General features: G+C 64.2%; 112 protein-coding genes and 1 pseudogene (1 of these 113 cut by a window edge). 56 read left to right on the top strand and 57 right to left on the bottom strand.

Going from position 1 to position 112,459, the window contains the following annotated elements:
- Positions 1–1,542: the 5' portion of an NADP-dependent malic enzyme gene (locus ABID58_RS28450; RefSeq protein WP_148752984.1), read on the bottom strand. It extends 768 nt beyond the left edge of the window; the window shows 1,542 of its 2,310 coding nt (coding positions 1–1,542); the start codon lies at positions 1,540–1,542; its stop codon lies off the left edge, out of view.
- Between the two features lie 246 nt (positions 1,543–1,788).
- On the opposite strand from ABID58_RS28450, the gene ABID58_RS28445 reads away from it, so the two are divergent.
- Entirely contained in the window at positions 1,789–3,759 is a 1,971-nt protein-coding gene (locus ABID58_RS28445; RefSeq protein ID WP_354036128.1) for an aq_1923 C-terminal domain, read from the top strand.
- 193 nt (positions 3,760–3,952) lie between these two features.
- Here ABID58_RS28445 and aspS read toward each other — a convergent pair whose 3' ends face one another.
- A complete protein-coding gene (gene aspS / locus ABID58_RS28440) occupies positions 3,953–5,824 on the bottom strand; it encodes an aspartate--tRNA ligase (protein ID WP_354036127.1) in 1,872 nt (623 codons plus the stop codon).
- A gap of 198 nt (positions 5,825–6,022) precedes the next feature.
- Here aspS and ABID58_RS28435 point away from each other — a divergent pair, with 198 nt between their 5' ends.
- Together ABID58_RS28435 and rnd are read left to right on the top strand one after the other, a co-directional pair.
- Entirely contained in the window at positions 6,023–7,501 is a 1,479-nt protein-coding gene (locus ABID58_RS28435) for a protein adenylyltransferase SelO (RefSeq protein WP_354036125.1), read from the top strand.
- Positions 7,502–7,921: 420 nt separating this feature from the next.
- Positions 7,922–9,091, top strand: coding sequence for a ribonuclease D (gene rnd / locus ABID58_RS28430; protein ID WP_148752980.1), 1,170 nt, complete (start codon positions 7,922–7,924; stop codon positions 9,089–9,091).
- Positions 9,092–9,225: 134 nt separating this feature from the next.
- Here the strand turns inward: rnd and ABID58_RS28425 are convergent, their stop codons facing one another.
- From ABID58_RS28425 to ABID58_RS28405, 5 genes are all read right to left on the bottom strand, one after another.
- Positions 9,226–10,608 (bottom strand): aspartate aminotransferase family protein, encoded by a 1,383-nt coding sequence (locus ABID58_RS28425; protein WP_354036124.1) that lies wholly within the window; start codon positions 10,606–10,608, stop codon positions 9,226–9,228.
- A gap of 171 nt (positions 10,609–10,779) precedes the next feature.
- The gene (locus ABID58_RS28420) at positions 10,780–10,947 is read right to left on the bottom strand and encodes a hypothetical protein (protein WP_187435040.1); all 168 of its coding nucleotides are present in this window, start codon (positions 10,945–10,947) and stop codon (positions 10,780–10,782) included.
- Positions 10,948–10,980: 33 nt separating this feature from the next.
- Positions 10,981–11,544, bottom strand: coding sequence for an isochorismatase family protein (locus ABID58_RS28415; protein WP_354036181.1), 564 nt, complete (start codon positions 11,542–11,544; stop codon positions 10,981–10,983).
- Positions 11,545–11,569: 25 nt separating this feature from the next.
- Positions 11,570–12,190, bottom strand: coding sequence for a GNAT family N-acetyltransferase (locus ABID58_RS28410; RefSeq protein ID WP_148752978.1), 621 nt, complete (start codon positions 12,188–12,190; stop codon positions 11,570–11,572).
- Complete coding sequence (locus tag ABID58_RS28405) at positions 12,177–12,794, bottom strand: hypothetical protein (RefSeq protein ID WP_187435039.1); 618 nt, start codon at positions 12,792–12,794, stop codon at positions 12,177–12,179. Before ABID58_RS28405 ends, ABID58_RS28410 begins: the two co-directional genes overlap by 14 nt.
- Positions 12,795–12,865: 71 nt before the next feature.
- Between ABID58_RS28405 and ABID58_RS28400 the strand changes: the two genes are divergently transcribed.
- A complete protein-coding gene (locus ABID58_RS28400; RefSeq protein WP_148752977.1) occupies positions 12,866–13,906 on the top strand; it encodes a LysR family transcriptional regulator in 1,041 nt (346 codons plus the stop codon).
- 7 nt (positions 13,907–13,913) lie between these two features.
- Here ABID58_RS28400 and ABID58_RS28395 read toward each other — a convergent pair whose 3' ends face one another.
- Positions 13,914–15,107, bottom strand: coding sequence for an autotransporter outer membrane beta-barrel domain-containing protein (locus ABID58_RS28395; protein WP_354036123.1), 1,194 nt, complete (start codon positions 15,105–15,107; stop codon positions 13,914–13,916).
- 379 nt (positions 15,108–15,486) lie between these two features.
- Here ABID58_RS28395 and ABID58_RS28390 point away from each other — a divergent pair, with 379 nt between their 5' ends.
- The 4 genes and pseudogenes from ABID58_RS28390 to ABID58_RS28375 form a co-directional block, all read left to right on the top strand.
- Positions 15,487–15,693: a cold-shock protein gene (locus ABID58_RS28390; protein WP_148752975.1), complete on the top strand. Its 207-nt coding sequence runs from the start codon at positions 15,487–15,489 to the stop codon at positions 15,691–15,693.
- Between the two features lie 28 nt (positions 15,694–15,721).
- Positions 15,722–16,135, top strand: a complete 414-nt coding sequence (locus tag ABID58_RS28385; protein ID WP_354036122.1) for a hypothetical protein — start codon at positions 15,722–15,724, stop codon at positions 16,133–16,135.
- A complete protein-coding gene (locus ABID58_RS28380; RefSeq protein WP_354036121.1) occupies positions 16,132–16,548 on the top strand; it encodes a type II toxin-antitoxin system VapC family toxin in 417 nt (138 codons plus the stop codon). The genes ABID58_RS28385 and ABID58_RS28380 overlap by 4 nt, the downstream gene beginning before the upstream one ends.
- A 3-nt stretch (positions 16,549–16,551) precedes the next feature.
- Positions 16,552–16,857: pseudogene (locus ABID58_RS28375) on the top strand (DUF6678 family protein); the annotation flags it as partial.
- Positions 16,858–16,914: 57 nt separating this feature from the next.
- On the opposite strand, the gene purN reads toward ABID58_RS28375, so the two are convergent.
- Together purN and purM are read right to left on the bottom strand one after the other, a co-directional pair.
- On the bottom strand, positions 16,915–17,568 hold the full coding sequence (gene purN, locus ABID58_RS28370) for a phosphoribosylglycinamide formyltransferase (protein ID WP_187435038.1): 654 nt from the start codon (positions 17,566–17,568) through the stop codon (positions 16,915–16,917).
- Positions 17,568–18,641 carry a phosphoribosylformylglycinamidine cyclo-ligase gene (purM, locus tag ABID58_RS28365; protein ID WP_354036119.1) on the bottom strand — a complete coding sequence of 358 codons (1,074 nt, stop codon included), beginning with the start codon at positions 18,639–18,641 and terminating at the stop codon, positions 17,568–17,570. Before purM ends, purN begins: the two co-directional genes overlap by 1 nt.
- A 154-nt stretch (positions 18,642–18,795) precedes the next feature.
- Here purM and ABID58_RS28360 point away from each other — a divergent pair, with 154 nt between their 5' ends.
- The 4 genes from ABID58_RS28360 to ppx all read left to right on the top strand — a co-directional run bounded on the left by ABID58_RS28360 (position 18,796) and on the right by ppx (position 23,992).
- The gene (locus ABID58_RS28360) at positions 18,796–19,338 is read left to right on the top strand and encodes a CDP-alcohol phosphatidyltransferase family protein (RefSeq protein WP_148752970.1); all 543 of its coding nucleotides are present in this window, start codon (positions 18,796–18,798) and stop codon (positions 19,336–19,338) included.
- Between the two features lie 112 nt (positions 19,339–19,450).
- Entirely contained in the window at positions 19,451–20,128 is a 678-nt protein-coding gene (locus ABID58_RS28355; protein ID WP_148752969.1) for a P-loop NTPase family protein, read from the top strand.
- Positions 20,129–20,281: 153 nt separating this feature from the next.
- Positions 20,282–22,474 (top strand): RNA degradosome polyphosphate kinase, encoded by a 2,193-nt coding sequence (locus ABID58_RS28350; protein WP_354036180.1) that lies wholly within the window; start codon positions 20,282–20,284, stop codon positions 22,472–22,474.
- A 15-nt stretch (positions 22,475–22,489) separates the two neighbouring features.
- The gene (ppx, locus tag ABID58_RS28345; protein WP_354036117.1) at positions 22,490–23,992 is read left to right on the top strand and encodes an exopolyphosphatase; all 1,503 of its coding nucleotides are present in this window, start codon (positions 22,490–22,492) and stop codon (positions 23,990–23,992) included.
- Between the two features lie 3 nt (positions 23,993–23,995).
- Here the strand turns inward: ppx and ABID58_RS28340 are convergent, their stop codons facing one another.
- Positions 23,996–24,844, bottom strand: a complete 849-nt coding sequence (locus ABID58_RS28340) for a TerC family protein (protein WP_354036115.1) — start codon at positions 24,842–24,844, stop codon at positions 23,996–23,998.
- 44 nt (positions 24,845–24,888) lie between these two features.
- The gene (gene ndk, locus ABID58_RS28335) at positions 24,889–25,311 is read right to left on the bottom strand and encodes a nucleoside-diphosphate kinase (protein ID WP_018456271.1); all 423 of its coding nucleotides are present in this window, start codon (positions 25,309–25,311) and stop codon (positions 24,889–24,891) included.
- Between the two features lie 301 nt (positions 25,312–25,612).
- Here ndk and ABID58_RS28330 point away from each other — a divergent pair, with 301 nt between their 5' ends.
- The 3 genes from ABID58_RS28330 to ABID58_RS28320 all read left to right on the top strand — a co-directional run bounded on the left by ABID58_RS28330 (position 25,613) and on the right by ABID58_RS28320 (position 28,207).
- Complete coding sequence (locus ABID58_RS28330; protein ID WP_148752965.1) at positions 25,613–25,873, top strand: sulfur globule protein precursor; 261 nt, start codon at positions 25,613–25,615, stop codon at positions 25,871–25,873.
- Positions 25,874–26,109: 236 nt separating this feature from the next.
- On the top strand, positions 26,110–26,283 hold the full coding sequence (locus ABID58_RS28325) for a hypothetical protein (RefSeq protein WP_354036113.1): 174 nt from the start codon (positions 26,110–26,112) through the stop codon (positions 26,281–26,283).
- A 61-nt stretch (positions 26,284–26,344) separates the two neighbouring features.
- Positions 26,345–28,207, top strand: coding sequence for an ABC-F family ATP-binding cassette domain-containing protein (locus ABID58_RS28320; protein WP_354036112.1), 1,863 nt, complete (start codon positions 26,345–26,347; stop codon positions 28,205–28,207).
- On the opposite strand, the gene ABID58_RS28315 is transcribed toward ABID58_RS28320, so the two are convergent.
- Genes ABID58_RS28315 through ABID58_RS28305 form a run of 3 tightly spaced genes read right to left on the bottom strand, consistent with a single transcriptional unit; the run spans position 28,204 to position 34,649 of the window.
- Positions 28,204–29,658 (bottom strand): HlyD family type I secretion periplasmic adaptor subunit, encoded by a 1,455-nt coding sequence (locus ABID58_RS28315; protein ID WP_354036110.1) that lies wholly within the window; start codon positions 29,656–29,658, stop codon positions 28,204–28,206. The genes ABID58_RS28320 and ABID58_RS28315 overlap by 4 nt on opposite strands.
- Positions 29,645–31,777 carry a type I secretion system permease/ATPase gene (locus tag ABID58_RS28310; RefSeq protein ID WP_354036108.1) on the bottom strand — a complete coding sequence of 711 codons (2,133 nt, stop codon included), beginning with the start codon at positions 31,775–31,777 and terminating at the stop codon, positions 29,645–29,647. Before ABID58_RS28310 ends, ABID58_RS28315 begins: the two co-directional genes overlap by 14 nt.
- Positions 31,778–31,799: 22 nt before the next feature.
- Positions 31,800–34,649, bottom strand: coding sequence for a beta strand repeat-containing protein (locus ABID58_RS28305; protein WP_354036106.1), 2,850 nt, complete (start codon positions 34,647–34,649; stop codon positions 31,800–31,802).
- Positions 34,650–35,006: 357 nt separating this feature from the next.
- Between ABID58_RS28305 and ABID58_RS28300 the strand changes: the two genes are divergently transcribed.
- On the top strand, positions 35,007–35,795 hold the full coding sequence (locus tag ABID58_RS28300; protein ID WP_354036104.1) for a class I SAM-dependent methyltransferase: 789 nt from the start codon (positions 35,007–35,009) through the stop codon (positions 35,793–35,795).
- 73 nt (positions 35,796–35,868) lie between these two features.
- Here the strand turns inward: ABID58_RS28300 and ABID58_RS28295 are convergent, their stop codons facing one another.
- From ABID58_RS28295 to ABID58_RS28285, 3 genes are all read right to left on the bottom strand, one after another.
- Positions 35,869–36,366 carry a hypothetical protein gene (locus tag ABID58_RS28295; protein WP_354036178.1) on the bottom strand — a complete coding sequence of 166 codons (498 nt, stop codon included), beginning with the start codon at positions 36,364–36,366 and terminating at the stop codon, positions 35,869–35,871.
- Between the two features lie 166 nt (positions 36,367–36,532).
- The gene (locus ABID58_RS28290; RefSeq protein WP_354036102.1) at positions 36,533–36,985 is read right to left on the bottom strand and encodes a DNA polymerase III subunit chi; all 453 of its coding nucleotides are present in this window, start codon (positions 36,983–36,985) and stop codon (positions 36,533–36,535) included.
- The gene (locus ABID58_RS28285; RefSeq protein ID WP_354036101.1) at positions 36,982–38,481 is read right to left on the bottom strand and encodes a leucyl aminopeptidase; all 1,500 of its coding nucleotides are present in this window, start codon (positions 38,479–38,481) and stop codon (positions 36,982–36,984) included. The genes ABID58_RS28290 and ABID58_RS28285 overlap by 4 nt, the downstream gene beginning before the upstream one ends.
- 343 nt (positions 38,482–38,824) lie before the next feature.
- Here ABID58_RS28285 and lptF point away from each other — a divergent pair, with 343 nt between their 5' ends.
- The 12 genes from lptF (at position 38,825) to ABID58_RS28225 (ending at position 50,783) form a co-directional block, all read left to right on the top strand.
- Entirely contained in the window at positions 38,825–39,994 is a 1,170-nt protein-coding gene (gene lptF / locus ABID58_RS28280) for an LPS export ABC transporter permease LptF (RefSeq protein WP_148752956.1), read from the top strand.
- A complete protein-coding gene (gene lptG / locus ABID58_RS28275; protein ID WP_148752955.1) occupies positions 39,991–41,088 on the top strand; it encodes an LPS export ABC transporter permease LptG in 1,098 nt (365 codons plus the stop codon). The genes lptF and lptG overlap by 4 nt, the downstream gene beginning before the upstream one ends.
- The gene (locus ABID58_RS28270; protein ID WP_354036100.1) at positions 41,088–43,574 is read left to right on the top strand and encodes an LPS-assembly protein LptD; all 2,487 of its coding nucleotides are present in this window, start codon (positions 41,088–41,090) and stop codon (positions 43,572–43,574) included. Before lptG ends, ABID58_RS28270 begins: the two co-directional genes overlap by 1 nt.
- 84 nt (positions 43,575–43,658) lie before the next feature.
- Positions 43,659–44,603, top strand: coding sequence for a peptidylprolyl isomerase family protein (locus tag ABID58_RS28265; RefSeq protein ID WP_148752953.1), 945 nt, complete (start codon positions 43,659–43,661; stop codon positions 44,601–44,603).
- Positions 44,603–45,613: a 4-hydroxythreonine-4-phosphate dehydrogenase PdxA gene (pdxA, locus tag ABID58_RS28260; protein ID WP_354036098.1), complete on the top strand. Its 1,011-nt coding sequence runs from the start codon at positions 44,603–44,605 to the stop codon at positions 45,611–45,613. Before ABID58_RS28265 ends, pdxA begins: the two co-directional genes overlap by 1 nt.
- Complete coding sequence (gene rsmA / locus ABID58_RS28255; RefSeq protein WP_148752951.1) at positions 45,613–46,467, top strand: 16S rRNA (adenine(1518)-N(6)/adenine(1519)-N(6))-dimethyltransferase RsmA; 855 nt, start codon at positions 45,613–45,615, stop codon at positions 46,465–46,467. The genes pdxA and rsmA overlap by 1 nt, the downstream gene beginning before the upstream one ends.
- Positions 46,468–46,492: 25 nt before the next feature.
- Positions 46,493–47,551: an alcohol dehydrogenase gene (locus ABID58_RS28250; RefSeq protein WP_148752950.1), complete on the top strand. Its 1,059-nt coding sequence runs from the start codon at positions 46,493–46,495 to the stop codon at positions 47,549–47,551.
- A 469-nt stretch (positions 47,552–48,020) separates the two neighbouring features.
- Positions 48,021–48,536 (top strand): phosphonate metabolism protein PhnM, encoded by a 516-nt coding sequence (locus ABID58_RS28245; RefSeq protein WP_354036096.1) that lies wholly within the window; start codon positions 48,021–48,023, stop codon positions 48,534–48,536.
- Positions 48,537–48,632: 96 nt separating this feature from the next.
- Positions 48,633–48,824, top strand: a complete 192-nt coding sequence (locus tag ABID58_RS28240; protein WP_148752949.1) for a hypothetical protein — start codon at positions 48,633–48,635, stop codon at positions 48,822–48,824.
- A 37-nt stretch (positions 48,825–48,861) separates the two neighbouring features.
- Complete coding sequence (locus ABID58_RS28235) at positions 48,862–49,041, top strand: hypothetical protein (RefSeq protein ID WP_148752948.1); 180 nt, start codon at positions 48,862–48,864, stop codon at positions 49,039–49,041.
- A gap of 55 nt (positions 49,042–49,096) precedes the next feature.
- Positions 49,097–49,351 (top strand): hypothetical protein, encoded by a 255-nt coding sequence (locus ABID58_RS28230; RefSeq protein ID WP_354036094.1) that lies wholly within the window; start codon positions 49,097–49,099, stop codon positions 49,349–49,351.
- 217 nt (positions 49,352–49,568) lie between these two features.
- Positions 49,569–50,783 carry a hypothetical protein gene (locus ABID58_RS28225; protein ID WP_354036093.1) on the top strand — a complete coding sequence of 405 codons (1,215 nt, stop codon included), beginning with the start codon at positions 49,569–49,571 and terminating at the stop codon, positions 50,781–50,783.
- Here ABID58_RS28225 and gmk read toward each other — a convergent pair.
- The 9 genes from gmk to ABID58_RS28180 all read right to left on the bottom strand — a co-directional run bounded on the left by gmk (position 50,716) and on the right by ABID58_RS28180 (position 59,324).
- Positions 50,716–51,369, bottom strand: a complete 654-nt coding sequence (gmk, locus tag ABID58_RS28220) for a guanylate kinase (protein ID WP_354036091.1) — start codon at positions 51,367–51,369, stop codon at positions 50,716–50,718. The two genes, ABID58_RS28225 and gmk, sit on opposite strands and share 68 nt — an antisense overlap.
- Positions 51,370–51,372: 3 nt before the next feature.
- The gene (locus tag ABID58_RS28215; RefSeq protein ID WP_354036090.1) at positions 51,373–52,260 is read right to left on the bottom strand and encodes a YicC/YloC family endoribonuclease; all 888 of its coding nucleotides are present in this window, start codon (positions 52,258–52,260) and stop codon (positions 51,373–51,375) included.
- 134 nt (positions 52,261–52,394) lie between these two features.
- Complete coding sequence (gene mltG / locus ABID58_RS28210) at positions 52,395–53,666, bottom strand: endolytic transglycosylase MltG (RefSeq protein ID WP_354036087.1); 1,272 nt, start codon at positions 53,664–53,666, stop codon at positions 52,395–52,397.
- A gap of 125 nt (positions 53,667–53,791) precedes the next feature.
- On the bottom strand, positions 53,792–55,057 hold the full coding sequence (fabF, locus tag ABID58_RS28205; protein WP_148752943.1) for a beta-ketoacyl-ACP synthase II: 1,266 nt from the start codon (positions 55,055–55,057) through the stop codon (positions 53,792–53,794).
- 107 nt (positions 55,058–55,164) lie between these two features.
- Positions 55,165–55,404, bottom strand: a complete 240-nt coding sequence (locus ABID58_RS28200; protein ID WP_008130699.1) for an acyl carrier protein — start codon at positions 55,402–55,404, stop codon at positions 55,165–55,167.
- Positions 55,405–55,709: 305 nt separating this feature from the next.
- On the bottom strand, positions 55,710–56,447 hold the full coding sequence (gene fabG / locus ABID58_RS28195; RefSeq protein ID WP_148752942.1) for a 3-oxoacyl-[acyl-carrier-protein] reductase: 738 nt from the start codon (positions 56,445–56,447) through the stop codon (positions 55,710–55,712).
- An 11-nt stretch (positions 56,448–56,458) separates the two neighbouring features.
- Positions 56,459–57,418: an ACP S-malonyltransferase gene (fabD, locus tag ABID58_RS28190; RefSeq protein ID WP_354036086.1), complete on the bottom strand. Its 960-nt coding sequence runs from the start codon at positions 57,416–57,418 to the stop codon at positions 56,459–56,461.
- Positions 57,419–57,591: 173 nt separating this feature from the next.
- Complete coding sequence (locus ABID58_RS28185) at positions 57,592–58,617, bottom strand: fatty acid desaturase family protein (RefSeq protein WP_354036084.1); 1,026 nt, start codon at positions 58,615–58,617, stop codon at positions 57,592–57,594.
- The gene (locus tag ABID58_RS28180; protein WP_148752939.1) at positions 58,614–59,324 is read right to left on the bottom strand and encodes a TetR/AcrR family transcriptional regulator C-terminal domain-containing protein; all 711 of its coding nucleotides are present in this window, start codon (positions 59,322–59,324) and stop codon (positions 58,614–58,616) included. Before ABID58_RS28180 ends, ABID58_RS28185 begins: the two co-directional genes overlap by 4 nt.
- A gap of 343 nt (positions 59,325–59,667) precedes the next feature.
- Here ABID58_RS28180 and rpsF point away from each other — a divergent pair, with 343 nt between their 5' ends.
- The 4 genes from rpsF (at position 59,668) to rplI (ending at position 62,179) form a co-directional block, all read left to right on the top strand.
- Positions 59,668–60,168: a 30S ribosomal protein S6 gene (gene rpsF, locus ABID58_RS28175; RefSeq protein ID WP_354036082.1), complete on the top strand. Its 501-nt coding sequence runs from the start codon at positions 59,668–59,670 to the stop codon at positions 60,166–60,168.
- A gap of 5 nt (positions 60,169–60,173) precedes the next feature.
- Positions 60,174–60,413 (top strand): 30S ribosomal protein S18, encoded by a 240-nt coding sequence (gene rpsR / locus ABID58_RS28170; RefSeq protein WP_007592020.1) that lies wholly within the window; start codon positions 60,174–60,176, stop codon positions 60,411–60,413.
- Between the two features lie 128 nt (positions 60,414–60,541).
- Positions 60,542–61,525 (top strand): DUF2232 domain-containing protein, encoded by a 984-nt coding sequence (locus tag ABID58_RS28165; RefSeq protein WP_354036080.1) that lies wholly within the window; start codon positions 60,542–60,544, stop codon positions 61,523–61,525.
- Between the two features lie 48 nt (positions 61,526–61,573).
- Positions 61,574–62,179, top strand: a complete 606-nt coding sequence (gene rplI / locus ABID58_RS28160; protein WP_148752936.1) for a 50S ribosomal protein L9 — start codon at positions 61,574–61,576, stop codon at positions 62,177–62,179.
- Between the two features lie 37 nt (positions 62,180–62,216).
- Here the strand turns inward: rplI and ABID58_RS28155 are convergent, their stop codons facing one another.
- The 3 genes from ABID58_RS28155 to ABID58_RS28145 form a co-directional block, all read right to left on the bottom strand.
- Positions 62,217–62,684 (bottom strand): PaaI family thioesterase, encoded by a 468-nt coding sequence (locus tag ABID58_RS28155; RefSeq protein WP_354036078.1) that lies wholly within the window; start codon positions 62,682–62,684, stop codon positions 62,217–62,219.
- Positions 62,681–63,292, bottom strand: a complete 612-nt coding sequence (locus tag ABID58_RS28150) for a TetR/AcrR family transcriptional regulator (protein WP_354036076.1) — start codon at positions 63,290–63,292, stop codon at positions 62,681–62,683. The genes ABID58_RS28155 and ABID58_RS28150 overlap by 4 nt, the downstream gene beginning before the upstream one ends.
- Positions 63,293–63,393: 101 nt before the next feature.
- Positions 63,394–64,437, bottom strand: coding sequence for a hypothetical protein (locus ABID58_RS28145; protein ID WP_354036074.1), 1,044 nt, complete (start codon positions 64,435–64,437; stop codon positions 63,394–63,396).
- Between the two features lie 277 nt (positions 64,438–64,714).
- Between ABID58_RS28145 and ABID58_RS28140 the strand changes: the two genes are divergently transcribed.
- The 3 genes from ABID58_RS28140 to alr all read left to right on the top strand — a co-directional run bounded on the left by ABID58_RS28140 (position 64,715) and on the right by alr (position 69,556).
- Entirely contained in the window at positions 64,715–65,965 is a 1,251-nt protein-coding gene (locus tag ABID58_RS28140) for a cyclopropane fatty acid synthase (protein WP_354036072.1), read from the top strand.
- A gap of 758 nt (positions 65,966–66,723) precedes the next feature.
- The gene (locus ABID58_RS28135; RefSeq protein ID WP_354036071.1) at positions 66,724–68,232 is read left to right on the top strand and encodes a replicative DNA helicase; all 1,509 of its coding nucleotides are present in this window, start codon (positions 66,724–66,726) and stop codon (positions 68,230–68,232) included.
- Between the two features lie 46 nt (positions 68,233–68,278).
- The gene (alr, locus tag ABID58_RS28130; protein WP_354036069.1) at positions 68,279–69,556 is read left to right on the top strand and encodes an alanine racemase; all 1,278 of its coding nucleotides are present in this window, start codon (positions 68,279–68,281) and stop codon (positions 69,554–69,556) included.
- A 159-nt stretch (positions 69,557–69,715) separates the two neighbouring features.
- Here the strand turns inward: alr and ABID58_RS28125 are convergent, their stop codons facing one another.
- A complete protein-coding gene (locus tag ABID58_RS28125) occupies positions 69,716–69,934 on the bottom strand; it encodes a cysteine rich repeat-containing protein (protein ID WP_354036068.1) in 219 nt (72 codons plus the stop codon).
- 41 nt (positions 69,935–69,975) lie between these two features.
- Here ABID58_RS28125 and ABID58_RS28120 point away from each other — a divergent pair, with 41 nt between their 5' ends.
- Positions 69,976–70,746 (top strand): exodeoxyribonuclease III, encoded by a 771-nt coding sequence (locus tag ABID58_RS28120; protein ID WP_354036067.1) that lies wholly within the window; start codon positions 69,976–69,978, stop codon positions 70,744–70,746.
- Positions 70,747–70,860: 114 nt separating this feature from the next.
- Here the strand turns inward: ABID58_RS28120 and ABID58_RS28115 are convergent, their stop codons facing one another.
- The 3 genes from ABID58_RS28115 to ABID58_RS28105 all read right to left on the bottom strand — a co-directional run bounded on the left by ABID58_RS28115 (position 70,861) and on the right by ABID58_RS28105 (position 72,538).
- Complete coding sequence (locus ABID58_RS28115; protein WP_354036177.1) at positions 70,861–71,676, bottom strand: DUF4886 domain-containing protein; 816 nt, start codon at positions 71,674–71,676, stop codon at positions 70,861–70,863.
- 96 nt (positions 71,677–71,772) lie between these two features.
- The gene (locus tag ABID58_RS28110) at positions 71,773–72,141 is read right to left on the bottom strand and encodes a GFA family protein (protein ID WP_354036066.1); all 369 of its coding nucleotides are present in this window, start codon (positions 72,139–72,141) and stop codon (positions 71,773–71,775) included.
- Between the two features lie 88 nt (positions 72,142–72,229).
- Positions 72,230–72,538: a hypothetical protein gene (locus tag ABID58_RS28105; RefSeq protein WP_148752926.1), complete on the bottom strand. Its 309-nt coding sequence runs from the start codon at positions 72,536–72,538 to the stop codon at positions 72,230–72,232.
- A gap of 179 nt (positions 72,539–72,717) precedes the next feature.
- Here ABID58_RS28105 and ABID58_RS28100 point away from each other — a divergent pair, with 179 nt between their 5' ends.
- From ABID58_RS28100 to ABID58_RS28060, 9 genes are all read left to right on the top strand, one after another.
- Positions 72,718–73,458 (top strand): FadR/GntR family transcriptional regulator, encoded by a 741-nt coding sequence (locus tag ABID58_RS28100; RefSeq protein WP_354036065.1) that lies wholly within the window; start codon positions 72,718–72,720, stop codon positions 73,456–73,458.
- Positions 73,455–74,393, top strand: coding sequence for an NAD(P)-dependent oxidoreductase (locus ABID58_RS28095; RefSeq protein ID WP_502916435.1), 939 nt, complete (start codon positions 73,455–73,457; stop codon positions 74,391–74,393). Before ABID58_RS28100 ends, ABID58_RS28095 begins: the two co-directional genes overlap by 4 nt.
- Positions 74,394–74,403: 10 nt before the next feature.
- On the top strand, positions 74,404–75,087 hold the full coding sequence (locus ABID58_RS28090; protein ID WP_354036064.1) for an amino acid ABC transporter permease: 684 nt from the start codon (positions 74,404–74,406) through the stop codon (positions 75,085–75,087).
- Positions 75,088–75,094: 7 nt separating this feature from the next.
- Entirely contained in the window at positions 75,095–75,763 is a 669-nt protein-coding gene (locus tag ABID58_RS28085; protein WP_354036063.1) for an amino acid ABC transporter permease, read from the top strand.
- Position 75,764: 1 nt separating this feature from the next.
- The gene (locus ABID58_RS28080; RefSeq protein ID WP_354036062.1) at positions 75,765–76,520 is read left to right on the top strand and encodes an amino acid ABC transporter ATP-binding protein; all 756 of its coding nucleotides are present in this window, start codon (positions 75,765–75,767) and stop codon (positions 76,518–76,520) included.
- A gap of 20 nt (positions 76,521–76,540) precedes the next feature.
- A complete protein-coding gene (locus tag ABID58_RS28075; protein WP_354036061.1) occupies positions 76,541–77,335 on the top strand; it encodes a transporter substrate-binding domain-containing protein in 795 nt (264 codons plus the stop codon).
- Between the two features lie 67 nt (positions 77,336–77,402).
- The gene (gene rpiB, locus ABID58_RS28070; protein ID WP_148752919.1) at positions 77,403–77,849 is read left to right on the top strand and encodes a ribose 5-phosphate isomerase B; all 447 of its coding nucleotides are present in this window, start codon (positions 77,403–77,405) and stop codon (positions 77,847–77,849) included.
- A gap of 100 nt (positions 77,850–77,949) precedes the next feature.
- Entirely contained in the window at positions 77,950–78,675 is a 726-nt protein-coding gene (locus tag ABID58_RS28065) for a sulfite exporter TauE/SafE family protein (protein WP_354036059.1), read from the top strand.
- Between the two features lie 61 nt (positions 78,676–78,736).
- A complete protein-coding gene (locus tag ABID58_RS28060) occupies positions 78,737–79,204 on the top strand; it encodes a metallophosphoesterase family protein (RefSeq protein ID WP_354036174.1) in 468 nt (155 codons plus the stop codon).
- A 35-nt stretch (positions 79,205–79,239) separates the two neighbouring features.
- Here the strand turns inward: ABID58_RS28060 and ABID58_RS28055 are convergent, their stop codons facing one another.
- Positions 79,240–80,031: an alpha/beta fold hydrolase gene (locus tag ABID58_RS28055; RefSeq protein WP_354036057.1), complete on the bottom strand. Its 792-nt coding sequence runs from the start codon at positions 80,029–80,031 to the stop codon at positions 79,240–79,242.
- 131 nt (positions 80,032–80,162) lie between these two features.
- Here ABID58_RS28055 and ABID58_RS28050 point away from each other — a divergent pair, with 131 nt between their 5' ends.
- The 7 genes from ABID58_RS28050 (at position 80,163) to ABID58_RS28020 (ending at position 88,773) form a co-directional block, all read left to right on the top strand.
- The gene (locus ABID58_RS28050; protein ID WP_354036055.1) at positions 80,163–81,074 is read left to right on the top strand and encodes a LysR family transcriptional regulator; all 912 of its coding nucleotides are present in this window, start codon (positions 80,163–80,165) and stop codon (positions 81,072–81,074) included.
- A 345-nt stretch (positions 81,075–81,419) separates the two neighbouring features.
- The gene (gene radA / locus ABID58_RS28045; protein ID WP_354036054.1) at positions 81,420–82,868 is read left to right on the top strand and encodes a DNA repair protein RadA; all 1,449 of its coding nucleotides are present in this window, start codon (positions 81,420–81,422) and stop codon (positions 82,866–82,868) included.
- A gap of 168 nt (positions 82,869–83,036) precedes the next feature.
- Entirely contained in the window at positions 83,037–83,666 is a 630-nt protein-coding gene (locus tag ABID58_RS28040) for a CvpA family protein (RefSeq protein ID WP_148752913.1), read from the top strand.
- A gap of 27 nt (positions 83,667–83,693) precedes the next feature.
- Positions 83,694–85,205 (top strand): amidophosphoribosyltransferase, encoded by a 1,512-nt coding sequence (gene purF / locus ABID58_RS28035; RefSeq protein WP_354036052.1) that lies wholly within the window; start codon positions 83,694–83,696, stop codon positions 85,203–85,205.
- Between the two features lie 160 nt (positions 85,206–85,365).
- Positions 85,366–86,109, top strand: coding sequence for an SDR family NAD(P)-dependent oxidoreductase (locus tag ABID58_RS28030; protein ID WP_354036050.1), 744 nt, complete (start codon positions 85,366–85,368; stop codon positions 86,107–86,109).
- A 78-nt stretch (positions 86,110–86,187) separates the two neighbouring features.
- The gene (locus ABID58_RS28025) at positions 86,188–87,366 is read left to right on the top strand and encodes an NHL repeat-containing protein (RefSeq protein WP_354036048.1); all 1,179 of its coding nucleotides are present in this window, start codon (positions 86,188–86,190) and stop codon (positions 87,364–87,366) included.
- Between the two features lie 168 nt (positions 87,367–87,534).
- A complete protein-coding gene (locus tag ABID58_RS28020) occupies positions 87,535–88,773 on the top strand; it encodes an ABC transporter substrate-binding protein (RefSeq protein WP_354036046.1) in 1,239 nt (412 codons plus the stop codon).
- Positions 88,774–88,962: 189 nt separating this feature from the next.
- Here the strand turns inward: ABID58_RS28020 and der are convergent, their stop codons facing one another.
- The 7 genes from der to ABID58_RS27985 form a co-directional block, all read right to left on the bottom strand.
- Entirely contained in the window at positions 88,963–90,345 is a 1,383-nt protein-coding gene (gene der, locus ABID58_RS28015) for a ribosome biogenesis GTPase Der (protein ID WP_354036044.1), read from the bottom strand.
- A gap of 50 nt (positions 90,346–90,395) precedes the next feature.
- Positions 90,396–90,959 (bottom strand): hypothetical protein, encoded by a 564-nt coding sequence (locus ABID58_RS28010; RefSeq protein ID WP_354036042.1) that lies wholly within the window; start codon positions 90,957–90,959, stop codon positions 90,396–90,398.
- Positions 90,960–90,989: 30 nt separating this feature from the next.
- Entirely contained in the window at positions 90,990–91,643 is a 654-nt protein-coding gene (locus ABID58_RS28005) for a tetratricopeptide repeat protein (RefSeq protein WP_148754256.1), read from the bottom strand.
- A gap of 173 nt (positions 91,644–91,816) precedes the next feature.
- Positions 91,817–93,412 carry a class I adenylate-forming enzyme family protein gene (locus ABID58_RS28000; protein ID WP_354036041.1) on the bottom strand — a complete coding sequence of 532 codons (1,596 nt, stop codon included), beginning with the start codon at positions 93,410–93,412 and terminating at the stop codon, positions 91,817–91,819.
- Between the two features lie 72 nt (positions 93,413–93,484).
- Entirely contained in the window at positions 93,485–94,069 is a 585-nt protein-coding gene (locus ABID58_RS27995; protein WP_354036039.1) for an NnrU family protein, read from the bottom strand.
- A 71-nt stretch (positions 94,070–94,140) separates the two neighbouring features.
- Positions 94,141–94,719 carry a UCP034077 family protein gene (locus ABID58_RS27990; protein ID WP_354036038.1) on the bottom strand — a complete coding sequence of 193 codons (579 nt, stop codon included), beginning with the start codon at positions 94,717–94,719 and terminating at the stop codon, positions 94,141–94,143.
- A gap of 116 nt (positions 94,720–94,835) precedes the next feature.
- Entirely contained in the window at positions 94,836–96,455 is a 1,620-nt protein-coding gene (locus ABID58_RS27985; RefSeq protein ID WP_354036037.1) for a peptide chain release factor 3, read from the bottom strand.
- 175 nt (positions 96,456–96,630) lie between these two features.
- On the opposite strand from ABID58_RS27985, the gene sugE reads away from it, so the two are divergent.
- Positions 96,631–96,945 carry a quaternary ammonium compound efflux SMR transporter SugE gene (sugE, locus tag ABID58_RS27980; RefSeq protein WP_148754251.1) on the top strand — a complete coding sequence of 105 codons (315 nt, stop codon included), beginning with the start codon at positions 96,631–96,633 and terminating at the stop codon, positions 96,943–96,945.
- Here sugE and ABID58_RS27975 read toward each other — a convergent pair.
- From ABID58_RS27975 to ABID58_RS27945, 7 genes are all read right to left on the bottom strand, one after another.
- Positions 96,938–97,942 (bottom strand): inorganic phosphate transporter, encoded by a 1,005-nt coding sequence (locus ABID58_RS27975; protein ID WP_148754250.1) that lies wholly within the window; start codon positions 97,940–97,942, stop codon positions 96,938–96,940. The genes sugE and ABID58_RS27975 overlap by 8 nt on opposite strands.
- A 14-nt stretch (positions 97,943–97,956) precedes the next feature.
- Complete coding sequence (locus ABID58_RS27970) at positions 97,957–98,601, bottom strand: DUF47 domain-containing protein (protein ID WP_148754249.1); 645 nt, start codon at positions 98,599–98,601, stop codon at positions 97,957–97,959.
- Between the two features lie 156 nt (positions 98,602–98,757).
- Positions 98,758–99,726 carry a branched-chain amino acid ABC transporter permease gene (locus ABID58_RS27965; RefSeq protein WP_148754248.1) on the bottom strand — a complete coding sequence of 323 codons (969 nt, stop codon included), beginning with the start codon at positions 99,724–99,726 and terminating at the stop codon, positions 98,758–98,760.
- A 1-nt stretch (position 99,727) separates the two neighbouring features.
- The gene (locus ABID58_RS27960; RefSeq protein ID WP_148754247.1) at positions 99,728–100,591 is read right to left on the bottom strand and encodes a branched-chain amino acid ABC transporter permease; all 864 of its coding nucleotides are present in this window, start codon (positions 100,589–100,591) and stop codon (positions 99,728–99,730) included.
- A 71-nt stretch (positions 100,592–100,662) separates the two neighbouring features.
- Complete coding sequence (locus ABID58_RS27955; RefSeq protein ID WP_354036036.1) at positions 100,663–101,883, bottom strand: ABC transporter substrate-binding protein; 1,221 nt, start codon at positions 101,881–101,883, stop codon at positions 100,663–100,665.
- A 49-nt stretch (positions 101,884–101,932) separates the two neighbouring features.
- Entirely contained in the window at positions 101,933–102,679 is a 747-nt protein-coding gene (locus ABID58_RS27950) for an ABC transporter ATP-binding protein (protein ID WP_354036035.1), read from the bottom strand.
- Positions 102,672–103,427: an ABC transporter ATP-binding protein gene (locus ABID58_RS27945; protein WP_354036033.1), complete on the bottom strand. Its 756-nt coding sequence runs from the start codon at positions 103,425–103,427 to the stop codon at positions 102,672–102,674. Before ABID58_RS27945 ends, ABID58_RS27950 begins: the two co-directional genes overlap by 8 nt.
- A 339-nt stretch (positions 103,428–103,766) precedes the next feature.
- Here ABID58_RS27945 and ABID58_RS27940 point away from each other — a divergent pair, with 339 nt between their 5' ends.
- A complete protein-coding gene (locus tag ABID58_RS27940) occupies positions 103,767–104,417 on the top strand; it encodes a PAS domain-containing protein (protein ID WP_354036032.1) in 651 nt (216 codons plus the stop codon).
- Between the two features lie 3 nt (positions 104,418–104,420).
- Here ABID58_RS27940 and ABID58_RS27935 read toward each other — a convergent pair whose 3' ends face one another.
- Positions 104,421–104,780, bottom strand: coding sequence for an ArsC family reductase (locus ABID58_RS27935; protein ID WP_148754242.1), 360 nt, complete (start codon positions 104,778–104,780; stop codon positions 104,421–104,423).
- A 119-nt stretch (positions 104,781–104,899) separates the two neighbouring features.
- Here ABID58_RS27935 and ABID58_RS27930 point away from each other — a divergent pair, with 119 nt between their 5' ends.
- Complete coding sequence (locus tag ABID58_RS27930; RefSeq protein ID WP_148754241.1) at positions 104,900–105,271, top strand: tRNA-binding protein; 372 nt, start codon at positions 104,900–104,902, stop codon at positions 105,269–105,271.
- 102 nt (positions 105,272–105,373) lie between these two features.
- Here ABID58_RS27930 and ABID58_RS27925 read toward each other — a convergent pair whose 3' ends face one another.
- The 4 genes from ABID58_RS27925 to ABID58_RS27910 form a co-directional block, all read right to left on the bottom strand.
- The gene (locus tag ABID58_RS27925; protein ID WP_354036031.1) at positions 105,374–106,078 is read right to left on the bottom strand and encodes a glutathione S-transferase family protein; all 705 of its coding nucleotides are present in this window, start codon (positions 106,076–106,078) and stop codon (positions 105,374–105,376) included.
- 102 nt (positions 106,079–106,180) lie between these two features.
- Positions 106,181–106,324, bottom strand: coding sequence for a hypothetical protein (locus ABID58_RS27920; RefSeq protein WP_187435202.1), 144 nt, complete (start codon positions 106,322–106,324; stop codon positions 106,181–106,183).
- A 108-nt stretch (positions 106,325–106,432) separates the two neighbouring features.
- On the bottom strand, positions 106,433–107,098 hold the full coding sequence (locus tag ABID58_RS27915; RefSeq protein ID WP_354036029.1) for a DUF429 domain-containing protein: 666 nt from the start codon (positions 107,096–107,098) through the stop codon (positions 106,433–106,435).
- A 149-nt stretch (positions 107,099–107,247) separates the two neighbouring features.
- On the bottom strand, positions 107,248–108,438 hold the full coding sequence (locus ABID58_RS27910) for a serine hydrolase domain-containing protein (RefSeq protein ID WP_354036027.1): 1,191 nt from the start codon (positions 108,436–108,438) through the stop codon (positions 107,248–107,250).
- 245 nt (positions 108,439–108,683) lie between these two features.
- Between ABID58_RS27910 and ABID58_RS27905 the strand changes: the two genes are divergently transcribed.
- Positions 108,684–109,232 carry a hypothetical protein gene (locus ABID58_RS27905; protein ID WP_354036025.1) on the top strand — a complete coding sequence of 183 codons (549 nt, stop codon included), beginning with the start codon at positions 108,684–108,686 and terminating at the stop codon, positions 109,230–109,232.
- 31 nt (positions 109,233–109,263) lie between these two features.
- On the opposite strand, the gene ABID58_RS27900 is transcribed toward ABID58_RS27905, so the two are convergent.
- The 3 genes from ABID58_RS27900 to ABID58_RS27890 form a co-directional block, all read right to left on the bottom strand.
- The gene (locus ABID58_RS27900) at positions 109,264–109,956 is read right to left on the bottom strand and encodes a GNAT family N-acetyltransferase (protein WP_354036023.1); all 693 of its coding nucleotides are present in this window, start codon (positions 109,954–109,956) and stop codon (positions 109,264–109,266) included.
- A gap of 4 nt (positions 109,957–109,960) precedes the next feature.
- Positions 109,961–110,308, bottom strand: a complete 348-nt coding sequence (locus tag ABID58_RS27895) for a Lin0512 family protein (RefSeq protein WP_148754235.1) — start codon at positions 110,306–110,308, stop codon at positions 109,961–109,963.
- Between the two features lie 209 nt (positions 110,309–110,517).
- On the bottom strand, positions 110,518–112,182 hold the full coding sequence (locus ABID58_RS27890) for an acetolactate synthase large subunit (RefSeq protein ID WP_354036022.1): 1,665 nt from the start codon (positions 112,180–112,182) through the stop codon (positions 110,518–110,520).
- Between the last annotated feature and the right edge of the window lie 277 nt (positions 112,183–112,459).

Here is a 112,459-nt window from a genome sequence, read left to right as displayed (position 1 = left end):
TACGTAGGAGCGATAGCGCGGATCGTCCTCGGGATTGACGAGGTCGAAATCCTTGCCGGCGCGGATCTGCAGGCCGAAGCGGTCGAGGCGGGCTTCCACCACGGAGGGACGGCCGACCAGGATCGGCCGCGCCACATTCTCCTCCAGCACCACCTGAGTGGCGCGCAGCACGCGCTCGTCCTCGCCTTCGGCGTAGATCACACGCACCGGCTGGGTCTTGGCCTTGGCGAACATCGGCTTCATGACGAGGCCGGAGCGGAAGGCGAAGCGCTCGAGCAGCGCGGTGTATTCGTCGAAATTGGTGATCTGCCGCGTCGCGACGCCGGACTCCATCGCAGCCTTGGCCACAGCGGGCGCGATGCGGAGAATCAGCCTGGGATCAAACGGGCTCGGGATCAGAGAGCCCGGACCGAAGCCCTGCGTCTCGCCGGTGTCAAAGCCTTGCGCGACCGCATCCGACGGCGCCTCGCGCGCGAGCTGCGCGATGGCTTCGACGGCGGCGTGCTTCATCTCCTCGTTGATGGCGCTGGCACCGACATCGAGCGCGCCGCGGAAGATGAAGGGGAAGCAGAGGACGTTGTTGACCTGGTTCGGATAGTCGGAGCGGCCGGTGCAGATCATCGCGTCGGGGCGCACCTTGCGCGCCTCCTCCGGCATGATCTCCGGCGTCGGGTTGGCGAGCGCCATGATCAGCGGCTTGTCGCCCATCGCCTTGGCCATCTCGGGCTTGAGCACGCCCGGCGCCGAAAGTCCGATGAAGATGTCGGCGCCGCCGATGACGTCGGCAAGCGTGCGCTTGTCGGTCTTCTGCGCATAGACCGCCTTCCAGCGGTCCATCGTGGTGTTGCGGCCCTCATGCACGAGGCCGTCGATGTCGCAGACCCAGATATTCTTGCGCTGCGCCCCCATCGAGACCAGCAGGTTGAGCGTCGCGATCGCGGCAGCCCCTGCCCCCGACGCCACGATCTTGACGTCCGAGAGCTTCTTGCCGTTGAGGCGCAGGGCGTTGGTGACGGCGGCGGCGACGATGATAGCGGTACCGTGCTGGTCGTCATGGAAGACCGGGATCTTCATGCGCTCCTTCAGCTGCGCCTCGATCTCGAAACATTCAGGCCCGCGGATGTCCTCCAGATTGATGCCGCCGAAGGTCGGCTCGAGCGCCGCCACGGTCTCGACCACGCGCTCGATGGTGTCGGCGGCGATCTCGATGTCGAACACGTCGATGCCGGCGAATTTCTTGAACAGGACCGCCTTGCCTTCCATCACCGGCTTCGAGGCCAGCGGGCCGATATTGCCGAGGCCGAGCACCGCGGTGCCGTTGGAGACCACGGCGACCAGATTGGCGCGAGCCGTCAGCGTTGCGGCCTCCGACGGGTTCTTGGCGATCTCGGTGCATGCAGCCGCCACCCCAGGCGAGTAAGCGAGCGCGAGGTCGCGCTGGTTCGCAAGCGGCTTTGTTGCCTGGATCTCGAGCTTTCCGGGACGCGGCAGACGGTGATAGGCCAGCGCCGCCTGGTGGAGATCATCAGAATAGGACGACATGCGGTCTCTTGCCTCGCGTTACCGGCCACAAAATGCCTCATCCGGAGCAGCCCTCCAAGCGGACGGTATTTCCGGGTCGTGGAAACGGGATGAAGCACGGCGGGCGCCCCGGTGGCAACATCCGATTGCGATCCCATCAACAGGGCGCAGGCTCAAATATCTGATGACGCTAGCTTTCCCTGGACCTCGTAACGTTTCCCGAATATGGCAGGTTGTGCAGCGCGCAACGAGCAACTGGAGCTGGGAATGAAGCGGATCCTGATCGGCCTGATCGCTGTCGCCGTGCTTGCCGCCGGCGGATGGTTCGGCTTCAGCCTCTACGTCCAGCACCGCGTCACCACCGAGGTTGAAACGGCTTTCGAGCAGATCCGCAAGCAAGGCGGCAAGGCCAGCCACCGCAAGGTCGAATTCGACCTGATGAGCCGGACGCTCACCATCGAGGACATCGCGGTCACGCCCGGCAATCAACCGCAAGCGCAGGTCAAGATCGCCGGCATCAAGGGCACCGGCGTCCGCCAGATCGACGACACCAGGATTTCGGCTGACAGCATCGACATCACCGGCTTCGAAGTCGCACTGGACCAGATCGGCCCAGCCAAGGTGAAGGCGTCCTACAAAGTCCCGCAGCTGACGATGCGCGACTATGCCGGCCCCCTTCACATCGGCACTGCGCCGGCGAACGGCTCCCTGGTCGACCTCTACCGCTACGTGCTCGGTCAATACGCAAGCGTCGCGGCGTCCTCGCTCACGGCGCCTACGCTGACGATGAGCTTCGATTCCGGCAGCGGTCCCGGCGGCAGCGGCGAGATCACCTATTCCGGATTGACGATCCAGAACCTGAAGCAAGGCAAGATCGATGCGATGAAGGCGGACCGCGCCGCCATCTCGATCGACGTGAAGCAGCCGGGCAGGCCGGATAAGCTGACCGGCGAGGTGTCGAACATCATCGTCAACGATTTCGATGCGACCGCGATCATCGCCGCGCTCGATCCGCAGACCAGCAATGACGAGACCTATCACCGCGTCTACCGGCAAATCTTGGCCGGCCCCTATGCGCTCAAAACGGCTCAGGGGATGCGTATCGATATCGACGGCTTCGTGATGGAGGACCTCGACGTGCAACCGTCGAAATTCCGGCTAGCCGAGCGATTTGACGCGCTGTCGCAGGATCAATCGGCCGTTCCGACGCCGGCACAGTCGCGCGAAACGCTGGAGAAGATCGCCGGAATCTATGAGGGTGTTCGCATCGGCAAGGCCGAAGTCAGCAAGATTTCGGTCGGCACGCCGCAGGGGATCGGCAAGGTCAACGCGATCAGATACCACGACGGCGAGTTCGCGATCGAGGGCGTCGACACGCCGGGCCCGCAGGGCCAGTTCAAGATGGAGCGCTTCGCGCTGAAGTCGTTCAGCGCGGCAAAACTGATGCGCTTGGGGGCGGGCCTCAGCAATCCCGGACAAACGCCCTCACCGGAGCAGATCCTGGGCCTTTTCGGCGTGCTCTCAGGCGCAGAAATCAAGGGCGTGACCGCGCCGTTCAAGACCACCAAGAAGCTGGTCACGATCGACACGCTGAGCCTGGATTGGGGTCAGCTGGTCGGCTCGATCCCGAGCAAGGCGCATGCGGTGGCCAAATTTGTCACGCCGACCGATCCGTCCGATCCGAAGCAGCTAACGTTGATTGCCGCCGGCCTCGACAAGCTCGCGATCGACCTCGATCTCGGCGCAGCCTGGACCGAGTCCTCCAACAGCTTTGCTCTGGCGCCGGCAACGCTCGACATCGGAGGCATCGCAAAAGCGCAACTGCGTATCGCGCTCGGCAGTGTGCCACGTGAGGTGTTTTCGGCCGATCCCGCTCAGCTTATGGGTCAGGCCGCCCGGATCGAGGCTGACACGCTCGAGTTCTCACTGCGCGACAATGGTGGCGTCGATCTCGTCGTGACGCAGTTCGCGCGCACGCAGAACGTCAGCCGCGACGCGGCACGCAGCGCCATCGTGGAGATGATCCGGGCGCAGGGCGAGAAGGTCGCGGCCTCCAATCTCGATGCGAGGGCAGCGGTCGATGCGATCGCAAGCTTCGTCTCGACCTCGGACCAGACGCTCACCATCAAGCTGACGCCGCTCGGCAAGATGCCGGTGCTTCAGCTCATGGATGCGCTGAACAGCGGCCCGATCGTCGCGCTGGCGCAGTTCAGGATCGAGGCATCGACGGGGCTGTAGGGGAACGAGACGCAGCTCTCTCCTTCGTCATTGCGAGGAGCTCTTGCGACGAAGCAATCCAGAGTCCCTCCGCGGGAAGATTCTGGATTGCTTCGCTGCGCTCGCAATGACGATGTGGAGGCAACGCGGCCTCTCCCCGCTTCCGCCTTCGCTGAAGCTTCGGCGGGTCAAGCGCGGAGAGAGGCACGAGCCCTCACTTCTGCGGCAGGTTCACCTTCACATGCAGCTCGCGGAGCTGCTTGGTGGTGGCGTCCGAGGGCGCGCCCATCAGCAGGTCCATGGCCTGCTGATTCATCGGGAACAGCGAGATCTCGCGCAGGTTGTTGGTGCCACAAAGCAACATGACGATGCGGTCAACGCCCGCGGCCATGCCGCCGTGCGGCGGCGCGCCGTACTGGAAGGCGCGGTACATGCCGCCGAAGCGGTCGACCACTTCCTGCTCGCCGTAACCTGCGATCTCGAACGCCTTCACCATCGCTTCCGGCACGTGGTTGCGGATGCCGCCCGAGGCGATCTCGTAGCCGTTGCAGGTGATGTCGTACTGGAACGCCTTGATGGTCAGCGGGTCCTGGCCCTTCAATGCGTCGAGGCCGCCCTGCGGCATCGAGAACGGATTGTGCGAGAAGTCGACCTTCTTGTCGTCCTCGTTGTACTCGTACATCGGGAAGTCGACGATCCAGGCGAGCTCGAACCGCTCCTTGTCGGTGAGGTTCAATTCCTCGCCGACCTTGTTGCGGGCCAACCCTGAAAACTTCCAGAACTTGTCGGGATCGCCGGCGACGAAGAAGACGGCGTCTCCCGCTTCAAGCCCAAGGTTGTGCCGCAGCACGGTGGTACGCCCGACACCCAGATTATTCGCGACAGGCCCTTTTCCGACAACTAGATCCTGAAGCTCCATCCACTTGGCAATATCGTGCTCGCCATGCTCATGAAGAGCCTTCATGATCGATTCACGAACGCTGCCTTCCTCGGGTCCCTTCTCCTGCGCGAAGAAGATATAACCAAGTCCAGCTTGGCCCTCCCCTTGTGCCCACGAATTCATGCGATCGCAGAATGCTCGGCTGCCACCACCCTTGGCCGGGATCGCCCAGACCTGGTTCTTGGGGTCCTCCAACATGCGCGCGAACACCTTGAAGCCGGAGCCGCGGAAATGCTCGGAGACGTCCTGCATCTCGATGGGGTTGCGCAGGTCCGGCTTGTCGCTGCCGTATTTGCGCAGCGCTTCCGCGAACGGAATCCGCCGCCAGTCCTTGCTCACCGGCTTGCCCTTGGCGAATTCCTCGAACACGCCGGTGATGACGGGCTCCATTGCCGCGAACACGTCTTCCTGCGTGACAAAGCTCATCTCGACGTCGAGCTGGTAGAACTCGCCGGGCAGACGGTCGGCGCGCGGGTCCTCGTCGCGGAAGCAGGGCGCGATCTGGAAGTAGCGGTCGAAGCCCGACATCATCAAGAGCTGCTTGTACTGCTGCGGCGCCTGCGGCAGCGCGTAGAACTTGCCGGGATGGATGCGCGACGGCACCAGGAAGTCGCGCGCGCCTTCCGGCGAGGACGCGGTCAGGATTGGCGTGTTGAACTCGAAGAAGCCTTGCCCCTCCATGCGCCGGCGCATCGACTTGATGATCTCGACGCGCGTCATGATGTTCTGGTGCAGTTTTTCGCGGCGCAGGTCGAGGAAGCGGTATTTCAGGCGAATGTCCTCGGGATATTCCTGGTCGCCGAACACCGGCAGCGGCAGGTCGCCGGCAGGGCCCAGCACCTCGATCTCGGTGACATAGATCTCGATCTTGCCGGTCGGCAGGTCGTCATTGTCGGTGCCCTCGGGGCGGCGGCGGACCTTGCCGTCCATCTTGACCACGAATTCCGAACGCAGCTTTTCGGCCAGCGCGAACGCCGGCGAGTCCGGATCGACCACGCACTGGGTCAGGCCGTAATGGTCGCGCAGGTCGATGAACAGCACGCCGCCATGGTCGCGAACGCGATGTACCCAGCCCGAGAGGCGAACCGTCTCGCCGATGTTGCTCTCGCGGAGCGCGCCGCATGTATGTGACCGGTAGCGATGCATGGTCGTCCCAAAATAAATGTCGGAGGAAGCGAATCGGACGACCTTGTCACAGCCGGTCCGACGTTGCGGCAGGGTTTACCCGACGAGGCTGGACGCGGCAACCAAGGGAACGGGCTGTTTTGGGGCTGGAGACGGCCATTTTTGGCCAATCGGGGCCCAAGCCTTTGCCATCCGCCGTTCCAGCCCTATCTTGAGGCCATGACGGTCCATTTCCCCTTCCAGAACTCGTATTCGGAGCTGCCGGACAGCTTCTTTGCCCGCGTCGCGCCGACCCCTGTGGCCGCGCCGCGGCTGATCAAGCTGAACCGGCCGCTGGCGGTCCAGCTCGGGCTCGATCCTGATCTGCTGGAGACGGCGGAGGGCGCCGAAATTCTGGCCGGCAAGACGGTTCCCGCCGGCGCCGATCCGATTGCCATGGCCTACGCCGGCCATCAGTTCGGGCAGTTCGTGCCCCAGCTCGGCGACGGCCGCGCGATCCTGCTCGGCGAGGTCATCGACACAAACGGCGTGCGCCGCGACATCCAGCTCAAGGGCTCGGGCCCGACCCCCTTCTCCCGCCGCGGCGACGGCCGCGCCGCGCTCGGGCCGGTGCTGCGCGAATATATCGTGAGTGAAGCGATGTTCGCTCTCGGCATTCCCACCACGCGGTCGCTGGCTGCCGTCGTCACCGGCGAGCCCGTGATCCGCGAGACCGCACTGCCCGGCGCGGTGCTGACGCGCGTTGCCTCCAGCCATATCCGGGTCGGCACCTTCCAGTTCTTCGCCGTCCGCCGCGATACCGATGCGATCCGCCGGCTCGCCGACCACGTCATCTCGCGGCATTATCCGGACCTGCTTCACGCCGAGCGGCCTTATCACGCTTTGCTTGCCGGCGTCGTCGCGCGTCAGGCGGAGCTCGTCGCACGCTGGCTGCTGGTCGGCTTCATCCACGGCGTGATGAACACGGACAACTCCTCCATCTCCGGCGAGACCATCGATTACGGCCCCTGCGCCTTCATGGATGCCTACAATCCCGCGCAAGTGTTCTCGTCGATCGACGAGACCGGCCGCTATGCCTACGCCAACCAGCCGCGCATCGCGCTGTGGAATCTGACGCGGCTCGCCGAATGCCTGCTGCCGCTGTTCGGCGAAGAGCAGGAGAAGGCGGTCGAGCAGGCACAGGAGATTCTGGGCGCATTTCCCGAGACGTTCAGCAAGGCCTATCAGGCCGGCTTGCGCAGAAAGGTGGGCCTGTTCAGCGAGGCCGACGGCGACGAGGCGCTGATCCAGGACCTGCTCGACGCCATGACGAAGAACGAGGCCGACTTCACCCTGACTTTCCGCAAGCTCGGCGATGCCGCAGGTGACGAGGCTGCCGTTGCCGATGTCCGCGCGCAGTTCATGGATCCCTCAGCCTTCGACGACTGGGCCAGGCGCTGGCGCGAGCGCACGGCGCTGGAGCCGCAGTCTGCGGCAGAGCGGCAAGCGGCGATGCACGCCGTCAATCCCGTCTTCATCCCGCGCAACCACCGCGTCGAGGCCGTGATCCAGGCCGCGGTCAACAACGACGACTACGCGCCGTTCGAGGAATTGGTGAAGGTGCTGGCGAAGCCGTACGAGGAGCAACCCGAGTACGCCGCCTACGCCGATCCACCGCTGCCGGATCAGCGCGTGCTGCAGACGTTTTGCGGGACGTGAGCCGCGAACTCATCTGCCGCCGTCGATGCCCTGACCGCGACCCTGCCGAAGCTCACGACGTGATGGCGGGCCCGAAGGCCGCGTTAACCTCCCGTCCACCATCGCAGCCGGACCGCCGGCGGTAACCATTAGAATTAACAGACCCTCAATGCACAGCCGACAAATCTAACGGTGTTTCTGGAGATTTCCGCCGTGGATTTGCTGGTTTTCGAGTTCCTGGGTCTGGCGCTGGTTGGCATGTGCCTGGTCGTGGTGGCGTTGCCCTGCGCCCGCAAATCCTCGCACCGGATCCGTTACGAATAGGATTTTTGGCGGAAAAGAGCGATTCCAGTCCCAATGCAAGGCTCGAATTCGCTTAGAGCCCCTTGACATCACAGCGCTTTCGGCAGAACGGCTGATACCAAGTGTCATGGGCCGTTCATGGATTTGATTACCACCACCGCTGACCTCGCGGCTGCCTGCAGCCGGCTGGCCAAGCATCCCGTCATAACAGTCGATACCGAGTTCCTGCGCGAAACCACCTATTACCCGCTGTTGTGCGTGGTGCAGATGGCGAGCCCCGAGGAAGCGATCGTCATCGACACCCTGGCCGAGGGCATCGACCTCAAGCCGTTCTTCGAGCTGATGGCCAACGAGGGCGTGCTGAAGGTGTTTCACGCCGCGCGTCAGGACATCGAGATCATCTGGCATCAGGCCAACATCATTCCGCATCCTGTGTTCGACACCCAGGTCGCGGCCATGGTGCTCGGCTATGGCGACAGCATCGCCTATGACGCGCTGGTCGAGAAGGTCGCCGGCCACCGCCCGGACAAGACCCATCGCTTCACCGACTGGTCGCGCCGGCCGCTGACCAAGGAGCAGATGCATTACGCGGTCTCCGACGTCACGCATTTGCGCGACGTCTTCGCCGCGCTCGACGCCGATTTGAAGAAGCGCCGCCGCAGCGAATGGGTTTCCATCGAGATGGAAGTCCTGACCTCGCCCAAAACCTACGACTTCCATCCCGAGCGCGCCTGGGAACGGCTGAAGACGCGGGTGCGCAAGCCAAAGGACCTCGCGGTGCTGATGGAGGTCGCCGCCTGGCGCGAGCAGGAGGCGCAGAGCCGCGACGTGCCGCGCGGGCGCGTGCTGCGCGACGAAGCCATCAGCGACATCGCCACCCATGCGCCGAACACGCTGGAGAAGCTCGCCCATCTGCGCTCGGTGCCGAAGGGCTTTGAGAAGTCCAAATGGGGCGCGGACATCGTCGCCGCGGTCGAGCGCGGGCTGGCGCGGGACCATTCCACGCTGCCGAAGCTGGAGAAGCCGCGCAACAACAACAATGGTGCTGCGACCGTCGAGCTGCTGAAGGTGCTGCTGCGCATGACCGCCGAGCGCCATGCTGTCGCGAGCAAGGTGATCGCAACCGTCGACGATCTCGAGGAGATCGCAGCCGACGACGAGGCCGACGTGCCGGCGCTGCGCGGCTGGCGCCGCGAGCTGTTCGGCGACGCCGCACTGAAGCTCAAGCGCGGCGAGCTGGCGCTGGCGATCGAGAAGGGCCGCGTGATCGGGGTCCAGCGGGTCGAGGCGGTCAAACCGTCAGCCTGAGGGGTGACGGCGACAGCGTTGGGTACGCAATTCTCAACGTCGTCATTGCGAGCGAAGCGAAGCAATCCAGACCGTCTCCGCGGACACAGTCTGGATTACTTCGTCGCTTCGCTCCTCGCAATGACGAAGAGAGCCTACGCCTGCGGCAGCTTCGCCACTTCCGGCATCATGTCGTTCAACACGCCTGATATCGCCGCGATCAGCTCGTCGATCTGAGCCTTGGTGACGATCAGCGGCGGGCAGATGGCGATGGCGTCCAGCATGTTGCGCGAGATCACGCCACGCTCCTGCAGCATGCGGCTCGCCATGCCGCCGACGGCGCCGGGCGTCGCGGCCGCGGTCTTGCGGCCCTTGTCGAGCACGAGCTCGAGCGCTGCGATCATGCCGACGCCGCGGACCTCGCCGACCAGCGGATGGCTGGTCAGCTCGCGCAGCTTGCCTTGCATGTAACCGCCGAGCTCGGCGGCATGCGCGACCAGGCCGCGCTCCTCGATGATCTTGAGGTTTTCCAGCGCAATCGCCGAGCCGACCGGATGGCCACCGGCGGTGAAGCCGTGGCCGAGCACGCCGATCTTGTTGCTCTCGTCCGCGATCGGCTCGAACATGCGCTCGTTCATGATGATCGCCGACAGCGGGAAGTAGCTCGAGGTGATCTGCTTGGAAACGACGATCGCATCGGGCTTGATGCCATAGGTCTCGCAGCCGAACATCTTGCCGGTGCGTCCAAAGCCGCAGATCACCTCGTCGGCGATCAGCAAGATGTCGTACTTGTTCAGGACCGCCTGGATCTTGTCCCAATAGGTCGCCGGCGGCACGATGACGCCGCCCGCCCCCATCACCGGCTCGCCGATGAAGGCCGCGATCGTATCAGGCCCTTCCTTCTGGATCAGCGCGTCGAGCTCCTCGGCCCGGCGCGTCGCAAAGGCTTCCTCGCTCTCGCCGGGCGCGCCGTCCTTGTAGAAATGCGGCGAGCCCGTGTGCAGGATGTTCGGCAGCGGCAGATCGAACGAACGGTGGTTGTTGGGCAGGCCCGTGAGGCTCGCCGAGGCAATGGTGACGCCGTGATAGGCGCGCATGCGGCTGATGATCTTCTTACGCTGGGGCTGACCGAGCGAATTCGAACGATAGGCGATCAGCTTGAGGACGGTGTCGTTCGCCTCCGAGCCGGAATTGGTGAAGAACACCTTGCTCATCGGCACCGGCGCGAGCGCGACCAGCTTCTCGGCGAGGTCGATCGAGGGCCCGTGCGATTTGGCGGAGAAGGTGTGATAGAACGGCAGCGCCTGCATCTGCTTGTGCGCGGCCTCGACCAGCCGCTTTTCGTTGAAGCCGAGCCCGACGCTCCACAAGCCCGCCATCGCCTCGAAATAGCGTTTGCCCGACGCATCGAACACGTAGGGGCCCTCGCCGCGCTCGATCACCAGGGGACCTGCCTGCTGATGGGCGCGCGCGTTGGTGTAGGCGTGGAGCTGGTAGGCCACATCGCGGGCTTCTTGCGAATTGGGCAGCATGGACATTTGCAGGGATCCCTCAAGTCATCACGTCGCCGGCACGGCCAACGCCATCGATCGGTTATCAGGCTAGGTTATCAGGCTACTTGGCTATTGCGGCGAGGGAAAACTTGCAACGCCAATTCGTCGGCAGCAAGCGCTCAGCAGCGATGCACAAAGCCGCACACCAGACGGCGCTCAGGCCGCGCCGTCGTCATCTCCCTCGCCGTCTGCTACAGCTTCCCGCACCTCGACCAGCGCCATCGACAGCAGATAGACGGTCGTGGACAGGCCTACCCGGCGCGCCGTCTCGACGGCACGCGACAGCTCGTTCGCCAGCTCCTTGAGCTCGTCCTCCCGAGACAATGTCCCACCCCATCCATCCGCCGATCGCGTCTCTCAGACTGCGACGGCGCCGCTGATTCTGATCAGTTCGGCGCTGGACTGGAGTGTAGCAAAGTTGGCGATGACATTCACCACCGACTGCTTGTAGGCGGCCGCCTCGCCCGTTCCCGGCTGCCGGCAGGCCGTGGCATCGACGACCACCTGATAGCGGTGGCTGCGGTGAAATCCCTCGACCACGGTGGCCAGGATGGTCTCGTCGAGCGAAAAGCCCGTTACCACGCAACGCACATTGCGGACGCTGGACATGTAGTCCACGAAACGCGACGAGCTGTAGGCCGAGGGCAACGGGTGCTCGAACGTCATCTCGCCCGGACGCGGCCTCGCTTCCGCGATCCAATCGGTCAGCCTGGATGACGGATTGAACCACGCAGCCTGCGCGATACGCTTCAAATGCATCACCGGCCAGTGGTTGCTGCGCCACAGCGTCAGCAGTTCCAGGCAGCGCGAGATGGCGGCGTCGCCATCGAGAATGACGTGGCGACGCCCGGGGGTCAGATATTCGACCTGAAGGTCCGCACAGACCAGGACCAGCGGATCGTCGTGGAGAGAGACCGGCATCATCTTGCGCCGAGCTGCACCAGTTTCAGCGATCGGCGGGCGCGAGGTCCCGCAGCGGCGAGGTCACCGCCCGTCCCGCCGAGGCATCCAGCACGCCCGGCCGGTCCCAGTCGCCCTCGGGGCGGATGATCACGTAGGGATCGCTGTCCAGCGTGATCGCGTCCGGCCCCGGCTCGATCTCCAGCAGCATTTCCGTGTAGGAGAAATCCGAGAAGGTGATCTTGCGATTGTGGCCGAGCGGCTTGGCGCCGAAATGAGCCCAGAAATCGACCAGCCGGTCCTGGGCCTGACCATAGATCTTGCGGAACCCCTTGCGCTTCACATAGTCGACGCTGGCCTGCACCAGCTTGAACGAGATGCGCGAGCGCCGATATTGGTGACGCACCGCAAGCCGCTCGACCTTGGCGAAGTCGCCGAAGAAGCGCACCCGCAAGCAGCCCGCCGGCTCGTTGCCGATGTAGCCGATGAAATGTGCGGCAACCATGTCGTTGCCGTCGAACTCCTCGTCAAACGGACAATCCTGCTCGGCAAGATAGACCGCGGAGCGAATGGCCGTGACCAGCATGAGGTCGCTCGGATCGCGCGCAAGGCGAACGGTGATGGCGCGGGAGTCAGGCTTGGCGAGAGGAATCCTAGTGCCGTGCATCTGAAAAGCTCCTTGGTTGGGTGATCGCGCCCGGCATGAGCATGGGCTGCCGGTGCCAGGGGCGCTCGTAACACCAGAGGTCGGGCTGGAAACTCGAAATGGGCGCGAAGCCCGTCGCCTTCATGATTTCGCGTCCGGCCACGGTTGACGGCTGCGCATAGCAGTCCGCGCCGCGAAACCTTATCTGCCGCAAATGAGCCGCGGCCTTGCCGAGACCGGCGATGCCGCGGCCGGTCGCCGCGATCGCCCAGATGTAGATCGCCGAAACATCCTCATTCGCGGAAGCGAGGTAGTGCGTCTCGGGCGCCGTCAGACTGATATCGTCGAGCAGCAATGCATCATGCCCGCGGTCGTTGAGAAACAGGAAGGCCATGCCGCCGAGCAGATTGCCGTTCCGGGTGAACGTCAGGATGCTCTGGGGATCGAAGGCGAAATACTTCGCAAGCTCCATCGCCCCTATCTGCACACCCGGCACCAGGCGGTGCGCCATTTCCGAAAGCGCGGCGATTTCCCCGAATTGCGCGCACCGGACATCCACGTCAGGGCTCAGCGGCAAAGCGTCGAAATCATGCCTTGCGGCAAACGAGCCCCTTTCCATACCCATGTCGTGCCTCTATCGTTCCGGGGTTTTGTACGCCGCTACGAGGAGAAGCCTAGCGGCTGGAGATCAGGAGTATGCAGCAAGTATTGCACCGGGGTGCTGCAATGAAGCACCACCATGAAGAAGCGCTAAATGCGTCCTGGGACGATTTGAAGCTCTTTTTAGCTTGCGCCAAATTTAAAAGCTTCCGAAATGCGGGCGAAGAGCTCGGGCTCACCTCCACCACGTTGATGCGCCGGATCGACCGGCTCGAAGAGAGCATCGGCTGCAAGCTTTTCCTGCGCGACCAGAGCGGGCTCACGCTCAGCGACGAAGGCACCGCGATGATTGCCGACGTCGCGCATATGGAGCGTCACGCCTTCAACGTCTTCCGCCGCGCCTCGCGATCCCAAAACGACACGTCGGGCACGGTGCGCGTCGCAGTGACGGAGGGCCCAGGCAATTTCTGGATCCTGCCGCGGCTGATCGATTTCCAGAAGACTTATCGCAAGATCACCGTCGACCTGCGTTGTGCGATGGAGCAGGCCGACGTCGCGCGGCTGGAGTCGGACATTGCGATCCAGCTCGAGCCGCCGACCAATCCCGATCTCATCGTCGCCAAGCTTGGCCGGCTGCACATCTATCCCTTCGTCTCCAGGGACTATGCGGATCTCTACGGCGTGCCGGCGACGCTCGCCGAGTTGCCGAGCCACCGCATCATCAAGCAGAGCGCGCCGCAGGTCGACGACGGCGCCTACGCCCGCGTGCTCGGTTTGAAATCGCTGGAAGGCATCGTCGGGATCAAGACCAATTCTTCCGTCGGCGTGCTCTACGCGGTCGAGCGCGGCGCCGGCATCGGCTTCCTGCCGACGGTATCGATCGCGCTCGGTGTGCCACTTGTCGCCGTCGACCTCGGCGTCAGCCACCACGCCGACCTTTGGCTCACCTATCACAAGGAGTTCCGCGCCTCCGAGCGGCACAAGATCGTGGTCGACTGGCTGAAGAAGATCTTCGACCCCAAGACCCATCCCTGCTTCCGCGACGAGTTCATCCATCCAAACGCGCTGGTGCCGATGATGACGGCGGCACGCGAAGGCTTTGGATTGTCCGGATACGTTGCAGCGACGCCGAAGTAAGCTCGCCTCACCACCGATATTCGAAGCCGATCGTGCCCTGGTGCGATGTCAGCTCGTTGCGGAACTTGCCGTCGTAATTGACGTAGAGCCGCGCGGTGTTGGTCAGGCTGAGTGACGCCGAGGCGCCGGCGTCCATGCCGTAGCGGCTCTCGCCGATGCCGGGGACGATGATGCTCTGGGTGCCCAGGCTGACCTGGACCGATCCCAGATCCTGATAGAAATTGTCGACGAACTTGCCATAGGCTGACAAGTCCAGGATCTTCCGGTCGAAAATGAAGTATCGCCCGATCTCGGCGCCGATCATGACGCGCGCGCGCGCGAGCGCGCTCGAGCCGACGTTGAGCGGATCGGGCCCGCCGGCCTCCTGGAACGCCGCGCCGGTGGCCCGCACATATTCGAGCGCGCCCTTGGGCACGACGCGCATCTGGTCCTTGGTCCAGTAGTAGCTGATCTCGGTCAGTGCGCCGTCGACCGCGGCGCGATAGCCGGCCGTCGCAACACCAAAGCCGGTGTCCCGGCTGGAATGGACCTTGCCGAAACCGTGCACCACCGCAAAGGCCCAGGTCCACGGTCCCTTGTCGACGGAGCCGTTGAAGCCGATCTGGGTCAGGTCGAGCGACGCCGACTGCAGCGCGAGCGGCACGTCGATATCGGTATGGCTCTGGTCGACGGAGAAGCCGAGATTGACGCCCGGCGCGACCCGCGCACCGAAACCGGCGACGCCGCCGAACGTCTTGCGCTTGTCGCCGACGAAATCGCCTTGCGGATCGGTCCGGACCGAAATGCCGTAGCCCTCGTACCAGGTGCGGTAACGCGGATCCTCCGTGCTCGCCGAGGCTCCGCCACCGCCGGGGTTGGTGCGGAACGCGCGATTGACGCCGCCAGAGGCCTGATTTCCCAGGCGCTCCAGGAAGTTCGAGCCGAGATTGAGCGTGGAGTTGCCGGCGGACTGGTCGTAGTTGGTCGACGTCGGGACCGGGATCGGCGTCGGAGACGGAGTAGGCGTCGGCGTCGGAGTGGGCGTCGGAGTGGGCGTCGGGCTCTGCGCGAACGCCGGCGTCGCCGCCGATATCGTCACGACGATTGCCAAGGCCATCGCAGTGGCCATCGCAGTGGCCATCGCAATCGCGGCCGCGACCCGGCGGACGCGGTCCAGCCCGATCGTCTGCCGTGTTCCGGAGGGCTGCGAGGGGCAGCTCATGATGACAAATCCCAAAGCAAAATGACGGCCCGCAAAAATACAACACGAACAGCGAGCGGGTGCGGCGATTTGTGCTGAACTGCCACTAAGGGTCAACCGTTTGGCACACTATCGCAGGGGCGATTGCCCCTGATTGTGGTTCCGCGGCCACAGGTCGCAAATTGCAACGGCGCAGGCCCGGTCCGGCCTTGAAATTTGCGCGCGGCTTGCTAGCGCGTGGTTTTCGTGTTGGAATACCGCACACAATCGGAATTGGCGCTCGGCTGTGCGTTTCGCGACATTGAGACTCAAGACTCGAACAGACTTCCGGAAGCCCGTTTGTGGCGTGGCACGCGAAATGCGGCCGCGTCTTTTTTGTATCTAGCGGAGGAGACTAACGATGCCACAAAAGGGCACCGTCAAATGGTTCAACCCGACCAAGGGCTACGGGTTCATCAAGCCGAACGGCAGCGACAAGGACGTGTTCGTCCACATCTCTGCCGTCGAGCGTGCCGGACTCTCGACCCTCAATGAAAACCAGGCGGTTGAATACGACCTCGTGGAAAACCGCGGCAAGGCATCCGCGGAAAACCTCAAGGTCTCCTGATTTCTCTCAAAGCTAAGCGCGAGAGATCATGACGTTGCCCCCGGCTCTGCCGGGGGATTTTGTTTTTGGCCCTGTTTCTTCCAACTGGTCTTTATGTAGATTTCCGGTTATATTACCGGAGATTTATTTCGGAGCGGCCGTGTCGACGAAATCCCAGCGAAAGGCAACCCGAACCCATCGGCGCCGCGCCGCAGCGCGTGGTTTGGTACGGGTTGAAGTCCAAGCCGCGAAGAAGGACGCAAGCCTCATCCGTGCCTTGGCGGAAACCCTACGCGACAAACCGGAAAGAGCTGCGGCACTTCGATCGATGCTCGCCAGCGCCCTCCTCAATCCTGAGGTCAGGACGGCCTTCGATGTTTTTGGCTCGGAACTTCCCGATGACGCGTTCGAGGGTGTGTTCGATCAGCCACGGCGTGACGGCTGGCGAGAGGTCGACTTGTGAAGTTTCTGGTCGATACCAACGTCATTTCCGAAATTCGTAAGCGCGAGCGGGCCGACCCAAACGTCATTCGTTGGGTTAATCAGATCCCAGCCGAAGAAATCGGAACCAGCGTCTTGGTTCTGGCTGAAATTAGCCGAGGCATCGAACTAAAAAGGCGAAGCGATCCGCTCCAGGCAAAATCTCTCGATCAGTGGTTTTCGCAGATGAGGATAAGACTTGCGGATCGGGTTCTGCCCATTGATGAGAGCATCGCCGACACCTGGGCACTCCTTGGAGTTCCCAATCCGCTGCCACTCATCGACAGTCTCCTCGCCGCCACTGCCAAGGTCCACGGCCTAACACTGGTGACGCGCAACATTGCCGATATTGAATCGACCGGTGTGGCGCTGCTCGACCCGTTTGCAGCGCCGTGAGCGATAGAGCGATGGTACAACGATCGGAGTATTTCTCTCGCTAATGACACCAAATGGCGAGACGTGCGAACTGCAATACTCGACCTCGACCGAGCCGATCAACCCGCTTTTCGTTGCAAAGACTTTGAAAGCGGCGTCCACGGCTCCCCGGATGGAGAATGGTATTATCATTGGCTGCAAGACGGCTGGGCGTGGATGGAGTGGGTAGAACTGTCCGTGGAAACGCCGCAGCAGCGCGACCTCGTCCGAGCAATCTTGAAACGTACTCGGTTCGCAGGAGAGGAGACCGCGGCAGGTGTCCGCATTCTCGGATATGTCGGCAACGGCGAGCCGGCAAACTATATCGAACAGCCGCGCGGTTCTGCCCTAGCTCACCACGGGCGCAACCAAAAAATTCTCCGACGCCGAACTGCCCACCGTCTTGCAAACATCGCCTTCGATCCGGACCTTGCCGGTCGCAAGCAGGCTCAGCGCTGCGGGATAAATGCGGTGCTCGACTTCGAGGATGCGCTCCGACAGCGTTTCGCCAGTATCATGGTCGCCGACGGGCACCGCGCCCTGCATCACGATCGGACCGGCGTCGGTCTCGGGGATCACGAAGTGCACCGTCGCGCCGGACAGCTTTACGCCGGCGCGCAAGGCCTGGCCGTGCGGATCGAGGCCGGGAAAGGACGGCAGCAGCGAGGGATGGATGTTGAGCATCCGCCCGTACCAGGCCCTGGCGAATTCGGCGGTGAACAGGCGCATGAAGCCGCCGAGGCAAATCAGCTCGATGCCGTGCAGGTCGAGCGCTGCCTGCAGCACCGCCTCGAAGCCGGCGCGATCCTTGCCGAACGGCTTGCTCTCGATCACCTGCGTTTTCACGCCGGCCGCCTTGGCCCGTTCGAGCCCGAGCGCGTCGGCCTTGTTCGAGACGACGAGCGAGATTTCGGCAGGAAAATCCGCCGCGCTTGCTGCCTTGATCAGCGCGGACATGTTGGAGCCGCGGCCGGAAATCAGGATGGCGACGCGGCGCTTCATCACAGCGCCAGGTCGAGATGGCCGTTATAGACGACGCGGTGCTCGCCCTCGGCCGGGATCACGGTGCCGAGTTGCGCCACGGTCTCGCCGGCATGGGTGAAAACCCGCACGACCTCGTCGACCTTCTCAGGCTCGACGATCGCAATCATGCCGATGCCGCAGTTGAAGGTCCTGAGCATTTCGAGCTCGGCGATGCCGGCTTGCGCCGCCAGCCATTTGAACACGGGCAGCACGGGCAGGCGCGCCAGATCGATGCCGACACCGAGATGGCTCGGCAGCACGCGCGGAATGTTGTCGGTGAAGCCGCCGCCGGTGATGTGGGCGAGGCCCTTCACCGCAGCCGTTTCGCGGATCGCGCGCAGGCAGGATTTGACGTAGAGCCGCGTCGGCGTCAGCAGCGCACCGCCAAGCGTCATCACCGGCGCGAACGGCGCCTGCGCCTCGAAGCCGAGGCCGGATTGTTCCACGATCTTGCGCACCAGCGAGAAGCCGTTGGAGTGCACGCCCGACGAGGCCAGGCCGATCACGGCGTCGCCCGCGGCAATGTCCTTGCGCGGCAGCAGCGTGCCCCGCTCGGCTGCGCCGACGGCAAAGCCGCCGAGATCATAGTCGCCGTCCTTGTAGAGGCCGGGCATTTCAGCGGTCTCGCCGCCGATCAGCGCGCAGCCGGACTCACGGCAGCCTTCGGCGACGCCGGCGACAATCGAGGCGGTCGCCTCCGGGTCGAGCTTGCCGCAGGCAAAATAGTCGAGGAAGAACAGCGGCTCGGCGCCCTGCACCACGAGGTCGTTGACGCTCATGGCGACGAGGTCGATGCCGATCCCGCCATGCAGGCCGGTCTCGATCGCGACCTTGACCTTGGTGCCGACGCCGTCGGTGGCCGCGACCAGGACAGGGTCCTTGAAGCCGGCCGCCTTGAGGTCGAACAGGCCGCCGAATCCGCCGATCTCGGCGTCGGCGCCTGGCCGTGCAGTGGCGCGCACCATCGGCTTGATCAGGTCGACCAGGCGGTTGCCCGCGTCGATATCGACGCCTGAATCGGCGTAAGTGAGGCCGTTTTTGCGGTCGGTCATGCCCGATTTCCAGTGGGTTTGCGGCTGGTTACGTCGAATTCCGGGGACACGCAATGGCAAGCGTGGCGCCCCGCCCTATACTATGTAGATATCAACCGGTTCGGCCTCCAAGGGGCCGGATTTCGAGGTCAGGTCGGGTGCCGGGAAGCGCCGCGTGAGTATTCCGAACATCATTACCCTGGGCCGCATCATGCTGGTCCCGATCATCGTCTGGGCCATCGTGTCGAGCCAAATGGAGGTGGCGTTCACCGTCTTCCTGGTCGCCGGCATCAGCGACGCCGTCGACGGCTTTCTGGCCAAGCGCTTCAACATGGCGAGCGAGCTAGGCGCCCTGCTCGACCCCCTGGCCGACAAGGCGCTGCTGGTGTCGATCTACCTCGCGCTCGGCATCTGGGGCGACATTCCGCGCTGGATCGTGATCCTGGTGGTGTCGCGCGACATCATGATCGTGGCGGCAGTGATCGTGTCCTGGCTGTTCGACAAGCCGGTCGAGATGAAGCCGTCGATGGTCTCCAAGCTCAACACCGCGGCCCAGGTGGCCTATGCGGCGCTGGTGCTGGCCTCGCTCGCCTTCGGCTTCAAGTCGGGGCCCTATGATATAATCCTGATGGGCCTCGTTACGGTGTTCACGCTGTCCTCCGTGTCGCTCTATCTCGTCGAGTGGCTACGGCACATGAGCACTATTGATGGCAAGTAGCACGGTCGGGGCCAAATGAGCCGGGAGGCGGCCCCGCAAAAGGCCAACTCCCGATCGAATAAGTCTATCCTCTTCAAACACAGCCGGCGCGCCGGCACGGAGCAAAGCAAGCGTGGCAGGCCGCGTTCATCCCCGACAATTGGCGTTTTCGCTTCCGCATGCGGAGAGCCTCAGCCGGGACAATTTCCTCGAGGGCCCTGCCAATGCCGCAGGCCTCGCGCTGATCGACGGCTGGCCGGAATGGCCGAACCGGGTCATGTGGCTCGCCGGCCCCGAAGGCTCAGGCAAGAGCCATCTCGGCGCGATCTGGGCCGAGGAGGCCGGCGCCCGTTCGAGCGCGGCCAATGCGCTGACCGCAGCCAGCGTCCCCGGCGCGCTCGCGACCGGCGCGCTGGTGGTCGAGGATCTCAAGGCCACGGATTTTGACGAGCGCGCCCTCTTCCATCTGATGAACCTCGCCCGCGAAGACGGCGCCTATGTGCTGTTCACCGGACGTGAGGCGCCGGCGGCGATCGAGGTGGAGCTCCGAGACCTCCGCTCCCGGCTGCGGACGATTCCGGTGATTTCGCTGGCGCCGCCAGACGACCAGCTGTTCCGCGGCCTGATCGTCAAGTTCTGCGCCGACCGCCAGCTCTCCGTGGACGAAAGCGTGGTCAGCTACCTCGCGACCCGGCTGGAGCGGTCGTCGGCCGCCGCCCGGCGCGCCGTGGAGCTGCTCGACGGCGAGGCGCTCCGGCTCGGCCGCCCCGTCACCCGGGCGCTCGCTGCTGAACTGCTGCGCGACGCCTGACCGCCAAGTCCCCCTTTGGTCCCCTTTGCGCCCGCTTGACGCGGCGAGGCAGCCGAACATCAATGTCATCGAAACGTCATCGCACTAACACATGCTCCGGCCGGCTTTGCGCATAAATCGCAAACTGGGGCGAACTGAATGGACCGACTTCTCATGGATTCCGTGCAAGCTATTGAAACAAAAGAGAAAGCTACGGAATCCGAGAGCCTTCCGGCGATCGCCTCAAGCCCCGAGCGATTCATCAATCGCGAACTCTCCTGGCTGCATTTCAACCGCCGTGTCCTGGAGGAATCGGTCAATCCCAGCCATCCGGTGCTGGAGCGGGTACGATTCCTGTCGATCTCCGCAAATAACCTCGACGAATTCTTCATGGTCCGCGTCGCCGGCATCAAGGCGCAGGTGCGCGAGGGTATCGCCGAACGTGCCCCCGATGGCCTGACCCCGTCCGAGCAACTCGCGCTCATCAACCGCACCGTTTCGCGGCTTGCTTCCGACCAGCAGGCGATCTGGGCCGATTTGCGCGGTACCCTCGCCGGGGTCGGCATCGTGCTGGTCGACGGCAAGGAGGTCACCAAGGCGGAGCGGACCTGGCTCGAGGATTATTTCCTCAACAACGTGTTCCCACTACTGACGCCATTGGCGATCGATCCGGCCCACCCCTTCCCGTTCATCCCGAGCCTCGGCTTCACCATCGCGCTCCAGCTCACGCGCGCCATCGACGGCAAGCAGATGAACGCGCTGATCCGCATGCCCGGCAAGATCGACCGCTTCATCCGCCTGCCGGCCGACGGCAAGGTGGTGCGCCTGATCTCGCTGGAGCAGGTGACCGGCCTTTTCATCAATCGCCTGTTCCCCGGTTACAATCTGCACGGCCAGGGCGCCTTCCGCATCATCCGCGACTCCGAGCTCGAAATCGAGGAAGAGGCCGAAGACCTCGTCCGCCTGTTCGAGACCGCGCTGAAGCGCCGCCGCCGCGGGTCGGTGATCCGGCTCGAGATCGACGCCAAGATGCCGGAGCAGCTGCGCAGCTTCGTGCAGCACGCGCTGTCGGCCGCCGACGACGAAGTGTTCCTGGTCGACGGCGTGCTCGCCATGAACGAGCTCTCGCAGCTCACCCGGCTCGACCGGCCCGATCTCGAATTCACCCCTTACGTGCCGCGCCATCCCGAACGCGTGCGCGAGCATGGCGGCGACATCTTTGCCGCCATTCGCCAGAAGGACCTGGTCGTCCATCATCCCTACGAATCCTTCGACGTGGTGGTGCAGTTCCTGCAGCAGGCCGCACGTGACCCCGACGTCGTCGCGATCAAGCAGACGCTTTACCGCACCTCCAACAACTCGCCGATCGTGCGCACGCTGGCGGAAGCGGCCGAAGCCGGCAAGTCCGTCACCGCGCTGATCGAGCTGAAGGCGCGCTTCGATGAAGAAGCCAACATCCGCTGGGCGCGCGACCTCGAAAGGGCCGGCGTGCAGGTCGTCTACGGCTTCCTCGAGTTGAAGACGCACGCGAAGCTTTCGATGGTGGTACGCCGCGAAGGCGGCAGCCTCACCACTTACGTCCATACCGGCACCGGCAACTATCACCCGGTCACCGCGCGTATTTATACGGACCTCTCTTACTTCACCTCGGAACCGACCATTGGCCGCGACGCCGCGCGCGTGTTCAACTTCATCACGGGCTACGCCGCACCAAGCGATCTGGAAAAGATGGCGGTGTCGCCGCTGACCCTGCGCAAGCGCATCATCGAGCACATCCAGGGCGAGACCGAGCACGCGCGTCACGGCAAGCCCGGCGCGGTCTGGATGAAGATGAATGCGCTGGTCGACCCCGATATCATCGACGCGCTCTACGAGGCCTCACAGGCGGGCGTGCAGGTCGAGCTCGTGGTCCGCGGTATCTGCTGCCTGCGACCCGGCATTCCCGGCCTGTCGGAGAACATCCGCGTCAAGTCGATCATCGGACGCTTTCTGGAGCACGGCCGAATCTACTGCTTCGGCATGGGCCAGGGCCTGCCGAGCGCGAAAGCGGCTGTGTATATCTCGTCAGCCGATATGATGCCGCGCAACCTCGACCGGCGCGTCGAGGTGCTGTGTCCGCTGCAAAATCCCACGGTGCATCAGCAGGTTCTCGAACAGATCATGGTCGCGAACCTGAAGGACAATGAGCAGAGCTGGCAATTGTTGCCGGACGGGTCTTCAACGCGTATGAAGACCGCGAAGGGCGAGGAGCCTTTCAACGTGCACAACTACTTCATGACAAATCCGAGTCTGTCTGGCCGTGGAAAGTCGCTCAAGGAATCCTCGCCGCGCCGTCTCACGCGCAGAAACGAACGCCATCAGTCCTGACCGGAGATTTCTGCCTTGAAACGGCCGCGCAAGCGTGGCGCTAGCGTCGCGGTCATCGACATCGGCTCCAACTCGGTTCGTCTCGTCGTCTACAAGGGACTGACACGGAGCCTGATTCCGATCTTCAACGAGAAGACGCTGTGCGGCCTCGGGCGAGAGGTGCAGAGCACGGGCCTGCTCGCGCCGGATGCCGTCGACAAGGCGCTGACCTCGTTGAAGCGTTTTCGGGCGTTGTGCCGCGTGATGCAGGTCGGCCGCGTGTTTGCGATTGCAACCGCGGCCTGCCGCGATGCTTCCAACGGCCCCGACTTTATCGCCAAAGCCGAGCGCATCTGCGCCGTGAAGATCGAGATCCTGTCGGGACCGCGCGAAGCGAAGCTGTCGGCGCTCGGCGTGCTCTCGGGCATTCACCGCCCCGACGGCATCGTCGGCGATCTCGGCGGCGGCTCGCTCGAGCTGATCGACGTGCGCGGGAACAGCGTGCGCAGCGGCGTGACGCTGCCGCTCGGCGGCCTCGCGCTGCAGGACCTCGCGCACAAATCGCTCAAGCGCGCCGACCGCATCGTCCGCGAGGCAATCGACGATGTGGCGCAGCTCAAGGCGGGCAGCGGCCGCAGCTTCTATGCGGTCGGCGGCACCTGGCGCGCGCTTGCGCGCATCCACATCATCCAGAGCGGCTACCCGCTCCAGGTGATGCACGGCTATTCGATTTCGGCCGCCGAAGCGCTCGACTTTTCGCGTCGTCTGCGTCGTCTTGCAGCCGCCAACATGCTCGCCGACATCGAGGTCGTCGCGGATGCGCGGCGCCCTCTCCTCACCTATGCCGCGCTGGTGCTCGAGCACATCATCCGGGTCGCAAAACCGAAGACCATCGTGTTTTCGACCTTCGGGGTGCGCGAAGGTCTGCTGCACGAGAAGCTCTCGGAGAGCGAGCGCAACAAGGACGGGCTGATCTGCGCGGCGGAAGAGCTGAACCAGCTGCTGTCACGCTCGGCCAAGCATGCGCGCGAGCTGATCGCCTGGACCGACCGCCTCGCGCGCGTTGTCAAGCTGCGCGAGACCGGGGAGGACCGCCGGCTTCGCCACGCCGCCTGCCTGCTCTCCGACATCGGCTGGCGCGTGCATCCCGACCATCGCGGCGAGCAAACGCTGAGCCTCGTCGTCAACGGCAATTTCGGCGCAATCACGCACATCGAGCGCGCCTTTGTCGGCCTGTCGGTGTTCTATCGCTATGCGGGCTTGAGCGAAGAGAACCAGCCGCCGCTGACGATGCAGGAACTGCTGACACCGGCGCAGCTCGAGCGCGCCCGCCTCCTTGGGGCGGCGTTCCGTGTCGCGCATCTGATCTCGGCGGCGCGCCCGGGCGTGCTACCCGCCACGCATTTCCGCAGCCAGGGGCGCAACCTGATGCTGGTGTTCGAGCACAGGCTCGGCGATCTCGTCGCCGACCGCGTCGGCAGCCGCTTCAAGCAGCTCGCCCGCCTGATCGGACGATCGGGGTCGATCGTACGGCGGTAGGGCTTATTCAGCTGACGCTTTTGCGTGCTCGAGCGCGGCGAGACTCAGGCTGCGCCGGCGCCAGATCGAGCCGACCAGCAGCACGACGATGACGCCGAGCGCTGCGCAGAGATATTCCGCGCCACCGCCGCCATGGGCGAATTGCGGCGGGATGTGCAGGCTGCCGAGCATCTTGTCCAGCGAGGCGCCGAACGGACCTTCGGATAGCGTGTGCAGCTTCGGCGCGATGCCGGGATCGGTTGCGATCACCTCGCCCGCGATCCAGCCGAGCAGCGCCGCGCCGGCCCAGACCAGGATCGGCAGCTTCGACAGCAGCGCCATGATCAGCGCCGCACCGGCGACGATCAGGGGCACGCTGATGGCAAGGCCGAGCACCAGCAGCGGCACGCTGCCATTGGCCGCCGCGGCGACCGCAATGACGTTGTCGAGGCTCATCACGATGTCGGCGATGACGACGATCTGCACCGCCTGCCACAGATGCGAGGCCGACTCGACGCCGTCCTCGTCCTCGTTTTCGGGCACGAGCAGCTTTGCCGCGATCACGATCAGCGCGAGGCCGCCGACCAGCTTGAGGTACGGCAGCGCCATCAGGCTCGCGACGATGCCGGTGAAGATGATCCGCAGCAGCACCGCAGCGCCCGCCCCGAGCACCATGCCCCACAGCCGATGCCGCGGCGTCAGGCCGCGGCAGGCAAGCGCAATCACCAGCGCATTGTCGCCGGACAAAAGGATGTTGATCCAGATGATCTTGCCGACCGCAATCCAGAAGGTCGGCTCGGCCATCTCATTGCGGAACTGGGTGAAGAATGCCCCGATCGTGGCGGGATCGAAGATCTGCCAGAGCCAGTTCACAATACGTCCTTTCGCCCCGTCGACTTAACTTATCGGCTGAAAGCTCAGCCGACGATCTCGTTGCCCGAGAAGAACTGCGCGATCTCGATCGCGGCGGTCTCCGGGGCGTCCGAGCCGTGGGCGGAGTTCTCGCCGATCGACTTTGCGTAGAGCTTACGGATGGTGCCGTCGGCCGCCTTGGACGGATCGGTCGCGCCCATTACGTCACGGTACTTGGCGACCGCGCCCTCGCCTTCCAGCACCTGGACCACAACCGGGCCCGAGGTCATGAACTCCACGAGCTCGCCGAAGAACGGACGGGCCTTGTGGACGGCGTAGAACGTCTCGGCCTGTTCCTTGGTCATACGGATGCGCTTCTGCGCGACGATGCGCAGGCCCGCCTTCTCGATCACGGCGTTCACGGCGCCGGTCAGGTTACGCGCAGTCGCGTCGGGCTTGATGATCGAGAAAGTGCGTTCAATGGCCATGATCTTGTCCTTGAAGAGAAAAAGGGTGGTTCGGAGTTGCGGGGCTTATATCGGCGCCTTCGCGATCCGGCAAGCGACCGCCGGAACGGCTTTGCGGTCGCTTCGCCCGGCCGGATTCCAACATGGATTACGACGATTTCACGGAGATGAACCCAATCTGAAGGCTCTATCAGGTTTTGGTTCAGTCTCGCTGGCGTAACGTCAACTCCATCGAAACCAAAGCCTCCCCCCGAGGCGAACCGTTTCGGCGGCCTTTCCATCGACGCGATTGCCCCGCGCCGGCAGTTTTGAGGAGATCACCATGTTGAGGAAACTTTCGCTCGCTGCAGTCGCCGCGGTCGCGCTGGGTGCCGCGCTGGCTCCCACCTCCGCCTCCGCTCACTGGCATGGCGGCGGCTGGGGCTGGCACGGCGGTGGCGGCTGGCATCACGGCGGCTGGGGCTGGGGCGGACCGCGCTTCTATGCTGCTCCCGTCTCCTACGGTTATGGCGGCTGCTATGTGCGCCGGCTGGTGCCGACCCCCTGGGGACCCCGCTGGCGGCTGATCAACCGCTGCTACTGAGCCCGCAAGCACCTTCTGAAGCACCTTTCTAAATACCTTCCTGAGGTACTGTTCCCCCTGCAGTACCTTCCAAGCAAGGCCCCGGCGTTCCCCCCGCCGGGGCCTTGCATTTGGGCAGATACGACGAATTCATACAATTTTTACTAGAATGCCAGGCCAGCCTGACGCTCGCGAAACCATTTGGGCGCCAATGACTTGGTACCGTGTCGTTTACTTTGCAAATACGGAACCCTGCGATGGCTAGCCCTTCTGCCAATGACAGCGAACAGATCGACCGGCGCACCAGCCGCGCGATTTGCGATGCCGTGGGCGAACGGCTGCAGCAGAGCATTCGCCCCGAACCCCGGCTCCCGACGCATCTCGAACAGCTGATGGACGAGTTGAGGAAGCGCGAGCGCGACCAGCACTGACGAAATATTGGCTTGCGAAAAATCGGGTTGCGTTTGATCCCGGCTGCGGTGACAAGGCCGCATGCTCTCCATCACCGACCTCTCCATCCGCCTCGCCGGACGCCTTCTGATCGATAACAGCTCCGTGCAGATCACGCCCGGCTCGCGGGTCGGCATGGTCGGGCGCAACGGCACCGGCAAATCGACGCTGTTCAAGGTGATCCGCGGCGAGCTTGCGGCCGAGCACGGCTCGGTGACGCTGCCGCCCCGCTGGCGCGTGGGCAGCCTGGCGCAAGAAGCACCGAACGGCCCCGAAAGCCTGATCTCGGTCGTGCTCAAGGCCGACCTCGAGCGCGACGCGCTGCTTCACGAAGCCGAGAGCGCGACCGATCCGCACCGGATCGCCGAGATCCAGACCCGGCTCGTCGATATCGACGCGCATTCGGCGCCCGCACGTGCGGCCGCCATCCTCTCCGGCCTTGGCTTCTCCGCCGCCGACCAGTTGCGGCCCTGCGCCGAATTCTCCGGCGGCTGGCGCATGCGCGTCGCGCTGGCGGCGACGCTGTTTGCAGCACCCGACCTGTTGCTGCTCGACGAGCCCACAAACTATCTCGACCTCGAAGGCACGCTGTGGCTGGAGGATCATCTCGCGCATTATCCGCGCACCGTGATCGTGATCAGCCACGACCGCGACTTGCTGGATAGCTCGGTCGACCAGATCCTGCATCTGGAGCGCGGCAAGCTCACGCTCTACAAGGGCACCTATTCCTCCTTCGAGGAGCAGCGCGCCGCGCGCGAGCTGCTCGACGCCAAGGCGGTCAAGCGCCAGGAGGCCGAGCGCGCCCGCCTGCAGGCCTTCGTCGACCGCTTCAAGGCCAAGGCGTCCAAGGCGCGCCAGGCCCAATCGCGCGTAAAAATGCTGGAGCGGCTGAAGCCGATCACGGCGCTGGTGACGGAGGACGTCCGCGAAATCACCTTCCCGGCACCGGAGAAAATCCTTTCGCCGCCGATCATCGCCGTCGACAACGCCTCGGTCGGCTACGATCCGGCGACACCGGTGCTGAGCCGCGTGACGCTACGCATCGACAACGACGATCGCATCGCGCTACTGGGCGCCAACGGCAACGGCAAGTCGACACTCGTCAAGCTGCTCGCCGCGCGTCTCGCCCCCTTCTCGGGCAAGGTGACGCGCGCGGACAAGCTGTCGATCGCCTATTTCGCCCAGCATCAGCTCGACGAGCTGAACGAGGACGCCTCCACCTATGACCACGTCCGCAAGCTGATGGGCGATGCGCCCGAAGCCAAGGTGCGGGCCCGCGCCGGCGCGATCGGCTTCTCCGGCAAGGCGGCCGACACCAAGGCCGGCAAACTCTCGGGCGGCGAGAAGGCCCGGCTCCTGCTGGGCCTTGCCACCTTCTTCGGCCCCAACATGATCATCCTGGACGAGCCGACCAACCATCTCGACATCGACAGCCGCGCTGCCCTTGCCGAAGCGATCAACGAGTTTCCCGGCGCGATCATCATGGTCTCGCACGACCGCTACCTGATCGAGGCCTGCGCCGACCAGCTCTGGATCGTCGCCGACCGCACCGTGACCAATTACGATGGCGACCTCGACGAGTACCGCCGCCTGGTGCTGTCCTCGCGCAACGGCGAGCCCGCCCCGCGCGAGCGCAGCATGGCGAGCGAAAAGCCGCAGCGCCCCAAATCGGACAATCGCGGCTCGCTGAAGAAACGCATCGCGGAGGCCGAGAGCGAGATTGCGCGCGTCAGCGACATCATCGCCAAGATCGACGCCGCGCTCGCCCTGCCCGACATCTTCACCCGGGATCCCAGGCAGGCCGCGCAACTGTCGAAGGCTCGCGCCAACGCCGCCGACGCGCTGGCGCGCGCGGAAGAACAGTGGCTCGAGGCGAGCGCGCAGTTTGATCAGGCGGCGAACTAACGCTCCCGCATGATGTCGTGCCGGTAGCGCTGCAGCGGCGACAGCAGATAGCTCAGAATCGTGCGCGAGCCGGTTCGGATCTCCACCGTCACGGCCATTCCCGGCGACAGGTTCACGAGCCGATCTTCCACTTGCATTTGCGCGCGATCGAGCGAGATACGCGCGCTGTAGCTGAGCTCCTGCCCGTCGGGCTCGCTGCTATCGTGCCGCGTCCCGGCCGCGCGGTCGCCGCTACGCTCCGGCGGTCGGTCGCGAATGATGGCGTCCTGCGAGACGCTCAGCACCCGGCCTTCCAAAAGGCCGTAACGGGTGAAGTTGAAGGTGTCGACCTTGATGGCAGCGCCCTGCCCGGCCTCGACAAAGCCGATGTCGCGGTTGGAGATCATCGCCTCGATCTCGAGCCGCGTGTCTGACGGCACGATCACGAGCAGCGACTGCGCCGGCGTGACCACGCCGCCGATGGTGTGGACCGCGAGCTGCTGCACGACGCCGTCGACCGGTGACGTCAATTGCTGGAGCTGCGTCCTCTGCTGCGCCTTGATCAGGTCCCGCGCAATCCCGTTGGCCTTCTGCCCGCTCTTGGCAAGCTCATCGGACAGGCTTTTGCGATACTCGGCCACGGCCTGGATGCGGGTCTCGCGGATCGCGGCGGCGGCCTGCTCGGCCTCCTTCAGGCGGCTGCGTTGGACACCGAGCTCCTCCTGCTGCTCGATCTGGAGCTGAAGCGTCTCGTAATATGTCAGCTTCGAACCGATCTCCTTCTCCATCAGCGTCTTGCGGATATCGACGCGCTGCTCGGTCACGGGGAGCAATGCACCCAGCTTGTGGATCGTCGCCGCGATGGTCTGATGCTCGGCGTCCCTCTGCGCCTCCTGGCGTTCAAGGGCCGCGAGCTTGGCGCGGTGCTCGCTCACCTGGTTGGCGAGAAGCTGCTGCTGCGTCGCGACCAGCGATGGATCGGCATTCGCGGGAGGAACGAGATCGGCGGAGCCATCCTCGCCCGCGGCCAGCGCCGCGCGGAGGCGCGCGCTATTGAGACGTTCGGCCACGAGATCGTCGTGCAGGTGATCGCGCTCCGCGGCGTTCACGGTTGGATCGAGCTCGATCAGCACGTCGCCGGATTTGACCGCCTGCCCGTCCTGCACTTGGATGGCGCGCACCACGCCGGTCTCGAACGGCTGCACCACCTTGCTGCGCCCGCTCGACACCACCTTGCCGGTCGCGGACGCCACGATGTCGATCGTACCCCACGCGGACCATGCGAGCGCCGCACAGACAAGGGCCATCAGCGCCATCGCGATGGCGCGGCCGATCGGCGATGGCGGGGTTTCGGTGATCTCCAGCGCTGCCGGGAGAAAGGCGATTTCCTCGGCACGCCGGCTCTTCGCCTTCCGGAAGGGAACGACGGTCTGCTCCGGCTTCCGGGCCGGCGCGGTGCTAGCCGACCTCATAGATCCCTCCCTGAAGCCGGTGCAAGGTGGCATAGCGGCCGCCGTTCCTGATCAAGGCGTCATGCGTGCCGTCCTCGACCAGACGGCCGCGCTCCAGCGTGAAGATGCGGTCGGCGCCGCGGACGGTGGAGAGACGATGCGCGATGATCAGGACAGTGCGGCCCTTCGCGATGTCCTTCATGTTGTCATGGATGATCCGCTCGCTTTCATAGTCGAGCGCGCTGGTGGCTTCGTCGAAGATCAGGATGCGCGGATTGGTCACGAGTGCGCGGGCGATCGCGATGCGCTGGCGCTGCCCGCCCGAGAGCGTCGAGCCGCGCTCGCCGACGACGGTGTCGTAGCCCTCCGGGAGCTCCAGAATGAAATCATGGGCGCCCGCAAGCTTCGCCGCTTCCATGATTCGGTCCATCGGCAGGGTCGGATCGGCGAGCGCGATGTTGTCGCGCACCGAGCGGTTGAACAGCATGTTCTCCTGGAGAACCACCCCGATCTGCCGCCGCAGCCAGGCCGGGTCGGTCATGACAAGATCCATGCCGTCGATCAGCACGCGGCCGCCCTGCGGTACATAGAGCCGTTGCACCAGCTTTGCGAAGGTGCTCTTGCCCGAGCCCGACGATCCGACAATGCCGACGGTCTGGCCGGCCGGAATATCGAACGAGACGTCGTGCAGGATTTCCGGCCCGTCGAGCCGGTAGCGGAACGCGACGTGCTCGAAGCGGATATTGCCCTGCAGTGCCGGCAGCCCGGCGCGGGCCGCCGAGTAAGCCGGCTCCGCGGCGCTGTTGAGGATGTCGCCGAGCCGGGCGATCGAGAGCCGTGCCTGATGAAAATCCTGCCAGACCTGCGCCAGCCTCAGCACCGGCGCCGAGACGCGCCCTGCAAAGATGTTGAACGCCACGAGCTCGCCGACGGTCAGGCCGTCCCCGATCACAAGCCGCGCGCCGACATAGAGGATCGCAGCGGTGACGACCTTGCTGACGAACTGCACCAGTTGGCTCGCGGTGTTGCCGAGGCTGGTGACGCCAAAACTCGCCGAGACGTAGCCGGCGAGCTGCTCCTCCCAGCGGCGCTGCATCTGCGGCTCGACCGCCATCGCCTTCAGCGTCTCGATGCCGCTGACACTCTCGACCAGAAAAGCCTGGTTCTCGGCGCCGCGGCGGAATTTCTCCTCCAGCCTGCGGCGAAACAGTGGCGTCGCGACCGCCGAGATCGCGATGTAGAACGGAAACGATCCGAGCACGATGCAGGTCATCATCGGCGAATAGGCGAACATCACCGCCAAAAACACCGAGGTGAAGACCAGGTCGATGACAAGCGTCAGCGACGAGCTGGTGATGAAATTGCGGATGTTCTCGAGCTCGCGGACCCGCGCCACGGAATCGCCGACTCGCCTGGCCTGAAACCAGGCCATCGGCAGCGCCAGCAGATGATGGAACAGGCGGGCCCCCAGCTCGACGTCGATGCGGTTGGTCGTATGCGAGAACAGATAATTGCGCAAAATTCCGAGCACGGTGTCGAACAGCGAGACGACGACGAGGCCGATCACGAGCACGTCGAGCGTGGACAGCGAGCGGTGCACCAGCACCTTGTCGATCACGACCTGAAAGAACAGCGGCGAGACCAGCGCAAACAGCTGGAGAAAGAACGAGGCGGCCAGCACCTCGCCGAACAGCCGCCGGTATTTTCCGATCGCGCCGATGAACCAGGTGATGTCGAAGGCACGTCCGGGGTCGGACAGTCCGGCGCGCCGGGCCATCAGGATCAATCCACCGTCCCAGATCGCGCACAGCTCGTCGCGCTCCATGAACACCGGCCGCCGCGCCACCGGCGACTGCACCAGCACCTTGTCGGCGGAGGCTTTTGCGATGACCATGAAACTGCCGTCACGCAGCATCGCGATTGCCGGCAGCGGACTGTCCGACAGACGGCTCCATTGCGTTCGATAGGTTCGTGCTTTCAGTCCGAGCGACCTGGCGCAGCGGATGATGTCCGCTGCGCCGAAGCTTGCCGTGCCTAGCCGGTGCCTGAGCTGATCGCGGTCGGCCGCCACGCCTTGCAGATGAAGCAAGGTCAAGAGCGCGTCGAGCCCCGTATCGGTCGAGGCCGCGTGCGTCGTCATGGGCGTTCTCCAGGCCGGAGCGTCAGGCGTGCTGCGGAGGAGCGAGCGTCTGGGTCTGCGCCGCGTGCGGATCGGCCAGCGGCATCTCGCCATGGCCGTCGCCAGCCGGAACGAAGCTCGCCGCCATGGCCTGGTTGAGCAGCATCGTTGCCGCCATCGCCGCCCCGTCCTGGATCAGGACGTTGTTGCCGGTGCCGCCATCGAGGATGTCTTGGCCGGCGCCGCCGATCAGCACGTCGTCACCCGCGCCGCCCGTCAGCGTGTCGTTGCCGGAGCCGCCGATCAGGACGTCGTCGCCATTGCCGCCATTGGCGACGAGCTGGATGCCGCCGTGCAGGCCCGAAGCCGTGATGACGTCATCGCCATCGAGGCCGTTGATGACGATCCTGTCGCCTGCGCCGGCATCGGAGATGTTGATGTCCTGGCCAAGCCCGGACACCGTGACGATGCCATCGTGCTCGGTCACCGTGATGACGTCGCTGCCGCCGGTTCCGTTGATGGTCACGGTATCAGCGGCGCCGTCATTGGCGCCGAGGTCGAGATTGACCTGGTTCACCCCGGTGCCGGAGAGATCATTGACCGTGATGTTGTCGGCGCCGCCGAGAGCGTTGAAGTTGATGTGCTCGACGCCATTGAGGTCCATCGCGATGGCGGCGACGTCGCGGGTGAACAGCACCCGGCCGCCGTTGGCCGAGATGTTGATGTTCTCGTTGATGTTGGCACCGTTGAACAGCAGCGTATCGGTGCCCTTGCCGCCTTCGACGGTGTCGCTGCCGTCGCCGGGGTTCCAGACGAAGGTGTCGTCACCGCCACCGAGACTGGCGACGTCGTTGCCGCGGCCGCCGATCACGGTGTCATTGCCGGCGCTGCCGGTGATGGTGTCGTTGCCGTCACCGCCGTTGATGTTGAGACTGACGAGCTGGCCGGCCTTGATCGCGGATGCATCGATGACGTCGTTGCCGACGCCGCCGTTGAGGGCGAGCGCGTCGCCGGCGTCTGCGTGCGCGATCGTGACCTGCGCGGCCAAGCCGTTGACCACGACCGATCCGCTGGACGTGACGACCTTGATGTTATCGTCACCCGCGGTGCCGTTCACCGTCACGCGGTCCGCCGCGCCGTCACCGCTCTGGCTGCCGGGACCGGCGCTGAGGTCGATCGCGACCTGCGTGACGCCGGTGCCGGTGAGGTCGCCGACATTGATGTTGTCGGCGCCGCCGGCCGCGGCGATCTGCACGCGCTCGACGCCGTTGAGGTCCATGGTAATGGCGCCGACGTCGCGGGTGAGAAGCGCACGGCCTCCATTCGCCGAAATCGACATATTCTCGGCCACATTGGAGCCGTTGAACACCAGCGTGTCCGTTCCCGTGCCGCCTTCGACGGTGTCGCTGCCGTCGCCGGGATTCCAGACGAAGGTGTCGTCGCCCGCACCGAGAAGGGCCACGTCGCTGCTGCGGCCGCCGGTGACCTTGTCGTTGCCGTCACCGCCGATCAGTGTGTCGGCGCCCTGGCTGCCGGTGATGGTGTCGTTGCCCGCGCCGCCGTCAATGGTCAGCCCGATCACCGCAGCGAGCGCGGAAGCATCGATGACGTCGTTGCCGCCGAGTGACTGGATGACCAGCCGATCGTTGGCAGCTTCTGCATTCGCGATTGTCACGACTTGCGGCAGGCCGGTCACCGTGACCGTGGTGCCCTCGGCTGTGACCTGGATGTTCTGATTGCCGTTGGTCCCGTTGACGGTCACCGTATCGGCCGCGCCATCGCCCTGCGTGCCGCCAGGAACGGCTCCGAGATCGACGAGGATCTGCTTGACGCCGGTGCCGGTGAGATCGCCGACATTGATATTGTCGGCGCCGTCTCGCGCATCGAACTCGATCTGCTCGATGCTGTTGAGGTCCATCGTGATGTTGGCGACATCGCGGGTGAAGCGCACCCGGCTGCCATTGGCCGAGATGTTGATGGTCTCGTTGATATTGGCGCCGTTGAACAAGAGCTTGTCGTTGCCCGATCCGCCTTCCACGGCGTCGCTGCCGTCGCCGGGATTCCAGATGAAGGTGTCGTCACCCGATCCAAGCTGGGCGACGTCGTTGCCGCGACCGCCATTGACGATGTCGTTGCCGGAACCGCCGATCAGGAGATCGTTGCCGTCACCGCCGGTGATCGTGTCGTTGCCGGCGCCGCCGTCGAGCGTCAGCGAAATCAGGCTGCCGAGTCCGTTACCTGCGGTGATGACATCGTCGCCGCCGCCGGCGTGCAGCACGAGATTCTCCGTCGTGCCTATGTCGAGCGAAAATGGTGCCGGGCCCGTCTCGTCAAACCGCACGCGCGTGCCATTCGCCGTGATCGTAAATGTTTCGGAAGTATTGCTTCCGTTGATCTGCACCGTGTCGTTGCCGTCGCCGCCCTCAACGACGTTGGTGCCGCCGCCGGGATTCCAGATCATGAGGTCGTTGCCGGCCTCGCCGAAGAGCTGGTTGTCGCCGCTGCCGCCGTCCAGCGTGTCGTTGCCTGCGCCACCGAACAGCAGATCGTTGCCGCCGCCGCCCTTGATCACATCGTCGCCAGCCTGCCCGAACAGCAAATCGGCTTCCGAGCCGCCGGTGATTTTGTCATTGCCGTCACCGCCGAAGATGTTGACCGCGGGCATCGGACCGTGGCCTTCGTCGACGGTGATCGTGTCGTCGCCGCCTTGCCCGAAGATGTCGATCTCGTTGGTGTTGGCAATTGTGGGATCGCCACCGATCGTCTTCACGTGCCCGTTATTGATGAGAATGCGGCCGGACTGGTCGCGGCCGATCACGAGGCCGTTATTGGCGCTGTCGCCGAAAATCGTGAGCTGCCCCGTAACCGGGGAAAAAACAGAGGTAATAGACATTCTAATATCCTTCGATCGATCTAGCCCCTCCCCTCGATGCCTAGCAGCCGCCAACACAACAATCTTGAAGCGTTGCTTGAGACACGCGTGATTAATCTGGAGATTTCTTCCAGATTTGCGGCAGGCCGGTTTCGGAGATCAGCGGATGTGACAGCTCGCACATTGCGCGGCGCGGCGGCGGCGCAGCTTTGGGCGAGCATGCCGGGGCCGAACGAAATTGCCCGTGTGGTCTCGACGCCTTTGGTATTAAGCTCGGCGGTGGAATTGGCGTCAGCACATGATGTACGGTCCCGAGAGCGACCCGGTATTTTCGGCCCAACGGATATCCAAACAAGGAATATTTGAAGGAGATCTCACTTGTCATTACCAGAACCGATCAAGTTCACCGACGGCGCGGCTTACGAGCGCTTCATGTCGCCCTGGAGCCGATCGGCCGGGACGCTGTTCCTCGACTGGCTGGCGCCACACTCGGGACTGGCCTGGGTGGATGTCGGTGCCGGCAATGGCGCATTCACCGAGCTGCTGCTTGCGAAGTCCGCGCCCTCATCCGTTTGCGCGATCGATCCGTCGGACGCGCAGATTGCGACTGCACGCCAGAAGATATCGGCAAAGCAGGTCGAGCTTTCGATTGGCGATGCGATGGCGCTTCCCTACGACGCCGACCGCTTCGACGTCGCGGTGATGGCGCTGGTGCTGTTCTTCGTCCCCGACCCTCGCAAGGGCGCCTCGGAGATGGTCCGCGTCACCAGGCCCGGCGGCATGGTCGCGTCCTACACCTGGGACATCATGCGGGGCGGGACGCCCACCGAGCCCCTGTGGGAAGAGTTGGACGCCATGGGCAAACCGGCGGCGCGCCCGCCGAGTGCGGAGATCTCGCGCTTCGAAGCGCTGAAGGCGCTTTGGGCGGAGCTCGGTCTTCGCGACATCGAAACCCGCGAGCTGGTCGTCGAGCGGACATTCGCTGACTTCGACGACTACTGGCTCTCCATGGTTGTGAGCAGCCCGGCCGGCGTGCTGGGAAAGCTTTCGGACACCGAGAGCGCGGAGCTGAAGCGCCGATTACAAGCGCGACTGCCGGCGAGTGCGACCGGCGAAATCACCGTTCATGCGAGCGCGACTGCGATCAAGGGACGAAAGGCCGCTTGATGGTCGGGCGAGCATCCGCGGCTGATCGCGTTGACAGCCGCAACCGGCTTCAGGGCGGAAGGCCGACGACGTGTTACGTCGCCGCCTTCTTCTTCGCCTTCGGCTTCACCGGTTTCGGAGTGACTGGCGGCTCGGGCGAGCCCTCGATCGCGGACAGGCGTCCGGCCGTAAATGTGTAGATGCCCGCGCGGGGGCCCGTGGTCCAGGTGACCACCGCGACGCGACGGCCGGCGGCATCGCTGGAGAGATTGACGGTCGATGGCGCGCCGATGCCGCGCACCACGTCGCATTCGGTGTGACCGAGCGCGACCGTGCCGCCCATCGGCGCGGGCGCCGTGGTCGAGGCATTGGCGTCGGCAGGTCCAGGCGGCGTCATGCCGGGGCAAGCGCCGTCGGCGCTGACGAGATCCTCGGCGCCAACTGGCTTGTCCGGGGTCAGCGGCGGCGATTCGATCGAGATGTTCTTGATGAACAGGCGGCTCGGCTTGTTGAACCATTCGGCGTCTTTTGCAGACGCCAGCAGATCGGTCCCGCCCGAGCAGCCCGCGATCAGCGGCGCGACAGCGGCCAACACAAGTATGAGCGACTTTGGAAGCTTTTGATGTCGCACGATGAACTAAATTCCCCACGTCAAGGAGCAGCCCTAAGCGATTGTCCCAACATCACTTTGCGGCACGAAGGTGGCCGAAACCAGTTTGCCCGAGAAAGTCCAAATTATCATTAATTGCGAACGGCCGCTAATTCCGCCGCTGCCATCGGCCCCGTTCGTCCGCCTGCCAATAGGTGACCTCAAATCCGCGCGTCTTGCAATCCGTCCAGGTGCTGCGGGCCACCGCGAGCGCATCCGGATCGTCGCCGTTGAACAGCAGCACCATGCGCTCATAGGCCTCCGCGTCCTGCGGCAAGGCGGCGCTGTCGACCAGAAAGCGGACATTGGCGCCGTTGGGATTACCCTCCTCGATCGCCAGCACGATCAGTTGCTCGGCCACATCGTTCACGCGCCATGTCGCATGCGGCAGGAAGGAATCGTCGCGATAGGTCCATAAATGCGCGTCGAGCGCATCGGCGCGCTCCGGCGAGGTCGACTGCACCACGACGCGCCAGCCGCGCTCGAGCGATTTCTCGAGAAGCGGCGGCAAGACGTTCTCAACCGTCATGTTTTGCAGATGGTAGAACAGCACTTCCGTCATTTGCGCTCGTAATGATCTGCCACCAGGCGATCGAGCAGCCTGACGCCGTAGCCCGAACCCCAGCTCTGGTTGATGTCGGTCTTGGGCGTGCCCATCGCGGTGCCGGCGATGTCGAGATGCGCCCACGGCGTGCCGTCGACGAAGCGCTGCAGGAACTGCGCCGCGGTGATCGAGCCGCCGTGACGGCCGCCGGTGTTCTTCATGTCGGCAAACTGGGAATCGATCAGCTTGTCGTATTCGGGGCCGAGCGGCAGGCGCCAGACCTTCTCGCCGCTCTCGATGCCGGCCGCGAGCAGGCGCTCGGCGAGCTCGTCATTGTTGGAGAACATGCCGGCATGATCGGTGCCGAGGGCGACCACGATCGCGCCGGTCAGCGTCGCCAGATCCACCATGAATTTCGGCTTGGTCTTCTTGGCCACGTACCAGAGCACGTCGGCCAGCACGAGGCGGCCTTCCGCGTCGGTGTTGATGATCTCGATGGTCTGGCCCGACATCGAGGTAACGATGTCGCCCGGCCGTTGCGCATTGCCATCGGGCATGTTCTCGACGAGGCCGATGGCGCCGACCGCATTGACCTTGGCTTTGCGCGCCGCGAGCGCGTGCATCAGGCCGACGACGCAGGCCGCCCCGCCCATGTCGCCCTTCATGTCCTCCATGCTGCCGGCCGGCTTGATCGAGATGCCGCCGGTGTCGAAGCAGACGCCCTTGCCGACGAAGGCAACCGGCGCCTCGCCCTTCCTGGCCCCGTCCCAGCGCATGATCACCGTGCGGCTCGGCCGCGCCGAGCCCTGGCCGACGCCGAGCAGCGCGCCCATGCCGAGCTTCGCCATCGCCTTGACGTCGAGCACCTCGATCTTGACGCCCAGCTTGCGCAGCTCGCTGGCGCGGCGCGCGAACTCCTCGGGGTAGAGCACGTTCGGCGGCTCGTTGACGAGATCGCGCGCGATGATGACGCCGTCGACGACCGCGCCGGCCGAGGCAAAGGCCTTCTTCGCCGCGGCCGCATCGCCGACCGCCAGCGAGACGTCGGCGCGCAAGGTCCCCTCCTCGCCGTCCTTCTTTTTGGTCTTGTAGCGATCGAACTTGTAGGCGCGCAGCCGCAGGCCCGAGGCGATCGCGACCGCCTGCTCGCTGCTCATGGCGCCGGTCGCCAGTTCCGCCACGATGGTCATGGCAGCGGGACCCGCCTTGAGCTTGGTGGCGGCGATGCCGCCGAATTTGAGGAAGTCGTTGCCCTTCAGGCCCGATGCCTTGCCGGTCCCGATCACGATCAGGCGCTCGGCCTTCAGACCCTCAGGCGCGAGGATGTCCAGGGCGGCGCCGGTTTTACCCTTGAATGAGGCGACGGCCGCCGCCCGCTTCACGAGCTCGGCTGCCCCGCCGAGCGCCTTGGCCGTCGCCGGGCCGACCTTCAGAGCGTCGTCACAGAACACGATCAGGATGCCACGGGCGGCGGTAGCCAGCGGGACGAAGCCGACCTTGATGGCATCGGGCATGGGTAACTCCTCGAAAACATGGGATATTTTGCCAATCAAGGGGACCGGCCGAGAGCCGGATCTGAACGGCGATTCACTCGTCTGTCCCCACTATGGGCCAGAGCCACGGTGGATGCCAAGCGCCGGCCGTGGCAGGGACGCCACAACGAGCGAAATATTAACCATATGTTGAGGGTGCCATGGGTCAGCCATTTTGTTGACGGATCAAAGGGATGGTAGTGAGAAAGTGAGCCTCCAGAAGAGCAGCCTGGCCGACCTTGGGGATCCCCTGTCAGGGGATTGGTTGGACAGAAGGGCTTCCGGTGCGCGCGTTGGGGCTTTGGTGGGATTCGTGCGGTAGCGCATGGGGTCAATCGACAGGTATATTTTCCGCACGACGCTGGCGTCGTTTGCGCTCGTCCTGGTCAGCCTCACCGGCGTGATCTGGATTACGCAGGCGTTGCGCGGCATCGACCTGATGACGAGCCAGGGTCAGACCATCCTGACCTTCCTCGGCATCACCGGGCTCGTCATTCCGGCGCTGGTCCTGATTATCTCGCCGATCGCGCTGATGATCGCGATCTCGCACACGCTGAACAAGCTCGCGACCGATTCCGAAATCATCGTGATGAATGCCGCCGGCTTCTCGCCGTTCCGGCTGTTCTATCCGTTCTTCTACGCCACCTGCGTGGTGGCGCTGCTGGTCACCTTCATCTCGGCCTATCTCGCCCCCGATGGCATGCGGCGGATCAAGCAATGGGATGCCGAGATCACCGCCGACGTGCTCACCAACATCCTGCAGCCCGGCCGCTTTGCCCAGCTCGACAAGAATCTCACGATCCGGATCCGCGAGCGGCAGCCCGGCGGCATTCTCGCCGGCATTTTCATCGACGACCGCCGCGATCCCAATGAGCGCGTCTCAATCGTCGCCGAGCACGGCGAGGTCGTGAAGAACGAGAACGGTTCATTCCTGGTCCTCAAGGACGGCAATCTCCAGCGCTTCGAGGCCGGCAAGCGCGATCCGGCGCTGGTGGCCTTCGGCCGCTACGGCTTCGACATGTCGAAGTTCTCCAACCAGGGCCACGACGTCACCCTCGGCATTCGCGAACGCTATCTCTGGGAGCTGTTCTCGCCGTCCGAGGACGACCCCGTCTACAAGGCGGTCCCCGGCCAATTCTGGTCCGAGCTGCATGACCGCCTGATGGCGCCGCTCTATCCGTTCGCGTTTGCGGCACTGACCTTCGCCTTCCTCGGCGCGCCGCGCACCACGCGCCAGAGCCGCAACTTCTCGATCGGCGGCTCGGTGCTCGCGGTGTTCGGGTTGCGCATGGCCGGATTTGCCTGCTCGGTGATGGCGGTGAAGTCGCCGTTCGCCGCCGCCGTGCAATATGCGATGCTGGTGACAGCGATCGGTGCCGGCATGTGGATGATCGTCGGCGGTGTCGTGGTCGAGCCGCCTGCCGGCCTGATGGAAGCCATCAACAGATCAAACGCGCGTATCGCGCGGCTGTTCGGGCGGCCGGCCGCCGCATGAGCATGCTCACCAACACGCTCGGGCGCTATTTCGCCGGCCGATTCGTGGTCGCCGCGCTCGGCGTGTTCGCGAGCATTTTCCTGCTGCTGGTGCTGGTCGACTACATCGAGATGGTGCGCAAGACCTCAGGGCTGGCCTCAGCCTCCGCGGTCATGGTCGCGGAAACCTCGCTGTTTCGGGTGCCGCAGCTGCTGGAGAAGCTGACGCCGTTCTGCATGCTGATCGGCGCCATGATGTGCTATCTCGCGCTCTCGCGCCGGCTCGAGCTCGTGGTGGCGCGCGCCGCCGGCGTCTCGGCCTGGCAGTTCATCTCGCCCGCGCTCGGCAGCGCGCTCCTGATCGGCGTGATCGCTACCGTCGCCTACAATCCGATGTCGGCTAACCTGCGCGAGCTCTCCAAGCGGATGGAAGCCGAGCTGTTCGGCTCGGCGCCGGGCGGCGGCATTCAGGATGCATCCGGCTTCTGGCTCAACCAGGTGACCAGCGACGGCCAAACCATCATCAACGCCGCGCGCAGCGAGCAGCAGGGCGTCCGGCTGACGGGGCTCACGCTGTTCCGGTTTGACACAGAGCAGCATTTCAAGGAGCGGGTCGAGGCGCGCGAGGCGACGCTCGAGTCCGGCCACTGGCTGTTCAAGGGCGTGCGCCGCTTCTCGCTCGATGCCCCGCCGGTCGATCAGGCCAGCCTCGAGATTCCGACGACGTTGACCGAAGCGCAGGTCCGCAACAGCTTTTCCACACCCGAGACTGTGTCCTTTTGGCAACTACCGAGCTACATCCGCTCATCGGAGAGCTCGGGGTTCGCGACAGCCGGATATCGACTCCAGTATCACAAGCTGCTGGCACAGCCGTTTTTGCTCGCCGCCATGGTGATGCTCGCGGCTTCCGTGTCGCTGCGCTTCTTCCGGATGGGCGGCGTACAGAAGATGGTTTTGAGTGGCGTGGGCGCAGGCTTTCTGCTCTACGTTCTGTCGAAAGTGACTGAAGACTTGAGCAAGGCTGAGTTGATGCATCCGATCGCTGCGGCGTGGTTGCCCGCGGTGGTGGGCGGCCTCACCGGCTTTTTGGCCTTGCTGTATCAGGAGGACGGATAGTGACGACCGTCCGCCGAGGACACGTGTCTGGTTTGGCGTTGCGCAATCCCGTGCGCGCGAACGGATTCGGCTTGTCTGTCCGCAGGCTCCTGCTCGCCCTGATCGCGACCGTATCGCTTGCCGGCATGATCGATCTTGCCGCGGTGACGCCGGCTGCCGCCCAGAGCTACACCTACAATCCGCGGCCGCCACGTCCGACGCCGCCCAAGGCAGCCAATGACGGGCAGATGCTCGTGCAGGCGACCGAGGTCGATTACGACTACAACAATTCGCGCGTCTCCGCGGTCGGCAACGTCCAGCTGTTCTACAACGGCACCAGCGTCGAGGCCGACCGGGTCATCTACGACCAGAAAACCAAGCGGCTCCATGCCGAAGGCAACATCCGCATGACGGATGCCGACGGCAAGATCACCTACGCCGAGATCCTGGATCTTTCCGACGATTACCGCGACGGCTTCGTCGATTCGCTGCGCGTGGACACTGCCGACCAGACCCGCATGGCCGCGACCCGCGCCGACCGCTCCTCCGGCAACTACACGGTGTTCGAGAACGGCGTCTACACGGCCTGCGCGCCGTGCAAGGACGATCCGAAGAAGCCGCCGCTCTGGCAGGTCAAGGGCGCTCGCATCATCCACGACCAGCAGGAGAAGATGCTGTATTTCGAGACGGCGCAGCTCGAATTCTTCGGCGTGCCGCTCGCCTACATGCCCTATTTCTCGACGCCCGATCCGACCGTGAAGCGCAAGACCGGCTTCCTGATGCCGGGCTTCACCTCCTACACGGCGTTCGGCTACGGCGTCGAAGTCCCGTTCTACTGGGCGATCGCGCCCGACATGGACGCGACCTTCAGCCCGCGCATCACCTCCAAGCAGGGTGTGCTGTTCCAGGCCGAGTTCCGCCAGCGCCTGATGGACGGCGCCTACCAGGTTCGCGTCTACGGCATCGACCAGCTCAACCCCGGCAATTTCGCCGGCCAGCCGGGCGACCGCCAGTTCCGCGGCGGCATCGAGACCAAGGGCCAGTTCGCGCTGAACGACAAATGGGTCTGGGGCTGGGACGGCGTCCTGCTCTCCGATTACTATTTCATGTCGGACTACCGCCTGTCGGCCTATCGCGATCCGCTCGGCTCGTTCCTGAACCTGCCGACGGATGCGCTGTCGCAGCTCTATCTGACCGGCGTCGGCAATCGCAGCTTCTTCGACGCGCGCACGATGTACTGGACGAGCTTCTCGGGCAACCAGCAGCAGGTCCCGGTCGTCTATCCCGTGATCGACTACTCGAACGTGCTCAACTATCCGATCTTCGGCGGCGAGGTCTCCTACAAGACCAACTTCGTCAATCTGACGCGTAACGACGCGGCGTTCGATCCGATCACGACGGCGGCCAACACCAGCGGCCTGTGCACGACGACGTCAGCCGATCCGCTCGCGCGCACGCCGTCGCAGTGCCTGCTGCGCGGCTTCCCCGGCACCTACACCCGCCTGACGGCGGAGGCGCAGTGGCGCAAATCCTTCACCGATCCCTTCGGCGAGATCTGGACGCCGTTCGCGATCCTGCGCGCCGACGCGATCAATTCCGACGTCTCCAACCAGCCGGGCGTGTCGAACTACCTGCCCGTCGGCGACACCCAGGCGTTCCGCCTGATGCCGACCGTCGGCCTCGAATATCGCTATCCCTTCATCAACGTTCAGCCCTGGGGCTCGACCACCATCGAGCCGATCGCGCAGATCATCATCCGCCCGAACGAGACCTATGCCGGCAAGCTTCCGAACGAGGATGCGCAGAGCATGGTGTTCGACACCTCGAACCTGTTCAGCGTCGACAAGTTCTCCGGCTACGACCGCGTCGAGGGCGGCGGCCGCGCCAATGTCGGCGTGCAGGCGACCACGCAGTTCGACAAGGGCGGCGCCGTCAAGGTGCTGTTCGGCCAGTCCTACCAGCTGTTCGGCATGAACTCCTACGCGGTGCAGGACTCCATCAATACCGGCATCAATTCCGGCCTCGACAAGCCGCGTTCGGATTACGTGGCGAGCGCCGCCTACTCGCCGAACAGCACCTATACGTTCAGCGTTCGCTCCCGCATGGACGAGCAGACCTGGAACGTCCAGCGCTTCGAGGCGGAAGGCCGCGCCAACTTCAATCGCTGGGCGGTCAGCGTGATGTACGGCAACTATGCGGCGCAGCCGGAGCTCGGCTATTTGACCCGCCGCGAGGGCATTCTGACGACCGGCTCGATCAAGGTCGCGACCAATTGGGTGGTGACGGGCTCGGCGCGCTGGGACCTCGAGGCCAACAAGATCAACCAATACGTGCTCGGCGCCGGCTATGTCGACGATTGCTTCGTGCTGGCGGCGAACTATGTAACTTCGTATAGCTACTCCGCGGGCACAACACCGCCCGTGCTGAGCCACGCGTTCATGTTCCAGATCGGCCTGCGCACGCTGGCGACCTCGACCGGGTCCAGCGGTACCGCCGGTTACCAGTGAACCCCATCTAAAGTGCCGGCCGCCTGTTCCCTATCGCGGAATCATTGCGGCTGACATGCGAGCGACAACCATGACGACCCGATCATGACCATCCGATTGCCTGTCTTCCGCCTCCCCCTCCTCGTGCTGGGCGCCGTGCTGGCCTCCATACTGGTTCTCGCCGGCGCACCTGCGCGTGCGCAGAACATCGTGGTCATGGTCAACGGCGATCCCATCACCGATTTCGACATCGAGCAGCGCTCCAAGCTCGACCAGCTGACGACGCAGAAGGCCCCGAGCCGGCAGGACGTCATCAACGTGCTGATCGACGACAAGATCAAGCTCAAGGAAGGCAAGAAGTACGGCGTCGATCCCACCGCTTCCGACATCAACCAGTCCTACGAGGGCATGGCGCAGCGCATGCGCATCTCGCCCGATCAGCTCACCAAATCGCTCGAGGTCAAGGGCGTGCGCCCCGAAGCTCTCAAGAATCGCATGAAGTCCGAGATGGTCTGGACCAGCCTCGTGCGCGGCCGCTTCAAGGAGAAGTTGCTAGTCAGCGAGAAGGACGTCGCCGACAAGGTGCGGGAAGGCGGCGACGAGAAGCTTCAGATCGAGGGCACCGAATACAAGATGCAGCCGATCGTGCTGATCGTGCCGCGCGGCTCGTCCGCCGCCTTCCAGGAGACGCGGATGAAGGAAGCCGAGCAATATCGCTCGCGTGTCGGAAGCTGCGAGGAAGCCAATTCGCTGTTCCGTTCGACGCCGAACGCCACCATCCGCGACAGCGTCACCAAGACCACCGCCGACCTGCCGGAGGCGCTGCGCAAGGTTCTCGACGACACCGCGATCGGCCACCTCACGGCACCCGAAGTGACCAAGGCCGGCATCGAGATGGTCGTGCTTTGCTCGCGCAAGCCAACCACGATCGATACGCCGAAGAAGCGCGAGATCCGCGAGAAGATGTATACGGAGAAGTACGAGAAGACCCAGAGGGTCTATCTCGACGAGCTCCGTAAAGCGGCGATGATCGAATATCGCAACCACTGATGGCTGCTCCCGCAAAGCCCCTTGCACTGACGCTCGGAGAGCCCGCCGGCATCGGCCCCGACATCACCATCGCAGCCTGGCTCAGGCGCCGCGAGCTAGGCCTGCCCGCCTTCTATCTGCTCGGCGACGAGGCGCTGATCGCGCAGCGCGCCAAAGCACTCGGCGCCGAGATCAGGATCGCCGCAGTGAGCCCGGGCGACGCCGAGAGCGCCTTCGCCGACGCCCTGCCCGTGGTTGCGACCGGCGGGCGTGCGACCGCTGCGCCCGGTAAGCCCGACGCCTCGAGCGCACCGGCAGCCCTTGCCTCGATTCGCCAGGCCGTCAGCGACGTCCGTACCGGCCGCGCCAGCGCCGTCGTCACCAACCCGATCGCCAAGAGCGTGCTCTACCGCGCGGGCTTCCGTCATCCCGGCCACACCGAATTCCTCGCCGAGCTCGCAGCCACCGATGCCAGCGTGCCGCAGCCGGTGATGATGCTGTGGTCGCCGCGGCTCGCCGTGGTGCCGGTGACGATCCACGTTTCCTTGCGGGAGGCCCTCACTCAGCTCACGAGCGAGCTCATCATCTCGACCGTGCGCATCGTCGCGACCGAGCTCACATTACGCTTCGGCATTGCGCGGCCGCGGGTCGCGGTCTCCGGCCTCAACCCGCATGCCGGCGAGGACGGCTCGCTCGGACATGAGGAGCAGACCGTGATCGCGCCGGCGCTGAAAGCGCTGCGCCATGACGGCATCGACGCCAGGGGACCGCTGCCCGCCGACACCATGTTCCACGAAGCCGCGCGAAACACTTATGACTGCGCGGTCTGCATGTATCACGACCAGGCGCTGATCCCGATCAAGACGGTGGCGTTCGACGACGCCGTCAACGTCACGCTCGGCCTGCCCTTCATCCGCACCTCGCCCGATCACGGCACCGCCTTCGACATCGCCGGCACCGGCAAGGCCAATCCGGCGAGCCTGATCGCGGCGCTCAAGCTTGCGAGCCGCATGGCGGCTGCAAACAGCTGATGAGCGCGATCGACGACCTCCCGCCGCTTCGCGAGGTCATTCGCCAGCACGCTCTGTCGGCCCGCAAATCGCTGGGCCAGAACTTTCTGCTCGATCTCAATCTCACCGCGCGCATCGCGCGCGCGGCAACGCCGCTGGAAGAGAGCACCATCGTGGAGATCGGCCCGGGCCCGGGCGGACTGACGCGCGCACTGCTCGCGCTCGGCGCCAAACGCGTCATCGCGATCGAGCATGACGAGCGCGCGATCCCGGCGCTGGATGACATTTCCGCGCGCTATCCCGGCCGGCTCGAGATCGTGCATGGCGATGCCATGACCTTCGATCCGCGTCCGCTGCTTGGCGGAGAGCGCGCGAAGATCGTCGCCAATCTGCCCTACAACATCGCGACCCAGCTCCTGATCAACTGGCTCACCACCGAGCCCTGGCCGCCCTGGTTCGACATGATGGTGCTGATGTTTCAGCGCGAGGTCGGCGAGCGCATCGTCGCGCGCGAGGACGAGGAGGCCTATGGCCGGCTCGGCGTGCTCGCCAACTGGCGCTGCGAGACCAAAATCCTGTTCGACATCTCACCATCCGCCTTCGTGCCGCCGCCGAAGGTCACCTCCTCGGTCGTGCGCCTGGTGCCGCGCGCGGAGCCTCTGCCGTGCGATCGCAAGATGCTCGAGCAGGTCGCCGCCGCGGCCTTCGGCCAGCGCCGGAAAATGCTGCGCCAGAGCCTGAAATCGCTTCAAGCGGATCCCGCGCGGCTTGCGCAGGCGGCCGGCGTCGATGCGACGCGGCGTGCCGAGACCATTCCCATCTCCGGCTTTGTTGCCATGGCGCGTGAATTGGCGGATATACGAGCCGAAACGTGAGAATGGAAATTCCGGAGGAAAGAAAATGGCGGTGATGCGCCGGCAGTCGCTGGTCACGTTCGATGCACCCTTGTGCGAGACCATCGTCGATACGCCCAAGCCGCAAGGACGTGAGGTGCTGGTGCGCATCGAGCGCTGCGGCCTCTGCCATTCCGACCTGCACATCCAGGACGGCTATGCCGATCTCGGCGGCGGCAAGAAGCTCGACACCACGCGCGGCATGACGCTGCCCTTCACGCTCGGCCACGAGATCGCCGGCGTCGTCGACGAAGTCGGCCCCGACGTGGCGGCGGGTCTCGTCGGTTCGAAGAAGGCGGTGTTTCCCTGGATCGGCTGCGGCCAGTGCCGCGACTGCAAGAATGGCGACGAGAACCTCTGCGCCAGGCAGCGCTTCCTCGGCGTCTCCATCGACGGCGGCTTCGCCACCCACGTGCTGGTGCCCGACGCAAAGTATCTGCTCGATTACGATCCGCTGCCCGTCAACCAGGCCGCGACCTTGATGTGCTCCGGCGTCACCGCCTATGGCGCGCTCAAGCGCCTGGTCGACCGTCCGCGCCAGCGCAACCTCTTGCTGATTGGTCTGGGCGGCGTCGGCATGATGGGCCTGTCATTCGCGCAAGCCATGTTCAAGCAGCCGATCACGGTCGCCGATCTCTCGCCGGCCGCCCGCGAGACCGCGCTGAAGAACGGCGCGGCCAACGCCTACGATCCGTCCGAGCCCGACGCGATCAAGCGCATCCTGAAGGAGACCGATGGCGGTTTTGACGAGGTCGTCGATTTCGCCGGCAACGAGAAGTCGATGGCATTCGCGGTCGCGGTTGCCGCGCGCGGCGGCAAGGTCGTGGTCTCCGGCCTGATGGGCGGCCAGTTCACGCTGCCGATGGTGCAATGGGTCTACAAGCGCCTCACGGTCGAGGGTTTTATGGTCGGCACGCTTGCTGAGGCGCATGAACTGATGGCGCTCGCCCGCGCCGGCAAGATCAAGCCGACACCGATGCGCGAAGAGCCGATGGGCGATGTCCAGAAATGGATCGATGAGCTGCGCGCGGGCCACGTGGTCGGCCGCATCGTGCTGAAGAACTGAGTTTCGAACGGCGGCGGGATACGCGTCTCGCCCCCGCTTTCGTCTTGCTCGATTTCTCGGCTCGACGTTCGTCGCTGAAGGAGACACGCACGCCTTCGCACGAAGCCCGGCGCGTGGAACGGCTGCGGCTACACCGCGTTGGCAGCGCATGTCCATTCGCTGCACCATCGAAAGCGCGCCCTCGGTACGCCGAGGGTGCAGGCCGGCGGTCCATCGGGCACTCAATTTCGAAATTCCGTAGTTCTCCGGACGAGAACAAAGTTCGGGGCGTGGCCCTCGTGCAACGCAGCACGCTCTTCCGGATTCGGCGCCAATTTTTCGATTTCCCGGAAGCCGTTGGTCGGCCCTTCCGCCCGACGCGGCCCGTCGCTGGCAGCACGCCAACGCCTGCCGCCATCCCAGTTCCGCGGATGGATCCGGGCGCCCCGCCCCCAACTTGCCGAATTCCGATAGCCTATTCCCCCGAAACTTGCGTAGAACCAAAGCACAACTTGCATTGGAATGCGAACAGCCGTTCAATGGCAGCATAAGCCAACAGCACATTGCATCACCTGTGGTTTTGAGTGGAATGCAGACCTTTCTTGTCATTCTGGGCATCTGGCTCCTGATCAACGTACTCTTCGTCGTGATCATGATCCCCCCGCGCAAGCCGCGAAAATCTGACCAGCCGCGATCGTCGAGCACGCTTGCGCCTGTCCCGATCGGCCAAAATGCCTACGCGTTCGATGAGGACGAAAAGGTCTCGCTACGCCACACAATCATCGCCATTGCGATGGGTGCGCTGTTCTCCCTGACGCCGCCTCTTCTGCAAGCCGTCGACGACATCAAGCGGATGATCGGCAAATACCGCAAGCCGTTGCAGCACGCCGAGATGGAAGGCGACGGGCGATCCCTCGATACGGCCCTGAAACAGCTCCGCTCCCGCGAGACTCAGACACCGGCCGATGGATCGTCATCCGGCGAGCAGGACGGCTTGAAACATTAGAGCCGCGTCCTTCCATCACTTCGCTCTAAAAATTGGAACGCCGCGAACCGCCCGCGCGTTGGCTTCTCGTCAAGGCAACGACGGAATCTGAATCGCATGACGAAGCCGCTGACAAAGACGGTGCGGCCAGTTCCAGACGAAAACCAGAGTCACAAGGGCGCCGGCAGCGCGCCGACCGTTCCCGTCGACACCACCAAGGGCCACCGCGACGACGAGAAGCAGAACATCCGTGAGCAGGCAGCCCACGGCAACTTGACCCAGAATACCAGCAACCGGCGCATGGGATAGGCGCAGAAATCAGGGGGATCAAACAGGAGACACGAACTTGGTCAGTCCAGACAACAAATGGTACGATCCGATCTCAGAGCGCTGGATCGCGCCGCGCGAACTCCACGCCGCAGCACCATCTCCCCACGCCAGCGAGAACCACGTCCTCGAGCTTCAGAGGAACGTCGAAATCCAGCGCATCTGGCGCGCGTTGGTCGATTGCTGCGCAAGGAAGTGATGCTCTTGGACGAGCGTGGCGGAACGCACCACCTGCCGCGCCATTATCACCCCGCATGACCGATCCCGCATCATCAGCAAGGCCCGTCGCAACCGCGATCCGCTATCTCTCGATCATCGCCGGCTGCGCCTGCCTGCTGCTCGCCGCGATCTGCTTCGCCATCGCCTGCCAGGTCTTCATCCAGACCGGGGTGTTCGCGCAATCCTACGCAATGGTGGGATTGATCAGTACGGTGCTGGGGCTTCTCGTTCTAACGCTGGCCCGTGTCTGGAATGGGTTTCGCAAGGGCTCAATCCATCCTACGAGCTGAAGCTGGGGAGACGATCTTTGCTGCGCAGTGACGCTCGGGGTACCTGGACCGCGAGCAAGCAATAGCGCCGGCAAAAAGCCTGAATTCGCGGTGGAACCAACGCCGTGCGGGCCCGATTCAGGCCACATCCTCTCCGGATTTGCGGCTCATTGCCACCTAAGTCTTTGTTGAGAAAGGGAAGGTAACGAGTTGCATGATGCGTAACCGGGAGACCAGAATGGGCAACCGCACGGCAAAGTTTGTATCCGCGCTGATCGGCAGCATCATTGCCGGCGCGCCGTTGGCCGCTGTCTCACAGAACGCGCCAAGCGCCCCCAGTGCGGCGAGCACGGCGAATGCCGCGAGCGACTGTCTCGCCTCACCGAAGGGTGCCACGCCGCAGGGCCAGCACTGGTTCTATCGGCTCGAGCGCGCGACCAAGCGGCAATGCTGGTATCTGCGTGCCGAAGGCGCCAAGGCGACGCAGAGCGCGCAGGCGACGCAGGGCGCGCAGGAGGCGACGGCCGATACGCCGAATGCAGCTCCAGCCGCGCCGCAATCGGTGCAGAATGCGCATGCTGAATACATCGCGCCGCAAACCCGTGCCGCAGCAAGCGCGCCGGCGCCGGCCGCAGCCTCAACACAGCAGTCTCCCGGCACCGCTGATGCCAATGCAGCGCAGCCCGCCGTCGCCACGCGTTGGCCCGACGCCGCAGCCGCTTCGCCTGCACCGCAGCAGCCATCACCTGCGACGGCTGCCGCACCTGCAGCGGCGCCCGCACGGCCGAGCGCGACACCCGCCGCATCCCCTGCCCCGGTGACGCTCGCCGCGGCCGAAGCGCCCGCCGACAAGCCGACGGGCTCGCTCCAGATGCTCCTGCTCGTCATCGGGGGCGCGCTGGCGCTCGCCGGCCTCCTCGCCAGCATCATCTACCGCTTCGCCGGCGGACGCGTCCGCGTCCAGGCCGGCGACCATCGCCGCGTGAACTGGGACCAGCGGGATCACGGCGACAGCCGCGCGCCCTGGCTCAATGACGCGCCTGCCCCGGCGCCGCGCGCGCAACGGCCGCGACCGGTGGACTTCGACGCTGGGCGTCCCCAACAGGCGCAACTCGCCGCATTCACCAACGAGATCGGCAGGATCGCAGCACGGGGCCGCCCCGCCCCGCTCGCAGCAGCAGAACCTGACGAGACCGAGATCGAGATATTCGACGGGGAGCTCGAGATCGAGGCCCCGGCACCGCAGTTGGCTGCCGCCGCCCCCCATGACGCAGCGCCGGCTGGTCACGATGAAGCGACACCCGACGACGAGGATGCCGTCAACATCGACATCATCACGGCGATGCTGGAACGGCTGGCGCAGGAAGGGCCGCGGCTGCCGCAGCCTAGCCTTGAAGCTGACCTTGCAGACCTCGCACGAATCCAACGAGACCGGTCCGCCGCTCGCGCTTGAGTCGCTCGGCCTTCAGGATCGACTGCACCTCGGCGAAGGCGTCATCGACATTGTGGTTGATGACGATGTAGTCGTACTCGGCCCAGTGGCTCATCTCGTGGCTGGCACGGCTCATCCGATTGCGGATCACCTCGTCGGAATCCTGCGCACGCGAGTGTAGCCGCTTCTCGAGATCGCCGGCCGACGGCGGCAGGATGAAGACGCGAACCACGTCGACGCTTGCTTTCTGGTGCAGTTGCTGCGTGCCCTGCCAGTCGATGTCGAAAAGCACGTCCTGTCCGGCCGACAGTGCAGCCTCGACCGGCGCACGCGGCGTCCCGTAAAGATTGTCAAACACGGTGGCCCATTCGAGCAGTTCGCCCTGTTCCACCATCGTCTCGAACCTGGGCTTGCTGACGAAGAAATAATCGCGCCCCTCGACCTCTCCCGGCCGCTTCTGACGTGTGGTCGCCGACACTGACATCTTCAGGCCGGGCTCCCGCTCGAGCAACATCCGCGACAGCGTCGTCTTGCCCGCGCCCGATGGCGAGGACAGCACGAACATCAATCCGCGCCGCTCGACACCGTCAGTACCGCCCGTCGTCATCGATCACTCCAGATTCTGGACCTGCTCGCGAAATTGCTCGACCACGTTCTTCATGGCGAGCCCGGTATTGGTCAGCTCGATGTCGTTCGACTTCGAGCAGCAGGTGTTGACCTCGCGGTGAAACTCCTGCGCCAGGAAATCGAGCTTGCGCCCGACCGGGCCGCCCTTGCCGATCAGCTCGCGCGCCTGCGCGATGTGGGAGGCGATGCGGTCGAGCTCCTCGCGGATGTCGGCCCTGGTTGCGATCAGGATCGCTTCCTGCATCAGGCGCTCGGAATCGAAACGGTCGGAGGTGTCCAGCAGCGTTGCGATCTGCTCGGCGAGCCTGGCCCTGATCGCCTCCGGCTTGCGGCCCGGGGCGGCCTCGGCCTTCTTCGCCAGCACCTCGACCTCGTCCACGCGCTGGGTGAGGATCTGCCCGAGCGAGGTGCCCTCGCGCTTGCGCATCTCGACGAGTTCGGCGAGCGCCTTGTCGAAGGCGTCCGCTGCAGCTGCGCGCGCGGCCTTGTCCTCCTCCTCGTCCCCCTCGGGCTCGGCGACCTCGATCACGCCCTTGATGGCCAGGAGGCCGTCGACGCTCGGTGCGACCGCGTCGACCTTGCCGGCGATGACGGAGGCGGCCTTCAGAACGGCATTGAGCACGTCCTCATTGACGCGGACGGAGGTGGCGGCATTGGCGCGCTTGACGGTGAGATTGGCGTAGACGGTGCCGCGCGACAGCAGCTCGGCGGCGCGCTTCTTGGCATAAGCCTCGAGCTCGTCGAACCCCTGCGGCAGCCGCACCCGCAGGTCAAAGCCCTTGGCGTTGACCGACTTCAATTCCCATTCGAACGTATACGGCCCGCTCGCGCCGTGGCTTCGGGCAAAGCCGGTCATGGACGACAGCGCCATCAGGTCAAATTCTCCGGAAACATGGGATTCGCGAGGCCAACAGGCCAGGCGAATCTTAAGACTATTTTGCAGGAAAGTGGAATCCGCAAAGTCCCGTAGGCAGGTCTGCGCAAGGGCTGACGCCGGACCAAGGCCTAGCGCTGGATCACCGGCGGCGACGGCTGCACCGCGCCCTGCCGCGCGGGCGCCGGACCAGCGGGCCGCGCCGGCGGCTTCTTCTGCTGGGTCGGCTTGGGCGTGGTCGCGGTCGGCGCCGTATCGGCGGCCGCAGGCGCCGCGGCGGCCGGCGCCTGTACGTCGTCGGCCGGCTCGACCGTGTCGTTCTGGATCTGCTTCTCCATCGCGCGCAGCTTGGCGACGTTCTTCTGGTGCGCGTCGTAGGTCTCGGTGAAGGCATGCCCGCCCGACCCGTCGGCGACGAAAAAGAGGTCGCGGGTACGGGCCGGATTGGCCGCAGCCTCAAGCGAGGCGCGGCCGGGGTTGGCGATCGGGCCCGGAGGCAGGCCCTCGATCACATAAGTGTTGTAGGGCGAAGGCTGCGTGATCTCGCTGCGCTTGATCGGGCGTCCCAGCGTGCCCTTGCCGCCGACAAGGCCGTAGATGATGGTCGGATCGGACTGCAGCTTGATCTTCTGCTTGAGGCGATTGACGAACACGGCAGCGACCCGGCTGCGCTCGTCCGGCTTGCCGGTCTCCTTCTCGACGATCGAGGCGAGCGTCTCCAGCTGCTCCGGAGTCTTGACCGGAAGATCCTGGCTGCGGCGCTCCCAGATCTCCGCGAGCACGCGCTTGTGCGCCTGCTGCATGCGCTGGATCACCTGCTCGCGCGGGGTCCCGCGCGGGAACTTGTAGGTCTCGGGCAGCAGCGTGCCTTCACGCGGCAATTCGCGCACGCTGCCGGTGAAGATGTCATTGTCGGACAGCCGCGCCACGATCTGCTCGGAGGTCAGGCCTTCCGGAATCGTGACGGAATGCTGCACCACCTTGCCCTCGACGATGGTGGCGATGACATCACGCAGGGATGCGTTCTTCTGGAACGAATATTCCCCCGGCTTCAGGTCCGAGCTCGCCTTCAGCGCAGCCACCGCGGCGATGAACACCCACGGATTGACATCGGTCACGCTTTCCCTGTTCAGGGTCTCGGCGATGTCACGCTTTCCGGCGCGCTGCGGAATGTTGACGATCTTGTCGTCCTTCAGCGGCCCCGGCGCCTCGAGCACCTGCCGGCCGTAATAATAGACGCCGCCGGCGCCGAGCATGGCAATCAGCAGCAGAGTGATGATGGCGTTGCCGACCACGACAAAGGGATTACGCGCCCGCTCCGAACGCTTCGGCGGCGGCGGGACCTGCTCGGGCTCGAGCGCTGCCCGGGGACTCCGGGGCGAAATGGGCGGCCTTTCACTCATCGAAGCAACCTGAATCCTGCCGGTTCAATCGCAGCCTGACAATCGCTTGCCGAGCCAAATGCACGCGCCCACAGACATGACTATCGCCGAATACGGCAAAACGGTGGATTCGTCGCAAACACAAACTATTGGGCCAGACGCCGGATGATCACCGACGCATTGGTACCGCCGAAACCAAAAGAATTCGACAACGCGACGTTCACCTCACGCTGCTTCGCCTTATGCGGCACGAGATCGATCGCGGTCTCCACCGACGGGTTGTCCAGGTTGATGGTCGGCGGGACCACATTATCGCGAATCGCGAGGATGGCGAAGATCGCCTCGATCGCGCCGGCCGCACCGAGCAGATGGCCGGTCGACGATTTGGTCGAGGACATCGCGACTTTGGACGCGGCGTTGCCGAGCAGCCGCTCCACCGCGGCGAGCTCGATCTCGTCGCCGAGCGGCGTCGAGGTGCCGTGCGCGTTGATGTAGTCGAGATCGGACGCGGTGAGGCCGGCGCGCTTCAGCGCGGCCGACATGCTGCGGAAGCCGCCATTGCCATCGGGGGACGGCGACGTAATGTGATAGGCGTCACCCGATAGACCGTAGCCGATCACTTCGGCGTAGATCCTGGCGCCGCGGCGCCGGGCATGCTCGAGCTCCTCCAGGACGAGGACGCCGGCGCCCTCCCCCATGACGAAACCGTCGCGGTCCTTGTCGTAGGGACGCGAGGCCTTCTCCGGCGTCTCGTTGAAGCCGGTCGACAGCGCGCGCGCGGCGTTGAAGCCGGCAATGCCGATACGGCTGATCGGCGACTCCGCGCCACCGGCAACCATCACGTCGGCATCGCCAAGCGCAATCAGGCGCGCGGCGTCGCCGACCGCATGGGCGCCGGTCGAGCAGGCCGTGACCACCGAATGGTTCGGCCCCTTCAGCCCGTGCTTGATCGAGACATAGCCGGACGCGAGATTGATCAGGCGGCCCGGAATGAAGAACGGCGACACGCGGCGCGGGCCGCGCTCTTTCAGCAGGATCGCGGTATCGGCAATGCCGTTGAGGCCACCGATGCCCGAGCCGATCATGGTACCGGTCGCGCATTTGTCCTCTTCGGTCTCGGGATGCCAGTTGGCATCGTCGAGCGCCTGGCCGGCCGCGGCCATGCCGAAGATGATGAAGTCGTCGACCTTGCGCTGGTCCTTCGGCTCCATCCAGATATCGGGATTGAAGCTATCGTTCGACCCGTCGCCGCGCACGACGGTGCAGGCGTATTTGGTCTGCAGATCGGAGACATCGAAGCTCTCGATCCTGCGCGCACCGCTTTCGCCGTTGAGGATGCGTTTCCAGGTCGGCTCGACGCCGCAGCCGAGTGGCGACACCATGCCGAGACCAGTGACGACAACCCGCCTCATATCCGAAAACTCCGCATCGAAAGATTCACGGCCAATAACAAGAAACCGGCTGACCGCTGCGAAGCGGCCCGTCCGGTTTCAATGTTGTCCCCGCGAAAATGAAGAGCTTAGCTCTTCGCGTTCTTCTCGAGAAACTTCGTGGCGTCGCCGACGGTGAGAATCGTCTCCGCGGCGTCGTCCGGAATCTCGCAACCGAATTCTTCTTCGAACGCCATCACCAGTTCGACGGTGTCCAGACTGTCGGCGCCGAGGTCGTCGATGAAGCTCGCTGCGTCGACAACCTTCTCGGGTTCAACACCAAGGTGTTCGACCACGATCTTCTTAACCCGTTCGCCAATGTCACTCATTGCATAACCTCGCGTTGTTCCCTGTAGACCCGACCCCCCGGGACGATACGAGCCGTCGTGGTCGTTGACTGCCTTCGCTTACGAACTTTGAATTGGCCCCACCTTAATCGATGGAGGCCCGGCGAACGACGGCCAAGGCTCCGCATCGCCAATATACAGGGTTTCAAAAACCTGCAATGGCGTTCTTTGCCCATCCGTTGAAGGCCCGGTTATCATACTTCAACTGCCTTGACTACACGCCTCAATTCGCTCCGGAAACGGCCGTTTGCCGCATCCTGCCCATGTGGGCAGTGCGAAACGAATTGTCAGATCATCGCCATGCCGCCATTGACGTGGATAGTCTGGCCGGTGACATAGGCTGCTTCATTCGAACTCAGGTAGACCGCGGCCGCCGCAATGTCCTCGGGCGTCCCCAGGCGGTTAGCCGGAACCTTGGTCAGAATCGTCTCGCGCTGCTTGTCGTTGAGCGCATCCGTCATCGGCGTCTTGATGAAGCCGGGCGCGATGCAGTTCGCGGTCACGCCGCGCTTGGCGTATTCGGCGCCGAGCGTCTTGATCATGCCGATCAGGCCGGCCTTCGATGCGGTGTAATTGCCCTGCCCGGGATTACCGGTGACGCCGACGACCGAGGTGATGGCGATGATGCGGCCGAAGCGCTTGCGCATCATCAATTTGGTGGCGGCACGCGCCAAGCGGAAGGTCGCGGTCAGATTGACGTTGATGACCTCGTCCCAATCCTCGTCGCGAAGCTGCACGAACAGATTGTCACGCGTGATGCCGGCATTGGCAACGAGAATGTCGACCTGCCCCATCGCGGCTTCCGCGGCCGGCACCAGCGCCTCGACCTCGTCGGCCTTGGAGAGATTGCAGGGCAGCACATGGGTGCGCTCGCCAAGCTTGCCGGCCACCTCATCCAGCACTTCCTTGCGCGTTCCAGAGATCGCGACGGTGGCGCCCTGTGCGTGCAGCGCCTGTGCGATCGCGCCGCCGATGCCGCCGGTCGCGCCGGTGACGAGCGCCTTTTTGCCAGTCAGATCGAACATCGAATACTCCTCTAGCCCTGCTTCGCAGCGGCCATTGCATCCTTGGCGACGGCAATATCGTTCGGACCGCCCACGGCAACACCGACGGCGCCGTCAGCGATACGTTTGACGAGTCCCGTCAGGACCTTGCCTGCGCCGATCTCGAAGAAGCGGGTGACGCCCTGCCCCACCATGTAGGCAACCGACTCGCGCCAGCGCACCGTGCCGGTGACTTGCTCGACCAGGCGGCGGCGGATCTCGTCGGGATCGGTGATGGCGCTTGCCAGCACGTTCGACACCAGCGGCGCAGCCGGCGCCTTGATCGTGACCTTGGACAGCGCCTCGGCCATGGCGTCGGCGGCAGGCTGCATCAGCTTGCAATGGAACGGCGCGGACACCGGCAGCAGCATGGCGCGCTTGGCGCCCTTGGTCTTGGCGATCTCGACGGCGCGATCGACCGCGGCCTTGTCGCCGGAGACAACCACCTGGCCGCCACCATTGTCATTCGCAGCCTGGCAGATCTGGCCCTGAGCCGCCTCCTTGGCGACCGCCATGGCCGCGTCGTAATCAAGGCCGAGCAACGCGGCCATCGCGCCGGCGCCGACCGGCACGGCTTTTTGCATTGCGAGACCGCGGATGCGAAGCAGCCGCGCGGTGTCCGAGATCGTCAGACTGCCGGCAGCAGCCAGCGCCGAGTATTCGCCGAGCGAGTGGCCGGCGACGAACGCCGCATCCCGCCCCACGGAAAACCCGGCTTCAGCCTCCAGCACGCGCAGGGTGGCCACAGACACCGCCATCAGGGCGGGCTGGGCGTTCTCGGTGAGCTGGAGGGTTTCGGCCGGGCCATCCCAGATGGTGGCCGTCAGCTTCTCTCCAAGCGCGGCATCGACCTCATCGAACACGGCGCGCGCCGCCGGAAAGGCGTCGGCCAAGGCCTTGCCCATGCCAACCGCCTGGGAACCCTGCCCCGGAAATGTGAATGCTGCCGTCATCGGCGCTCCCTGGATCGCTCGAGCCGCGTGCTTCGAGAACCCGGCAGCCGATGACGCCCGGCCCGAGCCTTGGTTCCCGACCGTGCTCCGAAAGGGGCCGTAGACACTGTCCGGGGCTGGAATGTCAAGCCAAGATAGGAACTTCGGCCTGCATTCGACTGGGGATGCGGCCCCTAGAATCCACCATTGGTCTGGTTGGAATCGACCGCTGCCCCTGCTTGCGCGCGGCGTGCATTGTTGACCAACTGCCCCGGCCGGTCGTCGCAGTTCGGCTTGGCCGTGGCGAGCCGCAGCACTGCGGCGTAGTTCGGCTGCACCTCCATCCGCTCGGCATGCCGGCTCTCGCTCAACAGGCGATGCACCTTCGGCAGATTGTAGCAGGGCACATAGAACAGCAGATGATGCTCGAGGTGGTAGTTCACGTAGTATGGCGCAATGAACAGGCGCTCGAGAAAATTCGCATGCGTGGTGCGGGTGTTGCGCAGGGGATCGCTGCTGTCGGGCACCACGGCGTGCTCGGCGATGTTACGGATACGGGTGATGACCATCATCCAGGTCACCAGCGGCACCAGCCATAGCAGCGGGTAGGCCCACCACACGCCGGCCGCCGCGCACGCTGCGAACATCGCAGCGTTGACCAGGCATTGCGGGCCGAGCTTGTCCCGGAAATGCGCGGTGCGCTGCCGCCATTGCCAGTCCTTCGGACCGAGCGCGTTGAGCAATTGCGCCTTGCGCTGCTGGTAGCCGGTCTGCCCGGTGATGTCGCGAATGAACTTGCGGCGATAGCTCAGCCCGGTGATTGGAAACGGCGCCGACAGCACCAGATCAGGATCGTCCTCCTGCTGGGTGCGTGCATGATGCTGCAAGTGATAGCGCCGATAGCTGCGCGTCTCGGCAAAGAGCGGATAGGCGCAGAGCCACTGGCTCAGGGCCAGATTGGTCTTCTCGTCAGCGGACAGGCAACCATGCGCACCGTCATGCATGAGGATCGCGAGCCCGAGCTGGCGCGAGCCGATGATGGCGACGGCGAGAACATAAGTGATCGGATTGGGCCACCACGCGACCAAGGCGATCGCGGCAATGATGAGCGCCCAGGCGTGTGCGATCATCGCAACGCCCTTCCAGGTCACGCGCCGGCGCACCTCGGCCAGTTGATCGTCGGTCAGGAAATCGCGGGCACGCATGCGAAGCGCGGTCATGACCTGCCCTCCTCGTTCGAATGGCTTGATGTGTCGCGCTCGTCGACGAGACGCGGGCGCGCTGTCTCGCCGGTGGATTTCGCCTGCTCGCCGAGGACGCGCAGCATCTCCTCGCAGAGTGCCTCCGGCGAGCGGCCCATGGCGTAGCCCTCGAGAATGATTCCGATGGCGACGGCCCAGAAACGCCGCGAGCTTTCGTCGGGCGCGCGCAGCGAGCGCCAGCCATGGCGGGCGACCTGGCCCGCATAAGCACGTGCGCCTTCGCTGTGCAGGCGTTCGATGGTGCGCTCGACCAGCGGCGCCAGATCCTGTCGCCGCCGCGTCAGCGTCAACGCCTCCGCGAAGAAGGCGATCGAATCGCTCGCCGTCACGGTCTCGGCCAGCGCGTGGGTGTATTCCCGCGGTGTGCGCGCCTTCAGCGCCGCCTGCTCGGTCGCGCGCGCCAGATACAGGAGATCGCGGCAGGCGCATTCGACGAACAGCGCCTCCTTGGTGCGGAAGTAATAGGTGATCTGGCTCGGGAACGCGTCCGCTGCGGCGGCGATATCGGTGATTGCGGTGCCCGACAGCCCCCGCTCCCGAAACAGCGGGCTGGCGGCGTCCAGCAGCAGGGAACGCGTCTTGCGCCCGGCCGAACGCGTCGCCCGCGTGGCATGTTTGGGATCGCCAGCCGCCTCAAACGGCTCCTGGGCCGACTTTTCCACCATCGGATCCTCTTGCTCAGATATTTGTATGACATACAAACAAAGAAATCAAGCCGGATGCGGCGTGGGAGGACCAGTCCCACTACCCTCACCGGGACGATCCGGGCCGAAAACACGGCCGCAAACCTTGCCAAGCCGGCCAAAATCCGTATAACGCCCGCATCCGCAGACCCCGGCCGGGAGCTGAACGGACGGTCTCAGCAAATCATTCGTGATTTTGGTGTGGCAGGGCCAGTCGGCCCGTCGTCCCGTGTTTCCGCCTTCTGAGCTTAATCCCAGAGTCCTTTCCGAAGGTCTCTTAAGGGCTTGACGCCGGGCGATGCGCTAACACGAGGAAAGGACGACTATGGCTCTCTATGAGCATGTTTTTCTCGCGCGCCAAGACGCGAGCACGCAGCAGGTCGAAGAGCTGACTGCGCAAATGACCGGCATCGTCGAGGGTCTCGGCGGCAAGGTCACCAAGACCGAGAATTGGGGCGTTCGCTCCCTCACTTACCGCATGAACAAGAACCGCAAGGCGCATTTCGTGCTGCTCAATATCGACGCGCCCTCCGCGGCGATCGCCGAGATCGAGCGCCAGGAGCGTATCAGCGAAGACGTGATCCGCTATCTCAGCGTCCGCGTCGAAGAGCTCGAGGAAGGCCCGTCCGCGATGATGCGCAAGGCTGACCGCGATCGCGAGCGTGACGACCGTGGCGGCGGCTTCCGCGATCGTGAAGGTGGCGGCTTCCGTGGCGACCGCGAAGGCGGTTTCCGTGGTGGCGATCGTGATGGCGGCGGCTTCCGCGGCGATCGCGGCCCGCGCCGTCCACGCGACGAAGCTGAAACCACGACGGGTGGGGAGTAAGACCAATGGCTGAAGCTGGTGCACGCCGTCCGTTTTTCCGCCGCCGCAAGAGCTGCCCGTTCACGGGAGCCAATGCGCCGAAGATCGACTACAAGGACTCCAAGCTGCTGATGCGTTACGTCTCCGAGCGCGGCAAGATCGTGCCGAGCCGCATCACCGCGGTGTCCGCGAAGAAGCAGCGTGAGCTCGCCCGCGCCATCAAGCGCGCGCGGTTCCTGGGTCTGCTGCCCTACGTCATTCGCTAAGACGAATTCGACCGGCGGCGATCGCGCCGCCGGTCGTGACCTTCTGAACTCATAAGGCTTCCGGGTCGTCCGGTCGCCGATGGTTGGGGCAAAACGCCTCTAACCGCTCGAAGGGAGCGGGACAGCTGATGATGGTATTTGGACTGATAGCCCTGATCGCCGGCGCTGCGTCGGCCCTGATGTTCGCCTCGATTGTGTCGGGCGCACTGATCTCGCTTGTCCTGGTTTACCTCGCTCCGCTGCCGCTCATGCTCGCCGCGATCGCCTGGGGACCGCTCTGCGGTGCACTTGGTGGCATCGTCGCGACGCTCGTCATCGCTGGCGCGCTCAGCCCGCCCCTCGCCCTCGGTTACGGTTTCGCGTTCGCGCTGCCGGCCTGGTGGCTTGGCCATCTCGCCATGCTGGGAAGACCCGTGACGCCGGGAAGACCGGCAAGCGGCACCGCGGGCTCGGATGCGGCTTCGGTCCAGGTTGAATGGTATCCGCTTGGACGCATCCTGCTCTGGATTGCGGCGCTGGCGACGCTGCTGACCGCGGGATCGCTGTATTCGCTGGGCAGCGATGCATCGGCCATCAGCGATGCGATGCGCCGCGGCTTCGCCAAAATTCTTTCAATGGTGAGCGAGACGACCGTTACGGAGAGTGATCCTCGCGTCGGCCTGATGGTCGCAGTCATTCCGGTTCTGGTCGCGGCATCGCAGATGGCGACGCTGACCTTGAATCTCTGGCTTGCCGCCAAGGTCGCGGCTGTTTCAGGTCGGCTGCATCGGCCCTGGCCGGACCTCAGCAGCACGAGCTTGCCGCCGATGACGCTGGTGGCACTCTGTGTCGCGCTTGCGTTCAGCTTCTTCAGCGGGATGACCGGCATTCTCGCCGTCGTCGTCACGACCGTCGTGATGATGGCCTATGCGCTGGTCGGCCTTGCCGTTCTGCACACCATCACGCGCGACCTCGCCAATCGCGGAATTTGGCTCGCCTCCGCCTACGCCATCCTCTTCATGTTCAGCGTGAGCCTCATCCTGCTGACCGCCCTCGGGCTTGCGGACGCCGTGTTCGGCTTCCGCGAGCGCTTCCTGCGCAACCGGCAACCGCCGCCATTGCCGACGACTTAAGTCCAACCTGAAAACTGAAAACCCAGAGCACTTCAAAGGAGAACGAATATGGAAGTCATTTTGCTGGAACGCGTGAACAAGCTCGGCCAGATGGGCGAAGTCGTGAAGGTTCGCGACGGCTATGCCCGCAATTTCCTGCTCAAGCGCGGCAAGGCGCTGCGCGCCACCGCCGACAACCGCGCCAAGTACGACGGCATGAAGGCCGACCTCGAAGCTCGCAACCTTGCCTCGAAGGGCGAGGCGTCCAAGATTGCCGAGAAGGTCCAGGGCAAGAACATCATCGTGATCCGTCAGGCCTCCGAAGCCGGCCAGCTGTTCGGCTCGGTGACGGTGCGTGACGTCGTCACGGCGTTCGAAGCCGATGGCGTTTCGCTCGACCGTCCGCAGGTGCAGCTCGACGCGCCGATCAAGACCATCGGCAAGCACACCATCACCGTCGCCATTCATCCCGAGGTCGAGGTTGAGGTTTCCGTCACGGTTGCGCGCAGCCAGGACGAGGCTGAGCGCATCAACCGCGGCGAGGACATCTCGACCCGCAACGAGGACCGCGACGCGGCCGCCGAGGCGATTGCCGCCGCCGGCGAGTTCTTCGATCCGGAAGCTCAGCACGACGACGCCGAGCCCGCTCCGGCTGCAGAAGAGACCGAGAAGTAAGCTTCGCGCTCGCGCTAGCTTACGAAGCCCGGCTGCCTCAGGCAGCCGGGCTTTTCGTTTTGGGCGCGACATCCTCGCTCAGGATGGCGATCGAGGCGAGTGCCGTTGCCGTGTGCTTCTCGACACCATCGCTGACGCAGAACACGTCGGCCGCGACCACGGAGACCTGACGGCCCGGTTTGATCACCCTCGCACGACAGATCAGCTTGTCGCCGAGCGCCGGCGACAGCAGATTGAGCTTGTATTCCGCGGTCAGGGCCGCTTGCCCACGCGAGGTCGCGGCCGCGATGGTCGTGGCATTGTCGACCAGAAAGGCGGTGACGCCGCCGTGGAAGAAACCATGCTGCTGCAACAGCTCCGGCCGACGCTCGACCGCAATCGTGCAAGCGCCCCGCGACAATTCGGAGAGCTCGGCGCCGACCAGTTTCATAAAGCCCTGCCGGCCGACATTGGCGTGGATGCGCTCGGCAATCGGAGTGAACTCGGGATCAGCTTCTTTGCTCATGTCGCCACTCCTTGCCTGGTGTTGAGGCGGCCGGGCGGCACCAGCGCACGGATGGCGCAGGCGATCAGCGTGTCGGCCTCACCGCGCGGATCGGCGCGATCGCGTCCGGACAGAAAGGCACGGCAGAAGATCTGTGCCGGGCCGATCAGCTGGCTGACGAACATCACCGGTGTCATTGGCAGAAGCTCGCCGCTTGCGACCAGCGGCGCGCGCCAGCGCCCGATGCCTTCCGCGAGCCGCGCATTCTGCGCGCGCTGGGCGTCGCGGACGTCCTCACCCCACTCGTTGCGCGAGATCTCGAAGAGATAGCGCGCCTCGCGGCGGCTCAGCACGACCCAGTCGAGATGGGCGCGGATCAGGCGATCGATGCCCTGCTCCGCATCGGCGCTTTGATCCAGTGCGGCAAGCATCGCGGCGTGATAGTGCCCCAGCACCTCCAGAAACAGCGCGCCGGCGAGCTCCTTCTTGGAGCCGAAGACATGAAAGAAGCTGCCGTTGGAGGCATGGGCCTTGGCGCGGATCGCGGCCACCGTCGCGCCCTCGAAGCCCGACCGGTCGAACACCGCGAGCCCCGCAGCCAATAGATCGTCGCGAACGCCGGATGACATCGCCACCTCCTAGAGTGATACTCTAGAGCACGGCTCTAATCGCGGTCAAGACGACGTAAAGCCGGCGCTGGGCGCGGCCTTCGCAGATCGACGGGATGGGCTTATCGGGAGATCGGGGGCGCGGGCGGACTGGAGGACTCGGCGGGTGCAGGTGACGGCGCCGCAGCGGGCGCAGACGATGCCGGCTCGGCCGGCTTCGCCGCCGGTTCGGAGCTGGGCGCGGGTTCGGCCGGCCTGGAGACGGCCGCTTCCGCAGGCTTGGGCGCCGCCGGTTCAGCCGGCTTGGCGGCCGCCGGCGGGGCCGGCGTCACCTGCGGCACCGGATCGGGGCGCAGAGCCGGCGTCTCGCCGGCGCGCGGCTCGACCTTGGCGCTCTCCGGCTTGGCCTCTGTCGGCTTCTCGGCCGGCTTGGCGCTCTCGGACTTGGACTCGTCGGGCCCGGAATCGACCTTGGCGCTCTCGCTCTTTGGTTCAGTCGGGGGTTCGGTCTTGGATTCAGCCTTGGGCTCAGTTTTGGGCTCAGCTTTGGAATCGACCTTCGGCTCAACCTTCTGCGCGGCTGCGTCGTCGTTCTGCGGCTTGCCGCGTTTGCCCATGCGCTTGCCTTTCCGGCCCTCGGGCGGTTGTTCGGTGGTGGCCTCGGGCTTGGCGCCTTCCTTAGCACCCTCCTCGCTCGGCCGCGCCGCGCGCTTCTGACGGCCCTCAGGCGCCGGGCTAGCGCCCTCGCCCTCCGGCTTGGCGGCCTCTTGCGAGCGCTGGCGGCGGCCCTGATGATCGGGCGCCTGGGCCGGGTTGGTGTTGGCGTCCTTCTCCTTGGCGCCGTCCTTCTTGTCCTTGCCGTCCTTGCCATCCTTGGATTGGTAGCGGGCGTCGGTCGCGCCGTTGGACACGAGGTAGGAGGCCAGCACGCCGGCCATGTCGGGGCTGGTCGTGTAGTGCTGGCGCAGGAAACCCGGTAGCGACCCTGGCGAAACCGTCTTCAAAAGACCCCTCGGGCTCTTGTGGCAGGCATTGCAGGTCTGCGCGAAGATCTGGGATGGGGCCTTGCCGGCCTCGAGGTTCGTCGCCTGCGCCAAGATGGCATCGGAGGCGCCGAAGCCGATCAGAAACAGCACCGTGGCGAGGCTGAGCGCTCGGCTCGACATTCCCATCATCTCCATTGAAATCCGATAGATACGGCCGGCGTGCGGGCGCGGCGGCGGTCACCTTTTAGCCGATTGCGCTGCGAATGGAAGCGCGCTCATCAAGCATGCAATTACGCGTTTTTCGAATATCGGGTTTGAACACAACGCATTAGTGGGACGGTCGCAGGCTGCCTAGGTTTAGATGCGAACGCATTGGAACCGCACCGGGTCCCTAAGCGTCAGTATGGGTGCCGGGCTAGTCGCATCTTTTCGGGTTCGCTCGATAGGTGGGGTGTTGATGGACCGCTTGTTGCGTAGATTCTTGTCTCAGTTCATCCGCCGCGGGTCGATGACAGTGACCACGGCCGGTGGGATGAAGTTCAGCGTCGGCGACGGTTCCGGCGAGCCGGTTGAAATCCGCTTCGTCACTGCCGACGCACAAAGGAGAGTCCTCATCAATCCCGAGCTCGGGCTTGGCGAGGCCTTTATGAACGGCGAGTTCGTCGTCGAGCGCGGCAGCATAGCCGATGCCCTCGCGATCCTGCTCGGTCAAGCCGACCTGTTGCCGCACTGGGCAAAACCCTGGTGGCACCTGCGTTATCTCGTCCGACATCTGAGACAGTTCAATCCGCGGGCACGCGCGCGCAGGAATGTCGCGCATCACTACGATCTCGATGCGCGGCTCTATTCGCTCTTCCTCGACGCCGACAAGCAATATAGCTGCGCCTATTTCGAGACGCCGGACGCCACGCTCGACGACGCACAACTCGCCAAGAAGCGGCACGTCACCGCAAAGCTGCTGGTCAGTCCCGGCCAGCGCGTGCTCGATATCGGCTCTGGCTGGGGCGGACTTGGCCTCTATCTTGCCGAGATCGCAGGCGCCGAGGTGACCGGAGTGACGCTATCGACAGAGCAGTTGCAGATTGCCAACACGCGCGCCGCCGAAAAAGGTCTGACGCGACAGGCGCGCTTCCTGCTTCAGGACTATCGCGACGTCGATGGCCCGTTCGACCGCATCGTCTCGGTCGGCATGTTCGAACACGTCGGAGCTGGATTCTACGACATGTATTTCCGGCGCTGCGCCGAATTGCTCAGCGAGGACGGCGTCATGCTGTTGCACTCGATCGGCCGTTCGCAAGGGCCGGATTCGACCAATCCCTGGATCGCCAAATACATCTTCCCCGGCGGTTACATCCCGTCGCTCTCGGAAGCGCTGCCCGCAATCGAGGCCGCCGGGCTCCTGGTCTGCGACATCGAGATCCTGCGCCTGCACTACGCCGAGACGCTGAAGGCCTGGCGGGAACGTTTCATGGCGCGGCGCGAGGAAGCCGTGCAGCTCTACGACGAGCGCTTCGCGCTGATGTGGGAGTTTTATCTTGCGGCCTCCGAGATGACCTTCCGCAAGCAGGGCATGATGAACTTCCAGATCCAGCTTACCAGGCGCCAGGGTGTGGTCCCCATGACCCGCGACTATATCGCGCACGAGGAAGCCCGGCTCCGCGCCCTTGAGGGCGGCGCCAGACCGAAGCTGAAGCTCGCCGGTGAATGAATTCTAATGACGTAAGGTCGAACTCGGGAAGAGCCGCAAAGACGCCGGCAACGCCAGCTGGGCGCGCAATGCCGCGAGAGTTTCGGGTGCGACCGGCAAGCGCCGCTGGTCCGGCTGCGCGGCACGCTCCATGGCGGCGATGAGCCCGGACAGCCAGAGCCGGCTGCCTGCCTCGCTTCGCCAAACCTTTAGCTGCCGTTCTGGCCGCATCGCTTGCCTCGTCTCCCTGATGGCAGGTTACGGGAGACAATTCCCTACCCGCCAGTCCTGTTCCGGAGGTACCCCGAAAGAACCCGGGGAGATGTGATCTGCTTCACATAAGTCCGGTCGGTCCTTGGGTTAGATCGTCGCCATGAGCAAAGAGACCCAAACCTCATTCGACGTGCAGGACGACCTCCGAACCGATTATGCCCTGATCGCCACCGGCGTCGGCGCAGCCCTGGTGGCGCTGGTCTACCTCCTGCTGGTCTGAACCTGCGCTGGAAGCGCCAGCGCGCCCTGTCGCGCGCTCTTCAATACGTGTGCACCTCAATCCATTAGGTTCACGAATTCCGGATATTTCCGTGGCGCGGCCATGACCCCCTCCGGACGCGGCGAGTTCCGCAAAAATCCGTCAAGCGCGGCGCGTGCCGGGGCTGCCAGTCATCCACCATTTTAACTGAGCGGTTGATAGCGACCAGCTTTTGCTTCCGCTTTCAGCTGAGGCGGCGCTTTATCCCGGCCCCGCATCCGCCCCAGAAAATTGCTATCGCTCGACCATGGCCCTGACTGATTCGAACGTCCTCAAACTCGCGCCCGAACCCGGAACTCCCGCTTATCGGAGTGCGCCGCATAATATCGAGGCGGAACAGAGCCTTCTGGGCGCGATTCTGGTCAACAATGACGCCTTCTATCGTGTCTCCGACTTCCTGGAGCCGAAGCACTATTTCGAGCCGCTGCACCAGACCATCTTCGAGACCGCCGGCAGCCTGATCCGGATGGGCAAGATCGCCACGCCCGTGACGCTGAAGACGTTCCTGCCCGCCGACACCGATGTCGGCGGCATGACCATCGGACAATATCTGGCGCGGCTCGCGGCCGAGGCGACCACCATCATCAACGCCCAGGACTATGGGCGTACCATCTATGATCTTGCGCTGCGCCGCGATCTCATCGGCATCGGCGAAGACATGGTCAATGTCGCCTATGACGCACCGGTCGATTTCGCGCCGCGGGCGCAGATCGAGGACGCCGAGCGCCGGCTCTACGAGCTCGCCGAGTCCGGCCGGTATGACGGCGGCTTCCAGAAATTCTCGCAGGCGTTGGCGGTCGCGGTCGATCTCGCGGCAAAGGCGTTCCAGCGCGACGGAAAGCTGTCCGGCATCTCCACGGGTATGCGCGACCTCGACACCAAGATGGGCGGCCTGCAGCACTCCGACCTCATCATCGTGGCCGGACGCCCGGGCATGGGCAAGACGTCGCTGGCGACCAACATCGCCTACAACGTCGCCAAGGCCTATGTCGGCGAGCTCCAGGCCGACGGCACCATGAAGGCCGCCAATGGCGGCGTGATCGGCTTCTTCTCCTGCGAAATGTCAGCCGACCAGCTCGCCACGCGTATCGTGGCCGAGCGCACCGGCATTCCCTCCTCCCACATCCGCCGCGGCGGCATCTCGGAAGCCGATTTCGACAAGATCAGGGAGGTCTCGATCGAGCTGCAGTCGCTGCCCTTCTATGTCGACGCGACCGGCGGCCTGTCGATCGCGCAGCTAATGGCGCGCGCGCGTCGGCTGAAGCGCCAGAAAGGCCTCGATCTGCTCGTGATCGACTACATCCAGCTGCTGTCCGGAAGCGGCAAGCGGAGCGAAAACCGCGTGCAGGAAATCACGGAGATCACGACAAGCCTGAAGGCGCTGGCGAAGGAACTCAACGTCCCCGTGATTGCACTGTCGCAGCTGTCGCGTCAGGTCGAATCCCGCGAGGACAAGCGGCCGCAGCTCTCCGACTTGCGTGAATCCGGATCAATCGAGCAGGACGCCGACGTCGTGCTGTTCGTTTATCGCGAGGAATATTACCTCGCGATGAAGGAGCCACGCCCGGGCACGCCCGAACACGAGAAATGGCGCCTGGACATGGACCTTGCGTACGGCAAGGCCGAAGTCATCATCGGCAAGCAGCGCCACGGCCCGACCGGCACTGTCGATTTGGCGTTCGAAGCCTCGGTCACGCGGTTCAGCGACCTCGCGCCTGACAGCCAGATGCCGGCTCGCAGCGGCAACGACTACTGAGTTCCTTGAACCCGACCTGCCTCTTGCGTAAAACGGCGCCATGACAATGGCGTCCGACCCTAACATGATCCCGCAATCCGGCCTTCTCTCCGCGGAGGCCAATCAGGCTGCCGCGCTCGCAGCCCACGGCGGCGTGCTCACCGTCGATCTCGACGCCATCATCGCGAACTGGCGCAAGCTCGAGAAGACGGCCGTGCCGGCCGAGTGCTCGGCGGTGATCAAGGCCGACGCTTACGGCTGCGGCACCGCGCAGGTCGCGCAGGCGCTGAACAAGGCCGGCTGCAAGACCTTCTTCGTCGCCACCATCGAGGAGGCGCGCACGGCCCGCGCGGCACTACCGGACGCCACGATCTATGTGCTCGGCGGCTATTTCCAGAACACCGGCGAGCACTACGCCAAGATCAACTGCCGTCCCGTGATCGGCGACCTCAACGAGCTCGCCGAATGGGACGTGTTCTGCCGCCGTACCGGCTGGTCCGGCGGCGCCGCGATCCATATCGACACCGGCATGAACCGGCTCGGGCTGACGCTTGCGGAGGCGCAGGCCATCATCCCCCGCATTAATGCCGGCGATCATGGCATCACGCTGGTGATGAGCCATCTGGTCTCGGCCGAGCAGCTCAACAGCCCCGTCAATGCCAAGCAGCTCGCGGCGTTCCGCAGCATCGCCAGCGAATTCTCCGGCGTGCCGGCGGCGCTTGCGAATTCGTCAGGCATTTTCCTTGGGGCGCCTTTCCAGTTCGATCTGGTTCGGCCGGGCGCCGCGCTCTACGGCGTCAATCCGACGCCGGAGGCCGACAATCCGATGCAGCCGGTCGTCGACCTCAAGGCGCGCATCGTGCAGATCCGCACTATCGAACGCGGCGAAAGCGTCGGCTATGGCGGCACCTGGACCGCGCGGCGACCGACCAAGCTCGCGATCATTGCGGTCGGCTATGCCGACGGCTATTTCCGCGCGGCCAGCTCCAATGACGGCACCCGCGGCGCCGAAGTAATCGTTGCCGGCAAGCGCTGCCCGGTGGCGGGTCGCATCTCCATGGATCTGATCGCGATCGACATCACCGACCTCCCGCCGAACGCGGCACGGCGCGGCCACATGGTGACGCTGCTCGGCGACGGCATCACCGTCGACGAGCTCGCCCATCATTTCGGCACGATCGGCTATGAGGTGCTGACCAGCCTCGGCCACCGCTACGCCCGCGTCTACAAGGGCGGCAATGTCGTGGAGCCGCTGGCAAAGCCCGAGCCCGCGCAGGCGGCCGAACAGCCGTCCTCCCCGCCATCGGTCGAGCAGCGGGCAAGCCCGCCGCCGCTGCCGAGCTAGAGCACACGTCCGTGCCCCGGACGCAGCGCAGCGCTCCTTCGGCGGTGCGCTGCAGAGCCGGGGCCCATCTCTCAACAGCATACCGTGTCGCTTTCTGGGTCCCGGCTCTGCGGAGCAGCGTTGCACGCTGCACCGCGTCCGGGACACGAGAGTGGGTGCTTACTTCTTCTTCCTGCTGTCCAGCGCTGCCTTGCAGGTCGTGCTGAGCTGATCGCGCTTGCCGTTGAGGCAGGCCACGATGCCGCCGCCGGGCGCGATGCCGGAGCAGAATTTGTCGTAGTCCGCCTTGCATGCGCCGCGCGGATCGGCCGATTGTGCGGAAGCGGCCCCGGAGAGTGCGACGACGAATGCGATAGCGGCAAAGCTCAACTTGGACATGGTATCTCCGGTGTCGGGACGTGCGAGGCGATCAGCTCTACATGAAGATTGCGACATTCAACATCAACAACATCAACCGCCGCCTGCCCAATCTGCTCGCATGGATGCGCGCGGCGAAGCCGGATGTCGTCGCACTCCAGGAGTTGAAGGCAAGTGATGGCGAATTTCCGGCAGCGGCAATCGAAAAGGCCGGCTACGGCGCAGTCTGGCGCGGACAGAAGACCTGGAACGGTGTCGCTATCCTCGCCCGCAACGCCCAGCCGGTGCTGACGCGCGACCGGCTGTCGGGACGGCCCGACGACCAAGAGGCGCGCTACATCGAAGCTGCCGTGCGCGGCGTCATCGTCACCAGCATCTACTTGCCGAACGGCAATCCCCAGCCCGGGCCGAAGTTCGACTACAAGCTGGACTGGCTTGCGCGGCTGAGACGCCACGCCAAGACCTTCATCAAGCAGGACCTGCCCGTCGTGCTCGCCGGCGACTTCAACGTTGCGCCTGATGAGATCGACATCTATCCGACCCGGTCATGGGACAAGGATGCGCTGATCCAGCCGAAAAGCCGTGCGGCGTTCGCCTCGCTTGTCGAGCAAGGCTGGTGCGATGCGATCCGTGAGCTGCACGGAGACAAGCGCATCTACACCTTCTGGGACTACAAGCGAAACCGCTGGCCGCGCGACGCGGGCCTCAGGCTCGACCATCTGCTGCTCAGCCCTACCCTCGTCTCACGCCTGGCAAAGGCCGGCGTCGACAAGAAGGTTCGTGGCGAGGATGGTGCGAGCGATCATGCTCCGGCCTGGGTGGTGCTGAAATAAGCGAGGTGCTGTAGGGTGGGCAAAGGCGCGCTTGCGCCGTGCCCACCATCCCATATCGATAAAATATTGGTGGGCACGCTTCGCTTTGCCCATCCTACGAACGAGCGCCGTGGATCACCGCCCGTAATAATCCTGCACCGTGTCCCACGCCGCCTTCTGCAGCAATTGCACCGTCTCCTGATCGATCCCCATCGTGTAGGAATTGCCGACCGGCGAGCGGCCGGTCAGCGCGGCCAGCGTCACGCAGGCCGCGAGATAGGTGCCGGCGGGACTCGGATGCCGCTTGTCCGGCGCATAGAGATTGAGCTCCGGCTGCAGCTTGCGCACGCGCGCAAACGCGAGGCCCGCGGGGATGACCAGCATATCATTGGCATTGCCGGCGATCGTATAGGCCTCGGCCAGCCCTTCCGTCATTTCCGGCTTGTCGAGATAGGCCCAGGACATGAACAGCACCGGCCGCATGCCGTGGCCGCGAACAATCTCGCTGTCCTTCCTGGCGAAGGTCGTGAACGCGTCCTTCAGTTGCGGATGGATCGGACATTGGCTGCAATCCATCATCACGACGGCATCGAACTGTTTGCCCGGCTTGTTGAAGACGACAACGTTCTGGTCGTCGAAGGAATAAGCACCGAGACCGCCCGGCCGCAGCAGATTGTCCATGTCATGCCAGTCGAGGCCGGAGCCGCCGATCGTGGCCATGGTGTTGCGATAGGCACCCTTGTTGGCATCATCCGCAGCCCGCTCCATGAAGGAGAGATGCCCGGGCATGCCGTTGTTGTAATAGAAGAAGCTGTTGCCGACGAACAGCGCGGCCTTTGGAAAGTCCGGTCCGAGGGTCGTGACCTTCGGCTTCGTCTGCGCTTGCGCATCGAAGCCGGCTGCAAAGGCCAGACAAATCGCGAGCATCACTCGCGCAAAGAGACGCATGATAGCTTCCTCCCCTTTTTCTTGGGCCGGAAACAAATCAGCTTTCCTGGACGGCCTCAAGAGGACGATCGTGCAGGAGCTATGCGCGGGACTGCGCCCTTACCACAGGTTCTTGCCGTCGATCACATTCACCGGCACCGCTTCGAGATCGAAATCGTCGAACAGGCGCGCATTGACGCCGACCTTGGGATTGTCGAAATCGGGCTTGCCCGTCGACCAATCCGGCGATTCCGAGTAAGTGCCGCAGCCACAGTTTGCGCAGAAATGATGTTTGACGGTGCGGCTGCCCCAGAGGTAGGTCGCCACGTTCTCCGGCGGTGACAGCAGTCGGAATTGCGCCGGCTTGTAATAGGCCCACAGCGCCCCGCGCTTGGCGCAGAGGGAACAGGTGCAACGCGTCACGCTCGATGGCGCCTCTGTCACCTCGAACACCGTCTCGCCGCAATGACAGCTTGCCTCGATCGGCATGTCCCGCATCCTCCCTTTGTCAGGAGGTGGTCATAGCCCGCCACTGCTGCCAACATGCTGTCAGCAGCGAGCCGCTCGGTCGAAGGGTCTAGTTTGCGGACAGCCGCTTGGCGTTCGCGGCCACGTGCTCGCGATAGCGCTGGACGACCGAGGCCGGCGTCGCGCCCGCAAGCAGGCTCGCAAACGCTTCGAAAGCGGCAGCGATTTTCTCGCTCACCATCAGCACGGCCTCCTGCCCGGCCGCCTCGTCGCCATGACTGAGCCTCTCGCAGCGCAGCCGCACCACCTCGCTGGCCTCGACCGCAAGCATCGCGCCGGCATACCAGGGAAAGCCGTTGTCGGATCCGCCGAGCACCGCATGGCGGTCGAGGGCGGAGAAGCAATGGTGATCGGGCATCGCGGACCTCAAATTCTTTGAGCGAGCACTCCGATCAATACGCTTCAAATTCTAAGGATCAGGCCGGCGACCCGCTCGCATTGTGGATGCCTGCAACACGCGCGATTAACCAATACCCTTGACGTCGCGATCTGGTCATCCTACTGGTCTAACCAAGGTCAGCTCAAGACGAGACGGGAATGGAACTCAAGCGGGCCGCCGAAGGCGAAAAGGGCTTCGAGAAGGTGTTTGCCTTCTTGCGGGAGCAACTGCTCGCAGGCTCGCTAAAGCCCGGCGACCGCCTGATCTCCGAACGCGAGCTCGCCAGCCTCCTCGGCGTCAGCCGCCCCATCGTCCGCGAGGCGCTGCGCGCTCTCACCGTGCTCGGCATCGTCGAAATCCGCGACCGCATCGGCACCGTGGTGACGCGGCCTGACGTCTCGGTGCTCAACGACTTCTTCACCTTCGCCCTCGCCCAGCAGGCGGACATGGTCGACGACGTCATGCAGGCGCGCGTCGCGATCGAGTGTCAGGCGATCCGGCTCGCCTGCGAGCGCGCCAACATTGCCGATTTCGAGCGCCTCCAGCGCTCGCTTGCGAAGATCGAGGAGACCATCGACGAGGCGGACGCCGGCGGCATGGCCGACTTCGAATTCCATCGTTCCATCGTCCTGTCCTCGCACTCGGAAACGCTGACCGTCTTGCACAATTCGATGGCCGGTCTGCTGACGCATTCGCATCGCAGCCGCCGCGAGCTGGTGCAGGCCTTCCCGTCGATGAAGACTTATCTGATCGACGACCACCGCCGCATCTTCGAAGCAGTCATCGCGCGCGATCCCGAGCGCGCAGATGCAACGCTGCGCAAGCATTTTGCCATCGGCGACGAATACCGGCGGCGCGCCGTCGTCGGCGACATGGACAAGACCAGCGCCTCGCGCTGACCGCGAACAGACCAATCAAGAAACGGACGGGCAACATGGGACGGGATGACAAGGGCAACGTCGGCTTCATCGGCGTTGGGACGATGGGCCTTGAGATGGTGCGCAACCTGTTGAAGGCCGGCCACACGGTCAGCGCCTTCGATCTCAACGAAGCCGCTGTGGCCGATATGGTCAAGGAAGGCGCGAGCCGCGCGAGAACTCCGGCAGACGCCGCGCAGCGCGCCGACGTCGTCATAACGATGCTGCCCGACACGCCTCACGTCGAAGCGACCGTTTACGGCGAGAACGGTCTTTTGAAATCACCACCGCCCGGCAAACTGATCGTCGACATGAGCACGATCTCACCGGTCGCCGTGCGCCGCATCCATGCCGACCTGCAAAAGGTTGGCGTGAGCTTCATCGACGCGCCCGTCTCCGGCGGGCCGCTGGGCGCCAAGAACGCCGCGCTCTCCATCATGGCCGGCGGCGAGGCTGACGCCTTTGCCAAGGCCGAACCGTTCTTCCGCGCGATGGGCACCACCATCACGCATGCCGGCGACAGCGGCGCCGGCCAGACCGTCAAACTCTGCAATCAGCTCATCTGCGGCATCAACATCCAGGCGATCTGCGAAGCGCTCGCGCTCGGGCGCGCCTCGGGCGTCGATCTCGATCTGCTGCGCCGGGTGCTGCTCGGTGGCTCCGCCGCATCCTGGATGCTCGACAAGCTCGGCCCGTCCATGATCGCGGGCGATACCGGCGCCGGCTTTCGCATCGACCTGATGCTGAAGGACCTCCGCCTGGTGCAGGAGCATGCGCAGGCGCTGAACGTCCCCCTGCCCGGCACCGCCCTCATCACCAGCCAATATGTCGATGCACGCGCGCACGGCGAAGGAAGCAACGGCAACCAGGCGCTGTTTCGCGTCTACGACCGCATGACCAACCAGGTGACGGGTTGACCCGACGACGATGAGCCTCCAACTCGACTTCCCCGCAGTGCTGGAGCGATGGCCGAGCTTGCTCGGCGGTGCCGCGTTGACGCTGGAGTTGGCTTTCTTTGCGACTGTGCTCGGCGCCCTGTTCGGCACGCTCGCAGCCGTCGGCCGCAGCTCGCAGAGCTCGCTGATCGCGGGCGCCTGCAAGGTCTATGTCGAGTCCATCCGCAACACGCCACTGCTGGTGCAGATCTTCCTGGTCTATTTCGGCCTTGCTAGCTTGGGGTTGAAACTTTCGGCCTTCACGGTGGCAGTCGCGGCGCTGACCATCAACGTCGGCGCCTATACCGCCGAGATCATGCGCGCCGGCTTCGAGGCCATCCCGCGCGGGCAGATCGAGGCGGCCGAGGGGCTGGCGCTATCGCGCCTCCAGATCTACTGGCACATCATCCTGCTGCCGGCGATCGAGAAGGTTTATCCGGCCCTCACCAGCCAGTTCGTGCTGTTGATGCTGGCCTCCTCGGTCTGTTCGCAGATCTCGGCCGAAGAACTCACCGCGGTCGCCAACTACATCCAGTCCGACACCTACCGCGCTTTCGAGACCTACATCATCGTCGCCGTGCTCTACATCGCCCTGTCGCTGGTCATGCGCGCGGGTTTCTGGGGTCTCGGGCTTGTGCTGTTTCCGCGCCGGCGCCGGCTCGGCACGCCGCTGTGAGATGACCATGGGCGGACATCTCAACATCAATCATCTGACGTTCCTCGGCCAAGGCGCGCTGTGGACGATTGGTCTATCTGTGATCGCGCTGATCGGCGGCGGCATCGTCGGCTTTGCAATCGCGCTCGCGCGGATATCGCCGCTCAAATCCGTGCGGCTCGCCAGCGCCGTCTATGTCCAGCTGATCCAGGGCACGCCGCTGCTGGTCATCCTGTTCCTCGGCTATTTTGGCCTCGCCGCGATCGGCCTCAAGGTCTCGTCACTCACCGCCGCCGGCGCCTCGCTGACGCTGTATGTCGCCGCCTATCTCGGCGAGATCTGGCGCGGCTGCATCCAGTCCGTGCCGAAGCCGCAATGGGAGGCGGCTGAAGGCCTGGCGCTGAGCCGGACCCAGCGCATGATGAAGGTGATCCTGCCGCAGGCCATCCGCATCGCGACGCCTCCGACCGTCGGATTCATGGTGCAAATCATCAAGAACACCTCGCTCGCCTCCGTCGTCGGCTTCGTCGAGCTGATGCGCTCCGGCCAGATCGTCAACAACTCGCTGTTCGAACCGTTCGCCATCTACGCAATCATCGCCGTCGTCTATTTCGCCATGTGTTATCCCCTGTCGCTGTTCAGCCAGAAGCTCGAACGGCGCATGGGACGTGGCAGATCCAACCTCGCGTCAGCCTGACATGCAACAAAGCACCCCCTCGCCCGAACCCATCGTGTCGCTCCGCGACGTGCAGAAGAGCTTTGGCCCGCTCCGGGTGCTCGATGGCGTCAGCTTCGCCGTCGAGCGCGGCGAGGTGCTGGCGCTGATCGGCCGCTCCGGCTCCGGCAAGAGCACGGCGCTGCGCTGCATTGATCGCTTTGAAAAGGTCGGCGGCGAGATCGTGGTCTGCGGACACCGGGTCGACCGGCCCGACGTCGACCTCCGCGCGCTGCGACAGGACGTCGGCATCGTGTTCCAGAGCTACAATCTGTTTCCGCACCTGACGATCGAGCAGAACATCACGCTTGCGCCTTGCGCGGTAAAGGGCATGGCAACATCGCAAGCGAAGGACCTCGCGCGCAAGGTGCTGGCGCAGGTCGGACTCGAAGAGAAGCTGCTCGCTTATCCCGAGCAGCTCTCGGGCGGCCAGCAGCAGCGCGCCGCGATCGCCCGCTCGCTGGCGATGCAGCCGAAGGTCATGCTGTTCGACGAAGTCACCTCGGCGCTCGATCCGGAGCTCACCGCCGAAGTGCTGAGGGTGATCGAGCAGCTCGCGGCTGACGGCATGACCATGGTGATGGTCACCCACGAGATGGGGTTTGCCAAAGGCATCGCCGACCGGATCGTGTTCATGCATCGCGGCAAGGTCCACGAGACCGGACCCGCCTCGATCCTGACGTCGCCGACGACCCCCGAGCTCACGCAATTCGTGGGCACGGGAAATTTAAAATCATAACAGGGAGAGGAGAACTAGGGATGACCAACAAGACATTGCTGGCCGCTGCCGCCGCGCTATGCGGCCTCGTCATGATATCAGCAACGCCCGCATCAGCCGACCTGCTCGACGACATCATGCAGGCCAAGAAGATCCGCATTTCGACGGACGTCGCCATTCCGCCGTCGGGCATGATGGATTCCAGCATGAAGCCGACCGGCTCCGATGTCGAAGTGGCGCAGCTGCTTGCCAAGGACTGGGGGCTCGAGCTCGAATTTGTCCAGACCACGGGCGCGACGCGTATTCCGAACGTCCTGACCGGCAAGGCCGACATCATCATCTCGATCCTGTCGGTGACACCCGAGCGTGCCAAGGTCATCGATTTCACCAAGCGTTACGCCACGCTGCAGTCCGACATTGGCTGCCTGAAGTCGCTGAATATCAAGGACTGGCCCGACCTCAAGAACAAGTCGATCGGCGTTTCGCGCGGCACCACGCAGGACACCACCCTGTCCAACATGAAGGACAAGGACCTCAAAATCGCCCGCTACGACGACGACGCCACCATGGTGACGGCCGCCGTCTCGGGCCAGGTCGACTGCGTCGCCTCGTCCGCGACGATCATCAACCAGATCGGCGTGAAGAACCCCGCGCGCGTGTTCGAGTCCAGGATTCCGCTGGCAACCTTCGATCTCGCCATCGGCCTGAAGAAGGGCGAGCAGCGCCTGATGGACAAGCTCAACGTCTGGATCACCGAGAACGTCAAGAACGGCAAGCTCAACGCGATCTACAAGAAATTCCACGGCGTCGAACTGCCGCCCGACATGCGTAGCTAGGACCAGAAATAGTCGTGACGGCCACTCGCGGCTGTCACGACCTATGCAAAATCAAGAAGGACATCACATGCGTCTCGTCATCGGATCCGACCACGCCGGCTGGCCGCTCAAGCAGACCGTCATCGACCATATCCGCAAGCTTGGCCACGACATCGTCGACATCGGCTCCTACGACGACAAGCCGGTCGACTTCCCCGACATCGCACGCGCCGTGGCGCAGAAGGTGACGTCGGGCGAAGCCGCGCGCGGCATCATGGTCTGCGGCACCGGCGTCGGCGCCTCGATCGCAGCCAACAAGATGAAGGGCATCCGCGCCGCGGTCTGCCATGATATCCACTCCGCCCATCAGAGCGTCGAGCACGACGACGTAAACGTGATGTGCATCGGCGCGCAGATCGTCGGGGCATGGCTCGCCGTCGATCTCGTCTCCTCCTACCTGTCCGCGGAATTCTCCACCGACGAGGATTTCCGCCGCCGCGTCGAGAAGCTGCGCGTCATGGACGAACAAGGCTGACGGCCTGCCTGCCATGCGCAAAGCGATCGGTTCCCCCGCCTGACATGGATCGCCCACATCGCTGGCCGCGGCTAAACTCCTCCGATTCGTGGAGAGTCATTTGGCCTTTCTTTTCGTCCTCGCCGTCGGCCTCGTCGCCGGCACCATCTCAGGCATCGTCGGCACGGGCTCGTCGATCATGCTGATGCCTGTGCTGGTCTATGCCTATGGGCCGAAGGAAGCCGTGCCGATCATGGCGGTCGCCTCCGTGATGGCGAATTTTTCGCGGATCCTGGCGTGGTGGCGCGAGGTCGACTGGCGGGCCTGTCTGGCCTATTCGGTCACGGGCATTCCGGCTGCGGTGCTGGGCGCACGGACGCTGCTCGCCCTGCCCTCGCATGCCGTCGATCTCGCCATCGGCATGTTCCTGATCGCGATGGTGCCGGTGCGGCACTGGCTGGCGCGGCACGACCTCAAGGCCAACCTCTGGCATCTCGCGATCGGCGGCGCGATCATCGGCTATCTCACCGGCATCGTGGTCTCGACCGGTCCGCTCAGCGTACCGCTGTTCCTGTTCTACGGTCTTTCCAAAGGCGCCTTTCTCGCGACCGAGGCCGCCGCCTCGCTTGGTCTCTACTTCGCCAAATCCGTGACGTTCGAACGTTTCGGCGCCCTCACGCAGGAGGTCTTCATCAAGGGCCTGATCGCAGGTTCCTCGCTCATGGCCGGCGCTTTCATCGCAAAACGCTTCGTGCTGCACCTGAAGCCCGAGATGTTCCGCCTGGTGATGGACGCGATCATGATCGCAGCCGGCCTCTCGATGCTCTGGACCGCTATTCAAACGTGAGGGTCACGCACGAGCCTCCCGTGCCGGAACGAACAGCGTCGCATTGGAGTTTCGGCCCGACATGTCGTTAAGGATCGGAGTGATCTCAGACACGCACGGTCTCCTGAGGCCGGAGGTAGAACAATGCCTTGCCGGAGTGTCGCACATCATCCACGCCGGCGATATCGGCGCGCCGGAAGTTCTGGAGCGGCTCCGGCGAATTGCGCCCGTCACCGCGATCAGAGGAAATGTCGATGTCGGCGATTGGGCGAAGCACTATCCTGAAACCGAAACGCTCCTCCTCGGCGGCCGCTGCTTCTATCTCTTGCACGATCTCAAGGCTCTACAGATCGACCCGGCGGCTCACGACATTGACGCCGTGATTTCCGGTCACTCGCATCGGGTGCAGATCAACAGGATCAACGGAATGCTGTTCTTGAACCCGGGAAGCGCCGGCCCGAGGCGCTTCAAATTGCCGGTCACATTGGCAACGCTCGATCTGGATGACGCCGGCGTTCTGCGGCCTGAGATTCATGACCTCGACAGGTGAGAGCGATGGGGTATAGCCGATGCAAGCTTGGATCATCACCGCGTGGAGCCGCCCAATGAAAGGCAGAAATCCTCGATAATCGAGACCAGCGCATCAGGCGATTCCAGCATCGACAAGTGCCCCGTGCCGGGCAGCTCACGCATGACGGCTCGCGGAACTCGGGAGAGCAATTCTGCTCTTAGCAAGTCGGGGCTATCCACACGGTCCAATTCACCAGCAACCACAATCGTGGGAACGCTGATCGCGCCGACCTGAGCCGTGATGTCTTCCAGGCTGGTGGCTCTCGGCCAGGCAATCTTCGCCGGAGCCGCGCCGCGCAGACTGTCCGTTATCACCTGTTCGCGATCCGCGGCGGAGAGCGGTTTGGCTGTCAACACATTGTCTATGGCCGCCTCCACGGCTTGGCGCGAGGCGTACGACCCAGCCACCATCTCGCGCGCGTCCGCCGGCATCGTCATGGGTTGAGGCGGAGACGGCGCTACGAGAATGAGGCCGGCCAGCCCAGCGGGCCGACGGGATGCCATGAGCTGGGCAACCTTGCCGCCCATGGAATGCCCGATGAGCACATAGCGCTTCAGCTGGAGTGCCTGGATCACTCCTTCGGCATCAGCCGCAAGATCGGCCAAAGCATATCCATCGCTTGGCGCATCGGACTCGCCCCAGCCGCGATGATCGATAGCGACGGTGCGAAAGTGCGGCGCCAGCTTGGCAGTGACGTGCTTCCAGGTGCGGGATGAGCCGCCCCAGTAATGCAAAAACACAAGTGACAGATTGCCGCCGCCGCGCTCTTCAACGTTCAGTTCCAAGCCATTCGAGGCGACTTTCATCGTGATCTCCTTTTTTCCGAGCCAACCGGGGATCGGTCGGACGACGAACGGAGATAGTTGCCGTTGGATCGATCGATAATCGGCCTAATTTTATCGGCACCTGATAATGGGATTATCAGATCGGAGCTTTCATGGATCGGTTCATCAGCATGGCGGTATTCGTCGCCGCGGTCGAAGAGGGCAGTCTTGTAGGTGCTGCCGGGCGCTTCGGCCTGTCGCCTTCAATGGCAGGTAAGCATGTTTCTGCGATCGAGGAGCAATTGAAGGTGCGGCTGCTTCAGCGGAGCACGCGCATGCTGACGCTGACCGACGTGGGACGGTCCTATTACGCACGGTGCAAGCACATACTCGAAGAATACGAGGATGCGAATAGGGAGGCTCGGGATGCGCAGCAGACAGTGCGCGGAATGCTGCGCGTTGCCGCACCGACCACCTTCGGAACCATGCATCTCGGCAGCGTTGTGGCGAGCTATCTGGCCGCATATCCCGACGTCGCGGTTGAGACCGTGCTTAGCGACCGCTATGTCGACTTGCTGGCGGATCGTATCGATGTGGCCATTCGCATCGGGCTGTTGGAAGATTCCGATCTTGTGGCCCGACGGCTTGCCCCATGCCGCATGGTATTCTGCGCAGCGCCATCTTTTGTGTCGTGGCACGGCGCGCCGAAAGACGTTGAGCAACTCCGCCAAGCTCCACGACTCGCATTCACTGAAGCTGTTTCAGCCGGCGATTGGACGGTTACAGATCCTTGCGGCAACACTCATGTCATCAACGGCCCGGTGCGGCTGGCCGCGAACAACATGCAAATGCTACTGGCTGCGGCATTGGCGGGAACGGGCGTGGCCTACGGACCCAGCTTCGTGTTCGGAGAGTCTGTCGCCGCGGGAACCCTGCAAGTCTTGATGTCAGACCACAAGACGCCGGAACTGGCGATACATGCCGTCTACCCAACCAAACGGCACGTGTCCTTGAAACTTCGTCGGTTTATCGAGCATCTGAGCGCCAGTTTGGGAGACATGCCACCCTGGGATCTCATGCTTTAGGACCGGAGGTTTCAGACAATCCGATAGGCTCTCCCCAGAGACGCTGTACGCGTAACTGGGTCGAAAGCTGCCCGCCCGGCCTCCCCGCCCCAATGGCCGTCAGAGATTGATCGTCGGCCATATTCGCCCCGGCTCCGGTGTTGCATGAGTTGCGTCGAGGACGGACCACCGATCAGCGGCGAGCTCTCCCGCGCCGTGCATTGGCATTGCAAACCTGGACTCCGGATTTGAAGCGGCGTTTCCTAACGCAGAGGGTCCGCAACGCGGATGTCGCAATGAATTGCCCCCTCGCGGCCGGCCGTTCCGTGCTATCAGCAGCCCCGACACCCTCGACTCACCAATCCCATGGCCAAGAACACGCTTTCCTTTGTCTGCCAGAACTGCGGCGCGGCCTATAACCGCTGGCAGGGCAAGTGCGAGTCCTGCGGCGAGTGGAATACGCTGGCCGAGGAGGACGCGACCGGCAGCGTGCCGGTCTCGATCCGCTCCAAGCGCAAGGGTCGCACGTTTGCGCTGGAGAGCCTTGCGGGAAAAAGCCCAGACGCACCGCGCCTGTCCTCGGGTATGACCGAGCTCGACCGCGTCACCGGCGGCGGCTTCGTTCGCGGCTCGGTGCTGCTTGTCGGCGGCGATCCCGGCATCGGCAAGTCGACTTTGCTGACACAGGCGACCAGCCTGATGGCGCGCACCGGTCACCGCATCGTCTACATCTCCGGCGAAGAAGCCATCGCCCAGGTGCGGCTGCGCGCCGAACGGCTCGGACTGTCGGATGCGCCCGTGCAGCTCGCGGCCGAGACCTCGGTCGAGGACATCGTCTCGACCTTGTCGGAAGGCGCCGTCCCCCGGCTGATCGTGATCGACTCGATCCAGACGATGTGGACCGACACGGTGGAATCGGCGCCCGGCACGGTCACGCAAGTGCGCGCCTCGGCGCAGGCGCTGATTCGGTTCGCCAAGAAAACCGGCGCGGCCATCATCCTGGTCGGCCACGTCACCAAGGACGGCCAGATCGCCGGCCCCCGCGTCGTCGAGCACATGGTCGATGCCGTGATGTCGTTCGAAGGCGAAGGCTCGCAGCAGTTCCGAATCTTGCGCGCCGTCAAGAACCGCTTCGGCCCGACCGACGAGATCGGCGTGTTCGAGATGACCGGGCTCGGCCTGCGCGAGGTCACCGACCCCTCCGAGCTGTTCCTGTCCGAGCGTGACCTCGGCACGCCCGGCACCGCAGTCTTCGCGGGCATCGAGGGCACGCGGCCCGTTCTGGTCGAATTGCAGGCGCTGGTGGCGCCGACCTCGCTCGGCACCCCGCGGCGTGCCGTGGTCGGCTGGGATCAGAGCCGGCTTTCGATGGTGCTGGCGGTGCTGGAAGCGCATTGCGGGGTCAAGCTGTCCGGCCACGACGTCTATCTGAACGTCGCGGGCGGCCTGCGCATTCACGAGCCGGCGGCTGATATGGCCGCCGCGGCTGCGCTGGTTTCGTCCCTGGTTAATGCACAGTTACCCACCGATGCCGTTTATTTCGGCGAGATTTCACTCTCCGGCGTCATCCGCCCGGTGGCGCAGACCCCGGCCCGGCTCAAGGAAGCGGTCAAGCTCGGCTTCAAACGCGCCGTGCTGCCCGAATCGGCCCGGGGCGCCGAGGCCAGCGGTGACGCGGGGTTGACCCTGAACGCGGTCAACAGCCTGACCACGCTGGTCGCCGAAATCGCCGCCAAGGGCTCCCGCCGCGGCGACTCGAGCCCGCCGGCGGAGAAAAATGCCACACCGGCAAGATTCCGCCGTGGAGAGGGGTAGCTAGAGGTGACGTCAAGCGCCCCCACAGCTATACAGCCGTCACAAAAGCAGCATGGGATTGCGTGGTTGCGGCCTTGCCGGAAGCGCCGTCTGCCCCTCTTTTAGGGCGGCGGCCAAACACCGATTCGCTGAGCATCCTTTGAGAGTACGAGCGGACCAGACCAGCCGATGCCAGTTACACTCCTCGACCTGATCCTGCTCGGTGTGATGCTGATCTCGGGCCTGCTCGCGATGGTTCGCGGCTTCATGCGCGAAATCCTCTCGATCGCAGCCTGGGGCACGGCGGCAATCGTGACTCTGTACTCTTTCTCCAAGCTGCTGCCGACCGCCAAGACCTATTTCAACAACGACACCGTCGCGAGCGTGGTCGTGGTCGCCGGTGTGTTCGTCGGTACCCTGGTCGTCGTCTCCGTGATCACGGTCCGGATCTCCGACATGATCCTGGATTCGCGCATTGGCGCGCTGGATCGCACCCTCGGCTTCCTGTTCGGCCTGGCTCGCGGGCTCTTAATTGTCGTGGTGGCCTTCCTGTTCTTCACCTGGCTGGTGCCGGACAAGCAGCGCCCGGATTGGGTCACAGGGGCCAAGTCCCGCGTGGTGCTCCAGGGAACCGGGGATTGGCTGATGTCCCTCTTGCCTGACGACCCCGAGAACACCATCTTGAAGAGATTCAAGAAAAACAAACCAGATGATGATCAAGCTGATACCGAGCAGCAGCCTTCGGGCAGTGGCGACGGGTACAGTAAACCTGCTCGTGACAGCATGAAGAAGCTGATCGAGAAACCTGCGGCGCGTTGATTGAGCCAACAGAGAGGCGCGGACGAGATGCGACACCCTGACCAGGACGCCCAACTTGATCTCGATACCGGCCCGGCCGCGCTAGAGCTTCAGGGCGACCTGGAGGGAGATACGCTGCGCGAGGAATGCGGCGTCTTCGGCATCTACGGACACCCGGACGCCGCCGCCATCACGGCGCTCGGCCTTCACGCCCTTCAGCACCGCGGCCAGGAAGCCGCCGGCATCGTCTCCTACGACGGCAGCCGCTTTCACTCGGAACGCCGCCTTGGCCTGGTGGGCGACACCTTCTCCCGCCGCGAGGTGATCGACCGCCTGCCCGGCAACATGGCGGTCGGCCATGTCCGTTATTCCACAACGGGCGCAACCATCCTGCGCAACGTGCAGCCGCTGTTCGCCGAGCTTAATGCCGGCGGCCTCGCGGTCGCTCACAACGGCAATCTCACCAACGGCCTGACGCTGCGCCGCGAGCTCGTGGAGCACGGCGCGATGATGCAGTCGACCACCGACACCGAGGTGATCCTGCATCTGGTCGCACGCTCCAGGCGCAGCCGCTTCATCGAGCGCTATATCGAGGCGCTGCGCGAGATCGAGGGCGCCTACGCGCTGGTTTCGCTCACCAACAAGAAGCTGGTCGGCGCGCGCGACCCGCGCGGCATACGGCCGCTGGTGCTTGGCGACCTCGACGGCTGCCCGATCCTGACGTCCGAGACCTGCGCACTCGACATCATCGGCGCCCGCTTCGTCCGCGACATCGAGGCCGGCGAAGTCATCGTGTTCGACGAGAACGGCCAGGACATCCACAAGCCGTTCCCGCCGATCGCGCCTCGTCCCTGCATCTTCGAATACATCTATTTCTCGCGTCCGGATTCCATCGTCCACGGCCGCTCGGTCTACGAGGTGCGCAAGGCCTTTGGCGCGCAGCTCGCGCGCGAAAGCCATGTGCCGATCGACGTCGTCGTGCCGGTGCCGGATTCCGGCGTGCCCGCTGCGATCGGCTACAGCCAGCATTCCGGCGTGCCGTTCGAGCTCGGCATCATCCGCAACCACTATGTCGGCCGCACCTTCATCCAGCCGACGCAGGCGATCCGCGAATCCGGCGTGCGCATGAAGCATTCGGCCAACCGCGCCGCGATCGAGGGCAAGCGCATCATCCTGATCGACGACTCGCTGGTGCGCGGCACCACGTCGAAGAAGATCGTGCGCATGATGCGCGATGCGGGCGCCAAGGAAGTACATTTCCGCCTCGCCTCGCCGCCGATCCTCTATCCCGATTATTACGGCATCGATCTGCCCGACCGTGGCGGCCTGCTGGCCGCGACGCACTCGCTGGAGGAGATGCGCGAGATCATCGGAGCCGACTCGCTCGCGTTCCTGTCGATCGACGGCATGTACCGCGCCATGGGCGAGCCAGGCCGCGATCCCGCCAATCCGAAGTTCTCGGATCACTGCTTTACCGGCGCCTATCCGACCCACCTCACCGACCAGACCCAGACCGAGCCGCAACCGCGGCAGCTGTCGTTGCTGGCGGAGGCGAGCTGACGGTCCAACCGTCATCCCGGGGCGATGCGCAGCATCGAACTATGGTGCGCAATTGCGCACCTGAGGATCTCGAGATTCCGGGTTCGGTCCTGCGGACCGCCCCGGAATGACGTCGTGGTGGGGGCTTGTCGCGGCCACCCACGCCTGTAAAACCCCCGCCATGACACTTCCCCTCGCCAACCGCATCGCTCTCGTCACCGGCGCCTCGCGCGGCATCGGTTTTGCCACGGCGCTCGCGCTGGCGAAGGCCGGTGCGCATATCGTTGCAACCGCACGCACGCAGGGCGGGCTCGAGGAGCTCGACGACGAGATCCGCAAGGCAGGCGGCAACGGCGCCACGCTGGTTCCGCTCAACCTCACCGATTCCGACGGCATCGCGCGGCTGGGGGCAGGCCTGCACGAGCGCTATGGCAAGCTCGACATCCTCGTCGGCAATGCCGGCGTGCTCGGTCCCTCCTCGCCGGTCGGCCATATCGAGCTCAAGACGTTCAACGACGTCATGGCCATCAACGTCTCCGCGAACTTCCAGCTGATCCGCTGCATGGAGCCGCTGCTGAGGCGGTCCGATGCCGGCCGCGCCGTATTCATCACCTCGGGCGCCGCCAACAAGGCGACCGCCTATGTCAGCCCCTACGCCGCCTCCAAGGCCGCGCTGGAGACGCTGGCGCGCGCCTGGGCGCAGGAGACCGCAAACACGCCGCTGCGCGTCAACCTGTTCAACCCGGGCCCGATCCGCACCCGCATGCGCGCAACCCTGATGCCGGGCGAAGATCCCACGACGCTTGAGACCCCCGAGCAGGTCGCCGCGTTCATCGTCCCGCTGTGCGTGCCCGGCTGGACCGAGACCGGCAAATTCTACGACTACAAGACGCGCAGCCTGATGAGCTTCCGTGCACCGGCCTGATTGACTTGATCACCTCCCCGCGATTGACTGCCCGCGCTCAAGCGGCAGCAAGCCGCAAGCCAAAAAAGGGAGGTTGCCATGGCGCCATGGCATGATCGCGCAGGGCTTCATCGCACGGGGCTTGATCGTGCAGGCCTCAACCATGCGGTTGCACGCGTCTCTCACGCTTTCTCCATCCTGATTGCAGCCATCGCATTGGCGTTTCCGAACGTTGCCAAAGCCGGCGACGTGCCGACCTTCGCGGTCGATGCGTCCTGGCCGAAGCAACTCCCGAACAACTGGATCCTCGGCCAGGTCGGCGGCATTACCGTCGACTGGCAGGGCCATATCTGGATGATCCATCGCCCGCGCTCGCTCACTGACGACGAGAAAGGCGCAAGCCTCAACCCACCTCGTTCGAAGTGCTGCGTCTCGGCGCCGCCCGTGCTCGAATTTGATGCCGACGGCAATCTGCTGCGGTCCTGGGGCGGGCCCGGCACCGGCTATGAATGGGTCGGCCGCGAGCACGGCATCGAGGTCGATCCGGCAGGCTTCGTCTGGATCGGCGGCAATGCCGACAACGACAACGCGATCCTGAAATTCACGCTCGACGGCAAGTTCGTGGCCCAGATCGGCAAGATCGCGCCGAGCCTCGGAAGTAACGACACGACGCAGCTCGGTAAGCCCGCCGAAACCGCGCTCGACAAGGACGCCAACGAGATCTACGTCGCCGACGGCTATGGCAACCGCCGCGTCATCGTGTTCGATGCAACCACGCTCGCCTACAAGCGGCACTGGGGCGCCTACGGCAACAAGCCCGACGACAGCAAGCAGGCAGCCTATGATCCCAAGGCCCCGATCTCGCAACAATTCGGCAATCCCGTGCACTGCGTGAAGATTGCCAATGACGGCCTCGTCTACATCTGCGATCGCATCAACAACCGCATCCAGGTGTTCAAAAAGGACGGTACTTTCGTCAAGGAGTTCTTCTTCGAGAAGAACACGCTCGGCAACGGCGCGGTGTGGGACATCGCGATCTGGCCCGATCCGAAGCAGACCTGGCTGCTCAGCGCCGATGGCGAGAACAACGAGATCAGGGTGCTCAAGCGCGAGGACGGCAGCGTCGTCGGCAGCTTCGGCCACAATGGGCGCAATGCCGGGCAATTCCACTGGGTGCATGCCATGGCGGTCGATGCCGGGGGTAACGTCTATACCGCCGAGGTCGACACCGGAAAGCGCATCCAGAAATTCAAGCTGACCTCGGACGCGCTCAAATAGCAACTCAACGCATTTTGCCCAAAGGTTAACCGACGGATGACGCCACGACACGGCGTCATCCGGCTTTAGGCGCATTGCCGCCGTCCCCGGGACAGGCTACGGAATCGGCCGGACCAAGGCTTCATCCAAGAGAGCCGTCCGCATATTTGACAATGGAGGAAACCTTTTATGACGACGACGTTCGCGCGCCGCTCTGCGGCCCTTCTTGCCTGCGCCGCTTTCGGTTTTGCCACATCCGCCTACGCCCAGGAAAAAGGACAAGACAAGACCGTCACGATCGGCGTGCTCAACGACATGTCCAGTCTCTATGCCGACATCGGCGGTCCGGGCTCCGTGGTGGCCGTCAACATGGCGGTGGAGGATTCCGGTCTCCGCGCCAAAGGCTGGAAGATCGAGGTCCTCAGCGGCGATCACCAGAACAAGCCGGACATCGGGGTCAACATCGCGCGGCAGTGGATCGACACCCAGAAGGTCGACATGATCACCGACACGCCGAACTCCGGCGTGGCGCTGGCAGTCAGCAACGTCGCCAAGGAAAAGAACGCGGTCCTGCTCAACAATGGCGGCGCCAGCGCCGACCTCACCGGCAAGGCCTGCAACGCCAACACCATCTCCTACACCTACGACACCTACATGCTCGCCAACGGCACCGGCAAGGCGCTGACCAAGGCCGGCGGCGACAGCTGGTTCTTCCTGACCGCCGACTATGCCTTCGGTGCGGCGCTCGAGCGTGACACCAGCGCGGTCGTCACAGCCAACGGCGGCAAGGTGCTGGGCGGCGTCAAGCATCCGCTCAACACGTCCGACTTCTCCTCTTTCCTGCTTCAAGCGCAGAACTCCAAGGCAAAGATCGTCGGGCTTGCCAATGCCGGCGGCGACACCACCAACGCGATCAAGCAGGCGGCGGAGTTCGGCATCGTCGAAGGCGGCCAGAAGCTCGCAGCGCTGCTGCTCTTCATCAACGACGTCCACTCGCTCGGCCTCAAGACCGCGCACGGCCTGACCTTCACCGAATCCTTCTACTGGGATCTGAATGACAACACCCGTGCCTGGTCCAAGCGCTTCCAGGAAAAGACCGCCAACAAGGCGATGCCGTCGATGACGCAGGCGGGCAACTATGCCGGCGTGATACATTACCTCAAGGCGCTCGAGGCGCTCGGCGGCAATCCGCACGACGGCGTCAAGGTCGTCGCCAAGATGAAGGAAATCCCGACCGACGATCCGCTATTCGGCAAGGGCCCGCTGCGCGAGGACGGCCGCCGTATCATCCCGGCCTATCTGTTCGAGGTGAAGAAGCCCGAGGAGTCGAAGGGACCGTGGGACTATTACAAGTTGGTCGCGAACATCCCGGCCGAAGATGCCGCCAGGCCGCTCAAGGACAGCGAGTGTCCGCTGGTGAAGAAGTGACCGCGTAGCGGTCATCCCGGGGCGATGCGCAGCAGCGAACCCGGGATCTCGCACGGCATCTGATGCTATCGTAGGGTGGGCAAAGGCGCTCTTGCGCCGTGCCCACCATCTCTCCGAGACTGCAAGACACGGTGGGCACGCTTCGCTTTGCCCACCCTACGAAAACCTGTTTTGTCGCCGGCCTCTCGCTCACGAGGGCCGCTTGCGCTTGTGGGCGAACGGATTGGCCTTCTCGCGCAAGGTGATGCGCACTGGCGTACCCGGCAGCTCGAAGGCCTCACGCATCGAGTTGATGAGGTAGCGCAGATAAGACTGCGGCACGGCATCCGCGCGCGAGCAGAACAAGACGAAGCTCGGCGGGCGCGCCTTGGTCTGGGTGATGTAGTTCAGCTTCAGCCGGCGGCCGGACACGGCTGGCGGCGGATTGGCTTGAACCGCCTCCTCGAACCAGCGGTTCAATGCCGAGGTCGAGACGCGCCTGTTCCAGAGCGCATAGGCGTCCTGGATCGCCTGCATCAGGCGATCGATGCCCTCGCCCATCAGGCCGGAGACGGCGACGATCGGCACGCCCTTGATCTGCGGCAGCCAATGGTCGGCGTCGCGGCGCAACGTCGAGATCGCGCCGCCGCCCTTGGTCTCCATCAGGTCCCATTTGTTGACGGCGAGGACGACCGCGCGTCCCTCGCGCTCGATCAGATCGGCGATGCGCAGATCCTGCTCTTCGAAGCGATTCTGCGAATCCATCATCATCACGACGACTTCGGCAAAGCGCACCGCGCGCAACGCATCAGCAACCGAGAGCTTTTCCAGCTTCTCCTCGATGCGCGAACGCCGGCGCAGGCCGGCGGTGTCGAACACGCGGAATTCGCGGCCTCTCCAGTTGAGCTCGACCGCGATCGAATCGCGCGTGGTGCCGGCCTCCGGGCTCGTCAGCAGGCGTTCCTCGCCGAGCAGATGGTTGATCATGGTCGACTTGCCGGCATTGGGCCGGCCGACGATGGCAACCCGGATCGGGCGCGTCGCGGCCTCTTCCTCGGTGAGCGGCTCGTCGTCCTCGGCCTCATCCTCGTCGACGGGCTCCGGCATCAGCTTGGCGAGCTCGTCGTAGAGCTCGCCCATACCCTCGCCGTGCTCGGCCGAGATCTGGATGGGATCACCGAGGCCGAGCGCAAAGGATTCCATTGCGCCGGCGTCACCGTGCTTGCCCTCGCTCTTGTTGGCGACCAGCAGCACCGGCTTGTTGGCCTTGCGGGCGAAATCGGCGAAGGCACGGTCGGTGGGTGTGAGGCCTATGCGGGCATCGATCACGAAGAACAGCGCGTCGGCCAGCGCGATCGCGGTCTCGGTCTGCTCCTGCATGCGCGCCGTCAGCGAGCCCTTGGCGCCCTCGTCGAGGCCCGCGGTGTCGATGATGGTGAATTCGAGATCGCCGAGCCTGGCCTCGCCTTCGCGGCGGTCGCGGGTGACGCCGGGCAAATCATCGACAAGCGCGAGCTTCTGTCCAACCAGGCGGTTGAAAAGCGTCGACTTGCCGACATTGGGTCGGCCGATAATGGCAATCGTAAAGGACATCAGTCATTCGTGCGCCGTGGAGGTAGCGCCTGTCAATTCGGTGAAAAATATCAGCGCGAGAAACTGCCGCTGGGCATCGGCGCCGGGAACGCCCCCTGCGACTGCTGTTGCTGGGTGGTCTGTGCCGATTGTGCCGGCTGCTGTGCGGGTTGCTGGTCCGGCGGCGGCGCGGTGGTGCGCTTGCGGACGATCTTCTGCTTGGGCGGCGGCGCGGCAGCCGCCGGCGCCGCCTCGGGCTGGACCTCGCCATCGACCTCGCCGGCCGGCGCTTCGGCCGGTGCGGCTGCGGTCGCGGCCGGCTGCCTGGTCTTCTTGCCCTTGGCGGATTTCGACGGTTTCGCGGGCTCGGCGGGCGGCGGCTCGGCCGGCAGTGCCGCGACGGCAGGCGCGTTGGGATCCTGCTGTTGCTGCGCGCCCTTGTACATGTCCTTCGGTACGCCCTGCTCGAGACCCGGAACGCCCTCGGGGAATACCGGCTTGCGGTCGCCCGGCAGCTTCTTCTTGGTATCGAGGAAGTCGAGCAGATCGCTCGGATCGAAGCTGGAGCAACCGCCCAAAACACCTGTGAAGGCGATCAGGACGGCGGCTGCGATCAAGCGGGGCATGCTGCGCATATTACTATCTCGTCTCAGCTCTCGGGGCCGTCAGCTCTTGGCGACGGGCGGCAGCAAGGCCTGGAGCGCCTCGGCGCGCGAACGCAGGCCCGGCGGCGTTTCGCCGTCCTCGGCGATCGCATCGAGCCATTTGCGGGCCGCGGTCATGTCGTTGTTACGCCAGGCCGACAGCGCCAGCATCTCGCGAGCGCTGTGGCGGAAGGTCGATTTAGGCTCGGCAGAGGTCTCCAGCCGCTGCTGGATGTCGGCGTAGCTCGCGCTGTCTACCAGCAGGCCGGCGGCGCGGACCTTTGCAAGATCCCGCCACTCGCTGCCGACACCGGAGTCGGCGGCGATGTCGTCGTACATCTTGGCCGCAGCCTTGGGATCGCGGGCCGATGCCTCGGCTGCAGCGCGAAGCCGCGCCAGGGTGCGGTAGCCGGACGGCGCCTTGGCGGCGAGATCGGCAAAGGCCGTCTCGGCCTCCGCGTGCTTGCCCTGCTCCGACAGCTCAACGGCCTTCTCGAAGATCGCGCCGGCCTCGGCGGCCTTCTTGGCCTCCAGATACTGGTAGCCGCGCCAGCCGCCCACGGCCGCCACGACCAGCACCATGAGAGCGATGAAGTAGAGCGAATAGTTGTCCCACAGCTTCTTGAGCTGTTCGCGACGTACTTCCTCGTCGACTTCGTCAAATAATTCAGACACTTATGCTAATCCCATGCCCGGCCGGGAGCGCGCGCCAGATTGTGCGCGTCTAAAGCCCGTCCCCACGTCGCGGCGGCGATACCCTATCGATATGGCGGTGGCAAGGCAAAGCAAGGCCGATCAAGGCGTTAACGCGCGATCCGGGACATCCCGGTGCCCCTACCCCAGCCCGGTCAGGCCCCGACCAGCAGCTCCCGCAGCTGGCGCTTCACCACCTTGCCATTGGCGTTGCGCGGCAGGGGCTCCGCCGTGACTGTCATGGTCTCCGGCACCTTGTAATCGGACAGCCGCTCGGCGCACCAGGCCCGTAGGTCGTCGCTGCCGACCTGGATACGTGTGACCACGACCGCATGGACGCGCTCGCCCAGCACCGGGCATGGCTTTGCAATGATCGCGCTCTCGACCACGGCGGGGTGGCCGGCCAACACGGATTCGACCTCGGCCGAATAGATCTTCAACCCGCCGCGGTTGATCATGTCCTTCTGGCGGTCGAACACACGGACGAATCCTTCGGCATCGACCGAGCCGAGGTCGCCCGAATGCCAGAAGCCGCCGGAGAAGCTCTCGGCCGTGGCCTTCGGGTTGTTCCAGTAACCCTTGATGACGGAGGAGCTCTGGATCCAGAGCTCGCCGATCTCGCCGGGCGGCAGCTCGCGCCCGTCCGTCCCCATCACGATGATGCGCGCGCCCGGACACGACAGGCCGACGCTGTCGATATGGCTCGCCGTCAGCTCGCCCGGCATGATGGTGGACGGCGACGTCGTCTCGGTCGAGCCATAGCAATTTGCAAGCTTCAGGCCCGGAATTGTCGCCTTGAGCTTCTCGATGGTCGCGACCGGCATCGGGGCGCCGCCAAAACCGCCGACGCGCCAGCTCGAGAGATCGTAGCTGCCGAAATCCGGCTGCAGCAGGCAGAGATTGTACATCGCCGGCACCATCACCGTGTAGGTGACACGCTCGCGCGCCGCGAGCTTGAGATAATCCGCCGCCTTGAACTCCGGCATGATGATCAGCGCGCCGCCGCAGCGGATCATGGTGGTGATGTTGGCGACGACGCCCGTGACGTGCCCGAGCGGCACGGCCGCGATCGAGCGGTCGGCTGCCGTCAATTGCAGGCAGGACACGAACACCATCGAGGAATGCACGATGTTGCAATGGGCGAGCATCGCGCCCTTCGGCTTGCCTGTCGTGCCCGAGGTGTAGAGGATCATCGCGGTATCTTCCTCGTTGACTTCGACCGGTGCCGCGGCCCGTGCGTTGTCGGCGAGCACCGCGAAGCGCGACAGAGCCGGATCGCCGTCGATGGCGACGCGATGGATCACATCGGGCACATCCTGCGCATCGGGCAGCCGCTCGGCGAGACCCGCTTCGTGGATCAGGATTTTGGCGCCGCAATCGGTCAGGACATAGGCGATCTCCGGCTTCTGCTGGCGCGTGCTGAGCAGCACGGTGACCAGCCCCTCATGCGCTGCGGCAAACAGCAACAGTGGGAATTCGATGCGGTTACCGAGCAGGATCGCAACGCGGTCGCCGCGCCGCAGGCCAAGCTTGCGAAAGCCCGATGCAATCCGCGCGGCCTGCTCCACCGCCTGCCGCCAACTGAGCCGGACATTGCCGCAGACCAGCGCTTCGCCATCGCCGTTGCGCGCGGAAGCCTCGGCAATCATCGCCCAGAGACTGGCCGGTCGATCGGTGAAGGCCGGGATCACCCGATCGCCAAACCGCGCCTCGAACCGCATCGGCGGAATCTGAGATTGCGACCAGTCCATCAGAGGGCCCTCGGCTTGTTGTTTTTGTCACCTTCCGCGCATGGGCACGCGGTGCTGTCTTGCGCCGATCGGCTAGCCACCCATGACGGGAACACCTATCACGACAGGATGGAATGCAAACGCCAGCGCCAGATAGGCAACGACGCCGACGGCAATCGCAATCAGGTCGTTGGTGACGCCCCCTACCGGAATCGACGGGCCGCCGCTATCGGTGCGATGCTTGAATGAAATGCGGTCATAGACCCCCCAACCCAAAAACGAGCCGAACAGGATGATGGAGCCGAGATCGCCATTGGCGAGCAAATGCGCCGCCGCCCACAGCTTGATGCCGGCGAGCATCGGATGCTTCAGCGTCGCATAGATGCGCCCGCGCAAATATGACGCCACCACCAGGATGACAGCAGGCAGCATCAGCGCGACCGTGATGTGCTTCATCGCCTTCGGCGGGTACCAGACATCGATCCAGCCGGTCGCGCGATAATGGCCAAAGCCCCAGACGATCAGCGCCAGTCCCGCGAGCGATACGACCGAATAGAGGATCTTGTAGGTCCCCTCGCCCAGTCGTTCGATCGCTTGTGCGCGCGCGTCTCGTTTCGTTGTGAAAACATGGGCGGCGAAAAACAGCACCAGCCCCAGGATCATGACCAGCAGACCCACGACATCCTCCCCTCAACCAGCGCCCCCGCCCATGGCGTATCATTGATTGGCCGCCGGTCGCAACTGATGCGCTACTTGCCGGTCTCGCGATTATCGACGTAGCGGATCGCGATCGGACGCCCGGCCAGGGCACCGCCGAGACCGTTGGTGAATTTCAGCGGCAGGCAGGCGTTCAGCGACGAACTGATCGCATTGAGATAGGTCGTCCTTGTATCAGCCGGGACGCCTGCGGTCGCGTATGTCAGGCGCGGCGGGCCGATCAGGCCGCCGGCCTTGTTGAAGCTGAAGCGCACCGACATCTGCATCCCCATCCGCGCATTGTCCGACGGCGGCGACCAGCAGGTACGCAGCTCGGCGAAGAGGTCACCGATCGTATCGAGATCGTGATCCGGCTTCTGGTATTTGGCGCGGTCGGCGTCTGACGGGACGCTCTCGATCGTGAGCTGGAGGTTCTCGCCGTAGGGATAATCGATCTCGGGAATGCAGGGCCCGTGATCGAGTACGCTGCAATAAGACGGCGTGCAGGGCCGATTGTCGAGCACGCTGCACGGCGAATGCGAGAACGGGATCGGATTGATCTGCCGACGCCGCGCGTCCGCGGCGACCGTCGATAGCGCCAGCAGAATAAGAACGAGGATAGCGCGCCACATGCCTTGAGCTCGCGAAATCACGTAATGAGAAGTCACGTGATGAAACGTGGCACCGCCTGTGAAGGCGTCAAGCCCACGGGCGTTCACATGGTCGCGCTTAAGTGGCGGGGCTTCGCTTACCCCTTCTTCTTGACGTCCTTGACGTTGGTGAACTCGATGCCCTCGGCGCGTTCCCTGGTGTAGCTGAGATAGAACTCGTTCCGGGCGAGGTACACGGGATCGCCGTCGACATCGTCGGCGATGCTGGAGGTGTTGGCCGCGAGGAACGTGTCGAGCTTCTTGCGGTCCTCCGAGGAGACCCAGCGCGCGAGCTGGAACTCGCTCACCTCGAACTCGACCGGCAGCGAATATTCCGCCTCGAGCCGCGCCTTGAGCACGTCGAGCTGCAGCGCGCCCACCACGCCGACCAGCGCCGGTGCGCCGTCGCGCGGACGGAACACCTGCACAACGCCCTCTTCCGACATCTGCTGAAGCGCTTCCTTCAGCTTCTTCGCCTTCATCGCGTCGGTGAGACGGACCCGGCGGACGATTTCAGGCGCGAAGCTCGGCACGCCAACGAAATTGAAATCCTCGCCCTCGGTCAGGGTATCGCCGATGCGCAGCGTGCCGTGATTGGGAATGCCGACGACGTCGCCGGCAAAAGCCTCGTCCGCAACCGAACGGTCCTGGGCAAAGAAGAATTGCGGGCTCGACAGCGGCATGCTCTTGCCGGTGCGCACCAGCTTCGCCTTCATGCCGCGGCTGAGCTTGCCGGAGCAGAGCCGCGCAAAGGCGATGCGGTCCCGATGGTTCGGATCCATGTTCGCCTGGATCTTGAACACGAAGGCGCTCATGCGCGGATCGGTCGCCTCGACCTTGCGCTGGTCGCTGTCCTGCGCGCGCGGCTCGGGAGCGAACTTGCCGAGGCCTTCCAGCAAGTCACCGACGCCGAAATTGCGAAGCGCGCTGCCGAAATAGACCGGCGTCAGATGGCCCTCGCGGAACGCGTCGAGCTCGAACGGCTTCGAGGCTTCCGTCACGAGTTCGAGCTCGTCCTTCACCGCCGAGATGTCGAGATTGGCATTGAGCTTGGCAAGTTCCGCGATCTCGATCTGCTGCGCGGCGCCCGTCTTGGCGCCTCCACCTTCGAGCAGGCGCACGCCGCCATTAGCGACGTCATAGGTGCCGAGAAAGTCGCGGCCGCGGCCGACCGGCCAGGTCATCGGCGTCGTGTCGAGCGCCAGTGTCTTCTCGATCTCGTCGAGCAGCTCGAAAACATCGCGGCTCTCGCGATCCATTTTATTGATGAAGGTAATGATCGGGATATCTCGAAGACGACACACCTCGAACAGCTTTCGCGTCCGCGCCTCGATGCCTTTGGCGGCATCGATCACCATGACAGCAGAGTCGACGGCCGTCAGCGTGCGGTAGGTGTCTTCCGAAAAGTCTTCGTGGCCCGGCGTGTCCAGGAGGTTGAAGACGAGGCCTTCGAACTCGAAGGTCATCACCGAGGTCACAACCGAGATGCCGCGCTCGCGCTCGATCTTCATCCAGTCCGAGCGGGTGTTGCGCCGTTCGCCCTTGGCCTTGACCTGGCCGGCCAGATTGATGGCGCCGCCGAACAGCAGCAGCTTTTCGGTCAGCGTGGTCTTGCCGGCGTCCGGGTGCGAAATGATCGCAAAAGTGCGCCGCCGCGACACCTCTGCGGTAAGCGGCGAACGGGCCGGCGATTCGGCTGTGGTGGCGATGTCGGACATTGCGGGAGCGTTTGGCAGGGAAAATGGGCCTGAGCAAGCCTCATTTGGTGATTGCGGAGCCCTTTGGCCAGCCCCATATCGGCTTCGATCAGACAGATCTTTGCGGGAGGACGACCTTCCTGCTCATCAGCCTATCAGCCTGCGGGGACGACCCTGCCATGAATGGAGGGTCGTCATGGCCTGGAGCATCCTGTTCGTCGCCGGTCTTCTCGAGATCACCTGGGCGATTGGCCTGAAATATACCGAAGGTTTCAGCAGGGCGGTTCCTTCCGTCATCACGCTCGCGGCGATGGCGGGCAGCGTGATCCTGCTCGGGCTCGCGCTCAAGTCACTGCCCGTCGGAACCGCCTATGCGGTATGGACCGGCATCGGGGCGGTCGGCACCGCGACGCTGGGCATCATCCTGTTCGGCGAACCCGCGACCGCGCTTCGCCTCGCCAGCATCGGGCTGATCGTCGCCGGCATTGTCGGGCTGAAGCTCGTTACTTGAAGATCTGGACCGCCCACCAGCTCAGCGCCGCGACGATGGCCGAGGCCGGGATCGTGATCACCCAGGCATAGACGATCGAGCTCGCCACGTTCCAGCGCACCGCCGAGACGCGGCGGGCCGCGCCGACGCCGACGATGGCGCCGGTGATGGTGTGGGTGGTCGAGACGGGGACGCCGAGGAAGGTGGCCATGAACAGGGTCGCCGCCCCGCCGGTCTCGGCGCAGAAACCCTGCATCGGCGTCAGCTTGGTAATGCGCAAGCCCATGGTGCGGACGATCCGCCAGCCGCCCATCAGCGTGCCCAGCGCCATCGCCGCCTGGCACGACAGCACCACCCAGAACGGCACGGTGAATTCGCCGCCGAGATGGCCCTGCGAATAGAGCAGCACGGCGATGATGCCCATCGTCTTCTGCGCATCATTGCCGCCATGGCCAAGCGAATAGAGCGAGGCGGAGGCGAATTGCAGGATGCGGAAGGCGCGGTCGACCGCGAACGGCGTCGAACGCACCGAGAGCCAGGACACGATGGCGACCAGCATCATTGCAAGCAGGAAGCCGACCAGCGGCGACAGCACGATCGCCAGTACGGCCTTAGTCAGCCCACTCCAGACCGCGGCCGATAGTCCGGCCTTGGCCATGCCGCCGCCGACGAGGCCGCCGATCAGCGCATGCGAGGAGGAAGACGGGATGCCTAACGCCCAGGTCACGAGATTCCAGACGATGGCGCCGACAAGCGCTGCGAAGATCACCTGGGCATCGACAATCGCGGGATCGATGATGCCGGTGCCGATGGTCTGGGCGACGTGAAGGCCGAACACCATGAAGGCGACGAAATTGAAGAACGCGGCCCAGATCACCGCGAATTGCGGCCGCAGCACGCGGGTCGAGACGATGGTCGCGATCGAATTGGCGGCGTCGTGCAGGCCGTTCAGGAAGTCGAACAGCAGCGCGACGGCGATCAATCCGACCAGGACGGGAAGACCCAACGCAGCATCCACGGCGCGGCCCTGCCCTAAACTTGCTCGATGACGATGCTGTTGATCTCGTTCGCGACGTCGTCGAAGCGATCGGCCACCTTCTCGAGATGGTCGTAGATTTCGACGCCGACGATGAAGTCCATCGCGCTGCCGTTGCGGTGCTTGAGGAACAGCTCCTTCAGGCCGATGTCGTGGAGATCATCGACGCGGCCCTCGAGCTTGCCCAATTCCTCCGTGATCGCGGTCAGCATTGCGACGTTGGGCCCGATTGACTGCATCAGCGGCAGCGCGCGTCCAACCAGATTGGCGCACTCGATCAGGAGCGCGCCGATCTCGCGCATTGGCGGCTCGAAGGTGCGGACCTCGAACAGCATCACCGCCTTGGCGGTCTGCTGCATCTGGTCGATGGCATCGTCCATCGAGGTAATGAGGTTCTTGATGTCGCCGCGGTCGAACGGCGTGATGAAGGTGCGGCGCACCGCCGTCAGCACCTCACGGGTGATGTTGTCGGCATCGTTCTCGAACTGATTGACCCGCTGACAGTAGACCGGCGTCTCCTCCCCCCCGTTCAGCATGCCCTGCAACGCGACGGAGCCCTGGATCACGGTCTGGGCGTGGCGGTCGAACAGGTCGAAGAACCGTTCTTCCTTGGGCAGGAAAGCGCGAAACCAACGCATCATGGGAATAGTCTACCGGTTGGACATGGCCCGGCCCGAACGGACCGTCGTAAAACCGTCATAGACCATTTTCGCTTCGCGCGCGTGTCATCTCGCGCCCGCGGAGCCGGATCATCCACCGGATTCGCGCACCAATGAAACTGGTGCGATATCAATTATTTAGAGCGACCGCCGAAAGTAGTGCGCAACTTCACCAACGACGCCACGGCGGAAGGTGAGCACGCAGATCACGAAGATCGAGCCCTGGATCACCGTCACCCATTGGCCGAAACCGGCCAGATATTGCTGCATGGCGATGATCGCGAAGGCGCCGACCACGGGACCGAAAACGGTGCCGAGACCGCCGACCAGCGTCATCAGCACGACTTCGCCCGACATCGACCAGTGCACATCGGTGAGCGAGGCGTTCTGCGCCACGAACACTTTCAGCGCGCCGGCAAAGCCCGCCAGCGTTCCCGACAGGACAAACGCCAGGAACTTGTACTGGTCGGTCCGGTAGCCGAGCGAGATGGCGCGCGGCTCGTTCTCGCGGATCGACTTCAGGACCTCGCCGAACGGCGAGTTGATGATGCGATAGATCAGCAGGAAGCCCGCGAGGAAGCCGACCAGCACGACGTAATAGAGCACCGTCGGCTTCGACAGGTCGAGCACGCCGAACATGTGCCCCTGCGGAATGCCCTGGATGCCGTCCTCACCGTGGGTGAACGGCGCCTGGAGGTAGATGAAGTACAGCAGCTGCGACAGCGCCAGCGTGATCATCGAGAAATAGATGCCCTGGCGGCGGATCGAGATGTAGCCGGTGATGAGCGACAACCCGAACGCCGCAGCGATGCCGACGAGAATGCCGAGCTCAGGCGGCAGCGCCCACACCTTCAGCGCGTGCGCGCTGCAATAGCCGGCTGTGCCCATGAACATCGCATGGCCGAACGACAGCAGCCCGCCATAGCCGATCAGAAGGTTGAAGGCGCAGGCGAGCAGAGCGAAGCACAACGCCTGCATCACGAAGAACGGATAGATGCCGCTGAACGGCACCGAGGCCAGCAGCAGCGCCATCACCGCGAATACGATCATCTCGTCACGCATCGCGCGGGGGCTCATCGGCAGCGTGTCGTCCGTCAAGGCTGTCATATCAGGCTGCCCTTCCCGTCAATCCGGTTGGCTTCACCAAGAGCACCAGCACCATCAGCACGAACACGACGGTGTTGGAGGCCTCGGGGTAGAAATATTTGGTCAGGCCCTCGATCACGCCGAGCGCGAAGCCGGTGATGATGGAGCCCATGATCGATCCCATGCCGCCGATCACCACCACCGCGAAAACCACGATGATGAGGTCGGCGCCCATCAGCGGCCGGACCTGGTTGATCGGCGCCGAGAGCACGCCGGCGAGCGCCGCCAGGCCGACGCCGAGACCGTAGGTCAACGTGATCATGCGGGGCACGTTGATGCCGAAGGCCCGCACCAGCGTCGGATTTTCAGTGGCGGCGCGCAAGTTGGCCCCAAGCCGCGTCTTCTCGATCAGGAACCAGGTCGCAAGGCACACCACCAGCGAGAAGATGACGACCCAGCCGCGATAGATCGGCAGGAACATGAAGCCGAGATTCATGCCGCCCTTGAGCTGGTCCGGAATAGAGTAAGGCAGGCCTGACGAACCGAAATAGTTCTGGAACACGCCCTGGACGATCAGCGCGATGCCGAAGGTCAGCAGCAGACCGTAGAGATGGTCGAGCCCGGTCAGGAATTTCAGCATGGTCCGTTCCAGGATCATGCCGAAGATGCCGACGATGATCGGCGCAAACAGCAGCGCCCACCAGTAATTGATGCCGCCGAGGTTCAGCAGGAAATAGGCGACGAAGGCGCCCATCATGTAGAGTGCGCCATGGGCGAAATTGATGATGTTGAGCATGCCGAAAATGACGGCGAGCCCGAGACTGAGCAGCGCATAGAATGAGCCGTTGATCAGTCCCACCAGTAGCTGTGCGTAGAGAGCCTGCATCGATCCAGCACCCAGTCCCTTCGGCGTTCCCAAAGTAGCGCCCGCCGGCTCGTCGCCGGCGGGCTTCGGTCTTATTTCTTAAGCAGCGCGCACTTGCTCTCGGAGAGCGGCGTGAAGGCCTGATCGCCCGGCACGGTGCCGACGAGCTTGTAGAAGTCCCACGGTCCCTTGGACTCGGAGGGCTTCTTCACCTCGAACAGATAGGCGTTGTGGATGGTGCGGCCGTTGGGCTGGATCTCGCCCTTGCCGAACAGTTCGTCTTCCGTCGGCATCGACTTCATCTTCTCGACGACTTTGACGCCGTCATGAGGATTGCCGCCGAGCGCGTCCAGCGCCTTGAGATAGTGGCGCACGCCCGCATAGACACCCGCCTGCACCATGGTCGGCATCGCGCCGCTCTTCATCTTCTCCGAGAACCGCTTGGAGAAAGCCCGGGTCTGATCGTTCATGTCCCAGTAGAAGGTCTCGGTGAAGTTCAGGCCCTGCGCGGTTTCCAGACCGATCGCCTTGACGTCGGTGAGGAACAAGAGCAGCGCCGCGAGCTTCTGGCCGCCCTTGACGATGCCGAACTCGGCGGCCTGCTTGATCGTGTTGGTGGTGTCGCCGCCGGCATTGGCAAGGCCGATGATCTTGGCCTTGGAGGCTTGCGCCTGGAGCAGGAAGGACGAGAAGTCCGGCGTGTTGAGCGGATGCTTGACGCCGCCGACGACCTTGCCGCCGTTGGCGGTGATAACGGCGGTGGTATCGCGCTCGAGCGCCGCACCGAAGGCGTAGTCCGCGGTCAGGAAGAACCAGGTGTCACCACCGGCCTTCACCAGCGCCTGGCCAGTGGTGTGGGCCAGCATGTAGGTGTCGTAGGTCCAGTGCACGGTGTTGGGCGAGCACTGCGCGTTGGTGAGGTCGGAGGTCGCCGCACCCGAGTTGATGTAGACGCCGTTCTTTTCCTTCACGACGTTGTTGACCGCGAGCGCTACGCCGGAATTCGGCACGTCGACGATGATGTCGACCTTGTCGACGTCGAACCACTGCCGCGCGATCGCGGTGCCGATATCCGGCTTGTTCTGGTGATCGCCGGAGATGATGTCGATCTTCCAGCCCTTCGCAGCGAGGCCGGAATCTTCCACCGCCATCTGCGCGGCAAGCGTCGAGCCGGGCCCACCGAGGTCGGCATAGAGACCGGACTGATCGGACAGCGCACCGATCTTGACCGTCTTGTCCTGCGCGAAGGCTGCGCCGGCAGCGGTCACGGCCAACGCCGTGCCAAGCAACAACGATGCAATCGACTTTTTCATGCTACTTCCCTCGTGAATCTTCTCGCGACCGTCCGACCCTTTGGCCGTACTAGACGCCGAGATAGGTGTGGAGCTTGTCCATGTTGGCGGCAAGCTCCGCATTGGAAAATCCGTCAATGATCTTGCCGTGCTCGACGACGTAATAGCGGTCGGCGACGGTCGATGCGAACCGGAAGTTCTGCTCGACCAGAAGGATCGTGAAACCTTCCTTCTTCAGCCGCGCAATGGTGTGACCGATCTGCTGAATGATGACAGGCGCAAGACCTTCGGTCGGCTCGTCCAGCATCAGGAACCTGGCGCCGGTGCGCAGGATGCGCGCGATCGCAAGCATCTGCTGCTCGCCGCCGGAAAGCTTGGTGCCCTGGCTGTTGAGCCGCTCCTTCAGGTTCGGAAACAGATCGAATATCTGTTCGAGCGGCAGTCCGCCCGGGCGCACCACCGGCGGCAGCAACAAATTCTCGCGCACGTCGAGACTGGAGAAAATCCCCCGCTCCTCCGGGCAGAACGCGATGCCCATGCGCGCGATCTTGTCGGAGGTCGCGCGGATGATGTCCTGGTTGTTGAATTTGATCGAGCCGGCACGCTTGCCGATGATGCCCATGATCGACTTCAGCGTGGTCGTCTTGCCGGCTCCGTTGCGCCCGAGCAGCGTGACGACCTCGCCCGCGTTCACGTCGAAGTCGATCCCGTGCAGGATGTGGGACTCGCCGTACCAGGCTTCGAGGTTGCGGACCTGGAGGATGGTGCCGCCGGTTGCGGCCTTCGCCGGAGCGTCGGCCATTGCAGTCTCAGGCATGACCGGCTCCCAGATAGGCTTCCTTGACGCGCTCGTCCTTGGTCAGATCGGCGTAATTGCCCTGCGCGAGCACCTGCCCGCGCGTCAGCACGGTGATGATGTCAGAGAGATTGGCCACGACGCTCAAATTGTGCTCGACCATCAGGATGGTGTATTTCGCCGAGATGCGCTTGATCAGCGCTGCGATCTTATCGATGTCCTCGTGGCCCATGCCGGCCATCGGCTCGTCCAGCAACATCATCTCCGGATCGAGCGCCAGCGTGGTCGCGATCTCGAGCGCGCGCTTGCGCCCATAAGGCATTTCGACCGCCGGCGTATTGGCAAACTCGCTGAGGCCGACATCGTTCAACAATTCGAGCGCGCGGTTGTTGAAACGGTTGAGCGTCGATTTCGAACGCCAGAAATCAAAGGAGCTGCCGTGCTGACGCTGGAGCGCAACACGGACGTTTTCCAGAGCGGTCATGTGCGGAAACACCGCCGAGATCTGGAAAGAACGTACCAGCCCCATGCGCGCCACGTCGGCGGGCGCCATGGCGGTGATGTCCTGTCCCTTGTACAGGATTTTTCCGGCAGACGGTTTGAGGAACTTGGTCAGAAGATTGAAGCACGTCGTCTTGCCGGCCCCGTTCGGGCCGATCAACGCGTGAATACTCCCACGGCGAACCCTAAGCGCAACGTCGCGGACGGCAAAGAAGCCCGCGAACTCCTTGGTCAAGCCTTCCGTTTCGAGAATGAACTCATCGGCCAAACAGATTTCCCCCTGCCCGCGCAATGCGCGTGGCTGTCCTTGTTGCTTCGGCTTTCCGGAGGCCTTGGAGCCTTCCCGGAACGCTGCCTCCGGGCGCGGAATATGCCGGAGGTGACGGGGGTTAGGCAAGGCGGAAAGCTGAGCAGGTCAGACCTCCGGCCGGGAGTCTTATGCTCCCTTAGTTGGAGGTTTGTGATGTCGCGCCCGCCGGCCTTCCGGTTCGCAAGGCACCGGTCGTCAAGCCGTCGTTAACGGTCTTTGGTCCCGCGCGCCAGCCTTCATCAAAAATTTTCCCGCCGCGGCGATCATGGGCGGGTTTCATTCGCCGGGAATATTGCTTTGGATTTCGCCAGCGCCGCTCCCTCCGTCGTCAAGTCGATCAAGCAGCGTGACCTTCTCAACACGTGGCTGCGGCTTTATGCGCGCCACCAGACGGCGCCGGCGATCTGGGAGTACCAGCCCGCGCGACTCGAGGAGGAGCTGTCCGATCTCATCTACTACACGGTGGACAATTCGACGTCGACGCCGGGCCTGACCATTCAGAGCGAGGGCACACGGATATCGCGCGCCTACGGCCATACCGGTAAGGGAATCCTGCTGGAGGATTATGTCGGGCCGCGGCTCGCGCCCTTTGTCATGCCGGTCTATCGCGAATGCATCGCGCGCGCGCTTCCGGTCTACAGCGTTGCCGACGTCGACGACATCTATGGCCGCGTCGTTGCCTATGAACGGCTGCTGCTGCCTTTCCTGACCGACGACAAGGTCAGCCACGTCATCGCTTCGCTCAAGACCTTCTGCGAGGACGGCGGCTTCGAGATCAAGAATCTGCTGCGCGGAAATGACGCGCTGCCGCGGCCGAAACTGCGCACGGTGATCGACCGCGATCTGTTTCACCGCGCCCCAGGACGCATTGCGGCCGCCGACGTCGTCGAATTCGCCGATCAGCCCGGCGATCCGAGCGTCACCGCCGAGATCATCGAGCTGAACTGACACTTAGCGCGATTTGGCCCTGACTTCCTTGTCGTAGATATCCGGCTTGAAGCCGACCAGGAGCTTGCCGCCGATTTCGAGCACCGGCCGCTTGATCATCGATGGTTGCGCTAGCATCAGGGCTAGCGCCTTCTTCTCGGTCAGGCCTTCCTTGTCGGTGTCCGGCAGCTTCTTGAAGGTGGTGCCGGCGCGATTGAGCAGCGTTTCCCAGCCGAGCTTGTCGCTCCATTGCTTGAGCTTGTCCTTCTCGACGCCGGCGGCCTTGTAATCGTGGAACTCGTAGGTGACGCCATGGGTGTCAAGCCAGGCGCGCGCCTTCTTCATGGTGTCGCAGTTCTTGATGCCGTAGATGATGTTGGGCAAGACGGTCCTCGCGCATGCGTCGTGACGTGCCGTGGTCATGGCCTTGGCGTTGTACGAAACTCCGCTTCGCGCGACAATATTGCCAACGACGCTTTCGACCTCTACCGAACGGACACACCATGCACGTCACCCACGATCCAGTCGCGTCCGCCTCGCCGACCATCGACTTCAACACGTTCCTCGCGGTCGATATCCGCGTGGGCACCATCGTCGACGCAAAACCGTTTCCCGAGGCGCGCAAGCCGGCCTGGCGGTTGTGGATCGACTTCGGCCCGGCCATCGGCGTGCGCAAGAGCTCGGCGCAGATCACCGAGAACCATCCGCTCGAGACGCTGGTCGGACAGCAGGTCGCGGCCGTCGTCAATTTCCCCCCGCGCCAGATCGGACCTGTCGTCTCGGAGGTGCTGACGCTCGGCTTCCCCGATGCCGACGGCAAGGTCGTGCTGATGCAACCGAGCAAGCCGGTGCCGAACGGCGGGCGCCTGTTCTAGCGTGGGGGAGCGGCAACCGCAGCTCCTTGCCATGGATCCTCAGGATCGGCATCGGATTTCTTGCCCGCGGCGCGGGCGGCGCTACAAAGCTCTGAGCCAGTTTCACGGCCGCTTCGGGATGTTGAGCCCGCGCTCCACGGCAGGACGCGCCAGTCCGCGTTCGAGCCAGGCGGCAACCGACTTGAACTGGCTGAATGCGACGAGATCGCCGGCGCCGTAGAAGCCGATGAGGTTGCGCACCCAGCCGAACATGGAGATGTCGGCGATGGTGTAGTCGTCATCCATGAACCATTGCCGGCTCGCGAGATGCGTCTCCATCACGCCGAGCAGGCGCCTGGACTCGCCCACGTAACGCTCGAGCGGCCGCTTGTCCTCAAAATCCTTGCCGGCGAATTTGTGGAAGAAGCCGACCTGGCCGAACATCGGCCCGATGCCGCCCATCTGGAAGTGCACCCACTGGATGGTCTGGTAGCGCCGCGCGGCGTCCTGCGGCAACAGCTTGCCGGTCTTCTCCGCGAGATATTGCAGGATCGCACCGGACTCGAACAGCGGCAGCGGCTTGCCGCCGGGGCCATTGGGATCGAGGATCGCCGGGATCTTGCCGTTGGGATTGAGCGAGAGGAATTCCGGCGTCTTTTGGTCGTCCTTGCCGAAATCGACGAGATGGACTTCGTAAGGCAGCCCGATCTCCTCCAGCATGATCGAAACCTTGACGCCGTTCGGCGTCGGCAGCGAATAGAGCTGAAGCAACTCCGGATGTCTGGCAGGCCAGCGCTTGGTGATCGGAAAGGCGGACAAATCAGACATCGAGACCCCGGCTTCGTTCGCGAGCTGCCGCTTAATCTAGGCGAGCCATCGAACGGCGCAAGGCCGAGCTACCATCTCAACTGTCTCGGTGCCGAGACTCGATCACAATGGCCGCAGCAAATGACTTGTGGCGTACACTGCGTCGCGCTGTGCGCGTTGCTCGATGAAGAGCTGCCCGGTCACGAGCAGCGCTCCGACGAAAAAAAGTGCGAGCATTGCGGTCGCAAACTGACTGACATCATTCATCGCAAGCGTTTCCCTGTATTTGGTTCGCACAGGGAACGCAGGGTTGCCGTTGGCAGTTCCTCCACACTTCAAATAAATTGCCGCTTTTTCCCGATCCAGCGAGCTGGCTCAATAATTGATCTCCATCCGCAGACCACGCGGATCGATCTCATCCCCACCGACGCGCTGCTTGCTGTCCCGCGCCGCGACTGCACATGCGCAGGCATCGATCAGATCGTCGCGGTCGATGCCGGTGCCGTGGCGCTGCGTCAGCCATTTCGGAAGCTTCGTGAAGCCGCGCTGCGCCAGCAGTGCAATGCGCAGCTCGCGACCTTCCGCCGATGTCTTCTTCGCAAGCCGAACTCCCCTCACAAGATTACACAAGATCAGTTCCGGATGCGCTTCGCCGATCGTCGCCTGCCGCACCGGTGTCATGATCTCGTCGACCTCCCTGATCTTGTCCCTGATATTCCAGAGCTGCGCCGAGACGCCCCTCCCCTTGCCTTCGTGCTCCCAATAGTGCCGGTTGGCTGCGGCCATATCGGGAAACCTCCAGAGATCGCGGCGGGCCCCGAGAAACACGGCGGGGCCCACTATTTCACGCGCACGCAAGTCGCATGTTCGATAACCTTCTGTCTTCAACCCAATCGGCATGTCGATCATCGCGCGCGCATGCGGCGTCGCGAGCAGCCGCGTGAGGCCCGGCGAATAGTCGAAGCCGTGCTGGCCACACTCGTCGATCCACGCGGCGACCCAGCCGAAACGAAATCCGTCGAGACCAAGATAGGTTTTCACGCGTCCGGTTGCGCCTCCTACCAACGTTTGTTCATCCTCCGCCCCGATGACCCTCGAACAGCCGTTGCGCCAGCAGCGCATCGCCGAGCGTGCCGCCGGCGGGCGCGATCGCGCAAAAGGGTTCGCAGGCGTCTGCAATTTTTTCGCGGTCAGCCTCCAACGGCCTGGTAGGCCAGGCGCTTGAACTCGAAGAAAAACGGATTCCAGAAGCCCATGTGGCGCTGGGTCATCAGGACGCCGGCGGTATTGGCCTCAGGGCAAATCCACCAATGGGTGCCGGCGAGCCCGCCCCACTGGAATTCGCCGGTGGAATTCGGGGGATCGAACTGCGTCGGCGCGAAGGTGACGGCGCCGCCAAGGCCAAAACCCTTGCCAGGCATCGGCCCGAGATTGGCGAAGCGAATCGTCTCGCCCGCCGGCAATTGGTTGGTCATCATCTGCCGCAGCGTCTCCGGCTTCAGCAGCGCCTCCGGCCCGGGCACCAGGGCACGCACCAGCGCGAGCATGTCCGGTAGCGTCGAGACCAGCCCGCCACCGCCCGACAGCCGCGGGAACGGCCGTCGATAGGCCTGCGGGTAAGGCAGATTGTCGGCGCGGGTGAGGCCCGGCTTGGTCGGATCAAGCACGTCGGCGCCGGTATAGTGCGCAACCAGCCTGCCCTGCAGCGCTTCAGGCACGGAGAAGCCGGTATCGGTCATGCCGAGCGGATCGAAGATGCGCGCCTTGAGGAAGGCATCGAGCGGCTTGCCCGAGACGACCTCGACGACGCGACCGAGCACGTCGGTCGCCACCGAATATTCCCAGCTGGTGCCGGGATGATAGGACAGCGGCAGATCGGCCAGCTTGTCGATCAAGTCCGTCAGCGGCGTCAGCGGATTGAGCACGCGCGCCTCGTTGTAGCCTTTGAACAGCACCGTACCGGGATCGAAGATGCCGTAGCTGAGGCCCGAGGTGTGGGTCAGAAGCTGCCGGATCGTGATCGGGCTTTTCGCCGGCTCGACATCAGCAAGATTTGCCGCGCCCTGCTTCAGTACCTTGCGATTGGCAAGCTGCGGCAGCAATTTTTCGATCGCGTCATCGAGCCCGATGCGGCCCTCCTCGACCAGCAGCATGATCGCAGAGGTGACGAAAATCTTGGTATTGGAGAACGCGCGGAAGATATGGTCCGGCCGCAGCGCCGTCTGTGCCTCGCGATCGGCAAACCCGACGCATTGCTGGTCGACCAGCTCGCGTCCGCGCAGCACCGCCCAGGACGCGCCGGGGACGATCTCCTGATCGACATAGCGCTGCATCGCCGTCCGCACAGCGGAATAATCTGGATTTGTTGTCCTGGCGTCCATAGATGGGCTCCCCCCGAATTGATTGCGATGGATATAGCGAAGAATCGGCCGCGGGGAAGCCCGTTCGCGCGAGGCGCGGACGGCGCCGGCAACACCCGCATTTTTGTTTCACCGCGTGTTCGCACCCGCGCGAGCAACACAACGAAAACGCCAGCAATCCTTGCGGCAAGACCTCATTAAGCGCGCGACCTTTAGCCTCTCGGTCATGTTCAGCGTATCTTCAATTCCATCAAGGGTGACCGTCAATGACCTCGATCTCCGCAACGACCACCAATTCCTACTCCCCACTCGACCGCCTCAAGAGCGAGCTCACCAAGGAAGTCTCGGCGGGCATCATCAGCTCGAGCGATGAGTCCGCGCTCTCGTCCGCGCTCGACGACATCGATTCATCGCTCAAGAGCGGCGCATCGAGCGCGAGCTCCTCGTCGCCGCCTTCGGCTGACGAGATGCAGTCCAAGATCGACGACCTCATCCAGAACGAGGTATCGAGCGGCAAGCTGACCAGCGACCAGGCCAGCGAACTGAAAAACGTGTTCGCCAACACCTTCTCCGGCAGCGCCGGCGGACCGCCGCCGCCCGATGGCAGCAGCGACTCATCGAGCACGAGCAGCACGGATTCGACCTCCTCGTCCGATTCCTCGTCCAGCTCGTCTTCGGCCACCACCGCAGAGCTGATGAAGGAGTTGATCTCGCTGCTCCAGAACGCGACCAGCCAGTCGACCTCCTATAGCTCCAGCGGCAACTCGGCGTCCTCCAACGCATCGAGCGCGCTGCTCGTCGACTATTCGACATAAGAGCTGCGGCCCGGCGCACTCCGCCGGGCCGTCACCCCTGCTTCATCAACGCCGTCACGTGCAGACGACGGCGGATGCGCATGCCCTGGCGCTGATAGAGCGCGATAGCGGATGTGTTGTTCGAAAACACGTGCAGGAACGGAATCTCGCCGCGCGCCTCGATCTGGCGCGCGACCGCGGCGAGCAGCGCCTGCGCGTAGCCGCGCCCGCGATAGTCGGGATGGACGCAGACGGCCGTCATCTCGACGAACTTGCCCGGCTTCATGCGCTCGCCGGTCATCGCGACCAGCTCGCTGCCGGCGCGAATGCCGAGGAACGTGCCGAGCTCATGCGTTCGCAACGCGAACGGTCCGGGCTTGGTCAGCGCCGTCAGCGCCATCATGGCAGGCACATCAGCCTCGCCGAGCCTCACGATCTCGGCGTCGCGAAGCGGACTATCGGCGGGCGATCCAATCATCTGCTCGCCGGACTCCGTCAGCACGACCTTGAAGCCCGAGGGAACATCGACCGGCTCCGGCGTGAACAGCGCGGCGACCTGCGAGCCGGACATGAGATCACCGAGCGCGGCAAAGCTTGCTGCCGACATGTCGACCATGTCGGCGAACGGCGTCATGTCCAAGGGATAGCGCAGCGCGCGCGGGCCCCCTTCGGCCAGATGCTTATGGCTCGTCGTCAGCGCGCTCCAGATCGGACGATCCAGTAGCCGCACATCGTTGTCGGACACCGGCTCAATCCTTGTCGAAGCTAACGATCACGGCCGCATTGGCAATGAGGATGGGGTCGTTGGCCTGCTCGGTGGCCGACGCAATCTCCAGCCCGCCCTTGACCGCGTTGACGGTCACGGTGCCATAGGGAAGCTCCTTCGCAACCGCCTCCTTGTCGACGGCCTCGGGATTGGGCACGCCGATCGTGACGTCGACGAACATGTCGTTCGCGGTCTTGCCGATCATCCGAAAGAAACCGAGGCTCGAATGCCGGATCGCATCCGACACCGCCCGCTTCGCCGCCTTGGTGGCGTCCCTGCCGTGAACGTCGACGCCCATGCCCATCTCGGTGATACAGCGAACGCGAGTCATGTCTTGTTCCTGTGGCTGATTGGATGATTGGGAGTGTCGGCGATCGGTGGTCGCGACACAAGTGCGGTTGTCGTATTCAGGCGTGATCTCCGCCACAAGCTCCATCATTGCGAGCGCAGCGACGCAATCCGGAATCTTTCCACGGAGGGACTCTGGATTGCTTCGCTGCGCTCGCAATGACGACGTGGAAATAGCTTCGCCCCATCACATCAGGCCTTCGATTTCTCATGGGCCCGCAGCTCGTCGACGAGCACCCGCACGTTCTCCGAATAATCGATCGGGATCGAGATCAAGTGTACGCCGCCTTCCTTGAAGGCAGCATCCAGCGTCGGGCCAAAGCTGTCGATGCTTGCGATGCGGTGGCCCTTGGCGCCGTAAGCCTTGGCGTACATGGCAAAGTCGGGATTGCCGAAGGTCATGCCATAATCGGCAAAGTGATCGACGGCCTGCTTCCAGCGGATCATGCCGTAGGCGTGGTCCTCCAGCACCAGCACGACGAGGTTGAGCTTGAGCCGGACGGCGGTCTCCATCTCCTGGCTGTTCATCATGAAGCCGCCGTCGCCGGCGACCGCGAGCACGCGGCGATCGGGATAGAGCATCGCAGCCATCATCGCCGACGGCAGGCCGGCGCCCATCGTTGCCAGCGCATTGTCGAGCAGCAGCGTGTTGGCGACGCGGGTGCGGTAGTTGCGCGCGAACCAGATCTTGTACATGCCGTTGTCGAGCGCGACGATGCCGTTCTCCGGGATAACCTGGCGGATGTCGTGCACGATGCGCTGCGGCGTCGGCGGCCAACGCGCCTCGGTGGCGCGGTCGGCGATGTGGTTGAGTATCTCTTCGCGCAACGGCAGCAGCGCCGCCGCCTGCGGCAGCTTGCCTTCGAGCCGGTCAGCCAGAAGCTCCAGGCTCGGGCCGACATCGCCGACGACCTCGGCGTCAGGAAAATAGACCAGCTCGACACTCGCCGAGGTGTAGCTGACGTGAATTACCTTCGGCCCCGACGGCCCCATGATGAAGGGCGGCTTCTCGATCGGATCATGGCCGATCGCCACGATCAGGTCGGCGGCGTCGATGGCGTCGTGGACATAATCGCGCTCCGACAGCGCCGCGGTGCCCATGTAGAGATTGGTGCCGCCGGGAACGGTGCCCTTGCCCATCTGCGTGGTGAAGAACGGAATGCCGGTCCGGCGCACGAAGCTCGCGATGCCGTGCGTCGAGCGCGGCCGGCTGGTCGCCGCGCCCATCATCACCAGCGGGCGCTTCGCGGCCAAAATCATCCCGGCGGCTCGGTCGAGCGCGGCGCGGTGCGCAACGGGAATCTCGATCGGATGGATCGGGATCACGGGGACGGCCGGCACCTCATCGCCCGCGATGTCTTCGGGCAGCTCCAGATGCACCGGACCCGGCCGCTCCTCCGTCGCCACCCGGAAGGCGTCGCGCACCACGGTCGGAATCGAGGAGGCGCTGATGATCTGCCGCGAGAGCTTGGTCAGCGGCTTCATGGTCGCGACCACGTCCACGATCTGGAAGCGCGCCTGCCGGCTGCTCATGATCGGCTTCTGCCCCGTGATGAGGATCATCGGCATCGCGCCGAGATGTGCGTAAGCCGCGCCGGTCGACAGATTGAGCGCGCCCGGGCCAAGCGTGGAGAGGCAGACGCCGGGCTTGCCTGTCAACCGGCCGTGGGTCGCTGCCATGAAGGCGGCCGCCTGCTCGTGGCGGGTCAGGACCAGCTCGATCCTGGAGGTCCGCAGCGATTCGACGAGGTCGAGGTTTTCCTCGCCGGGCACGCCAAAAATGCGATCGACGCCTTCGTTCTCAAGCGCCGCGACGAACAGGTCCGATCCCTTCGCTTTGCGTTCCTGCTCGCTCATGTCGCCTCCGCTTGTTGCCGGCTCCCATGTTCCGGGAGCAGGCGCATGGTAGCGGCTGGCGCCGCGGGCACAACTCACAAAGAGGCGCACAGCTCCATCAACTCCGTTATTGCGAGCGCAATGATGGCGTATGGAGAGACGACATTCGCCCCCCTCGTGTCCCGGACGCGCTGCAGCGTTCGTACGCTGCTGCGCAGAGCCGGGACCCAGCAGGCCGCGTACTCGCTGATGCATGGGCCCCGGCTCTGCAGCGCACCGCTGAAGGAGCGCTGCGCAG

Source organism: Bradyrhizobium sp. S3.2.6 (genome assembly GCF_040546885.1).
Lineage (GTDB): Bacteria > Pseudomonadota > Alphaproteobacteria > Rhizobiales > Xanthobacteraceae > Bradyrhizobium > Bradyrhizobium cytisi.
Note: the sequence above shows the minus strand (reverse complement) of the source record. Positions and strands in the feature narration are given on the sequence as shown.

What these genes read in the sequence shown, in the direction of transcription:
- ABID58_RS28040 (WP_148752913.1), top strand. Translation starts at nt 83,037, where the DNA reads ATGCCAGTTACACTCCTCGACCTGATCCTGCTCGGTGTGATGCTGATC.
- ABID58_RS28050 (WP_354036055.1), top strand. Translation starts at nt 80,163, where the DNA reads ATGGATCGGTTCATCAGCATGGCGGTATTCGTCGCCGCGGTCGAAGAG.
- sugE (WP_148754251.1), top strand. Translation starts at nt 96,631, where the DNA reads ATGGCCTGGAGCATCCTGTTCGTCGCCGGTCTTCTCGAGATCACCTGG.
- ABID58_RS27950 (WP_354036035.1), bottom strand. Translation starts at nt 102,679, where the DNA reads ATGCCTGAGACTGCAATGGCCGACGCTCCGGCGAAGGCCGCAACCGGC.
- ABID58_RS28425 (WP_354036124.1), bottom strand. Translation starts at nt 10,608, where the DNA reads ATGTCCATGCTGCCCAATTCGCAAGAAGCCCGCGATGTGGCCTACCAG.
- purM (WP_354036119.1), bottom strand. Translation starts at nt 18,641, where the DNA reads ATGACCGACCGCAAAAACGGCCTCACTTACGCCGATTCAGGCGTCGAT.
- gmk (WP_354036091.1), bottom strand. Translation starts at nt 51,369, where the DNA reads ATGACGACGGGCGGTACTGACGGTGTCGAGCGGCGCGGATTGATGTTC.
- ABID58_RS27890 (WP_354036022.1), bottom strand. Translation starts at nt 112,182, where the DNA reads ATGAGCGAGCAGGAACGCAAAGCGAAGGGATCGGACCTGTTCGTCGCG.
- ABID58_RS27990 (WP_354036038.1), bottom strand. Translation starts at nt 94,719, where the DNA reads ATGTGGCGCGCTATCCTCGTTCTTATTCTGCTGGCGCTATCGACGGTC.
- rnd (WP_148752980.1), top strand. Translation starts at nt 7,922, where the DNA reads ATGGATTTGATTACCACCACCGCTGACCTCGCGGCTGCCTGCAGCCGG.
- ABID58_RS28030 (WP_354036050.1), top strand. Translation starts at nt 85,366, where the DNA reads ATGACACTTCCCCTCGCCAACCGCATCGCTCTCGTCACCGGCGCCTCG.
- ABID58_RS28265 (WP_148752953.1), top strand. Translation starts at nt 43,659, where the DNA reads ATGACCATCCGATTGCCTGTCTTCCGCCTCCCCCTCCTCGTGCTGGGC.
- lptG (WP_148752955.1), top strand. Translation starts at nt 39,991, where the DNA reads ATGAGCATGCTCACCAACACGCTCGGGCGCTATTTCGCCGGCCGATTC.
- ABID58_RS27965 (WP_148754248.1), bottom strand. Translation starts at nt 99,726, where the DNA reads ATGACAGCCTTGACGGACGACACGCTGCCGATGAGCCCCCGCGCGATG.
- ABID58_RS28140 (WP_354036072.1), top strand. Translation starts at nt 64,715, where the DNA reads ATGGACCGCTTGTTGCGTAGATTCTTGTCTCAGTTCATCCGCCGCGGG.
- ndk (WP_018456271.1), bottom strand. Translation starts at nt 25,311, where the DNA reads ATGGCCATTGAACGCACTTTCTCGATCATCAAGCCCGACGCGACTGCG.
- purF (WP_354036052.1), top strand. Translation starts at nt 83,694, where the DNA reads ATGCGACACCCTGACCAGGACGCCCAACTTGATCTCGATACCGGCCCG.
- ABID58_RS28200 (WP_008130699.1), bottom strand. Translation starts at nt 55,404, where the DNA reads ATGAGTGACATTGGCGAACGGGTTAAGAAGATCGTGGTCGAACACCTT.
- ABID58_RS27930 (WP_148754241.1), top strand. Translation starts at nt 104,900, where the DNA reads ATGCACGTCACCCACGATCCAGTCGCGTCCGCCTCGCCGACCATCGAC.
- pdxA (WP_354036098.1), top strand. Translation starts at nt 44,603, where the DNA reads ATGGCTGCTCCCGCAAAGCCCCTTGCACTGACGCTCGGAGAGCCCGCC.
- ABID58_RS28085 (WP_354036063.1), top strand. Translation starts at nt 75,095, where the DNA reads ATGGGCGGACATCTCAACATCAATCATCTGACGTTCCTCGGCCAAGGC.
- rplI (WP_148752936.1), top strand. Translation starts at nt 61,574, where the DNA reads ATGGAAGTCATTTTGCTGGAACGCGTGAACAAGCTCGGCCAGATGGGC.
- ABID58_RS28315 (WP_354036110.1), bottom strand. Translation starts at nt 29,658, where the DNA reads ATGAGGTCGGCTAGCACCGCGCCGGCCCGGAAGCCGGAGCAGACCGTC.
- rpsF (WP_354036082.1), top strand. Translation starts at nt 59,668, where the DNA reads ATGGCTCTCTATGAGCATGTTTTTCTCGCGCGCCAAGACGCGAGCACG.
- ABID58_RS28110 (WP_354036066.1), bottom strand. Translation starts at nt 72,141, where the DNA reads ATGCCGATCGAGGCAAGCTGTCATTGCGGCGAGACGGTGTTCGAGGTG.
- ABID58_RS28010 (WP_354036042.1), bottom strand. Translation starts at nt 90,959, where the DNA reads ATGCGCAGCATGCCCCGCTTGATCGCAGCCGCCGTCCTGATCGCCTTC.
- ABID58_RS28325 (WP_354036113.1), top strand. Translation starts at nt 26,110, where the DNA reads ATGGCTAGCCCTTCTGCCAATGACAGCGAACAGATCGACCGGCGCACC.
- ABID58_RS28415 (WP_354036181.1), bottom strand. Translation starts at nt 11,544, where the DNA reads ATGCCGGTCTCTCTCCACGACGATCCGCTGGTCCTGGTCTGTGCGGAC.
- ABID58_RS28000 (WP_354036041.1), bottom strand. Translation starts at nt 93,412, where the DNA reads ATGGACTGGTCGCAATCTCAGATTCCGCCGATGCGGTTCGAGGCGCGG.
- ABID58_RS28230 (WP_354036094.1), top strand. Translation starts at nt 49,097, where the DNA reads ATGACCGATCCCGCATCATCAGCAAGGCCCGTCGCAACCGCGATCCGC.
- ABID58_RS28150 (WP_354036076.1), bottom strand. Translation starts at nt 63,292, where the DNA reads ATGTCATCCGGCGTTCGCGACGATCTATTGGCTGCGGGGCTCGCGGTG.
- ABID58_RS28100 (WP_354036065.1), top strand. Translation starts at nt 72,718, where the DNA reads ATGGAACTCAAGCGGGCCGCCGAAGGCGAAAAGGGCTTCGAGAAGGTG.
- ABID58_RS27895 (WP_148754235.1), bottom strand. Translation starts at nt 110,308, where the DNA reads ATGACTCGCGTTCGCTGTATCACCGAGATGGGCATGGGCGTCGACGTT.
- ABID58_RS28285 (WP_354036101.1), bottom strand. Translation starts at nt 38,481, where the DNA reads ATGCCCGATGCCATCAAGGTCGGCTTCGTCCCGCTGGCTACCGCCGCC.
- ABID58_RS28250 (WP_148752950.1), top strand. Translation starts at nt 46,493, where the DNA reads ATGGCGGTGATGCGCCGGCAGTCGCTGGTCACGTTCGATGCACCCTTG.
- ABID58_RS28120 (WP_354036067.1), top strand. Translation starts at nt 69,976, where the DNA reads ATGAAGATTGCGACATTCAACATCAACAACATCAACCGCCGCCTGCCC.
- ABID58_RS28025 (WP_354036048.1), top strand. Translation starts at nt 86,188, where the DNA reads ATGGCGCCATGGCATGATCGCGCAGGGCTTCATCGCACGGGGCTTGAT.
- aspS (WP_354036127.1), bottom strand. Translation starts at nt 5,824, where the DNA reads ATGCATCGCTACCGGTCACATACATGCGGCGCGCTCCGCGAGAGCAAC.
- ABID58_RS28090 (WP_354036064.1), top strand. Translation starts at nt 74,404, where the DNA reads ATGAGCCTCCAACTCGACTTCCCCGCAGTGCTGGAGCGATGGCCGAGC.
- ABID58_RS28290 (WP_354036102.1), bottom strand. Translation starts at nt 36,985, where the DNA reads ATGACGGAAGTGCTGTTCTACCATCTGCAAAACATGACGGTTGAGAAC.
- ABID58_RS28135 (WP_354036071.1), top strand. Translation starts at nt 66,724, where the DNA reads ATGGCCCTGACTGATTCGAACGTCCTCAAACTCGCGCCCGAACCCGGA.
- ABID58_RS28075 (WP_354036061.1), top strand. Translation starts at nt 76,541, where the DNA reads ATGACCAACAAGACATTGCTGGCCGCTGCCGCCGCGCTATGCGGCCTC.
- ABID58_RS28215 (WP_354036090.1), bottom strand. Translation starts at nt 52,260, where the DNA reads ATGGCGCTGTCGTCCATGACCGGCTTTGCCCGAAGCCACGGCGCGAGC.
- ABID58_RS28180 (WP_148752939.1), bottom strand. Translation starts at nt 59,324, where the DNA reads ATGGTGGAAAAGTCGGCCCAGGAGCCGTTTGAGGCGGCTGGCGATCCC.
- ABID58_RS27970 (WP_148754249.1), bottom strand. Translation starts at nt 98,601, where the DNA reads ATGATGCGTTGGTTTCGCGCTTTCCTGCCCAAGGAAGAACGGTTCTTC.
- ABID58_RS28410 (WP_148752978.1), bottom strand. Translation starts at nt 12,190, where the DNA reads ATGCACGGCACTAGGATTCCTCTCGCCAAGCCTGACTCCCGCGCCATC.
- radA (WP_354036054.1), top strand. Translation starts at nt 81,420, where the DNA reads ATGGCCAAGAACACGCTTTCCTTTGTCTGCCAGAACTGCGGCGCGGCC.
- ABID58_RS28125 (WP_354036068.1), bottom strand. Translation starts at nt 69,934, where the DNA reads ATGTCCAAGTTGAGCTTTGCCGCTATCGCATTCGTCGTCGCACTCTCC.
- der (WP_354036044.1), bottom strand. Translation starts at nt 90,345, where the DNA reads ATGTCCTTTACGATTGCCATTATCGGCCGACCCAATGTCGGCAAGTCG.
- ABID58_RS28165 (WP_354036080.1), top strand. Translation starts at nt 60,542, where the DNA reads ATGATGGTATTTGGACTGATAGCCCTGATCGCCGGCGCTGCGTCGGCC.
- ABID58_RS28055 (WP_354036057.1), bottom strand. Translation starts at nt 80,031, where the DNA reads ATGAAAGTCGCCTCGAATGGCTTGGAACTGAACGTTGAAGAGCGCGGC.
- ABID58_RS28320 (WP_354036112.1), top strand. Translation starts at nt 26,345, where the DNA reads ATGCTCTCCATCACCGACCTCTCCATCCGCCTCGCCGGACGCCTTCTG.
- rpsR (WP_007592020.1), top strand. Translation starts at nt 60,174, where the DNA reads ATGGCTGAAGCTGGTGCACGCCGTCCGTTTTTCCGCCGCCGCAAGAGC.
- ABID58_RS28310 (WP_354036108.1), bottom strand. Translation starts at nt 31,777, where the DNA reads ATGACGACGCACGCGGCCTCGACCGATACGGGGCTCGACGCGCTCTTG.
- ABID58_RS28330 (WP_148752965.1), top strand. Translation starts at nt 25,613, where the DNA reads ATGTTGAGGAAACTTTCGCTCGCTGCAGTCGCCGCGGTCGCGCTGGGT.
- ABID58_RS28305 (WP_354036106.1), bottom strand. Translation starts at nt 34,649, where the DNA reads ATGTCTATTACCTCTGTTTTTTCCCCGGTTACGGGGCAGCTCACGATT.
- ABID58_RS28060 (WP_354036174.1), top strand. Translation starts at nt 78,737, where the DNA reads ATGTCGTTAAGGATCGGAGTGATCTCAGACACGCACGGTCTCCTGAGG.
- fabF (WP_148752943.1), bottom strand. Translation starts at nt 55,057, where the DNA reads ATGAGGCGGGTTGTCGTCACTGGTCTCGGCATGGTGTCGCCACTCGGC.
- ABID58_RS27985 (WP_354036037.1), bottom strand. Translation starts at nt 96,455, where the DNA reads ATGTCCGACATCGCCACCACAGCCGAATCGCCGGCCCGTTCGCCGCTT.
- ABID58_RS28405 (WP_187435039.1), bottom strand. Translation starts at nt 12,794, where the DNA reads ATGGGTATGGAAAGGGGCTCGTTTGCCGCAAGGCATGATTTCGACGCT.
- rpiB (WP_148752919.1), top strand. Translation starts at nt 77,403, where the DNA reads ATGCGTCTCGTCATCGGATCCGACCACGCCGGCTGGCCGCTCAAGCAG.
- ABID58_RS28385 (WP_354036122.1), top strand. Translation starts at nt 15,722, where the DNA reads ATGACGTTGCCCCCGGCTCTGCCGGGGGATTTTGTTTTTGGCCCTGTT.
- ABID58_RS28020 (WP_354036046.1), top strand. Translation starts at nt 87,535, where the DNA reads ATGACGACGACGTTCGCGCGCCGCTCTGCGGCCCTTCTTGCCTGCGCC.
- ABID58_RS27905 (WP_354036025.1), top strand. Translation starts at nt 108,684, where the DNA reads ATGACCTCGATCTCCGCAACGACCACCAATTCCTACTCCCCACTCGAC.
- ABID58_RS28080 (WP_354036062.1), top strand. Translation starts at nt 75,765, where the DNA reads ATGCAACAAAGCACCCCCTCGCCCGAACCCATCGTGTCGCTCCGCGAC.
- ABID58_RS27920 (WP_187435202.1), bottom strand. Translation starts at nt 106,324, where the DNA reads ATGAATGATGTCAGTCAGTTTGCGACCGCAATGCTCGCACTTTTTTTC.
- ABID58_RS28105 (WP_148752926.1), bottom strand. Translation starts at nt 72,538, where the DNA reads ATGCCCGATCACCATTGCTTCTCCGCCCTCGACCGCCATGCGGTGCTC.
- ABID58_RS27960 (WP_148754247.1), bottom strand. Translation starts at nt 100,591, where the DNA reads ATGCAGGCTCTCTACGCACAGCTACTGGTGGGACTGATCAACGGCTCA.
- alr (WP_354036069.1), top strand. Translation starts at nt 68,279, where the DNA reads ATGGCGTCCGACCCTAACATGATCCCGCAATCCGGCCTTCTCTCCGCG.
- ABID58_RS27955 (WP_354036036.1), bottom strand. Translation starts at nt 101,883, where the DNA reads ATGAAAAAGTCGATTGCATCGTTGTTGCTTGGCACGGCGTTGGCCGTG.
- fabD (WP_354036086.1), bottom strand. Translation starts at nt 57,418, where the DNA reads ATGACGGCAGCATTCACATTTCCGGGGCAGGGTTCCCAGGCGGTTGGC.
- ABID58_RS28390 (WP_148752975.1), top strand. Translation starts at nt 15,487, where the DNA reads ATGCCACAAAAGGGCACCGTCAAATGGTTCAACCCGACCAAGGGCTAC.
- ABID58_RS28155 (WP_354036078.1), bottom strand. Translation starts at nt 62,684, where the DNA reads ATGAGCAAAGAAGCTGATCCCGAGTTCACTCCGATTGCCGAGCGCATC.
- ABID58_RS28240 (WP_148752949.1), top strand. Translation starts at nt 48,633, where the DNA reads ATGACGAAGCCGCTGACAAAGACGGTGCGGCCAGTTCCAGACGAAAAC.
- ABID58_RS28185 (WP_354036084.1), bottom strand. Translation starts at nt 58,617, where the DNA reads ATGACCGCGCTTCGCATGCGTGCCCGCGATTTCCTGACCGACGATCAA.
- ABID58_RS27925 (WP_354036031.1), bottom strand. Translation starts at nt 106,078, where the DNA reads ATGTCTGATTTGTCCGCCTTTCCGATCACCAAGCGCTGGCCTGCCAGA.
- ABID58_RS28400 (WP_148752977.1), top strand. Translation starts at nt 12,866, where the DNA reads ATGCAGCAAGTATTGCACCGGGGTGCTGCAATGAAGCACCACCATGAA.
- ABID58_RS28350 (WP_354036180.1), top strand. Translation starts at nt 20,282, where the DNA reads ATGGATTCCGTGCAAGCTATTGAAACAAAAGAGAAAGCTACGGAATCC.
- purN (WP_187435038.1), bottom strand. Translation starts at nt 17,568, where the DNA reads ATGAAGCGCCGCGTCGCCATCCTGATTTCCGGCCGCGGCTCCAACATG.
- mltG (WP_354036087.1), bottom strand. Translation starts at nt 53,666, where the DNA reads ATGAGTGAAAGGCCGCCCATTTCGCCCCGGAGTCCCCGGGCAGCGCTC.
- lptF (WP_148752956.1), top strand. Translation starts at nt 38,825, where the DNA reads ATGGGGTCAATCGACAGGTATATTTTCCGCACGACGCTGGCGTCGTTT.
- rsmA (WP_148752951.1), top strand. Translation starts at nt 45,613, where the DNA reads ATGAGCGCGATCGACGACCTCCCGCCGCTTCGCGAGGTCATTCGCCAG.
- ABID58_RS27910 (WP_354036027.1), bottom strand. Translation starts at nt 108,438, where the DNA reads ATGGACGCCAGGACAACAAATCCAGATTATTCCGCTGTGCGGACGGCG.
- ABID58_RS28435 (WP_354036125.1), top strand. Translation starts at nt 6,023, where the DNA reads ATGACGGTCCATTTCCCCTTCCAGAACTCGTATTCGGAGCTGCCGGAC.
- ABID58_RS28145 (WP_354036074.1), bottom strand. Translation starts at nt 64,437, where the DNA reads ATGTCGAGCCGAGCGCTCAGCCTCGCCACGGTGCTGTTTCTGATCGGC.
- ABID58_RS28225 (WP_354036093.1), top strand. Translation starts at nt 49,569, where the DNA reads ATGGGCAACCGCACGGCAAAGTTTGTATCCGCGCTGATCGGCAGCATC.
- ABID58_RS28445 (WP_354036128.1), top strand. Translation starts at nt 1,789, where the DNA reads ATGAAGCGGATCCTGATCGGCCTGATCGCTGTCGCCGTGCTTGCCGCC.
- fabG (WP_148752942.1), bottom strand. Translation starts at nt 56,447, where the DNA reads ATGTTCGATCTGACTGGCAAAAAGGCGCTCGTCACCGGCGCGACCGGC.
- ABID58_RS28395 (WP_354036123.1), bottom strand. Translation starts at nt 15,107, where the DNA reads ATGAGCTGCCCCTCGCAGCCCTCCGGAACACGGCAGACGATCGGGCTG.